Annotated in this window: 118 protein-coding genes and 2 riboswitches (1 of these 120 running past the window's edge); of the genes, 35 read left to right on the plus strand and 83 right to left on the minus strand. The window is 35.5% G+C overall.

Annotated features, from left to right (window positions below):
• Window positions 1-703: 703 nt before the first annotated feature.
• Window positions 704-1,423: an MgtC/SapB family protein gene (locus ACIQX2_RS13640; RefSeq protein WP_402851361.1), complete on the plus strand. Its 720-nt coding sequence runs from the start codon at window positions 704-706 to the stop codon at window positions 1,421-1,423.
• 13 nt (window positions 1,424-1,436) lie between these two features.
• Window positions 1,437-2,426 carry a cation diffusion facilitator family transporter gene (locus ACIQX2_RS13645; protein WP_402851364.1) on the plus strand — a complete coding sequence of 330 codons (990 nt, stop codon included), beginning with the start codon at window positions 1,437-1,439 and terminating at the stop codon, window positions 2,424-2,426.
• Between the two features lie 84 nt (window positions 2,427-2,510).
• Here ACIQX2_RS13645 and ACIQX2_RS13650 read toward each other — a convergent pair whose 3' ends face one another.
• From ACIQX2_RS13650 to pruA, 4 genes are all read right to left on the minus strand, one after another.
• Window positions 2,511-3,674: an iron-containing alcohol dehydrogenase gene (locus ACIQX2_RS13650; RefSeq protein WP_402851367.1), complete on the minus strand. Its 1,164-nt coding sequence runs from the start codon at window positions 3,672-3,674 to the stop codon at window positions 2,511-2,513.
• Window positions 3,675-3,759: 85 nt separating this feature from the next.
• Window positions 3,760-5,004 (minus strand): Glu/Leu/Phe/Val family dehydrogenase, encoded by a 1,245-nt coding sequence (locus ACIQX2_RS13655; RefSeq protein ID WP_402851370.1) that lies wholly within the window; start codon window positions 5,002-5,004, stop codon window positions 3,760-3,762.
• A gap of 80 nt (window positions 5,005-5,084) precedes the next feature.
• Window positions 5,085-6,278, minus strand: a complete 1,194-nt coding sequence (locus tag ACIQX2_RS13660; RefSeq protein WP_402851373.1) for an ornithine--oxo-acid transaminase — start codon at window positions 6,276-6,278, stop codon at window positions 5,085-5,087.
• Window positions 6,279-6,341: 63 nt separating this feature from the next.
• Complete coding sequence (gene pruA / locus ACIQX2_RS13665) at window positions 6,342-7,886, minus strand: L-glutamate gamma-semialdehyde dehydrogenase (protein WP_402851376.1); 1,545 nt, start codon at window positions 7,884-7,886, stop codon at window positions 6,342-6,344.
• Window positions 7,887-8,023: 137 nt separating this feature from the next.
• Here pruA and ACIQX2_RS13670 point away from each other — a divergent pair, with 137 nt between their 5' ends.
• Entirely contained in the window at window positions 8,024-9,331 is a 1,308-nt protein-coding gene (locus tag ACIQX2_RS13670; RefSeq protein ID WP_402851379.1) for an AAA-type ATPase lid domain-containing protein, read from the plus strand.
• Between the two features lie 166 nt (window positions 9,332-9,497).
• Here the strand turns inward: ACIQX2_RS13670 and yugI are convergent, their stop codons facing one another.
• The 3 genes from yugI to ACIQX2_RS13685 form a co-directional block, all read right to left on the minus strand.
• On the minus strand, window positions 9,498-9,872 hold the full coding sequence (yugI, locus tag ACIQX2_RS13675) for a S1 domain-containing post-transcriptional regulator GSP13 (RefSeq protein WP_402851382.1): 375 nt from the start codon (window positions 9,870-9,872) through the stop codon (window positions 9,498-9,500).
• A 74-nt stretch (window positions 9,873-9,946) separates the two neighbouring features.
• Window positions 9,947-12,076 carry a hypothetical protein gene (locus tag ACIQX2_RS13680; RefSeq protein WP_402851385.1) on the minus strand — a complete coding sequence of 710 codons (2,130 nt, stop codon included), beginning with the start codon at window positions 12,074-12,076 and terminating at the stop codon, window positions 9,947-9,949.
• Window positions 12,066-12,623: an RNA polymerase sigma factor gene (locus ACIQX2_RS13685; protein WP_402851387.1), complete on the minus strand. Its 558-nt coding sequence runs from the start codon at window positions 12,621-12,623 to the stop codon at window positions 12,066-12,068. The genes ACIQX2_RS13680 and ACIQX2_RS13685 overlap by 11 nt, the downstream gene beginning before the upstream one ends.
• 128 nt (window positions 12,624-12,751) lie before the next feature.
• On the opposite strand from ACIQX2_RS13685, the gene ACIQX2_RS13690 reads away from it, so the two are divergent.
• Both ACIQX2_RS13690 and ACIQX2_RS13695 read left to right on the plus strand, forming a co-directional pair.
• Window positions 12,752-14,089: a sodium-dependent transporter gene (locus ACIQX2_RS13690; protein ID WP_402851389.1), complete on the plus strand. Its 1,338-nt coding sequence runs from the start codon at window positions 12,752-12,754 to the stop codon at window positions 14,087-14,089.
• A gap of 90 nt (window positions 14,090-14,179) precedes the next feature.
• Window positions 14,180-14,392 (plus strand): helix-turn-helix domain-containing protein, encoded by a 213-nt coding sequence (locus ACIQX2_RS13695; RefSeq protein ID WP_402851392.1) that lies wholly within the window; start codon window positions 14,180-14,182, stop codon window positions 14,390-14,392.
• A gap of 45 nt (window positions 14,393-14,437) precedes the next feature.
• Here the strand turns inward: ACIQX2_RS13695 and ACIQX2_RS13700 are convergent, their stop codons facing one another.
• Window positions 14,438-14,698, minus strand: coding sequence for a DUF1871 family protein (locus ACIQX2_RS13700; protein WP_402851395.1), 261 nt, complete (start codon window positions 14,696-14,698; stop codon window positions 14,438-14,440).
• Between the two features lie 73 nt (window positions 14,699-14,771).
• On the opposite strand from ACIQX2_RS13700, the gene ACIQX2_RS13705 reads away from it, so the two are divergent.
• Window positions 14,772-15,941 (plus strand): MalY/PatB family protein, encoded by a 1,170-nt coding sequence (locus ACIQX2_RS13705; RefSeq protein ID WP_402851398.1) that lies wholly within the window; start codon window positions 14,772-14,774, stop codon window positions 15,939-15,941.
• 330 nt (window positions 15,942-16,271) lie between these two features.
• Here the strand turns inward: ACIQX2_RS13705 and ACIQX2_RS13710 are convergent, their stop codons facing one another.
• A complete protein-coding gene (locus ACIQX2_RS13710; RefSeq protein ID WP_402851401.1) occupies window positions 16,272-16,475 on the minus strand; it encodes a hypothetical protein in 204 nt (67 codons plus the stop codon).
• 16 nt (window positions 16,476-16,491) lie between these two features.
• The gene (locus ACIQX2_RS13715; RefSeq protein ID WP_402852137.1) at window positions 16,492-17,085 is read right to left on the minus strand and encodes a peptidylprolyl isomerase; all 594 of its coding nucleotides are present in this window, start codon (window positions 17,083-17,085) and stop codon (window positions 16,492-16,494) included.
• Window positions 17,086-17,365: 280 nt separating this feature from the next.
• On the opposite strand from ACIQX2_RS13715, the gene ACIQX2_RS13720 reads away from it, so the two are divergent.
• Window positions 17,366-18,601: an MFS transporter gene (locus ACIQX2_RS13720; RefSeq protein ID WP_402851404.1), complete on the plus strand. Its 1,236-nt coding sequence runs from the start codon at window positions 17,366-17,368 to the stop codon at window positions 18,599-18,601.
• Window positions 18,602-18,675: 74 nt separating this feature from the next.
• Window positions 18,676-20,529 carry a transglycosylase domain-containing protein gene (locus ACIQX2_RS13725; RefSeq protein WP_402851407.1) on the plus strand — a complete coding sequence of 618 codons (1,854 nt, stop codon included), beginning with the start codon at window positions 18,676-18,678 and terminating at the stop codon, window positions 20,527-20,529.
• A 100-nt stretch (window positions 20,530-20,629) separates the two neighbouring features.
• Here the strand turns inward: ACIQX2_RS13725 and ACIQX2_RS13730 are convergent, their stop codons facing one another.
• Window positions 20,630-21,181 (minus strand): AAA family ATPase, encoded by a 552-nt coding sequence (locus ACIQX2_RS13730; RefSeq protein ID WP_402851410.1) that lies wholly within the window; start codon window positions 21,179-21,181, stop codon window positions 20,630-20,632.
• Between the two features lie 160 nt (window positions 21,182-21,341).
• Entirely contained in the window at window positions 21,342-21,902 is a 561-nt protein-coding gene (locus ACIQX2_RS13735; protein WP_402851413.1) for a DUF5366 family protein, read from the minus strand.
• 242 nt (window positions 21,903-22,144) lie between these two features.
• On the opposite strand from ACIQX2_RS13735, the gene ACIQX2_RS13740 reads away from it, so the two are divergent.
• From ACIQX2_RS13740 to mnhG, 7 genes are read left to right on the plus strand one after another with little or no spacing between them, the layout of a single operon-like run.
• On the plus strand, window positions 22,145-24,577 hold the full coding sequence (locus ACIQX2_RS13740) for a Na+/H+ antiporter subunit A (RefSeq protein WP_402851416.1): 2,433 nt from the start codon (window positions 22,145-22,147) through the stop codon (window positions 24,575-24,577).
• On the plus strand, window positions 24,564-24,986 hold the full coding sequence (locus tag ACIQX2_RS13745; RefSeq protein WP_093062543.1) for a Na(+)/H(+) antiporter subunit B: 423 nt from the start codon (window positions 24,564-24,566) through the stop codon (window positions 24,984-24,986). Before ACIQX2_RS13740 ends, ACIQX2_RS13745 begins: the two co-directional genes overlap by 14 nt.
• Window positions 24,986-25,327, plus strand: coding sequence for a Na(+)/H(+) antiporter subunit C (locus tag ACIQX2_RS13750; protein WP_402851421.1), 342 nt, complete (start codon window positions 24,986-24,988; stop codon window positions 25,325-25,327). Before ACIQX2_RS13745 ends, ACIQX2_RS13750 begins: the two co-directional genes overlap by 1 nt.
• Window positions 25,320-26,807, plus strand: coding sequence for a Na+/H+ antiporter subunit D (locus tag ACIQX2_RS13755; protein ID WP_402851424.1), 1,488 nt, complete (start codon window positions 25,320-25,322; stop codon window positions 26,805-26,807). Before ACIQX2_RS13750 ends, ACIQX2_RS13755 begins: the two co-directional genes overlap by 8 nt.
• 2 nt (window positions 26,808-26,809) lie before the next feature.
• Window positions 26,810-27,289 carry a Na+/H+ antiporter subunit E gene (locus tag ACIQX2_RS13760; protein WP_402851427.1) on the plus strand — a complete coding sequence of 160 codons (480 nt, stop codon included), beginning with the start codon at window positions 26,810-26,812 and terminating at the stop codon, window positions 27,287-27,289.
• The gene (locus ACIQX2_RS13765; RefSeq protein ID WP_402851429.1) at window positions 27,286-27,567 is read left to right on the plus strand and encodes a Na(+)/H(+) antiporter subunit F1; all 282 of its coding nucleotides are present in this window, start codon (window positions 27,286-27,288) and stop codon (window positions 27,565-27,567) included. Before ACIQX2_RS13760 ends, ACIQX2_RS13765 begins: the two co-directional genes overlap by 4 nt.
• Window positions 27,551-27,913: a monovalent cation/H(+) antiporter subunit G gene (gene mnhG / locus ACIQX2_RS13770; protein ID WP_402851432.1), complete on the plus strand. Its 363-nt coding sequence runs from the start codon at window positions 27,551-27,553 to the stop codon at window positions 27,911-27,913. Before ACIQX2_RS13765 ends, mnhG begins: the two co-directional genes overlap by 17 nt.
• A 622-nt stretch (window positions 27,914-28,535) precedes the next feature.
• Here the strand turns inward: mnhG and ACIQX2_RS13775 are convergent.
• Together ACIQX2_RS13775 and ACIQX2_RS13780 are read right to left on the minus strand one after the other, a co-directional pair.
• Window positions 28,536-28,766 carry a hypothetical protein gene (locus tag ACIQX2_RS13775; protein WP_402851435.1) on the minus strand — a complete coding sequence of 77 codons (231 nt, stop codon included), beginning with the start codon at window positions 28,764-28,766 and terminating at the stop codon, window positions 28,536-28,538.
• A gap of 59 nt (window positions 28,767-28,825) precedes the next feature.
• Window positions 28,826-30,328 (minus strand): leucyl aminopeptidase, encoded by a 1,503-nt coding sequence (locus ACIQX2_RS13780; RefSeq protein ID WP_402851438.1) that lies wholly within the window; start codon window positions 30,326-30,328, stop codon window positions 28,826-28,828.
• A 121-nt stretch (window positions 30,329-30,449) separates the two neighbouring features.
• On the opposite strand from ACIQX2_RS13780, the gene ACIQX2_RS13785 reads away from it, so the two are divergent.
• Window positions 30,450-30,929 (plus strand): divergent PAP2 family protein, encoded by a 480-nt coding sequence (locus tag ACIQX2_RS13785; protein WP_402851440.1) that lies wholly within the window; start codon window positions 30,450-30,452, stop codon window positions 30,927-30,929.
• A 143-nt stretch (window positions 30,930-31,072) separates the two neighbouring features.
• Here ACIQX2_RS13785 and ACIQX2_RS13790 read toward each other — a convergent pair whose 3' ends face one another.
• From ACIQX2_RS13790 to ACIQX2_RS13805, 4 genes are all read right to left on the minus strand, one after another.
• Window positions 31,073-31,396 (minus strand): YuiB family protein, encoded by a 324-nt coding sequence (locus ACIQX2_RS13790; protein WP_093062552.1) that lies wholly within the window; start codon window positions 31,394-31,396, stop codon window positions 31,073-31,075.
• 96 nt (window positions 31,397-31,492) lie between these two features.
• Complete coding sequence (locus ACIQX2_RS13795; protein WP_402851446.1) at window positions 31,493-31,618, minus strand: YuiA family protein; 126 nt, start codon at window positions 31,616-31,618, stop codon at window positions 31,493-31,495.
• Between the two features lie 134 nt (window positions 31,619-31,752).
• A complete protein-coding gene (locus ACIQX2_RS13800; RefSeq protein ID WP_402851449.1) occupies window positions 31,753-32,964 on the minus strand; it encodes an NAD(P)/FAD-dependent oxidoreductase in 1,212 nt (403 codons plus the stop codon).
• Window positions 32,965-33,408: 444 nt separating this feature from the next.
• Window positions 33,409-33,771 (minus strand): HesB/IscA family protein, encoded by a 363-nt coding sequence (locus ACIQX2_RS13805; RefSeq protein WP_402852140.1) that lies wholly within the window; start codon window positions 33,769-33,771, stop codon window positions 33,409-33,411.
• Window positions 33,772-33,917: 146 nt separating this feature from the next.
• Between ACIQX2_RS13805 and ACIQX2_RS13810 the strand changes: the two genes are divergently transcribed.
• On the plus strand, window positions 33,918-34,610 hold the full coding sequence (locus ACIQX2_RS13810) for a DUF2225 domain-containing protein (protein ID WP_402851452.1): 693 nt from the start codon (window positions 33,918-33,920) through the stop codon (window positions 34,608-34,610).
• 34 nt (window positions 34,611-34,644) lie between these two features.
• Here ACIQX2_RS13810 and ACIQX2_RS13815 read toward each other — a convergent pair whose 3' ends face one another.
• Window positions 34,645-34,878 carry a NifU family protein gene (locus ACIQX2_RS13815; RefSeq protein ID WP_402851455.1) on the minus strand — a complete coding sequence of 78 codons (234 nt, stop codon included), beginning with the start codon at window positions 34,876-34,878 and terminating at the stop codon, window positions 34,645-34,647.
• 82 nt (window positions 34,879-34,960) lie between these two features.
• Here ACIQX2_RS13815 and ACIQX2_RS13820 point away from each other — a divergent pair, with 82 nt between their 5' ends.
• The gene (locus ACIQX2_RS13820; RefSeq protein ID WP_402851458.1) at window positions 34,961-35,284 is read left to right on the plus strand and encodes a YuzD family protein; all 324 of its coding nucleotides are present in this window, start codon (window positions 34,961-34,963) and stop codon (window positions 35,282-35,284) included.
• Between the two features lie 67 nt (window positions 35,285-35,351).
• Here the strand turns inward: ACIQX2_RS13820 and ACIQX2_RS13825 are convergent, their stop codons facing one another.
• Window positions 35,352-36,419 (minus strand): NAD(P)/FAD-dependent oxidoreductase, encoded by a 1,068-nt coding sequence (locus ACIQX2_RS13825; RefSeq protein ID WP_402851461.1) that lies wholly within the window; start codon window positions 36,417-36,419, stop codon window positions 35,352-35,354.
• 127 nt (window positions 36,420-36,546) lie between these two features.
• Here ACIQX2_RS13825 and ACIQX2_RS13830 point away from each other — a divergent pair, with 127 nt between their 5' ends.
• Complete coding sequence (locus ACIQX2_RS13830) at window positions 36,547-36,783, plus strand: YuzB family protein (RefSeq protein ID WP_090567114.1); 237 nt, start codon at window positions 36,547-36,549, stop codon at window positions 36,781-36,783.
• A gap of 29 nt (window positions 36,784-36,812) precedes the next feature.
• Here ACIQX2_RS13830 and ACIQX2_RS13835 read toward each other — a convergent pair whose 3' ends face one another.
• Window positions 36,813-37,577, minus strand: a complete 765-nt coding sequence (locus ACIQX2_RS13835; protein ID WP_402851465.1) for a TIGR01457 family HAD-type hydrolase — start codon at window positions 37,575-37,577, stop codon at window positions 36,813-36,815.
• A complete protein-coding gene (locus tag ACIQX2_RS13840) occupies window positions 37,564-38,025 on the minus strand; it encodes a DUF86 domain-containing protein (protein WP_402851468.1) in 462 nt (153 codons plus the stop codon). The genes ACIQX2_RS13835 and ACIQX2_RS13840 overlap by 14 nt, the downstream gene beginning before the upstream one ends.
• An 85-nt stretch (window positions 38,026-38,110) precedes the next feature.
• On the opposite strand from ACIQX2_RS13840, the gene ACIQX2_RS13845 reads away from it, so the two are divergent.
• On the plus strand, window positions 38,111-38,377 hold the full coding sequence (locus ACIQX2_RS13845) for a DUF3055 domain-containing protein (RefSeq protein WP_093062561.1): 267 nt from the start codon (window positions 38,111-38,113) through the stop codon (window positions 38,375-38,377).
• A 174-nt stretch (window positions 38,378-38,551) separates the two neighbouring features.
• Here ACIQX2_RS13845 and ACIQX2_RS13850 read toward each other — a convergent pair whose 3' ends face one another.
• The 7 genes from ACIQX2_RS13850 to ACIQX2_RS13880 all read right to left on the minus strand — a co-directional run bounded on the left by ACIQX2_RS13850 (window position 38,552) and on the right by ACIQX2_RS13880 (window position 45,695).
• Window positions 38,552-38,893, minus strand: a complete 342-nt coding sequence (locus ACIQX2_RS13850; RefSeq protein ID WP_402851472.1) for a YutD family protein — start codon at window positions 38,891-38,893, stop codon at window positions 38,552-38,554.
• Window positions 38,894-38,907: 14 nt separating this feature from the next.
• Window positions 38,908-39,843, minus strand: a complete 936-nt coding sequence (gene lipA / locus ACIQX2_RS13855; RefSeq protein WP_093062563.1) for a lipoyl synthase — start codon at window positions 39,841-39,843, stop codon at window positions 38,908-38,910.
• 107 nt (window positions 39,844-39,950) lie between these two features.
• The gene (locus tag ACIQX2_RS13860) at window positions 39,951-41,510 is read right to left on the minus strand and encodes a Na+/H+ antiporter NhaC family protein (RefSeq protein ID WP_402851475.1); all 1,560 of its coding nucleotides are present in this window, start codon (window positions 41,508-41,510) and stop codon (window positions 39,951-39,953) included.
• A gap of 81 nt (window positions 41,511-41,591) precedes the next feature.
• A riboswitch (Lysine riboswitch) is annotated at window positions 41,592-41,774 on the minus strand.
• Window positions 41,775-41,822: 48 nt separating this feature from the next.
• On the minus strand, window positions 41,823-42,593 hold the full coding sequence (gene yunB / locus ACIQX2_RS13865; RefSeq protein ID WP_256371037.1) for a sporulation protein YunB: 771 nt from the start codon (window positions 42,591-42,593) through the stop codon (window positions 41,823-41,825).
• Between the two features lie 42 nt (window positions 42,594-42,635).
• Window positions 42,636-44,009, minus strand: coding sequence for a bifunctional metallophosphatase/5'-nucleotidase (locus tag ACIQX2_RS13870; protein WP_402851479.1), 1,374 nt, complete (start codon window positions 44,007-44,009; stop codon window positions 42,636-42,638).
• Window positions 44,010-44,024: 15 nt separating this feature from the next.
• On the minus strand, window positions 44,025-44,843 hold the full coding sequence (locus ACIQX2_RS13875) for a sulfite exporter TauE/SafE family protein (RefSeq protein ID WP_402851482.1): 819 nt from the start codon (window positions 44,841-44,843) through the stop codon (window positions 44,025-44,027).
• A complete protein-coding gene (locus ACIQX2_RS13880) occupies window positions 44,844-45,695 on the minus strand; it encodes a DUF72 domain-containing protein (protein ID WP_402851485.1) in 852 nt (283 codons plus the stop codon).
• A 182-nt stretch (window positions 45,696-45,877) separates the two neighbouring features.
• On the opposite strand from ACIQX2_RS13880, the gene ACIQX2_RS13885 reads away from it, so the two are divergent.
• On the plus strand, window positions 45,878-46,954 hold the full coding sequence (locus ACIQX2_RS13885) for an FAD-dependent monooxygenase (RefSeq protein ID WP_402851488.1): 1,077 nt from the start codon (window positions 45,878-45,880) through the stop codon (window positions 46,952-46,954).
• Window positions 46,955-46,996: 42 nt separating this feature from the next.
• Here the strand turns inward: ACIQX2_RS13885 and ACIQX2_RS13890 are convergent, their stop codons facing one another.
• The 18 genes from ACIQX2_RS13890 to ACIQX2_RS13970 form a co-directional block, all read right to left on the minus strand.
• The gene (locus ACIQX2_RS13890) at window positions 46,997-47,761 is read right to left on the minus strand and encodes a DUF3891 family protein (RefSeq protein ID WP_402851491.1); all 765 of its coding nucleotides are present in this window, start codon (window positions 47,759-47,761) and stop codon (window positions 46,997-46,999) included.
• Between the two features lie 149 nt (window positions 47,762-47,910).
• Window positions 47,911-49,308, minus strand: a complete 1,398-nt coding sequence (gene sufB / locus ACIQX2_RS13895) for a Fe-S cluster assembly protein SufB (protein ID WP_090567075.1) — start codon at window positions 49,306-49,308, stop codon at window positions 47,911-47,913.
• 21 nt (window positions 49,309-49,329) lie between these two features.
• On the minus strand, window positions 49,330-49,764 hold the full coding sequence (sufU, locus tag ACIQX2_RS13900) for a Fe-S cluster assembly sulfur transfer protein SufU (protein ID WP_402851496.1): 435 nt from the start codon (window positions 49,762-49,764) through the stop codon (window positions 49,330-49,332).
• On the minus strand, window positions 49,754-50,986 hold the full coding sequence (locus tag ACIQX2_RS13905; RefSeq protein ID WP_402851499.1) for a cysteine desulfurase: 1,233 nt from the start codon (window positions 50,984-50,986) through the stop codon (window positions 49,754-49,756). Before ACIQX2_RS13905 ends, sufU begins: the two co-directional genes overlap by 11 nt.
• Entirely contained in the window at window positions 50,986-52,293 is a 1,308-nt protein-coding gene (sufD, locus tag ACIQX2_RS13910) for a Fe-S cluster assembly protein SufD (protein ID WP_402851501.1), read from the minus strand. The genes ACIQX2_RS13905 and sufD overlap by 1 nt, the downstream gene beginning before the upstream one ends.
• Before the next feature lie 18 nt (window positions 52,294-52,311).
• A complete protein-coding gene (gene sufC / locus ACIQX2_RS13915) occupies window positions 52,312-53,091 on the minus strand; it encodes a Fe-S cluster assembly ATPase SufC (protein ID WP_093062573.1) in 780 nt (259 codons plus the stop codon).
• A 286-nt stretch (window positions 53,092-53,377) separates the two neighbouring features.
• Window positions 53,378-53,533: a YuzK family famiily protein gene (locus ACIQX2_RS19355; RefSeq protein ID WP_483880201.1), complete on the minus strand. Its 156-nt coding sequence runs from the start codon at window positions 53,531-53,533 to the stop codon at window positions 53,378-53,380.
• 114 nt (window positions 53,534-53,647) lie between these two features.
• The gene (locus ACIQX2_RS13920; protein ID WP_402851505.1) at window positions 53,648-54,805 is read right to left on the minus strand and encodes a dicarboxylate/amino acid:cation symporter; all 1,158 of its coding nucleotides are present in this window, start codon (window positions 54,803-54,805) and stop codon (window positions 53,648-53,650) included.
• A 316-nt stretch (window positions 54,806-55,121) separates the two neighbouring features.
• Entirely contained in the window at window positions 55,122-55,928 is an 807-nt protein-coding gene (locus ACIQX2_RS13925; protein ID WP_402851508.1) for a MetQ/NlpA family ABC transporter substrate-binding protein, read from the minus strand.
• Window positions 55,929-55,990: 62 nt separating this feature from the next.
• Window positions 55,991-56,659 carry a methionine ABC transporter permease gene (locus tag ACIQX2_RS13930; protein ID WP_402851511.1) on the minus strand — a complete coding sequence of 223 codons (669 nt, stop codon included), beginning with the start codon at window positions 56,657-56,659 and terminating at the stop codon, window positions 55,991-55,993.
• Window positions 56,652-57,677 carry a methionine ABC transporter ATP-binding protein gene (locus tag ACIQX2_RS13935; protein WP_402851514.1) on the minus strand — a complete coding sequence of 342 codons (1,026 nt, stop codon included), beginning with the start codon at window positions 57,675-57,677 and terminating at the stop codon, window positions 56,652-56,654. Before ACIQX2_RS13935 ends, ACIQX2_RS13930 begins: the two co-directional genes overlap by 8 nt.
• Window positions 57,678-57,767: 90 nt before the next feature.
• Window positions 57,768-57,872, minus strand: a riboswitch (SAM riboswitch).
• A 35-nt stretch (window positions 57,873-57,907) separates the two neighbouring features.
• On the minus strand, window positions 57,908-58,228 hold the full coding sequence (locus tag ACIQX2_RS13940; RefSeq protein ID WP_402851517.1) for a thioredoxin family protein: 321 nt from the start codon (window positions 58,226-58,228) through the stop codon (window positions 57,908-57,910).
• Window positions 58,229-58,239: 11 nt separating this feature from the next.
• Complete coding sequence (locus tag ACIQX2_RS13945; RefSeq protein WP_402851520.1) at window positions 58,240-58,590, minus strand: toprim domain-containing protein; 351 nt, start codon at window positions 58,588-58,590, stop codon at window positions 58,240-58,242.
• Window positions 58,591-58,665: 75 nt separating this feature from the next.
• Complete coding sequence (gcvH, locus tag ACIQX2_RS13950; RefSeq protein ID WP_402851523.1) at window positions 58,666-59,046, minus strand: glycine cleavage system protein GcvH; 381 nt, start codon at window positions 59,044-59,046, stop codon at window positions 58,666-58,668.
• A 74-nt stretch (window positions 59,047-59,120) separates the two neighbouring features.
• Window positions 59,121-59,483: an arsenate reductase family protein gene (locus tag ACIQX2_RS13955; protein ID WP_402851526.1), complete on the minus strand. Its 363-nt coding sequence runs from the start codon at window positions 59,481-59,483 to the stop codon at window positions 59,121-59,123.
• Window positions 59,484-59,572: 89 nt separating this feature from the next.
• Window positions 59,573-61,354 (minus strand): acyl-CoA dehydrogenase family protein, encoded by a 1,782-nt coding sequence (locus tag ACIQX2_RS13960; protein ID WP_402851528.1) that lies wholly within the window; start codon window positions 61,352-61,354, stop codon window positions 59,573-59,575.
• Between the two features lie 26 nt (window positions 61,355-61,380).
• The gene (locus ACIQX2_RS13965) at window positions 61,381-62,556 is read right to left on the minus strand and encodes an acetyl-CoA C-acetyltransferase (protein WP_402851531.1); all 1,176 of its coding nucleotides are present in this window, start codon (window positions 62,554-62,556) and stop codon (window positions 61,381-61,383) included.
• 29 nt (window positions 62,557-62,585) lie between these two features.
• A complete protein-coding gene (locus ACIQX2_RS13970; protein WP_402852143.1) occupies window positions 62,586-64,925 on the minus strand; it encodes a 3-hydroxyacyl-CoA dehydrogenase/enoyl-CoA hydratase family protein in 2,340 nt (779 codons plus the stop codon).
• 243 nt (window positions 64,926-65,168) lie between these two features.
• Between ACIQX2_RS13970 and ACIQX2_RS13975 the strand changes: the two genes are divergently transcribed.
• Both ACIQX2_RS13975 and ACIQX2_RS13980 read left to right on the plus strand, forming a co-directional pair.
• Entirely contained in the window at window positions 65,169-65,486 is a 318-nt protein-coding gene (locus ACIQX2_RS13975) for a thioredoxin family protein (RefSeq protein ID WP_402851534.1), read from the plus strand.
• Between the two features lie 202 nt (window positions 65,487-65,688).
• Complete coding sequence (locus ACIQX2_RS13980; RefSeq protein WP_402851537.1) at window positions 65,689-66,153, plus strand: STAS domain-containing protein; 465 nt, start codon at window positions 65,689-65,691, stop codon at window positions 66,151-66,153.
• Window positions 66,154-66,223: 70 nt separating this feature from the next.
• Here ACIQX2_RS13980 and ACIQX2_RS13985 read toward each other — a convergent pair whose 3' ends face one another.
• A complete protein-coding gene (locus ACIQX2_RS13985; protein ID WP_402851540.1) occupies window positions 66,224-67,480 on the minus strand; it encodes a GNAT family N-acetyltransferase in 1,257 nt (418 codons plus the stop codon).
• Window positions 67,481-67,621: 141 nt separating this feature from the next.
• Between ACIQX2_RS13985 and ACIQX2_RS13990 the strand changes: the two genes are divergently transcribed.
• Window positions 67,622-68,137, plus strand: coding sequence for a C39 family peptidase (locus tag ACIQX2_RS13990; protein ID WP_402851542.1), 516 nt, complete (start codon window positions 67,622-67,624; stop codon window positions 68,135-68,137).
• Here ACIQX2_RS13990 and ACIQX2_RS13995 read toward each other — a convergent pair whose 3' ends face one another.
• A complete protein-coding gene (locus ACIQX2_RS13995; protein ID WP_402851545.1) occupies window positions 68,138-69,013 on the minus strand; it encodes a 5'-3' exonuclease in 876 nt (291 codons plus the stop codon).
• A gap of 103 nt (window positions 69,014-69,116) precedes the next feature.
• Here ACIQX2_RS13995 and ACIQX2_RS14000 point away from each other — a divergent pair, with 103 nt between their 5' ends.
• A complete protein-coding gene (locus tag ACIQX2_RS14000) occupies window positions 69,117-70,331 on the plus strand; it encodes an NAD(P)/FAD-dependent oxidoreductase (protein ID WP_402851547.1) in 1,215 nt (404 codons plus the stop codon).
• 154 nt (window positions 70,332-70,485) lie between these two features.
• On the opposite strand, the gene ACIQX2_RS14005 is transcribed toward ACIQX2_RS14000, so the two are convergent.
• The 3 genes from ACIQX2_RS14005 to ACIQX2_RS14015 all read right to left on the minus strand — a co-directional run bounded on the left by ACIQX2_RS14005 (window position 70,486) and on the right by ACIQX2_RS14015 (window position 74,193).
• Window positions 70,486-71,094 carry a GNAT family N-acetyltransferase gene (locus tag ACIQX2_RS14005; protein ID WP_402851549.1) on the minus strand — a complete coding sequence of 203 codons (609 nt, stop codon included), beginning with the start codon at window positions 71,092-71,094 and terminating at the stop codon, window positions 70,486-70,488.
• Window positions 71,095-71,242: 148 nt separating this feature from the next.
• Window positions 71,243-72,121, minus strand: a complete 879-nt coding sequence (gene galU, locus ACIQX2_RS14010) for a UTP--glucose-1-phosphate uridylyltransferase GalU (protein WP_402851551.1) — start codon at window positions 72,119-72,121, stop codon at window positions 71,243-71,245.
• Window positions 72,122-72,687: 566 nt separating this feature from the next.
• On the minus strand, window positions 72,688-74,193 hold the full coding sequence (locus tag ACIQX2_RS14015) for a glucosamine inositolphosphorylceramide transferase family protein (protein ID WP_402851554.1): 1,506 nt from the start codon (window positions 74,191-74,193) through the stop codon (window positions 72,688-72,690).
• A gap of 343 nt (window positions 74,194-74,536) precedes the next feature.
• On the opposite strand from ACIQX2_RS14015, the gene ACIQX2_RS14020 reads away from it, so the two are divergent.
• Window positions 74,537-74,701: a VanZ family protein gene (locus ACIQX2_RS14020; RefSeq protein WP_402851557.1), complete on the plus strand. Its 165-nt coding sequence runs from the start codon at window positions 74,537-74,539 to the stop codon at window positions 74,699-74,701.
• A 378-nt stretch (window positions 74,702-75,079) separates the two neighbouring features.
• On the opposite strand, the gene galE is transcribed toward ACIQX2_RS14020, so the two are convergent.
• From galE to ACIQX2_RS14115, 19 genes are all read right to left on the minus strand, one after another.
• A complete protein-coding gene (gene galE / locus ACIQX2_RS14025; RefSeq protein WP_402851560.1) occupies window positions 75,080-76,075 on the minus strand; it encodes a UDP-glucose 4-epimerase GalE in 996 nt (331 codons plus the stop codon).
• Between the two features lie 105 nt (window positions 76,076-76,180).
• The gene (locus tag ACIQX2_RS14030; protein ID WP_402851563.1) at window positions 76,181-77,290 is read right to left on the minus strand and encodes a glycosyltransferase; all 1,110 of its coding nucleotides are present in this window, start codon (window positions 77,288-77,290) and stop codon (window positions 76,181-76,183) included.
• Between the two features lie 7 nt (window positions 77,291-77,297).
• Complete coding sequence (locus tag ACIQX2_RS14035) at window positions 77,298-78,827, minus strand: MATE family efflux transporter (protein WP_402851565.1); 1,530 nt, start codon at window positions 78,825-78,827, stop codon at window positions 77,298-77,300.
• Between the two features lie 54 nt (window positions 78,828-78,881).
• Entirely contained in the window at window positions 78,882-79,853 is a 972-nt protein-coding gene (locus tag ACIQX2_RS14040; protein ID WP_402851568.1) for a glycosyltransferase family 2 protein, read from the minus strand.
• A 484-nt stretch (window positions 79,854-80,337) separates the two neighbouring features.
• Complete coding sequence (locus tag ACIQX2_RS14045; protein ID WP_402851570.1) at window positions 80,338-80,877, minus strand: hypothetical protein; 540 nt, start codon at window positions 80,875-80,877, stop codon at window positions 80,338-80,340.
• Between the two features lie 2 nt (window positions 80,878-80,879).
• Window positions 80,880-81,446: a glycosyltransferase gene (locus tag ACIQX2_RS14050; RefSeq protein ID WP_402851573.1), complete on the minus strand. Its 567-nt coding sequence runs from the start codon at window positions 81,444-81,446 to the stop codon at window positions 80,880-80,882.
• A 230-nt stretch (window positions 81,447-81,676) separates the two neighbouring features.
• Entirely contained in the window at window positions 81,677-82,618 is a 942-nt protein-coding gene (locus ACIQX2_RS14055) for a glycosyltransferase family 2 protein (protein ID WP_402851576.1), read from the minus strand.
• Complete coding sequence (locus ACIQX2_RS14060; protein WP_402851579.1) at window positions 82,584-83,873, minus strand: O-antigen ligase family protein; 1,290 nt, start codon at window positions 83,871-83,873, stop codon at window positions 82,584-82,586. The genes ACIQX2_RS14055 and ACIQX2_RS14060 overlap by 35 nt, the downstream gene beginning before the upstream one ends.
• On the minus strand, window positions 83,870-84,970 hold the full coding sequence (locus ACIQX2_RS14065) for a glycosyltransferase family 4 protein (protein ID WP_402851582.1): 1,101 nt from the start codon (window positions 84,968-84,970) through the stop codon (window positions 83,870-83,872). Before ACIQX2_RS14065 ends, ACIQX2_RS14060 begins: the two co-directional genes overlap by 4 nt.
• A 7-nt stretch (window positions 84,971-84,977) precedes the next feature.
• The gene (locus ACIQX2_RS14070; RefSeq protein WP_402851585.1) at window positions 84,978-85,811 is read right to left on the minus strand and encodes a glycosyltransferase; all 834 of its coding nucleotides are present in this window, start codon (window positions 85,809-85,811) and stop codon (window positions 84,978-84,980) included.
• 212 nt (window positions 85,812-86,023) lie between these two features.
• On the minus strand, window positions 86,024-86,932 hold the full coding sequence (locus tag ACIQX2_RS14075; RefSeq protein ID WP_402851588.1) for an NAD-dependent epimerase/dehydratase family protein: 909 nt from the start codon (window positions 86,930-86,932) through the stop codon (window positions 86,024-86,026).
• A gap of 267 nt (window positions 86,933-87,199) precedes the next feature.
• On the minus strand, window positions 87,200-87,892 hold the full coding sequence (locus ACIQX2_RS14080) for a CpsD/CapB family tyrosine-protein kinase (protein ID WP_402851591.1): 693 nt from the start codon (window positions 87,890-87,892) through the stop codon (window positions 87,200-87,202).
• Entirely contained in the window at window positions 87,885-88,628 is a 744-nt protein-coding gene (locus ACIQX2_RS14085; protein WP_402851594.1) for a YveK family protein, read from the minus strand. Before ACIQX2_RS14085 ends, ACIQX2_RS14080 begins: the two co-directional genes overlap by 8 nt.
• A gap of 57 nt (window positions 88,629-88,685) precedes the next feature.
• Window positions 88,686-89,438, minus strand: a complete 753-nt coding sequence (locus tag ACIQX2_RS14090) for a tyrosine-protein phosphatase (RefSeq protein ID WP_402851597.1) — start codon at window positions 89,436-89,438, stop codon at window positions 88,686-88,688.
• Between the two features lie 28 nt (window positions 89,439-89,466).
• Window positions 89,467-90,120 carry a sugar transferase gene (locus ACIQX2_RS14095; protein ID WP_402851600.1) on the minus strand — a complete coding sequence of 218 codons (654 nt, stop codon included), beginning with the start codon at window positions 90,118-90,120 and terminating at the stop codon, window positions 89,467-89,469.
• A gap of 328 nt (window positions 90,121-90,448) precedes the next feature.
• Entirely contained in the window at window positions 90,449-91,171 is a 723-nt protein-coding gene (locus tag ACIQX2_RS14100; RefSeq protein ID WP_402851603.1) for an exonuclease domain-containing protein, read from the minus strand.
• Window positions 91,161-92,135, minus strand: a complete 975-nt coding sequence (locus tag ACIQX2_RS14105) for a DUF294 nucleotidyltransferase-like domain-containing protein (protein ID WP_402851607.1) — start codon at window positions 92,133-92,135, stop codon at window positions 91,161-91,163. The genes ACIQX2_RS14100 and ACIQX2_RS14105 overlap by 11 nt, the downstream gene beginning before the upstream one ends.
• A 54-nt stretch (window positions 92,136-92,189) precedes the next feature.
• Window positions 92,190-93,464: an ammonium transporter gene (locus ACIQX2_RS14110; protein ID WP_402851610.1), complete on the minus strand. Its 1,275-nt coding sequence runs from the start codon at window positions 93,462-93,464 to the stop codon at window positions 92,190-92,192.
• 240 nt (window positions 93,465-93,704) lie between these two features.
• A complete protein-coding gene (locus tag ACIQX2_RS14115) occupies window positions 93,705-94,187 on the minus strand; it encodes an MgtC/SapB family protein (RefSeq protein ID WP_402851613.1) in 483 nt (160 codons plus the stop codon).
• Window positions 94,188-94,573: 386 nt separating this feature from the next.
• Between ACIQX2_RS14115 and ACIQX2_RS14120 the strand changes: the two genes are divergently transcribed.
• Window positions 94,574-97,606 carry an efflux RND transporter permease subunit gene (locus ACIQX2_RS14120; RefSeq protein ID WP_402851616.1) on the plus strand — a complete coding sequence of 1,011 codons (3,033 nt, stop codon included), beginning with the start codon at window positions 94,574-94,576 and terminating at the stop codon, window positions 97,604-97,606.
• 51 nt (window positions 97,607-97,657) lie between these two features.
• Here the strand turns inward: ACIQX2_RS14120 and ACIQX2_RS14125 are convergent, their stop codons facing one another.
• Window positions 97,658-97,849 carry a small acid-soluble spore protein H gene (locus ACIQX2_RS14125; protein WP_402851619.1) on the minus strand — a complete coding sequence of 64 codons (192 nt, stop codon included), beginning with the start codon at window positions 97,847-97,849 and terminating at the stop codon, window positions 97,658-97,660.
• Window positions 97,850-97,963: 114 nt separating this feature from the next.
• Between ACIQX2_RS14125 and ACIQX2_RS14130 the strand changes: the two genes are divergently transcribed.
• The 3 genes from ACIQX2_RS14130 (at window position 97,964) to ACIQX2_RS14140 (ending at window position 98,932) form a co-directional block, all read left to right on the plus strand.
• Window positions 97,964-98,239 (plus strand): hypothetical protein, encoded by a 276-nt coding sequence (locus tag ACIQX2_RS14130; RefSeq protein WP_402851622.1) that lies wholly within the window; start codon window positions 97,964-97,966, stop codon window positions 98,237-98,239.
• Between the two features lie 175 nt (window positions 98,240-98,414).
• Window positions 98,415-98,618 (plus strand): hypothetical protein, encoded by a 204-nt coding sequence (locus ACIQX2_RS14135; RefSeq protein WP_402851625.1) that lies wholly within the window; start codon window positions 98,415-98,417, stop codon window positions 98,616-98,618.
• 20 nt (window positions 98,619-98,638) lie between these two features.
• Entirely contained in the window at window positions 98,639-98,932 is a 294-nt protein-coding gene (locus ACIQX2_RS14140) for a spore coat protein (RefSeq protein ID WP_402851627.1), read from the plus strand.
• Between the two features lie 139 nt (window positions 98,933-99,071).
• On the opposite strand, the gene ACIQX2_RS14145 is transcribed toward ACIQX2_RS14140, so the two are convergent.
• From ACIQX2_RS14145 to ACIQX2_RS14185, 9 genes are all read right to left on the minus strand, one after another.
• Window positions 99,072-99,281, minus strand: a complete 210-nt coding sequence (locus ACIQX2_RS14145) for a hypothetical protein (protein WP_402851630.1) — start codon at window positions 99,279-99,281, stop codon at window positions 99,072-99,074.
• Between the two features lie 432 nt (window positions 99,282-99,713).
• Window positions 99,714-101,246, minus strand: coding sequence for an alkyl hydroperoxide reductase subunit F (ahpF, locus tag ACIQX2_RS14150; protein WP_402851633.1), 1,533 nt, complete (start codon window positions 101,244-101,246; stop codon window positions 99,714-99,716).
• 15 nt (window positions 101,247-101,261) lie between these two features.
• Window positions 101,262-101,825 (minus strand): alkyl hydroperoxide reductase subunit C, encoded by a 564-nt coding sequence (ahpC, locus tag ACIQX2_RS14155; protein WP_402851636.1) that lies wholly within the window; start codon window positions 101,823-101,825, stop codon window positions 101,262-101,264.
• Window positions 101,826-102,303: 478 nt separating this feature from the next.
• Window positions 102,304-103,482, minus strand: coding sequence for a NupC/NupG family nucleoside CNT transporter (locus ACIQX2_RS14160; RefSeq protein WP_402851639.1), 1,179 nt, complete (start codon window positions 103,480-103,482; stop codon window positions 102,304-102,306).
• Window positions 103,483-103,720: 238 nt separating this feature from the next.
• Window positions 103,721-104,953 carry a serine/threonine transporter SstT gene (gene sstT, locus ACIQX2_RS14165; protein ID WP_402851642.1) on the minus strand — a complete coding sequence of 411 codons (1,233 nt, stop codon included), beginning with the start codon at window positions 104,951-104,953 and terminating at the stop codon, window positions 103,721-103,723.
• Window positions 104,954-105,210: 257 nt separating this feature from the next.
• Window positions 105,211-105,558, minus strand: a complete 348-nt coding sequence (locus tag ACIQX2_RS14170; protein WP_402851645.1) for a gamma-type small acid-soluble spore protein — start codon at window positions 105,556-105,558, stop codon at window positions 105,211-105,213.
• Window positions 105,559-105,745: 187 nt separating this feature from the next.
• Window positions 105,746-106,750, minus strand: coding sequence for an LLM class flavin-dependent oxidoreductase (locus tag ACIQX2_RS14175; RefSeq protein ID WP_402851648.1), 1,005 nt, complete (start codon window positions 106,748-106,750; stop codon window positions 105,746-105,748).
• A gap of 16 nt (window positions 106,751-106,766) precedes the next feature.
• Window positions 106,767-107,039, minus strand: coding sequence for a DUF3219 family protein (locus ACIQX2_RS14180; protein WP_402852145.1), 273 nt, complete (start codon window positions 107,037-107,039; stop codon window positions 106,767-106,769).
• Window positions 107,040-107,204: 165 nt separating this feature from the next.
• Window positions 107,205-108,026 (minus strand): MurR/RpiR family transcriptional regulator, encoded by an 822-nt coding sequence (locus tag ACIQX2_RS14185; protein ID WP_402851651.1) that lies wholly within the window; start codon window positions 108,024-108,026, stop codon window positions 107,205-107,207.
• 152 nt (window positions 108,027-108,178) lie between these two features.
• Between ACIQX2_RS14185 and ACIQX2_RS14190 the strand changes: the two genes are divergently transcribed.
• The 4 genes from ACIQX2_RS14190 to ACIQX2_RS14205 are packed head-to-tail and all read left to right on the plus strand — an operon-like array spanning window position 108,179 to window position 112,326.
• Window positions 108,179-109,036 (plus strand): DUF8171 family membrane protein, encoded by an 858-nt coding sequence (locus tag ACIQX2_RS14190; protein ID WP_402851654.1) that lies wholly within the window; start codon window positions 108,179-108,181, stop codon window positions 109,034-109,036.
• A complete protein-coding gene (locus tag ACIQX2_RS14195) occupies window positions 109,023-110,735 on the plus strand; it encodes an ABC transporter ATP-binding protein (protein ID WP_402851657.1) in 1,713 nt (570 codons plus the stop codon). The genes ACIQX2_RS14190 and ACIQX2_RS14195 overlap by 14 nt, the downstream gene beginning before the upstream one ends.
• Window positions 110,722-111,540, plus strand: a complete 819-nt coding sequence (locus tag ACIQX2_RS14200) for an energy-coupling factor transporter transmembrane component T family protein (protein WP_402851660.1) — start codon at window positions 110,722-110,724, stop codon at window positions 111,538-111,540. Before ACIQX2_RS14195 ends, ACIQX2_RS14200 begins: the two co-directional genes overlap by 14 nt.
• A gap of 12 nt (window positions 111,541-111,552) precedes the next feature.
• Window positions 111,553-112,326: a PHP domain-containing protein gene (locus ACIQX2_RS14205; RefSeq protein WP_402851662.1), complete on the plus strand. Its 774-nt coding sequence runs from the start codon at window positions 111,553-111,555 to the stop codon at window positions 112,324-112,326.
• A 352-nt stretch (window positions 112,327-112,678) separates the two neighbouring features.
• Here ACIQX2_RS14205 and ACIQX2_RS14210 read toward each other — a convergent pair whose 3' ends face one another.
• Entirely contained in the window at window positions 112,679-113,515 is an 837-nt protein-coding gene (locus ACIQX2_RS14210) for an STAS domain-containing protein (RefSeq protein WP_402851665.1), read from the minus strand.
• A 714-nt stretch (window positions 113,516-114,229) separates the two neighbouring features.
• Here ACIQX2_RS14210 and ACIQX2_RS14215 point away from each other — a divergent pair.
• Window positions 114,230-114,868: a 2OG-Fe(II) oxygenase gene (locus tag ACIQX2_RS14215; RefSeq protein ID WP_402851667.1), complete on the plus strand. Its 639-nt coding sequence runs from the start codon at window positions 114,230-114,232 to the stop codon at window positions 114,866-114,868.
• A 137-nt stretch (window positions 114,869-115,005) separates the two neighbouring features.
• Here ACIQX2_RS14215 and cuyA read toward each other — a convergent pair whose 3' ends face one another.
• Window positions 115,006-115,343 carry the 3' end of a D-cysteate sulfo-lyase gene (cuyA, locus tag ACIQX2_RS14220; RefSeq protein WP_402851670.1) on the minus strand. It continues 655 nt past the right edge of the window, so the window shows 338 of its 993 coding nt (coding positions 656-993); the start codon falls outside the window, past its right edge; it ends in the stop codon at window positions 115,006-115,008.

The raw sequence follows: 115,343 nt of genomic DNA on the forward strand, positions 1-115,343 counted from the left end.
CCAGCGTTCGTCCTGAGCCAGGATCAAACTCTCCATAATAGAGAACTTAAAAAGCTCATTTTCTTTTGCTGGCATCATCATTAAATGATGTCCAAATTGTTTTGCTATCAGATTAATCAAGTTAATCTTTCAAGCTATATTTCTTAACGTTTTGCATGTTCAGTTTTCAATGTTCATGTTGTTGAAGTCGTTTTGGCGACTTTATTAATATAACTTATTTCGGATTTGATGTCAAACATTTTTTTGAAGTTTTTCAAGTTGTTTGTATCTCGTTCCGAAGGACAAGTATTAATATACATCGTTTAAAAAAGAAAAGCAACCCCTTTTATAAAAAAACTTAAATAAATACTAAAATATTGTATTGCTTATCTCCTTCTATAAGGATTTACTTTACTCAATCAAAACACATCAGTCACTAACACTCTTAATAATTGGATCTATAAAATCATATTTAGATTCTGTTCAAGTTATAAAATATAAGTATAAGTAATAGAATCCAATTCAACTATATTAACAGTGGTTCTAAATTAATTAGTTCACTCTACAATAAGAATAAAACAACAAAGCTTTATTTTAACCACCTCTATCCTTATAATAATAGGAACAAAAATACCAATCTATGCTATTCCATAAATGAGGGCATTATAGTAGATCATGCAAAAAAGCCCATAACAAGATAAAAGAAATTGAGGAGGAATTTTTGATGGAATGGTTAAACTTTTTTAATGATTACAGTGAAATTATATTTAAATTAATTTTTGCAGCATTATTAAGTTTAATAATAGGTATAGAACGGGAACTAAAGAAGAAACCTATTGGATTGAAGACAAGTATAGTGATAGCTACATTCAGCTGTCTTTTAACCTACATATCCATAGAAGCTGCCTATAAAGCCGTCCACAATGATGCTATAAACATCACGATGGACCCTTTACGTTTAGCAGCACAAATAGTAAGTGGTATAGGCTTTCTCGGGGCGGGTGTTATATTACGCAAAGGAAATGATAATATCACTGGTTTAACAACCGCCGCTATGATTTGGGGAGCCGGTGGAATAGGAATAGCTGTTGGTGCAGGGTTTTATCTTGAGTCCGCTTTAAGCGTAATTATAGTAATAGTGGGAATTGAAGTAATTCCTCCACTGCTAACTAGAATAGGACCAAAACGATTAAGATCTAAGGAGTTATCACTTACTGTTTTGGTAGGAAATCCAGAAAGCATCCCCAAGGTATACGACTTTTTACAGGGAAGTGGTGTTTATATAGAAAGTATCCGCATTAAAGATATCATTTTAGACAATAATATCGTTAAACACGAAATTGAATTGAGATTATCTATTATTACCCAAAAAAATATAGTCGATTTTTACGCTATTATAAAGAAACAAAAATTTATCGAGTCGGTAGATGTAGAATCTATATAAAAGGAGTAGTTATATGGGAGATTTATTCAAATTATTAAAAAATGGTAACAAACCTTCTTTATTAGCTGCTATTGTAAATACAGTAATAGCATTATTAAAGGGTGGAGCATTTTTCTTTACAGGAAACGTGGCGATGTTTGCAGAAATGATGCACTCAATCGGAGATGCCGCAAACCAATTCTTTGTTTACATCGGTTCATCATTGTCTAAGAAAGCACCTACACCAAGATTTCCAAATGGCTTTGGGCGTCTAGTAAACCTCGTTTGTTTAGGCGCAGTAATTATCGTTGGTATTTTATCTTATGAGACTATTATAGAAGGTTGGCATCATATTCAACATCCAACGGAATCTTCTGGTGTGGCAATCACGCTAAGCGTACTAGCTATTGCTATTATATTAGAATTTGCTGTTCTGTATAAAGCAGGAAAAGAAATTTTACACGAGGTAGGCATTAAGGGGACTATGCTATCTCCTCTAACAACAAGTTTTGCTAACTTGAGTAGGGCGAAACCTGCAACAAAACTCGTTTTTATGGAGGATCTAGTAGCAACATCGGGAGGGATACTAGCCTTTGTTGCTGTTTTAATTTCTCATTTCATAGGTTTTTTACAAGCAGAGGGTATCGCTTCTATTATGATCGGTATTATGATGTTCTATGTAGTAGGTAAAGTATTCCTGGATAACGCTCGTGGAGCACTTGGGGAAACGGATGAACAAATGCTTGTACACATCGCACATCTAGTGTCTGAAAATGAACATGTAAAGGATATTCAAAAGCTAGAGGTTATTAAAGAAGGCGAATATTTACATGTAGAAATAATTATAGAGATTGATCCACAATATACCTTTGCTGAGGTGGACGATATTAGAGATAACATTAAAGAACTAATTTTAAGTCAGCAAGGCGTAACAGATATTACCATCTCATTCGATGAGGATGACGGTATTAGAACGTGGAAGCAACATAAGGATCAACGTACTGTCTTAAAAACACGTACCTAGAGTTATGAAAACACTTTTTTGAAAAATTTTAAATTAGAAAACCCCATGACGAACTCCGTCATGGGGTTTTCTGTATTCATATTGTTATAAACAAGCAGTAAGTATAGATTTTGTATCCTCTGCATTTAACTTGTTGAAATTACCGTAATTTCCATACACCATAGCTTTTTCTACCATAAGGTCGATTTTACTTTCATCTATATTATAATCCGCTAATTTGGACGGAGCATTTAATGACTTCCAAAATTGCTCTAAGCGGTCAATTCCTTCGTAAGCAACTTCTTCTGCTGATTTACCCTCAGCATCCACTTTAAAGACGTTCGTTGCAAGCTTAGCAAAACGCTGTGGGTTTACTTTTACATTATGACGCATCCATCTTGGGAAAACGATAGCTAGTCCTCCCCCGTGCGGAATGTCATATACTGCTGAAATTGCATGTTCTAAATTATGACTTGCCCAATCACCGTTGTAGCCCATTTGTAGGAATCCATTTAATCCTAACGTACCAGCAAATAGTATCGTTTCGCGGTGCTCATAGTTTGTTAAATCATTAATCAGTTTTGGACCAACTTCTATGACTGTACGTAGAGTTCCTTCTATTAATTGATCTTGGACTGGCGTGTTTGTTGCATTGTTGTAGTATTGCTCAAACATATGGGACATCATATCAACTATTCCATAAACTGTTTGATCTGGAGGAACTGTGAATGTGTTGACTGGATCCAATATAGAGAATTTTGGAAAAACTAAAGGACTTCCCCAGCCATATTTTTCAAGCGTTTCTTCATTAGTAATAACAGATCCTGAATTCATCTCAGAGCCAGTTGCTGCAAGAGTTAATATAGTTCCAAAAGGCAGTGCTTCTTGTGGAACTGCTTTGCGCGTAACAAAATCCCAAGGATCACCATCATATTTTGCTGCGGCAGCGATAAGTTTAGTGCAATCTATTACTGAACCTCCGCCGACTGCAAGTATTACGTCAATTCCTTCTTTTTTACAGATTTCTGCTCCTCTTTTAGCCGTTGATAGTCTTGGATTAGGCTCAACACCTGCTAGTTCAAAAACTTCCATTTCTGCATCTTTCAATTCGGTCATAACCGTATCGTACAAGCCATTTTTCTTGATACTTCCTCCACCATATACAACGAGAACTTTTTTACCGTAAGGAGCTAACTCCCCTTTAAGTTTGCTTATTTGATCTTTACCAAATATCAATTTCACTGGGTTATAAAACGAAAAAGCATTCATACAACATCCTCCTCTTTTCCTACTCATACTTTCTTAATAATAGAAAAACCACTTGTAAAATACAAGTGGTTTAACTTATCATTATTTACACCCAACCACGGAAACGTGATGCTTCTGCAGTTTTACGTACGCCGACCATATAAGCAGCTAGGCGCATATCAATATTTCGAGTTGTTGCAACTTCGTAAATATTTTCAAATGCTTCTACCATTTTCTTCACTAGTTTTTCATCTACTTCTTCCTCAGTCCAGTAATAACCTTGGTTATTTTGTACCCATTCAAAGTAAGAAACAGTTACTCCACCAGCACTTGCTAAAACGTCAGGAACTAATAGAATTCCTCTATCATAAAGGATTTTAGTACCTTCTGTTGTAGTAGGTCCATTTGCAGCTTCTACTACGATTGTTGCTCTAATATTATGAGCGTTTTCAGCTGTAATTTGGTTTTCAATAGCTGCTGGAACTAAAATATCACATTCTAATTCTAATAGCTCTTGGTTAGAAATAGTGTTTTCAAATAGAGTCGTTACTGTACCAAAGCTATCACGACGATCTAATAGATAGTCAATATCTAATCCGTTTGGATCGTGTAAAGCTCCGTAAGCATCGGAAATAGCAATAACTTTTGCACCTTGATCACTTAAAAACTTAGCTAGGAAGCTTCCTGCATTCCCAAAGCCTTGAATAACAACACGTGCACCTTGCATATCAATATTACGTTTTTTAGCGGCTTCGTTAATAATAATCGTAACACCTTGAGCAGTTGCACGGTCGCGTCCTTGTGAACCACCAAGTACAAGCGGTTTACCTGTAATGAAGCCTGGAGAGTTGAATTGGTCCATACGACTGTATTCATCCATCATCCATGCCATGATTTGAGCATTCGTAAATACGTCTGGTGCTGGAATGTCTTTTGTCGGTCCTACGATTTGCCCAACAGCACGTACATACCCACGGCTTAGACGTTCGATCTCTCCCATTGACATTTCACGTGGATCACAAATAACTCCACCTTTACCTCCACCATAAGGAAGGTCAACAATACCCGCTTTTAAAGTCATCCACATAGAAAGAGCTTTCATTTCATCTGGTGTTACACCTGGATGGAAACGAACTCCGCCTTTTGTAGGACCAACAGCGTCATTATGCTGTGAACGGTAACCAGTGAAAACTTTCACTGTGTTATCATCCATACGTACTGGAATACGAACTTCTAACATACGTAGTGGTTCTTTCAATAAGTCATACATTGCTTCGTCATAACCAAGTTTATTCAGAGCCTCTTTAATAACAGCCTGAGTTGAAGTGAACAGGTTTAAATTTTCAGCCATTTTATTTTTTCGCCTCTTTAGTTTTAATATTTCTTCGGAACCATTGTAACATATAATTGTTGATATTTCTTTATGAATTATTATTTAGTGAATACTTTTTGAATTCTTTCGATCGCCCAATCTAATTCTTCTTTTGAAATGATTAGAGGAGGAGCAAAACGAATAACAGTATCATGTGTTTCTTTACATAATAATCCTAATTCCTTTAATTCTTCACAGTATGGACGAGCTTCTTCTGTCAATTCCATACCGATAAATAATCCACGACCACGAATCTCTTTAATAGAAGGATGTTTGATATCTTTCAGCGCTTCCATGAAATAATTACCTAATTCCAAAGAGCGTTCGGCTAATTTTTCATCTACTAGAACGTCTAATGCAGCTAAAGAAACAGCACATGCCATCGGGTTACCACCAAATGTAGAACCGTGAGAACCTGGGTTAAATACGTTTAGAATTTCTTTATTTGCAACGATACATGAAATCGGGAATACTCCTCCACCTAATGCTTTTCCTAAAATGTACATGTCTGGTTCTACTTCTTCCCATTCACATGCGAACATTTTACCTGTACGACATAGTCCAGCTTGTATTTCATCCGCGATAAACAATACATTATTTTCACGACATAATTCTAGAGCAGCTTTCATGAAACCAACTGGTGGAATAATAATTCCAGCTTCTCCTTGGATTGGTTCGATTAAAAATGCTGCAGTGTTAGGTGTAATTGCAGCTTTTAGTGCTTCTAAGTCACCGTATGGTATTAATTTAATACCTGGTAGCATTGGTCCAAATCCACGTTTGTATTCAGGATCAGATGAAAGTGAAACCGCACCCATTGTACGACCGTGGAAGTTTCCATTACAAGCAATAATTTCTGCTTGATCTGCTTCTACGCCTTTTACATCATAAGCCCATCTACGAGCTGCTTTAAATGCAGTTTCCACAGCTTCAGCACCAGTATTCATCGGCAATACCATGTCTTTTCCTGTTAACTCACTAACTTTTTCATACCACGGTCCCAATTGGTCATTGTGGAATGCACGAGAAGTTAAAGTAACACGATCCGCTTGGTCCTTTAATGCTTGAATAATTTTCGGATGGCGGTGTCCTTGGTTTACTGCAGAATATGCTGAGAGCATATCCATGTATTTGTTGCCTTCCGGATCCTTTACCCATACTCCTTCAGCTTCTGATACTACTATTGGAAGTGGGTTATAATTGTTTGCACCAAATTTATTCGTTTGTTCAATCACTTTTGATGAAATAGTCATACGTGCATTACCCCTTTTATTTAAAGTGAAGGCAGACTTTAAACTAAGTCTGCCTTGAAAATATTAAAGCATTTCAGATGTTGTTTTTGCTTGCATATGAAGTTGGACGTAATCTGGTCCACCAGCTTTTGAATCTGTACCAGACATATTAAATCCACCGAATGGTTGGTATCCAACTATCGCACCAGTACATCCACGGTTGAAATATAAGTTACCAACGTGGAAATCTTCACGTGCTTTTTCTAGATTTAAACGGTTATTTGTAATTACCGCACCAGTTAATCCATATTCAGTATTGTTTGCAATATCTAATGCTTCGTCGAAATCTTTTGCTTTCGTAATACCAACAACTGGTCCAAAGATTTCTTCTTGCATAATACGTGCTGTAGGAGATAAGTCTGCAATGACAGTTGGTTGGATGAAGTATCCTTTAGAATCATCACCAGTACCACCAGTAACTAGACGACCTTCTTCTTTACCAATTTCGATATAATCCATGATTTTTTTAAATGAAGCTCCATCGATTACTGGACCAACGAAATGCTCATCATTATCAGGAATACCTACTGTTAGGGCGTTTGTTAACTCCTCAACGCGATTTAACACTGTTTCATAAACGTCTTCAACGATTACTGCACGTGAACATGCAGAACATTTTTGACCACTGAAACCAAATGCAGATTTCACAATTGATTGAGCAGCTAATTCTAAATCAGCTTCTTTATCAACTACAATTGTATCTTTTCCACCCATTTCAAGAATAGAACGTTTAATCCAAATTTGCCCTGGAGCTAATTTAGAAGATTTTTCTACGATTCCTAGACCAACATCACGTGAGCCAGTGAAACTAATTAGACGAGTGCGTGGGTGTTCAACCATGAAGTCCCCTATTTCTGCTCCGGAACCTGGAATGAAGTTAACTACTCCTGGAAGCATACCCGCTTCTTCTAATACCTCTACAAATTTATAAGAAACGACTGGAGTTGTAGAAGCTGGTTTCAAAAGTACAGTATTACCTGCTACCATAGCTGCAACTGTAGTACCAGCCATGATTGCAAATGGGAAGTTCCAAGGTGAAATTACAACAGCAACACCTAGTGGAATATAATTATATTGGTTATATTCACCAGGACGACTTTCTACAGCTGATCCATCTTTAATACGTAACATTTCACGACCATAATATTCTAAGAAGTCAATTCCTTCAGCCACTTCTACATCAGCCTCAACCCAAGTTTTTCCTGCTTCTCTTGATAATAGAGCAGTGAACTCGAATTTACGGCGACGTATAATTGCAGCAGCTTTGAAAAGTACGTCTGCACGAACTTCCGGTTTAACTTTTTTCCAAGTTTTGAATGTTTCATCAGCAATATCCATAGCTTTAGAAGCAATTTCTTGCGTTGCTTTAGAAACAGCACCAACTAATTCTTCTTTTTTTGCTGGATTATATGATTTTATTTTAGCTTCTGTAGTAATACGTTCCCCACCAACGATTAATGGGAAATCATTTCCTAGGTATGCGTCTACTACTTTGTATCCTTCTTGAATGGCTTTTTTATTTTCCTCTTTCGAAAAATCTGTGAATGGTTCGTGTTTGTAAGGTATCAAATGTATATCCTCCTTTGAGTAGTGTGCAAAAAATATTTGCAGTTTCTTTTAGTTTACATATATAATAATGCAAAAGATTGTTGCGTTTTTCAAGTAAAAAATTATAAAATGTGAAATATTTTTTTGAGGTGAGCAACTTGGACGAACAAATAAAAGATTTTCTACCCTTTTATAAATTTGCAGCAGAGCATGTAGCAGTAGGCATTCACGCTATTGACTTATCCGGCAAAACCATTATTTATAACGAAAAAATGAAAGAAATTGAAGGTCTAAATTTAACAGATGTTGTCGACCGATCTATCTTTGAACTTTTCCAATTTGAACAACAAGAAAGTACATTGCTAAAAGTTTTACATAGCGGAGAACCAGTTTTACGTGCTAAACAGACGTACTGGAATCGAAATGGACAAGAAATAACTACTATTAATGATACTTACCCTGTATTGCAAGATGAAAAACTTGTAGGGGCAGTCGAATTTTCTCGTGATATTACCGCTTTAGAACGTCTAATTTATCAGCCTTTAAAGCGTTACAATGAAGCAATCACCCTTTCTAGCATTACAGCAGTTTCGATGGAAATGCAGGAAGTATTAGAACGTTCGATCAAGGCTGCGCATGTACGTCTACCTGTCCTTTTAGTGGGAGAAGCTGGTACTGGCAAGGATTTAATAGCTGAAGGTATTCACAATCAGCTTTCGCCCGTAAATAAACAGTTTATCTCGCTCTATTGCCATAGCTCAGATAGTTTTTTAATCAGTAAATTTCAAAAAGAGCTTTCTGATATGTCGTACTGTACAATATTTTGTGAAAGAATTGATTTATTATCCCTTGAATTGCAAAATGAACTCTTGCAAATTCTTTCTGCAAATGAAGCAGGCCAAAATTTATATATTGCAAGTATTGGTGAGGATCCGGTAGACCTAATTTCTTCGAACAAATTGAGTAAGGAGTTATATTACTATTTTGCACAGGTAACAATAAGTATTCCGCCTTTACGGAAACGCACGGAGGATATCATTCCTTTTATGAATGATTACTTTAATCGTTATTTAAATCGCTATGGCTCCACTATTAAGGAGATTGATGAGGATGTAATCCAAGCTTTTTTGATGTATGAATGGCCAGGAAATCTTAAAGAATTGGAATTACTACTGGATGAAATTAGCTCAATGGTGACAACGGAGCAAGTATTAAAGTTTGATATGCTGCCTTTACACTTCAAGCTTAAAGTTCAGGATTTTAATGAGAACTCTAGTAAAGCAGAGGATTTTGTCATTACTTCCGATAAAGAATTACTTCCACTTGATGAATATTTGCGATCGGCAGAGATATATTATTTACAAAAAGCGTTAGATAAATTCGATGGCAATATTACAAAAGCTGCTGAAGCACTAGGTATGAGCAGACAAAATTTACAATATAGAATACGTAAGATGAAGAAGTAAAAACTATTGATCTCATGAAGCATATTAAATAGTGAAATCCGTTCAACGTTGATTTCTGCTCTAGTCAGAAATCAGCAGGATAAATGTTATCTATTAAAAAAACTGCAAAACTTACTATAAGAAAAAAGGAATTCTACAGTGACTTTCTTCACTGTAGAACTCCTTTTTATAGTGCCGATTTTTTAATCCAGTCAGCTAATTTTTCTTTTAATGTATTAAATCCTTCTTCATCATGTTCATCTACACGATCTTGAAGTGATTTCCGAGGTCTTTCATCACGTTTAGGTAGTGTTGGTTTTTCTTGGAGCTCTCTCATCGATAAGCTAATTTTCCCAGCCTCATCGTCAATCTCTAGAATTTTCACCTCTACCTTTTGCCCTACAGTTAAAAATTCCTCCACTTCTTTTACATAGCCGTATGTGATTTCCGAAATATGCACGAGGCCCTGTGTTTGCTCATCTAAGCCTACAAAGGCACCGTATGGCTGAATCCCTGTAACTTTACCCGTGACAACATCTCCCACCTTGTAATTTTGAGTCATAATCCCTTCCTACTTTCTTATATACGTTATAGTCATGTTAAATTATAACATAGGAGGAAGTATGACGGCAAAAATCACTGAGTTGGCATAAACGGTGGTCTCCAGCCATTGTCAGTTTGAATAAGCTGAAAGCCAATAACTTTTCCATCTCCAAAATTACGCGAATCGGGATGTAAAGTTAGGGTTACGAATCCTTCCTCATAAGAGGTTGCTTCAAATTCCATTTTTGTAAATTCAAGTCTAATGTCTTCTATATTTTGATGCTCTGCGCTCATATATTCATCTTTTGGTATCTGTATCCACTCTTCGTCTTTTAAATACAATGCATACTGTGTTTCATAGTCCTTAAGCTGGTTTGAGTAATAATACAACCCTACAATTTCCTCAGGTGTAGCCCCTTTTAATATAGTTTGATCATGCGTTCCAGCGAATAATTTATATAATCCATGGACTTTTTGGACAAAATTTTCGTCAACTAGAGTTGCATTACTTACAAAGTAATCCTCTACCCCTTGAATTCTCCAAACATCATCACTTTCTAGATAGAGAAGTAAATCGTAGCTAACTTGTTTTCCTTTTTCTTGCCCAATATAAGTCTTTAAATATTTTTCGTCTTGGATTAAATGGTCTTTATTAAAGTAAAGATTTTTAGAGCCCTCTCGTATAATATTTTGTAGAGTTGGATTCTCTAAGAAATCTTCTTTATCATGCTCTTTCTTAAAAGCACTACTCATCAACTCCCACATTACTTCACGGTTATTTTCACCGTCTGCATAATAATATAAGAGAATGATTTCTATCGGGCCAACTCCATGAAGTACTAATGGATCGTAGTTTCCGTTAAATTCTTTATATAATTCATGAACACCATACAAAGCATAGGGAGTTTCTAAACTTCTCTCTTCTCCATCCGGTAAAATAGAAAACCAATCTAATTTTGTTATTTCAAGCGTACCTTCTAAAGCCATATAGTAATAATCTCTAAGCCGCTCTATGTCTAACAGTTTATATGTTTCGTTATATTTCCAATCACTTGCATTCATAGATGCAACAACAGGCTTCATCAATGTAGCAATTGGAGATACACCAGGAATATTCACTAATGATTCCCATGATATTCGTGTATCCATATTAATCTCATTGTTTTCATTGAATATTTCGTTTATATCTGAAGGAAAAAGAATCGTCTCTGCAAGATCAAAGTAATAATTTTCAAATCGAGAATGCATCACTGTCTCTTCCATTGTATTTAATAGAGTGAATTCAATTTCTGCTAAATAGTAGCCTAGGACAGAAAAATCTTGTTCCTCCAGCAAATTAGCTATTCCATAACCAGGAATCGAACTATAAAGAGACAAATAGCGTGATTCATTTTCATCTAGAACTGAAAAGAGATCTCTTGTGAATAAGGCCCAATCAGGTACAATTTGAAATGCTGTCCCTTCTGCATTAACTGCCAACTTTAATCCTTGCTTAGGTAATACTTCGATCATATTTTCTATTTCTTCAGGCATATTATAACGATTTGCAATTAGAACATGCTCACTTAGTTTTCCATTGTGTTTCGCTGTTTTGATTACAGCTTCTTGTTCATTGAGCACATATTCATAATAATTAATTAGATGCTCTGATTTGGCTATAAAATCGTTAATAAAACCAATACTTTGACCTGCATCGAGTTTTCCTTTGTTAATCGTTTCTTCAACCATTTCAGATGGTAACTTTAGTCTTTCTATAGCAAATTGATATCCGTCTTTTATAGATATGTTGTCATTTTTCCCCTCCAAAGTCGCAGGACTTATTTGTGCAGCGAAAATAGTGTCTGCATTTTGAACAAATTCTATGGCAGCAAATTGGTCTTTATCCAATTGGAGCATCTGTTGACGTTTTAACCGTTCCTTTTCATATTGTTTTTCCAATTTCTTTATATCATCTTCACTATATGTTTGATCATTTGTCGTCCCTTCGTTAAAATCATTTAGAAAAGTTGTTCCCAAAATCCCAATGATAAACACACTCGCTATACTAACTGCCCACACAGTAATTTTTTGCCACTTGAATCCTTTATCTTTCCTTTCAATTGGAGCCATCGTATTTTCATCTTCTATCCTCCTTAGAATTTCATCAGTATCTACAGATGAAGGTAAACGATCATAGGATGATTTTAAAAGATTTAAGCGCTCTTCTAATTGTTTATCGTCCATGTTTAACTCCTCCATTCATTTGCAATGCTGATTTTAATAATGCTTTTGCTCTCATTAAACGTATTTTAATCGTCGATAACGGAATATTTAATACTTCTGCAATTTGTTCGTATGATAATTCATGGAAGTAAAACATTACTATAGGATGACGATATTTTTCGTCGAGTGTCTGAATGGCATCATGTAGTTCTCGGTCTTCTTCAAATATTAAAACTCGTTCTTCTGCTGATTTCGTCGTATAATTTAATCCACCTTCAAAATTTAACTTCTGTTCCTTCTCTTTTTCTTTTGTTTCTTTTCTGTAATAATCTCTTGCAGTATTTAAAGTGATTTTATATAACCACGTCGTAAATCGTTCTCGCTGAAATTGATGCAAAAATCGATAAAGCTTTACAAATACTTCTTGAGTGACATCTGGAATATCATTGACCCGAACGCCACACTGAAATGCAAATCTTTCAACTGTCCTATGATGTATGTGTATTAGTTCTGTATATGCTGCTTTGTCCCCCTGTTGTGCTCGTTCGATTAACTCAAGCTCTACCATATTCCTCCCTCTCTCTCTGTTGCTCTATTGATGATACGAAAGATTATTTTAGATTGTTTCAAATTTGCCTGCATTTTCTTTAAATCCCCGTAAAGAATAAGACAGTCCTATAAAATGGAGGGATTATCGTGTCAAACCGAGATCATTTTAGTTCTAAAATCGGATTTATATTAGCAGCAGCTGGAAGTGCAATTGGACTAGGTGCCATTTGGAAATTCCCATATATGGCAGGAACTAATGGAGGAAGTGTTTTTGTAATCTTGTTTATCCTCTGTACGCTACTTATTGGCCTCCCAATATTACTTGCTGAATTTATCATTGGAAGAAGAGGTCAAGCAGATGCAGTAACAGGCTTTAAAAAGCTTGCACCGGGGAAACCATGGTTTATAATCGGGTGGGCAGGTTTTGCCTTTTCTTTTATCATATTATCCTTCTATAGCGTTGTTGGTGGGTGGATTTTATCATATTTGTTCCGTTCCTTTACTTTTAGCTTAAGTGGGAGTCAAGAAACATTCTTTAATGACTTATTTAATACAGTAATTTCAAATCCCTGGGAGGTTGTAATTGCTCAAGCAACCTTCATCCTGCTAACGATTTGGATTGTATCGGGTGGGATTAAAGGAGGTATTGAGAAAGCAAGTAAGTGGATGATGCCGCTCTTGCTAATTTTCTTTGTCGTATTAACTATTCGCTCCCTAACACTAGACGGTGCTATCGAAGGTATCAAGTTTTTATTTGTACCGGATTGGTCCTATCTTACGTGGGAAACAGCTTTGCTTGCTTTAGGACAGGCTTTTTTTTCTTTAAGTGTAGGTATTTCTGGCATGATTACGTATGCGTCCTATTTGCCAAAAGAAACAAACTTAAGTACGTCGGCACTGAGTGTGTCTCTACTGAACATTGGAATATCCATTATGGCAGGACTCGTAATTTTCCCAGCTGTTTTTGCATTAGGTTTTTCACCCGATGCAGGACCTGGATTAGCTTTTATCATTATCCCAGCTGTATTTGATCAAATTATGTTCGGTCAATTTTTCCTAATATTATTTTTTATACTACTTTTGTTTGCAACACTTACCTCTTCGATCAGTATGTTAGAAATAGTTGTATCAATTGGCATTAAAACTAAATATGATAGAAGGAAAAGGGCTTCTTGGGTATATGGATTTCTTATATTCTTACTAGGAATTCCTAGTGCTTTGTCCTTTGGTATACTTTCAGATGTTCACATATTAGGTATGTCTGTCTTTGACTTTGCCGACTTCCTAACTAGTAGTATTGGTCTACCGTTAGGAGCATTATTTATATCCTTATTTGCGGGCTTTCATTTTTCTAAATCTATGCTCATCCAAGATCTTAAAGTGAATAATTTCCTTTTAAATTCTTGGTATATCATCGTACGTATTGCAGCTCCGATGGCAATAATAATCGTTTTTATCCAAGGTGCCATGAAGCTTGTATTGTAATAATTGTACTTTTTCTGACATTATTATCAAGGGTTCTAAAAAAAATTGTGTTATAATATAGTAATAATTAAGACAGGGGTGGATGGAATCATGAAACAAGATTTACATGTGCAATTACGTCAAATAAGAGAAGAACGTAATATAACATTAGAAACTTTGGCATTAAAAACAAGGATTGGTACAGGGAAGCTTGAAGCTTATGAGTCAGGGAAAGAAACGCCATCCGTACAAACAATCTTGAAATTATCCAATGCATTAGAAGTTCCAGCTTCAAATTTATTAGACGGTGTACAAGAAGCGTAATAATAAGAAAAAGCTTTCGGCATATAAACCGAAAGCTTTTTTCATTTATATAATACATTTCATTTCGTACTTTATCGCGATTAACTTGTAGGATATCTCTACACACTTCTCTAAAGGAATCCACTCTTCAAAAGAGTGTTCATAAATTTCCTGAATTCGCTTCGCCAATTCAGATGGATGGTCGATATTTTGCAAATATGCGACTACATCTGCCGTTTCTGTTTCATAGGCATGTTCTCCAATATGAAAAGGATCCCATTGTTGCAATGTCCAAACTGCTTTTCTATTCATTTCAATTGTGTCCATTTTACCTTCACCTATCCAGATTTATTAGATAGGGTTATAATAACATAATAAATACAAATTGAAAGGGGAAATTATGTTGTCTATCTTTTCTACTGTCTTTAATCGACGTAATACTAATTCTGCGAAATGGGATATGTTAGAGGAAATATATGCAATAACCGATGCCTCCGAAGTACTGCCTATGTGGGTAGCGGATATGGATTTTGCTATCCCCTCCGTTATTATTGATGCTTTACAAAAACGATTGGAACATCCAGTTTTCGGTTATGCAATTACACCAGAAGAAACAAAGTCAGCACTTACAAACTGGGTCGAAGATAAACATCAGCTAACGATAAAAAATGAGTGGATTTTGTTTCGCCAAGGAGTAATACCAGGAATAGTTGAAGTTATTGAAGCTTTTACGGAGGTTGGGGACAAAGTGCTTATACATACACCCGTGTATCCCCCATTTATGAGTGTACCTAAAAATTTAGACAGACAAGTAGTTACTAGCCAGTTAATAGAGAAAGATAATTCCTATGTAGTGGACTGGGAATCATTTGAAGAATGTTTAAGCAAGGATGTTAAAGTTTTCATCTTATGTAATCCACATAATCCAGGTGGAAAAGTATGGAGCAAGGACAACTTAACGAAAATGGCTGCACTCTGTCAGCAATATAATGTGTTAGTGTTATCCGATGAAATTCATTCGGATCTAATTTTTAAGCCAAATAAACATATTCCTATGCTAAGTGTAGCTGAGGATCCAAATAACATCATTACACTTATGGCTCCAACAAAAACATTTAATCTTGCAGGAATTCAAGCTGCAGCTATGATAGTACCAGATGAACAAAAGCGAAAAGAAATAGACAAGCTTGCGGTGAGTCGTGGATATATGGGTTTGAGTATATTTTCACTTACTGCTCTACAAACTGCCTATGAACAAGGTGCACCTTGGTTAGAGGAATTGTTAGAGGTATTGACTATAAATATGGACTACGTTGTTGAGCAACTATCAAAAATTGAGGGTATAAATGTTTCCAAACCAGAGGGTACCTATTTAGTTTGGATAGATTATCGTGGGACTGGCCTTTCTGAAAATGAAATAATGGATCGGCTTTTAACGGTAGGTAAACTTGCACTGGAGCCTGGGTCGAAGTACGGCCAAGGTGGGGATGGATTTCTGCGAATGAATGTAGCATGTCCACTTACAACTGTGGAAGATGGAGTGGCACGTTTCATTAAATCACTTCAATAGATATCATTAGACACAATAAAGTGGAGATTTATGACTGCCGTCATATTCTCCTCTTTTTATTTTTGAGCTAAAATGGAACATTCAACTAAAGTTACGTAAAAATTAGTCTTCTTTAGTGGGTTGACTTTCAGGTTTCCTACTTAGTTGGGCTTTTGAAGAGTTTAGTTGGAATTTTGATGCGTTCAGTTGGAATAGGTTATTTTTTCCAACGCACCAGAAATTACTTGTAAGAAATTCGAAATCTTCTTTTCTCTACACTTACTTGAAAACCGTAAAAAGACTTTCCAACACGGAAGGTTTTTTACGGTTTCTTGGTCACTCTGAAGTCTATTAATTAAGTTTATCTTTTTTTGCTTGCATAATTTTATCTTCTAACACTTTTGCTTTTTCTGCATCTTTTTTAGATTTTTTCTGTAACCATCTAAATACGAAAATACAAACAATTATTAAAACAGCCAATTCGATTACGACAGGTATATATTCCGACTTGTCTTCTGGAAAATACAAAAAAGCTAGTTGTAAAAACGAAAACATATATACACTCCTCTAATTATTTCTGAACAATTTCAATTGAATCTACTGTAATATCTACAACAGGTTTGTCGTTAGCGCCAGTTTCAACTGCTGCCATTTGGTCCACTATTTCCAAACCTTCAATCACTTGTCCAAATACTGTATGCTTTTGATCAAGATGCGGTGTTCCACCCATTTCTGCATAAGCTTCTGCAATTTCTTTAGGCCATCCACCATCGATCATTTGCTGTGCTGTTGCTGGAGGTTCAGCAGCTTGAACGATGAAAAATTGACTACCATTTGTATTTGGTCCTGCATTTGCCATGGAAAGAGCTCCTCTCAAGTTAAAGAGATTCATGGAAAACTCATCCTCAAATTCTGCCCCGTAAATACTTTCTCCACCCATACCAGTACCAGTTGGATCTCCACCTTGAATCATGAAGTCTTGAATAACTCGGTGGAAAATCAGCCCATCATAATATCCATTTTCTGCATGTGTTAAGAAATTCTCCACTGTTTTTGGTGCTAGTTCAGGGAATAATTTAATCTTAATTGGTCCCATTGATGTATTCATAGTAACTAAGGCTTCATTTGAGGCAACTTCTTTAGAAAGTTGTGGATACATAGTTATCTCTCCTTCTTGTTTAGTCTCTGTACTTACATTAGTTTCTTCTTTTTCTACTTCTTCCTTAGGCGCACTAGAATCTTTTGATCCACAGGCACTTAAGAAGAGAATAGTTGTTGCTATACCAAGTATTAACCATATCTTTTTCACGTATTAATCACCCCAAATTAGTTTACCATAACTACTACTCCGATTTCAGTGACAAAGTATCTAACTTTCTTCGACACACTAAATGTTCTATAATGATTATTAAACGGTTATGCAACCATAGAAAGAAGGGATTTCAGTGAGCGTACAAAAACGGAATTTTACGATCATGTGGTTTTCTAACTTTCTAGTTTCTGCCACGATGACGATGATCATGCCATTCTTGTCTTTATATATAAATACGATGGGTGAATTCTCTGAAGCATATGTTCAAAAGTGGTCAGGACTTGTATTTGGTGCTACATTTGTATCCGCATTTCTAATGTCACCAATATGGGGAAGAATCGCAGATAAATATGGATATAAACCAATTTTAATCATTAACGGATTTGGGATTGCGATTAGTGTTTTGCTAATGGGGTTTGTCAATTCTGTAGAAGCCTTCTTTGTCCTTCGTTTATTTATGGGAATCGTTACTGGATTTATCCCTACCTCTTTAGCCTTTATAAGCTCTCAAACTCCAAAGAATATTGCCGGTAAAACAATGGGAACTCTACAGATGGGTAGTGTTTCTGGGACATTATTTGGTCCAATTATCGGCGGATTTCTAGCAGATACATTCGGTTTCCAATATACATTCATTATTACAGCAACAGCAGTTTCAATTGCTGCTTTAATGGTACTCTTTGGTATCCATGAAATTCGCAAAGAGAAGAAAGCAGGCGATCATGAATATTCAAGAAAAACAGTGATTTCTAGTATTTTTCATCACCGTTTAATTTTAAATGTTCTTATGATTACATCATTGATACAAATTGGTTTGTTTAGTATTCAGCCTCTTTTGTCCTTATATGTTTCTCAATTAACAAATTCTAAAGAAGTTGCACTTCTTGCGGGTATTACCTTTAGTGCGACTGGAGTCGGAAGTCTCTTGTTTGCTAGGATTTGGGGTAAGCTCGGAGATTCGCATGGATATGAAAAAATATTATCCTTCCTTCTAATTCTTGCTTTCATATTTATCGTTCCGCAAGCATTCGTAACAGACCTTTGGCAACTCGTAATTCTACGTTTCTTATTTGGCATTGCCTCAGGCGGGCTAATACCTATTACGACTGCTTTAATACGTAGAGAGGCTCCGATAGAGGTTCAAGGAGAACTCATGGGTTATAACACTAGCTTCCGCTTTTTAGGCAATATTATCGGACCAATGTTCGGAGGCTTTATAAGTGGATTTATCGGTATATCATCCGTCTTTTTCGTTACAGCGACATTATTCTTAATCGCATTTGTGATTATATACTTTGCTAGAAAGAAACCTCGGATAGATTTTGAGGATGTATTAATAGAAGAAGAAATGCATGCAAAATTATCATGAAGATAGCACACTTTCCATAAGGAAAGTGTGCTATTCTTTTTATTAGATTATAGGAATTGGAGTGCAACTAACTCATGCGTCAGGCAATCGGATATATGTTCGTTTTTCTTTGCTTTCCACTCATTTGGATTTTATATTCATTTATCCATAGTGAGATATTAGTAGCCTCAGAATTTAAAGAGGATTTGAAAGAGGCTATCCCACTTAACACACCTGTTATTACATCGCCAATTGTTCTTTTAGACAAAGATAATCGCATATTCTCGGAAGATTACGTAGAGTGGCGAGATCCATTAGCTCTAGATTCTATCCCTCTTTTCGTTCAAGAAGTACTTATACAAAGCGAGGATGCAGAGTTTTATAATCATATTGGCTTTAATTTTAGTGCAATTTTCCGTGCTGTTTTTGCTAATGCAGCAGCCAATGCAAGTGACCAGGGTGCAAGTACAATCACTCAGCAATTAGTGAGACTTCGCTACTTATCAACGGAAAAAACATATGAACGGAAAGTGACAGAACTGGTCTATGCTTATGAGATGGAAAAACAATCAAGTAAAGAGGAAATACTAGAAAACTATTTAAACGAAATTTACTTCAGCAATCAGGTTTATGGTATTGGAGCTGCGGCAACCTATTATTTTGGAAAGCCATTAAGTGAGTTAACGGAAGCACAGCAAGTCTTTATAAGCGCTATTCCAAATAACCCGTCCCTATATAATCCATTGGAAAATTTTGAAGCAACTAAAAAGCGGCAGGAATTGTTAATCGATATTTTAGTAAAAAATGATAAAATTTCCTCAGAGCATGGGAATACATTAAAAAATGAGCCCATTGTTCTTCAAACAAAAACAAAAACTCAGTTATACCCTGTTTATAGTACGTATGTGTTTGACGAACTAAAATCATTAATCAGTGCTAGCGAGGGATTTCAAGAGAAAATTGAATCAGCTTCTAATGAGCAGCAGGCAATGCTTTTCAAAAATGAATTACAAACCCGTGTGAATCAAGTAATTTCCCAGGGACTAACTATTCATACTGCTTTGGATCCACAGAAACAAAAGGAAGATGTTGTTTATATTGATAGGCTTCTAGACAAAACAAAAGATTTACAAGCTGCTTCTGTAGTGATTAATAATGAGACAAGAGAAATTGTTAGCATGTTCGGTGGAAAGGATTATCGTAAATTTGATTTTAATCGGGCAAATCAAGCAGTTCGACAACCTGGTTCTGCTTTAAAACCCTTACTTGTATATGGTCCAGTTTTTGAAACAACTTCTTTAACTCCAAACAATGAGATCAGTGGAGGAAAATTATGTATCTCACATTATTGTCCTCAAAATTATGGTGGAGCTATATACGGTGACGTTTCACTTAAACAGGCTTTTCGTTTTAGTCACAACACTCCTGCAGTGCGACTATTGCAAAATGTTGGGATTGGAGAGGCCTTTGCGAAATTAGAGCAATTCCGATTTGAACATTTGGTAGCAGAAGATCATACCTTTCCTGCTGCTCTCGGAGGTTTAACAAATGGAGTAACCGTACTTGAAATGGCGGATGCTTATACAGGTTTTATCGATGGAATGTACAAGCCTACTCATGCTATTCGGAAAGTTACCAACAAGCATGGTGAAATTCTGTATGAGTGGAAAGAGGAAAAGGTGGAAGTATGGTCACCTAAAACTATTACTATAATGAGAGATTTGTTAGCAGATGTTGTAGTAAACGGAACTGGAAAAGGGGTACATGTTAACTCCGCTTATGTCGGGGCTAAAACAGGTACGACGAATGACTATCATGATTACTGGGTTACGGGACTTACAGAAACATATACATCCGCAGTGTGGATTGGCTATGATATGCCACATAATATGAAGCTAATAGAATCTAAAAAGATTCACCATAAAATATTTAATAAAATAATGAACTGAGAAAAACCGGGTGTTCCCGAATGATTTTAAATAAAAAGCTGGCCGTGACTGATGTCACGATCAGCTTTTCTTTTCTAGTATAGGCTCTGTAACTTATTTATTAAACAGTTTCTATTATTTTTTGAATAACAGACTGTATATCATCTGAATCCTTAATAACAAATAAATAATCAGCTTCCTCTTCATTTGGTGCTACTATATCACCTGTATCCGTCTCTTCCAGCTGCCTAGAGAGTACTTCGTCAAAAGTAGAAGCAACTCTTAAAATCGACGTACTACGCTCACTATTCGTAATTCTCTCTTTCAAAATATAATCGGGAATTTCAAAATTTACGAGGATACAAGTAAACCCTTTGTTTTGATAATAATCTATTAGTTTCATTCGACCTCTGCGGTTACGATTTGAATTGCAAAGAATAACATGACAATTGGTCTCATGTACTGCATGATGTACAATCGTTTGTGTAATTGCATATTTTATCGTGTTACTCCCCTGCTTCGGTAATAAAGATTGGTAATAAGTATGAAGGAACTCAGCATGATTATCCTGATCAATTACAACTGAGTTCGTAAGCTCTTTTTCTAATGCTCTGGCAAAAGTCGTTTTTCCACTATGCGTCTTTCCGACCGTCATAATTACTAACCTCTTCATTAGACAACTCCATTCAAAATTTTGGGACTAATCTTCACTTTTAGCAGTAGCACAAAAAAGAGTATTTTAATAAAAAAATATTTTTACAGTTCTAATACCCCTAAATCTAAGTCATCTGGTGAATTTCGTTGATTGAAGCCGTCTCGTGGAAAGCCTACATCTATAGAAAGGGGAGACTTGCAACAATCCCATTGTACAATTTAATAATTATATAAATAACTAGTGCTAGAAAAAGACTCCAGACGATGATTTCAAACATCACTAATCCTAAAGTACCGACAAGACTCATCGAACTGCTTAATTTATAAACAACATAAACAAAATAGATAAACGTAGTTAACAAAAAGATAATAAGCAATAGTTGAATCGATTGAAATCCAACTGCTGAAATAATAGACCCAACAAAAAAGATAACAAAGCCGCCACGGGCCTGTGCCATCGTTTTTCCTTCATAATCCTTCGAGAAGAATAACATACCTATTTCATGTATTGTCTCAGCAATTAATTTCAATGCAGAAAAAACCATAAAGTAGATTAATGCCAATATAATTAATAAAAATAGTTTTAGTTCTACATCTGAAAGAAATTCTCTCATTCCACTATATACACCAATTACTTTAAATAGCTCTATTACTTTATTCATCGTAAAAAGTGCGAATGATAAACTGAATAATACGATTGTTATTAATGGTAAAAAGCCAAACACATAAGGGTTCTTCATATGTACTCCTTTGATAGATTGTTACAGTTATTTTTCTTTTTTCGAGACTGTTGTTGAAGCAAGTGAATTTTTTATGACAATTTTAAATTACCTAGTTCTACTTATTTAACTATTCCTAAATATCATATCGAAAGAAAGATACTATATGCAATAGCAAGCATTACATTCTATGCAAATAATGCTTAATTGCGTTATAATTTTAAAGATGCATTTAATTACATACACTTGAGAGGAGTATTCCCTTGTCCTTAATTTTTGCAATTTTCTTGCCTATCCTTGTGGCTATTGTGATTCCATTTTTATTCAAGAAAATTTCAAGTATCCATACAGGGTGGTTTGTATTAATAGTACCCGTTGTTTTAGTTGGCTATTATGTAACTTATATATCCGCTATTATGGATGGCACTACATATATAGACAAATTTGAATGGATTCCATCATTGGATATATCGTTGGTTTCATACATAGATGGGCTTAGTTTACTGTTTTCCTTACTCATAACAGGAATTGGGGCATTAGTCGTTCTCTACTCTATCTTCTATATGGATAAAGAGAGAGAGAAACTAGGTAACTTTTACGTTTACCTTTTACTATTTATGAGTGCAATGCTTGGAGTTGTTCAATCAGATCACCTCATTAGTTTGTATTTCTTCTGGGAATTAACTTCTATATCGTCCTTCCTACTTATTGGATATTGGTATACAAAGGATCGTTCTAGATTTGGTGCTTTAAAATCGATGATGATAACTGTTTTCGGTGGTCTGATGATGCTTGGGGGATTCGTCTTACTAGGAATTATGGGAGAAACATTCTCTATTCGTGAATTGATAGAACAAGCACCAACACTTGTTGGTCAAGAATTCTTTATATTATCACTTGTGCTCGTACTAATCGGGGCATTTACGAAGTCAGCACAGTTCCCATTTTACATTTGGTTACCGGATGCAATGGAAGCACCAACTCCGGTTAGTGCATACTTGCACTCAGCAACAATGGTTAAAGCAGGCTTATATTTAGTTGCAAGATTCACACCTATATTCGCTTTATCAGAAGTTTGGGTTTGGCTCGTAACCGGTGTAGGATTACTGACATTATTTTGGGGCTCTATCTTTGCTGTGAAGCAAACCGATTTAAAGGCCATACTAGCTTTCTCTACAGTAAGTCAGCTTGGGCTAATTATGTCCTTACTTGGTATCGGCTCTATTTCCTATCACGTTACTGGAGATTTAGTAACTACCTTTGCATTCGCTTCTTTTGCAGCGATTTTCCACTTAATGAATCATGCTACATTTAAAGGCAGCTTGTTTATGATTGCAGGTATTGTTGATCATGAAACGGGCACACGAGACATACGTAAGCTCGGCGGGTTAATGAGCTTGATGCCTATTAGCTTTACAATTGCTATGATAGGAAGTTTCTCAATGGCCGGTATCCCACTATTTAATGGATTCTTAAGTAAGGAAATGTTTTTAGATGCTACTCTTTCTTTACAGCATTTTAATGTCCATTCTTTAGAGTCATGGTGGATGCTGTTTCCAATAGTTGCTTGGATAGCAAGTGTTTTCACATTTGTTTATAGCCTGTACTTCGTATTCCACACATTCCGTGGAAAATACAAACCAGAGCAATTACCTAAAAAAGCTCATGAAGCGCCATTTGGTATGCTTGTAGCTCCGGCAATATTAGCAATATTAGTGATTGTCATATTCTTTGTACCTAACTTTTTTGGTAACACTTTTATAAAACCGGCTGTAGCTGCCATTCAGCCACTAGCGTATCAAGTTCCAGCAGATGTTGGCTTTTATATTAAAGCATGGCATGGCTTTGATTCTATAGCATTGTATATGACACTTGCCGTCTTTTTAATAGGTTTCCTTTTGTACAAAACAATTGCAAAATGGGCTCCTGTATATGGAATGTTGCCAACTAAAATCTCACTCAACGGATTTTACGGTGGACTGATGAATCTATCAGATAAAGGTGCTAATCGCCTATCCTCAAGTTATATGACAGGGTCTATTCGATCGTACTTAATCTATATGTTCGCAGCGTTTATTGCTCTATTGGCTTTCACGATGTGGACAAGAGATGCATTTGTTATAGATTTCACTAATTTAGCACCAATTCAATTCTTTGAGATATTAATCTCCGTTGTGTTAATTATAAGCACAATTACTATTTTAGTTACAAAGTCAAGACTAACTGCAATTATTTCCCTTGGAGCTGTTGGTTACACGGTGGCGTTATTTTACATCATCTTTAAAGCGCCTGACCTTGCTCTAACTCAGTTAGTGATCGAAACTGTTTCGGTTGCCCTATTCTTAGGAGCATTTTATCATCTGCCTAAAATGGATAAGTATGAAAAAGGAAAAGAAGATCGTCTTTTCCGCTTGAATAATTTCCTTATCGCTTTAGGAGTAGGGGTAATGGTTTCCCTAATAGCTATTGCTTCCCATTCGCAAAAGCTAGTTAAATCCATCTCAGAGTACTACAAGGAAACCGTATATTCAGAGGCTGGTGGAGGGAATATTGTCAATGTTATTTTAGTAGATTACCGTGGCTTCGATACATTGTTTGAAATTAGTGTACTTACGATTGCATCTTTGGGAATTATCGGTATGATCACAGTTCGCCTCGCAAAAAAGAAAGGAGCTAGAAAAGTTGAAAACAAATGATTTAATTATTCAAACGACTACAAAAGTAGTATTTTTCATCATCTTTCTATTCTCCATTCATATCTTTTTTGCAGGTCACTATACACCTGGTGGAGGATTTGTTGGCGGACTTGTCATGTCAAGCGCAATCGTTTTACTCATGCTAGCTTTTGATTTGAAAACGGTTCGGGACATGCTACCGTTCAATTACACAGTAATTACTGCCATCGGCTTATTAATTTCATTATTAACCGCAGCAGGTTCCATTTACTTTAATGTGCCTTTCTTCACTCATGTCTATGATTACTTTAACTTACCGCTACTCGGAGAAACCTCTATCCATACTGCTATGTTTTTCGATACAGGCGTATACCTGGTAGTTGTAGGCGTAACGATGAACATCATTCAGATGATAGGAGGAGATGAATAATGGAGATTCTTATGTCCATTTTAATCGGCTTTCTATTTATGGCTGCCGTCTATTTAATACTTTCTAGAAGTTTATTACGTATAATAATTGGCACTGGCCTTCTAAGTCATGGAACACATCTATTACTACTGACAATGGGTGGATTAGGTGGAGAATCTGCTCCAGTTTTAGCAGAAGGAATCACTGATTATGTAGACCCCCTACCACAAGCACTTATATTAACAGCTATTGTTATTAGTTTTGGTGTAACTGCATTTTCGCTCGTGTTAGCTTACCGCGCATATAAAGTTGTTGGTACCGACAATATGGATTTGATGAAAGGAAACGAAGACAATGATTAACTTATTATTATTTCCTGTCCTAATTCCCTTTCTGTTTGCCGCTGTTTTATTATTTTTTCCTAAAAAAGTGAAAGCTCAGCGAATTGTAACAATGATTGGTTTATTATTCGCTTTAGCTTCCTCCTTCGTTTTACTTTACAAAGTAAAAGTAAATGGAGTGCAAACTCTGACATTAGGTAGCTGGGCACCACCATTTGGAATTACGATGGTTTCTGATATGTTTTCTGTTTTATTGGTTACTTCTTCACTAATCATCGCATTATTTGTCGTGTGGTATAGTTTTACTGCGATCGGCGAAGAACGAGAAAAAGGATTTTATTACCCTGCAATACTATTTATGCTCACAGGTGTGAATGGCGCATTTACTACTGGTGATATTTTCAATATGTTTGTATTCTTTGAAGTGTTATTAATGTCCTCTTATGTTTTGATTGTTTTAGGAGGAGAAAAAATTCAGTTAAAAGAGTCGATTAAATACATAATCGTTAATATTGTTTCCTCCTCGTTGTTTGTAATTACAGTTGGTTATTTGTATTCTGTAGTCGGTACGCTGAATATGGCGGACATTTCTGTGAAGCTTGCTGAAATAGGACCTTCTGGTATCGTAACTGTTATAGCGGTGCTGTTCCTAATCGTATTTGGTATAAAAGGTGGTATATTCCCGTTATTCTTTTGGTTACCAGGCTCGTATGCAGCGCCACCTGTGCCCGTACTTGCTCTGTTTGGCGCATTGCTTACAAAAGTTGGGGTATACGCAATTATACGAACATATACACTGTTCTTCACAGCCGATGTTGGATATACGCATAACTTATTGATGATCCTATCGATAATTACTATTGTGGTGGGTTGTATAGGAGCACTAGCGTATTTTGATGTAAAACAAATTATTATTTACAATATAGTTATAGCAGTCGGTGTAATTTTGTTTGGAGCATCTGTTATGAATGAAAACGGAATGATGGGCTCTGTATTTTATTTGATACACGATATTCTCATTAAAGGTGCGTTATTTCTATTCATAGGAATAATTATCAAAATAACAGGCACAGCCGATTTACGTAAAATGGGTGGTCTTATGAAGCGTTATCCATTGCTTGGATGGAGCTACTTAATCGTTGCATTCGGATTAGCTGGTATTCCACCGCTTAGTGGTTTTATAGGGAAACTTTTAATCGTGCAAGGTGGATTTGAAGGAGAGCTATTATGGCAAAGCATTTTCATCCTGGCCTCCAGTCTTTTAGTTTTACTCTCAGCAATTCGTATTTTCATCTATGCATTTTGGGGAGAGGAAAAAGGAGAGCATCTTATTAGTAAAAAGAATTATCGTCATCTATTAGCTCCAGCCATCACATTAGCGGGAATTACAGTCCTTTATGGTGTAGGTGCGGAATACTTAGTGCCATTTATGTCCGATGCAACGAATGTGCTCCTTGACCCTTCTATATATGTTGATGCTGTATTCGAAGGGGTGAAATAATTATGGCTTTCCAAATCTTATTGAATGTACTAATCGCATTTACGTGGATGTTCCTGTCTGTATCATTTAAACCTACAACGTTCATTGTCGGTTATATACTCGGGTTGCTCATGCTGTTCATGCTACGTAAATCCTTGAGTACTAGATTTTATATGGACCGACTATGGGCAGTCATCAAACTAGGTACTTTATTTATTAAAGAGCTTGTGTTGTCGAACATCTCTGTATTGAAGTTAATATTAAAGCCAACCATGCCTATTCGTCCTGCAATCTTTGCGATGCCGACTGTACTCGAACAAGACTGGGAGATTACTTTATTGTCTAGTTTGATCACTTTAACTCCTGGTACGATAGTTATTGATATTTCGGATGACAATAAAATTTTGTATATCCATTCGATCGATTTTGAAGATATTGATGAAGCAATAGAATCCATACGTAATACATTTGAAAAAGCAATTTTGGAGGTGAGTAGATCATGATAACTTTTCTATGGATAATCGTTGTCTTAATAAGTTTAAGCGTTCTAGGCTTTGTTTATCGCCTAGTGAAGGGTCCTTCTACTCCAGACCGCGTTATTGCTTTAGATGCTATAGGTGTTGGACTTATTACGCTGATTGGGTTAATATCCATTCTTTTCGATACTGTCTTTTTCCTAGAAGTTATATTACTACTAGCAGTTCTCTCCTTTATCGGGACAGTAGCTTTTTCTAAATTCACGGAGAAGGGAGAAATTATTCAACGTGACCGTAATAGCTAATATACTTATCTTTGCAACAATTTCTTTTGGTACTATCTTCATCCTCGTTACTGCAATTGGTTTAATCCGATTACCCGATGCTTTTTCTCGCGCGCATGCCGCTTCAAAAAGCGCAACTTTAGGGGTTATGAGCATTTTACTAGGGGTATTTATTCATTTTTGGTTAATCGAAGGTCATTTCAATTCTCGTATTCTACTTGGGATTGTTTTTCTATTCATCACTGGACCAGTTGGTGGTCATATGATGGGTCGTGCAGCTTACCTGTCAGGCGTTAAATTATCCAATAAAACAGTACGCGATGATTTAGCTGAAGTCGTTAAAAAGAAAAGAGAAAAGCTTCAATAACAATATTTGGAATCAAATATAATGAGCCTGTTTTGAAAATACACTTTTCAAAAACAGGCTTATTTTTTATTAAAGAAGAAAAAACAGCCAAAATTTATGTTCAATACCTGTTTCTATCGTTTTCGAATAGCTTTAGACGGACGTGTTGCTATATTGTTAGCGAGTGAATTTTAGGGATGCCGGTAGTGACGTCCGTCATCACCAGCATCCCTTTTTTCGGTAATCTTATGGTCATCCACCGCCCTCCTACAACACTAAGAAATAGGTTAGTGCGTTTTTGTTTAACTAAAGAAAAGATACTTTCCTTATACATAGTGGGAGCTCTCGAAGATGCAATTTCGTTCGCTATTCCCCTTCTTTATTTAGTGAATACTTATTTCTACTAGTAGAAAAGAAGATCTTCTTTCTTTATCCTTCATTGCAAAATATATCTCTAATTCAACAGACTGCTTTATCCCAGTATTATTTATTCTAAAATCTATCTTGATCCCATTGTTGACAGTATATTTTTAGATACTTTCTCGATCTATAAAAATAAAGCTTCTGTACGCACGGATTAACCGAGGGTACAGAAGCTTTTTTCTAGAAACCGCTATTGTTAGTAATAACCGCCTTAGTATGACTAATAAGGATATGGCGTATATGGATAGTAATAAGGATATGGATATGGATATGGATAGTAATAAGGATATGGATAATATGGGTATGGCTGTCTATACCCTCCGTATCCTCCATATAATGCAGAACCTACAAGCCCTCCGACTAAGCCTCCTACAAATGGGACTCCAAAGCCTCGGCCACCAAATCCACCATATCCAGGACCCCTATTATAACCTCCCCGAAATCTTACCATGCTACTCCTCCTTTCCTCTCAGTGTATGCCACTGGGGAAAGTGAGTCTGTGTGTTTGCCCTACTCTTGGTCTGCCATTCTTTCCACTAATGTAGCCAATGTACGTACCATGACACCAGTACCACCTTTTGGTCCAAAGTCATGAGCAGATTTTGTATCAGATGTACCAGCAATATCTAGATGAATCCACGGAGTTTCCTCTACGAATTCCCCAACAAATCCTCCACCGAAAATCATATGACCATCTCCACCAGGTGAATTATTCAGATCTGCTACATCACTTTTACGAATACGTTTTTTATCGTTTTCAGTTAGTGGCAATCTCCAAACGAATTCACCAGTCTCAAGTGAGGATTCCATGAAGGTTTCGAAGAATTCCTCATTGTTGGTTAATGCACCCGTTTTATCGTAACCTAATGCCGTAATAACACCGCCAGTTAACGTTGCAACGTCCACAATATAATTCGCACCTTGTTGTTTTGCATAAGTAACAGCATCTGCTAAAACTAAGCGCCCTTCAGCATCTGTATTTAAAATTTCAATCGTTTTACCACTCATAGATGTAATAACATCATCTGGTTTAAATGCATTACCTGAAATCATATTGTCTGTTGAAGCAATGACAGCGATGACGTTTTTGTTTGGACGAAGCTCACCAATAATTTGCATTGCACCTAAAACAGCTGCTGCTCCTCCCATATCCCCCTTCATACCAACGATTCCTGTTTTCGTTTTAATAGAGTATCCACCTGTATCAAAGGTAATACCTTTCCCTACTAAACCTACAACATCCGTCCAATCATCTGTTGCTTGATATTTTAAGGCAATAAGACGTGGTTCTTCAACGGAGCCTTGGTTTACTGCAAGAAGTGCGCCCATGCCAAGCTCTTCAATTTCTTTCTTCCCAAGAATCTCTGTTTCAAATCCGTATGTTTCTCCAAGCTCTCTCGCATATTCTCCTAATTGAGTGGAAGTTAATACATTTCCAGGCGTATTAACAAGAATTCTTGCTTCATTAACCGCATCTGCATAAATAGTGCCTACTTCAAAATATGAAACGACTTCGTCATCTTCTTCGTCCATTAACAATTCAATAGACGGTAAATAATAATCGGGAACATTCGAAGTTGTTTTATATCCTTCATATGTAAATGAACCCATACCAATACCTTCTGCCGCTAAATAAGCAACATCTGCTACAGTTATTGCATCAGTAGTGAATGATGGTATCCAAACTCCTAAGGACTCTGGCTTACTAGTTAGTAATTCCTTCCCGACAAGTCCAAATGTTTCCCGTACTTTCTCTTGTGTTAATTGTTTTCGATCACCTAGTCCAACAAAAAGTATTCTTTTTACTGCCTCATGGTTGGATACTGGAATTTTAACGATTTTCTTTAATTCCGTAGATATATCTCCACTCTTTACCCAGTCACCAATATGTTCTCCAAAAATTTTTAAGAAAGCATCCCATTTCGGTGTGTTTTCAACGTGCTTAGAAACACCCACTACTAGCGTTTCTGATTGCACTTCTTCAAATAATACTTCATTTGTATGGATAATCATTATTTTTCCCCCTACTATTTTGAATATAATCTTATTATATAGGAACCTTTCGTATTTTTCGAATTGTTTGAGTGTGTTATACTATCCATAAGATAACTTCAAATGAAAGGCGGTGTCTACTTTGGCAATCCTCCAAAATACTCCACTTATGGCTGCACTTTTTTCTATTTTCTTTGCACAATTCGTCAAAATTCCAATTCACTTTTTGATGACGAGAAAATTGGATTGGTCATTATTCACTTCTACTGGTGGAATGCCTAGTTCTCACTCTGCTGCAGTTACATCCTTATGTACCGCTATTGCTTATGAAACAGGACTTGGTTCTCCATTATTTGCAGTTGCAACCGTATTTGCCGTAATCGTTATGTTCGATGCAACAGGAGTCCGTTTTCAGGCTGGCCAACAAGCAATTATGATTAATCAGATGCGCGTTGATTTTCAATTGTTTGTAGAGCAAACGAAAGATTGGTCACATAAAAAGAACGAAGAAAAAATGGAAGAACTGAAAACCTTACTTGGTCATAAGCCAATTGAAGTTTTCATGGGAGCCATTACGGGTATACTAATTTCTATTATTATTTATACCTTCATTCAAAAATAACAAATGCGCAAGCGCCTATGTTAGCCCTGAAAGACGCTAGAGTCTGGTCGAAGAATCACTATAAGTAGTTTTCAATAGGCACAGAATTTTAAATTTCCTAAATAATAAAAAGGATGGCTGCAAATGTAGCCATCCTTTTACTATTAAAACATTTGGTATCCATTTTTTCTTAAATATTTTATGACAAAGCCTGCAGCGATTGCACCTACAAGACCACCTGCTAAAATAATTATATCTGCAGCATGAAGAGAAACAATTTTTTCCCCTAGAGCAGAAAAAGCCGAGCCTGGTTTTGTAAAGTAATCGAAAAATCCAACTTCATCAATTATAAGAACAACTACAATTGGATAAAGGATGGCCATGAACCATGTCATACGAAGTAACATATTCAATAAGAAGGCGATTCCAAAAAACATGACAAAAAATATAACAACTGAAAGTATCATTTGAACTAACATAAACTCCATTTTATATAACCTCCGTAACATCTGTAAATAGTTTACCTTAATGGAGGTTAGTATTCAATGAACATATTTGTTTTCACTTTTTTGTCATAATCTACTTTACTTTCTTCCTGAACCATTACAATAATTGCAGGTTTCGGATCCCCCTAATCGCAGTTGGAAGTAACCCTCCCCTTTGCAATAAGGACAATGCGTATTTTTCGTTTGTGTACTCATTTTTGTCATATCAATCGTCTCCTTCTCAATCTATTTTTAATATTCTGATAATATACCATGTGCAAATTTATTTGTAAAGGAGAAGTATTATAAAATAGAAAAACTCCTACAAAATAAGTAGGAGCTTCCATAATAACTTTCGATTATAAGCTAAATTTACCTTTTTTCACTACTAGTGGAATTCCACCGATCATGTAAAGTGCACGATTATCGATTACTTTTTTCATGATAGATGCTTTTGTACCTGTAAGTTTTCTTCCCATTACATCGCCAATTGCATCATGTTCGCCTAAAGAACACACAGTTCCTTTTAAGCTTGGTGTAAATTCTTCTGTTGCATTACCATTCATAAGAGCAACAATATTTTTGGCTACAGTTACTGCTTGTTGCATTGCAATTTGAGCTGTTGGTGGATATGGACGGTTAGCTTCTTCATTGATCATTAGAGCACAATCTCCAACGATGAAGACATCTGGGAATCCAGGAGCTCTCATATCTTTATCTACTTTAACACGTGCACGCATATTTTCAATACCTGATGTTTCGATTAAGCGATTTCCGCGAACTCCTGCAGCCCATACAACTGTGCCTGCTTTGATGAATTCGAATTCCTCTTCGCCTTTTTTAATTTTTACGCCTTCTGGAGTTGCTTCTACTACTGGAGTTCCAATAGAGAATTCAATTCCTTTAGCTTCTAATTGTCTTACTGCATATTCAACTAGCTCGGGATCGAATCCTGGTAATACCATTGGAGCTGCCTCAACACAAACTACACGAACTTTCTCTTTAGGTACATCATACTCTTTACAAAGCTCAGGCACACGATTTCCTAATTCACCTAAGAATTCAATGCCAGAGAATCCTGCTCCACCTACTACGATTGTTAAGCGAGTATCATCTTGCACTTCCTCTGTTGACCATGTAGCAAATTGATATTCAATATGATCACGAATTTGACGAGCAGCATTTACATTAGCAATTGAAAGTGCATATTTATCTAGGCCTGGAATGCCGAATGTTTCACCTTCAAAGCCCAAACCAATTACTAGGTAGTCATATGTATACTCACCAGTACTAGTTGTTACTTTTTTCGTATTAACGTCAATTGCATCAACAGTTGCTTTTATAAAGTTTACTTTACTAGAATTGATAACACTTTTCACATCATAACGAACTTGATCTGGACTTAATGTACCAGCAGAAGCTTCATGTAACCATGTAGATTCATAATGATAATCGTTTTTATTGATTAAAGTAATATCCGCTTCATTTGCACCTACTAATTTTTGAAGGTTTACTACTGTAGATAGTCCACCATAACCCGCACCTAATACTAGAATTGTTGGTCTTTTCACGAAGATCGCAACCACCTTTTTATATTTTTTAAGAAAAGTTATGACACAAAAAATACATCATTAAACTCTTCATCTTTGTCTATTGTTCGACAAAAACCCTTAACTTCTATTTTAGACCTTTTCTCATACGATTTCAACACAATGTTGCGTAATTGTAAACATCTGAAAATACTGCTAATAACGCATACAATACTATATTACGCAAATAAAATTTAAAGAAAAAAAATAAAAGTGAATAATAAAACATCATATACTTCAAAGTCAAAACCTGTTTCTATCGATTTCGAAGAGCTTTGCACGGTGAAGAATCATCACTCCCCCCCCACGGAAAGCATCCACTTGAAATGGAAATCAGGGGTATTATTTATATTTTCACGTGCCTTATAAATTTCTAATGCATAAAAAAAGAACATTTCCATTAATAGAAAATGTTCTTGCTAGTAGTTAACAGCTTTCTGGAGTTCCTTCTTTTTTAGCAGTTCTGAATGAAGTACCACAACCGCAAGATGCAATGGCATTAGGGTTTTCAATCGTAAACCCGCCCCCCATTAATGATTCCTTATAATCGATGGTCGTTCCTGTTAGAATAGAAGCGTCCTCGTTTGACACTAATATATCAATTCCATGCTGATGAAGCTCTATATCTTCTTGTTGTTTTTCTTTATCAAATCCCATACCATAAGAAAGACCGCTGCATCCACCACCATTTACTGATACACGAAGGGCAGAGCCTTCTTCTCCGTTATGCGTCATCATTTCTTTAACACGGTAAGCTGCCGCTTCAGATAAAATAACTACTTCTGACATCTGAATCACCTTCCCTTTCTTCCTTCTATCATATCAATGTTTTTACTATGTACACAAGGAAAACTACTTGAATATTTATTTCGCTTTCAAAATGTTTATCAAGTATAATAGAACTATAAATAAATCGTGAGAAAAGAGGACTTAAGGTGGAACTTACTCCCTATTATCAAAAGGATATTGAATGCTTACATTGTAAGTTAAAGTTTAAAACGACTAAGGTCCGTTCCAAATTTATAAAGGTTGTAGAACATGACACAGACTTTCGACCTATATATGAAAACATAGAAGTAAATCCTTTATTATATAACACATTTGTATGTGAGCATTGTGGGTTTTCATTTACAGAGGATTTCACCAAATATTTTGCTCCAGGAATTAAGGAAATAATCCAAGAACAAATTGCTAGTAAATGGACACCAAGATCTTTTGGCAATGAGCGATCGCTTGAAGAGGGAATTATGGCCTATAAACTAGGAATTCTTTCTGGTACATTAAAAAAAGAAAAGTTTGTAAGTATTGCAGGATTAGCTCTTCGTACAGCATGGTTGTATCGTTTTCAGGATAGGAATGAAGATGAAATTCGATTTATGGAAATCGCTCGTGATCGCTATGCGGACTCCTATTCAAACGATGATTATAATGGCACTCAAATGTCTGAAACTCGTATTCTCTATTTAATAGCAGAGTTATCCAGAAAAATTGGTGATATTGAATATGCAACGCGTTATTTCTCAAAGGTAATTGAAAAACAGAACTCTTCTATTGAACCAAAAGTTATTGATATGGCAAAAGATCGGTGGCAAGAAATTAGAGCTCGAAAAGAAAAAGAAGCCCTTTGAAAGGCTTCTTTTTTTAGTTATACTTTTGTTTTTATTAAAATACTTGTTCTACTTCTACTACTCCTGGAACCTCTTCCAAAAGTGCACGTTCTATACCAGCTTTAAGTGTTATCGTTGAACTTGGGCAGCTCCCACAAGCTCCTAAAAGGCGCAGTTTTACAATACCATCTTCAACATCTACAAGCTCGCAGTCTCCTCCATCACGAAGTAAAAATGGGCGCAATTTATCTAAAACTTCTTGAACTTGTTCATTCATTGTATCAGTCATATCTATCGACTCCTTTCACTATAATCATTATAATGTGAAGGAGAGAAAAAATCCATTAAAGAATTCCAAGGAGGTCACCAATGTGTCGTTTCAATCTTTAAATATAGAAATTTATGGAGCAGATATTGTTTGCGCTAGTTGCGTAAATGCGCCGTCGTCAAAGGATACATATGAATGGCTACAAGCTGCTATCGACCGTAAATTCCCAAATCACCAAGTTACTTTCAGTTATATCGATATCGAAAAGCCAATTGAGAATGAAAAACAGCAACAAATAGCCAATCGAATAACAGAGGATGAATTTTTTTATCCACTCGTGATGATTAATGGTGAGATGATTGGAGAAGGCTATATCCAGCTTAAACCGATTTATGCTGCTTTAGAGAAATATGGCTATTCAGAATAACATTAGATAAACCAAAAGCAGTCAACTCATTTTAGAGAAGACTGCTTTAACAACATATTATGTTTTATTACCCGTTATGGCGTTTATACATCCAAAGTAAGCCTGATTTCATCAATCGTGCGATTCGACCAGTTACTGAGATATCTGCCAAATATGCAAAACCTTGTTTTTTCCCAAGAGATCCCATGAATCCTTTAAGTTTGATTTCTGGCATCTTTTCAGGAAGTGGCTCATCTTTCCAGCGAGCTTGAAGCACTTTAACAATTTGCTCTGCTTGTTCTTCTGCCAACTGGGCACTCGGTGCTAAAGGTAGAGATGCAGCATCACCAACAACATATACATTTGGATAGCTTGGTAAGTCGTGATATTGTGTTAAAATAACGCGACCCGTTTTATCTTTTTCCCCCGGTAGAGCTCTTACAGCAGCCGCTGGTTGAATACCAGCTGTCCAAACTACTACGTCCACAGGAATTATTTCTTCATGATTATATAATTTGTTCGGCTCTACTTTAGTAATGTTCGAATTACTAACAACTTCTACATTATTCGTGTCGAACCACTTTTGGACATAATTACTTAATCTTTCTGGGAAGTCTCTTAAAACACGTGGACTGCGGTCAAATAACTTTATAGACAAGTCCGGGCGGCTTTCACGTAGTTCACTCGCCAGTTCAATTCCACTTAGTCCAGCTCCAACAATACCTACAACCGAGCCTGAAGGTAAACCTCCGATTTTATTATACGTATCTCTTGAACGACCAATTGTTTGAATACTATAAGTAAATTCGTCTGCTCCAGGGACGTTATGGTATTTGTCTTCGCATCCAAGACCAATTACAAGGTCATCATAAGAAATAGATTGTCCATCTGCTAATAGGACGTGTTTGCTATCTACATCTATTTCAATAATTTCCCCATAAGTTATCTTTAATTTTTCGTGCTCTGGAAATGCAACACGAATGCCACTATCCGGAGATGTACCTGCAGCAAGCGCATAAAATTCTGTTTTTAAACTATGAAACGGTGTTCTATCTATTAAAGTAATTTCTACATCATCAGGGAAATTATTTGGCAATAAACGAAGTAATATTCGCATATTCCCATATCCCCCACCTAACAAGACTAATTTTCGCATAATATTCTCCCTTAAATTTAATGTCATCTCAAATTATAATAGATTGTGATACATTTCACAATAGAACATCTTAATTGACGTTTTCTTTAAAAAAGAGTAGCATGTCCTTGTAGTGAGGTGAACAGCTGTGAATCCAATGGTTGAATTTTGCATAAGCAACCTTGCAAATGGTTCCCAAGAAGCTTTTGACATATTGGAACAGGACTCCAATTTAGATGTTTTAGAATACGGTTGCCTGAGTTATTGCTCCCTCTGTTCTGAAACTTTATTTGCCATAGTTAATGGTGAAGTTGTAGAAGCAAATACCCCAAGTGAACTTGTTGCAAACATTTATCAATATATAGAGGACAATCCTTTATTTTAAAAGACTGTGACTTTAATCTACAGTCTTTTTTATTTTGTCCACTCGCATAAAGATTCTAAAAAATAAGTAGGTTGCTGTGCCTGAAGCTTCACCTCAGTGGTACTATTTACTCCACTGTTCACATGCACTGTGTCAATCCCCATACGAATTCCGGTCAAAATATCTGTTTGATAATTATCACCAATCATAACCATTTCCTCTTTAGTATATCCATATTGTTTTTGTATGAACTCTAACATAAAAGGTTGTGGTTTCCCCATATATAAAGGCTCTACTCCAGTTGAATGCTCCACTAGTTTTGTAAATGCCCCATTACCAGGCAAAAATCCTACTTCTGAAGGAAAAGCATGATCACTATTAGTGGATAAGAATGCTGCTCCAGCACGTATAGAAAGACAGGCAGTAGCTAGCTTTTCATAATTAATAGCGCGATCAATTCCAAGAACAACAATGTCCGCCATTCCAGTAGTGATGGAAATGCCTCTCGTTTCAAGCGCATCTTCCAATCCAGTTTCACCGATCATAAATACCTCTTTGCCCGGTATATACTCGTTAATGTAGTTAGCGGCAGCAATTGCTGATGAAATAATATGTTCAGTATCTGTATGAATATCCATCATTGCTAGCTTTTCCTGAAGCTGTTTTTGCGTCAACGAAGAATTATTCGTAACGAAAAAAGGCGGGGTTCCATTGCTTTGCAAATAATGTACAAATTCTACAGCCTCAGGAATTGGTGTTTTCCCTCTATAAACGGTTCCATCTAAATCTATAAAGTATGCCTTATAATTTAACATTGGAATCCTCAGGTAAAAAAGCAGAAACCGGGCCTAACTCTTCTATTAAATAGGTTTCCACTACTGTAGGAAATTGCTTAAGGTATTGCAAATTCTTCGTTAGAACTTCCTGTAGTTTTGCATGGTCTACCGCATAAAATTGACGAACGAGAACTTTTCTAAAAGTGATTACTTCCTTCAATGGACCATCCATCTCTACAGAGATAACTTTTTCATCCGTTAAAATATCGATAATATCATCGTAACCACCTGGATCGCGCATGATAAAGCCGTCAATCATCGAATTACCTACATCGATAATTGATTCTATAATATTATGACCAATTCGCTCAAACGCTAATTTGGATACTTCATCTGCTTGCCAATCTTTTTTTGTCTCTATAAGGTTTAACAACTGATTCATATGAGCCAATGTTAAAGCAATTTTTTTTCTATCTACAAAATACATTGAAAAGCCTCCTAATTGTTGTTCAGTTGATATGTACTCCTATTCTATAGTACCATAATTCTAAGGTAGGAAGGAGTGACACGTGGTGGAACGATTTTATTTGTACGATGATGTAGAAGATACTAAAACAAGATTTGTCGGCTTTACAGGGGAATCCCAGAGATACGACTTAGCTATTTCCCAAAGCTCTCGATTTTTCGGAAAAGTACTAGTGATGGACATACAATATGGACGAGCTGCTATTATCGGATCGGATGATGTAGAAGAACCGGGCTATCTCGAGCATGTGTTTAATAGATCAGAGGAAGAAGCAGTAGAATTACGTGATTATTTACGAGAATTATTAAGTTAATATAAAGAGGCTAGTCGTGATTACATTCATGACTAGTTTTTTTCTTTGCTTCTGGTGCTAGACTTTGGGATAGCCCATAAACTTGGTAAAATTGCTGAAATAGTTGTAGATAACAATGAAACCTCGAAGGATGATAGCCTTAAGAACCCGACAAAACAAAAAACCTCGAGCAGATCATAATTGATCTTGCTCAAGGTTTTCACTTACTTCTATTGTTGCTTCTACAGGTACTATTTTAGGGGCTACACCAGTTTTCTTTACGACAAAGTAGGCACAACCAAAATTACAATACTCATATAAATAATCTTTCATTGTCCCTATTTTTGTATCAAATGTAGCTTTGTGGCTACGGTCCTCAAAAAAGCCTTTGAGACGAAGCTGACCATAACCCCAATCACCCATAATATAATCGTATTTAGTTAAGATTTCACTATACCGATCCAAAAAGGCCTCTTCTTTAAATGCCTCACGATAATTCTCTATAATCTCATAGGTAAAGCCTTCTGCAACTATCATTCAATCACCATCCATTAGCTATTTGGAGTAGCTAGAAGTTCCTCGCCTTGCAATTGTCTTTGCTTAGCTGCAGCGTTAACCTGCTCATCTGCATGGTAACTACTTCTAACAAGTGGACCAGCTTCACAATGGGAGAATCCTTTACTCATAGCAATTTTACGTAATTCTCCAAACTCAGCTGGGGAGTAATATTTAAGTACTGGTAAGTGTTTTTTAGAAGGTTGCAAGTATTGACCAATCGTCATTATATCGACGTTGTTAGCACGAAGGTCATCCATCACTTCTAGTATCTCTTCATGTGTTTCCCCTAAACCTAACATAAGCGACGATTTTGTTGGAATGCTAGGTTGCATTTCTTTGGCACGACGTAATAATTCTAGGGAACGATCGTATTTTGCTCTTGCACGAACTCTCGGAGTGAGTCTTCGAACCGTTTCGATGTTATGGTTCAGAATATCAGGTTTTGCATCCATAATATTGCGGATATTTTGCTCAATACCGCCCATATCAGAAGGTAAAACTTCTATGGAAGTAAAAGGATTTTTGCGTCGAATCGCACGAATCGTTTCAGCAAAAACTTCAGAACCCCCATCTTTTAAATCATCCCTCGCAACTGCTGTTACGACAACATGTTTTAAATTCATAATAACAACCGAATCTGCAACTCTTTCTGGTTCTGCCAAGTCTAATTCGTTAGGTAGTCCAGTTTTTACTGCACAAAAACGACATGCACGTGTGCAAACTGCCCCTAAAATCATAAATGTAGCTGTTCTTCGCGAACCCCAGCACTCATGTATATTTGGACATTTAGCTTCCTCACATACGGTATTTAAATTATTTTCACGCATTAACTTTTTTAAACCTTTGTATTCATCGTTCGTGTTTAACTTAATTTTTAACCAATCTGGTTTTCTTTGGTACTCTGTTTTCGTTGGTTTACACGATGTCACTTTTGCTCGACCCCATTCTAAATAAACTAACTACACTGTTGTCAATGTAACATAATATTTAGTTGGAAACAACCATACAAAAACACAGATTACCTATATAAGATTAATTAAACTGCTCGTTTACTATTAATACTCCAAACCACAAAAAATACGATAAGAATGACAATAACACTTACAAATCCAATCATAACTGAGCCTGTTAATCCTAAAACTAGATAACCGATTGCCGCAATAACTGCACTAATAATAGCATATGGAAGCTGAGTTATTACGTGGTCTATTACGTTTACCCCCGCTCCAGTTGCTGACATGATTGTTGTATCGGAAATAGGCGAGCAATGATCTCCAAAAACGGCTCCAGCTAAAACGGCAGCTAAAACAGGAAGTAATAATTCTGGCTCTACCACCATAATGATGCTTGCACCGATCGGTAATAAAATACCAAACGATCCCCATGAGGAACCTGTTGCGAACGCCATAAAAGCTGTTAAAACAAATAGTAAAAATGGAATTACACCAACCGGAATATTATTATCTGTCACAAGCTTAGCTAAATATTCACCAGTTCCGAGTGCGTTTATCAAAAATGAAAGAGACCAAGCAAATATCAAAATAAAAATAGCAGGTAACATCGAGTTTATACCAGAAATAACAGCTTTTCCGATTAATCCAGCATTAGCTTTTGGATTTCTTTTAAATTGCCGAGTATATAATAATATAGCTAAAACAGTCGACACTAATCCACCTATAAATAGAGAGAATGGAACATCTGTGTTCTCAAAAACAACAAATATATTCATCACCTTTCCAGAAGCCTGGTAACCTGTCCAAAACATCGAAAATAATGTTACAACTATTAATGAGAAAATCGGTAAGATTAAATCATTTACTTTCCCATAATTATTTTCCGGGAAATTACCTTGTAAATCACCTGGATTTGATTTATTTGGATCAAAAAGCACACCAGTTTCTTTTGCAAGTTTTTCATGCTTTTTCATCGGACCTAAGTCATTTTCTGTCCATGCAGTAAAAAATACCATCGCAAGCGCAGCAATCACATAGAAGTTCATCGGAGCCATTAACATAAATGCCTCAAGTGGCGTATAGTCTGTAATAGCATATGTAGCAAAAATAACCCCTAGCTGACTTATTAAGAACGCTCCCCAACTAGAAACTGGAGAAACTACACAAATCGGTGCCGATGTAGAGTCAATAAAATAAGCTAGTTTTGCACGAGATACTCGATGAGAATCAGTGATTGGACGGGCAATCTGTCCAACAGCAAGTGCATTAAAATAATCGTCTACAAAAATAATAATTCCTAAAAATGCTGTTAATAGCTTTGAGCCACGATTTGTTTTTATACGCTTAACTGCCCATGCTGCAAAAGCCGTGCTTCCACCTGATAAACTAACAATCGCAGTAATAACTCCAAGCATTAATATGAACAGCAATATATAAATATTATACAAATTCCATCCATTATCCCAGAATGACGTGAGAAAGGAATCCCAAAGAATGACGAATGAATCAATTGGTGAAAAGCTTTCTACTAACAAAGCTGCAGAAACAATTCCAACCCCCAATGATAATAAAACTCTTTTTGTCACTAGCACCATTACAATTGCTAAAAGTGGTGGTAAAATCGAAAATATTGTATTTTCCAAAGCAAGTCCTCCCAAATATAAAAAGCCAACCTAATATATATACATAGGTTGGCTTTTAGTTAAAATTTTAAGCATAATTTTATACTCTGTAGCTCTCCATTTATACATCTGTATAAACGACAGTGTTATTTCTGTTCAAAATAACCCCAACTAGAATTGACTTGACAATCAACATCTAATTTCGGCAAAACTTCCTTCCGTTTACAATCACAGTTGTCATTCTCCTGTAAACTACTCTTAAGTTATGCGGCCTCTACCTATTCTTATTCATTTCTACTAGTATAACAGTAAATACTATGTTTTGAAGGTTTTTTATTTTTCTGGTAATGGAAGTGGAACTTCTATGGATGGAGCTGCATCCCCGTCGCCACCTGTGTATATATAAGGAACCTGACCTTGCACAATCCCCATTGCAACAGGAATACTCTGTTCAACTGTACTCATTTTACTAGCTAAAGGTACGATTATTTGTACATTTACTTTGATATGGATATTGATTTCAACATAAGCATTATTAATTCCAAATTTAGTTATCGAAGACGTGACATTCGATTGTACATTACCGATGACGTGAAAGCGTATAGGTATTTTCGGGCCTAAGTTACCAATGATGGGAATATTCATCGCTTGCCCCATAGGAACGAAAAATACGATTCCACCTTGGTCTTCCATCGTTTGTTTGTCATATTCAATATCATCCAAATATGGAAGGCTAGACAAATTCCCCTGCTCTGCTTGCTCCAAATGAGATTGAACTAAGCTATTTGTATCAGCAAGTATTCGATTAATGATTTCTGTATTGAATCGAGTTGTTACCATGTTTGTACTATCAGACGGTACTTCTTCAATTATTTCATTGACATCCAGTGCATTTGCAATCCTTGAGTTAATCGCTTTGCTAATTACCATGGATGCTATTTTATTTGTTTGGACTTCTGCATATCTTAGGTACGTAGGAGTCAGTTGCTCATTAATATAATAAATGATGCCTGCAATTGATAACATAAAACATGTTAAAAAAATAGCTAACTTGCGTTGACTAGTGAAAATAGCAAATCGTTTTTTCCTTTTTTGATAGAACAAAAACAATCCTCCTACTTACTACTTATGTAAGGAGGAGGATTTTCATGACTCATATTCAAATTTTTCACGTTGTCCATACCATTTCACAATATCTCGAATCATCTCTGGCATAAAATATTGTTTTTGAGCAAATTTTAATGAAGGAAAAAAGTAACCAAATGTAAACATATCTAACGTTGCTAATGTATAAACTTTTTCCAATTCAAGAGGTGTTGCTTTGATTAGCACCGTCCCATCTTCTAGCTCTTGAAGCTGTTCGTATAATATTGCTCCAAGATAATTACCTCTAAATCCTAGTCCTTTTACTTCAAGCTTTGGCCATTTTTCATTTTTTCCTGTACGAATAACCTCAAGTAACTCTGCACCAGTTAATGTAATGACACACGGATTAATTGGATGAGGTAAACACTGATGTAAGTCCCTCGCAGTAATTGGTCCCTGCTGAAGGTCTTTTAAAAAGATACCAGCCGGGAACATTGCGCAGTCAGCATTAGTGAAAGAAAGCAGTGCTTTTCCGAAGAAATGAGATAAATCGGATTCCATGAACCATTCCTTCTTTAGTGCGGAAGGATTGTAAAAAACAATTCTAGACATTTCAGCTATACCTTCATTTTCCCAAATTAACTGTTGTTCATCGGCATCGGCTGGATTCGGTAGGGATTCTGCACGAAATAATTCTGCTTTTTTCGATTGAATCCCTCTTGCTACATGGTCAAATTCCATTGTAACAAGTCCAACATTCATTCCGTATTTACCTGTAGCGGCTTGCAAGGAGCTCCCTATCACCTTGCCTTCTTCAAATACATGATGTGTATGCGATCCCAGGATCAAATCAATCTCTGGAATTTCCAACGAAATTATTTCATCAAGCGACATTCCTAAGTGAGACATACAAATAAGAATATCCACTTGCGGACGAAGCATATGACATACCTCTTTCAAACGTGGAATTGGTTCTTGAACATGCCAGCCTAATTTCTTATAATAAATATCATAATTAGCAGTTGCCGCGACAATCCCTATTTTAATACCTGATGGGGTCACATGTATTTTGTAGGGTAATATCCACGAAGGTATCTCGCCATCTAAATCTGTGAAATTGGAGACGATCACTTCAAAATTAGCGTCTATGTATAAGGTCTCCAAATCTTCATGGCTTAAAGTTATCCCCTCATTATTTCCAATCGTCACATAATCATACTTTGCTTCATTTAATAAATGCACATTGCCTTTTCCAAGCGTTCCTTCTGTAAATATATTTGAACGGTCTAAATGATCACCTATATCTAATGTTAAGAAGGATGCCTGTGCCCCAAGGTTTTTTCGACTATTTGAGAGAAATTGATGAATAGCTGGCCAATTTTCTAGATGACTATGCAAATCATTTGTATGATAAATATAAATCGTCTCTCTCATTTTTCACCTATCCTGTCAAAGTAGACCATCTAAAATAGATCGTATACCTAATAATAGAAGTACAATTCGTAAAGCCAACACGAGCATATCGGAATTCAACTTTTTATTTAATTTTGCTCCAAGTTTCGCACCAAAATAAGCAGCAGGAATTACAGGAATCGTGTATAGCCACGGTACATTTCCTAACGAAATATGAGTGACTGAGTTCACTATGGATGATAGAAATACCATAAACATGGACGTACCTACGGCCACATGAGGTGGAAATAGGAAAAGTAGAATCATCGCAGGTACGATAATAGAGCCCCCACCGATTCCAAATAGACCAGATGCAAACCCAACTCCAAAAGTTAATAATAGGGCAAACCAAATCGGATAGCCGTACACATACGTTTTATTGCCATCATCGAAGGTTTTCTTTTTCCCATTCTCTACAAACCAACGAACTGGACTTAAGCGATCACGAACCAACAACAAAGTAGATAAAATAACAAGTAAAATACCAAAATATAAATTAAAAGAAGGTAAGTCCAACCCTTTGTTCACGAACGCTCCAAGTATCGTTCCAGGAATACTACCTATAAAGAAAATAAATCCGCTCTTAAAGTCAACGGTTTTGGTTTTCATATAGGAAAGCGTTGAAGACAACCCTGTGAAAATCATCATGATAACAGAGAGCCCTACCACACTCTGAGGTGTAATATTTGGTATCATCCCGAGAGTTGCGCCAAAAAAAAGTATAGCGGGCACTAAAATAACCCCACCACCGAGACCAACCAATGCTCCGACAATTCCAGAGAATAGTCCACTTACTGCAAGTATAATCCATTCCATTTAAAAATCTCCTTCAAATAAATCTAATTGTTTTGGAGCAAGACCTTCAAAATCCAGTCCTAACATGTGCTGAAACGTTTTTGCATTGTTTGCAGCATGTCCTCCTGAGTTATTATTAAATAATACAATAACGTCCTTTGCCTGTTTTTCCAAATGCTCACAAACATTTTTAATAGAAGTAAGTTCTTCTTTATTATAATCATATAAGTACCTTACTTCTCTCCACTTCTCATTATTACCCGGATTAACCCAGCCAAAAGTATTTCTACCATGCAATCTAACTAGCACTTTATTTGAAGTGGCAACAGGAACTAAAGGAATACTGCCATCACCAACTTGTGGTTCATCACAAACACTATGATGAAGGTTATTCTCCTTCAGAAATTCAAGTGTGGAGGCTTTGTATTCAGGAGCATACCAGGATTGATTACGAAACTCAATGACCACTTCAAAATCCTTCAACTCTTCTCTTACTTTCCTTATATATTGCACACTTTCTTTATTGCACTGGAACCAAGGAGGGAATTGGGCAAGTACCATTGATAGCTTCCCAGCTTCTTTAAATGGAATAATCGACTGCCGATATAATTCAAACATCTCCTCAGTGGAATCAAAAGGAAAATCGCCACGTAAATGTCCAGTGATCCCTTGATAGCATTTGACGACGAATTGAAAATTATCAGGTGTTTCTTTGATCCATTTTAAGCTATTTTTAATTGGCTGAATTGCGTAAAATGCTGCGTCTAATTCCACAACAGGAAAGTGTGCACTGTAATCTTGCAATCTTTCCTTCGCTGAAGACACGTACAAGTCTGGGTGATCCCCCCAGCCAGTTAGGCCGATTTGAATCATCTGCAACACCTCCCTATAAATACAATCATATCATTCAGATTGTTCAGTTTCTACTTGGATGTCCAATAGAAATAAACCTTTCAATATGAAATATTGGATTAAATGTTTTTGTTTAGCTAATATAAGTATATGTTTTGACGAATAGCCCACAAAGCTTATTGAAGCAAATGGAGGAATTATAGATGAAAGTAGATGTATGTATCGTAGGTGCTGGTCCAGGAGGAGCTCTTCTTGCTTATCTATTGGCAAAGAAGAATGTTTCTGTTGTATTAATAGAGCGAACAAATCAAATCGGTAAAACGTTTCGTGGAGAACATTTAAATGAAGAAGGCGAAACGATTTTAAAAAAATATAATTTATTTGACGAAGTGGAAAAGCTTGGATTATTAAAAATGGAGAAGCTAGAATACTGGCATAACGGCAAACTATTTAAAACCATTTTACCAGACCCAGAGGTTGGCCATCTCGGTATTCATGTGCCCCAAGCACATTTACTCCAAGTATTAATAGCAGCAGCTGAACAATACTCAGCATTCCATTTAATGCTAAATACAAAGGTTGATGAACTATTACAGGATGAAAATGGTACATATACTGGTATTAAAGCAGTGCGCGAGGAAGAAATAATAATCATTGAAAGTGAACTGGTTATTGGAGCAGATGGGCGAAATTCGACCGTACGCAAAAAAGCAAATCTAGATGTGACAACTCGCAAACATGGCTACGATTTGCTTTGGGCAAGAATTCCTGCTCCTGAAAATTGGGAACCCTCTATTAAAATGGCGTTAATTGAGGATAAACAAATTTCTTTATTTAGCCAAACAAATGGCTATATTCAAATTGGCTGGAATATCGAGGAAGGATCCTTTCCAATACTTAGAAAGTTACCTTTCACACCATTTATCGAACAGCTGATCGTTGCTTTTCCAGAGCTTGAACAAACCGTTCGTGATAATATTCAATCGTGGAAGGATTTCGTATTACTAGATGTGTATAGCAGCACTAGTGAAAGCTGGGGAAAGAAAGGCGTCGCATTAATCGGTGATGCAGTCCATACGATGACACCAACTGGAGCATTCGGCTTAAATAGCGCATTGAAGGATGCGGATTTTCTCGCTAATTTGATTGATAACAATTCGATTGATCAGCTTAATTTAACGGATTGTGCAACTACTAGGAAAAAAGAAGTTGCTAAAATTCAAGCTTTACAGGTGGAAAAAGAACAATCCTTTGCATCGCAATTTGTTGTAATGGTTTAATAAGCAAAACCAGTCAAAGTGTTTTGACTGGTTTTTTTGATATTATTTGAATTTAACTTTTCTCATAGTAACTGGTGTATCTTTATATGCCTGTAATAGCCCATCTTTCTTAATCTGGTCCTTCATAACTTCCCTATAAGGGAGTTCAACAACTAACTCACTCTTTAAAGGAGAGAACGATAAAGTAACGAGTTCATCGTTTTCCCAGCTTGCTACTATTGGTTCCTCCGTGACAAACAGAAACAATTGTGGAAATCCATTTTTGAAAAAAGGATGTTTTTGCCCATTATTTCCTGGTTCGTGTAAACAAATAAATAAAGATAGAAAATCCGAAAATTTTAACAGATCTAGATGATACATCAGTATTTCTTTCTTCTCTTCATTGCCTATTATGCCAAGCTCCTTTGAAAGCCTGTCCTGTCTTTGCTTTTCTGAATCCCAAAACTCCTGCACAGCGGCTTCTTCCGCATCCTGTACAAAAGAAGAGTAATGCAAACTGCACAATAAACAAGCATATTTACTCATTTCTTCCACTTCATCTAATCCCTTTTCATAAAAGGAAATTTTAAGATCTGTTGGATAATCAATAAAAGAGTAGGGAAGCTCTGATTTATCATTCCAGACCGGCGACTTATCAGGTTCTATCCAACCTCTATCATGCTCCTGAATGGCTAAAATTACTTCGTCGAAGTGTTTATCATCATAATAATATTCAACTTTACAGTTCTCAGCTATTTGCTTGGAAACTTGTGCATGATCATCCTGCGTAAACATTACATAGCTATTTTCTCGTTCAAAAAGAATCATTTGATTAGCTCCTCTTTACTATACTAAACAAAACTCGTTAAAATACTATTTCTCCTTTATGATTACCACATAATGAATACAATTAAACGAACATAGCTAAAAAAAGCAGCAAGGTAAATTTTACACCTTGCTGCTTTTATATAATTGAATTAACCGATAGAGCCTTCCATCTCGAATTTAATCAGACGGTTCATCTCAACAGCGTATTCCATTGGAAGTTCTTTTGTAAATGGTTCGATGAAGCCCATTACGATCATTTCAGTAGCTTCTTCTTCACTAAGACCACGACTCATCAAGTAGAATAATTGTTCTTCAGATACTTTTGAAACTTTTGCTTCATGCTCTAAAGAAATATTATCGTTCAAGATTTCGTTATAAGGAATAGTATCAGAAGTTGACTGATTATCCATGATTAATGTATCACACTCGATATTTGCGCGAGCACCAGTTGCCTTACGTCCAAAGTGAACGATACCACGGTACGTTACTTTACCACCTTGTTTCGAAATAGACTTAGAAACAATTGTAGATGAAGTATTTGGAGCTAAATGCATCATTTTCGCACCAGCATCTTGGTGTTGTCCTTTACCAGCAATTGCAATAGAAAGGGTCATACCACGGGCACCTTCACCTTTTAAAATAACTGCTGGATATTTCATCGTTAATTTTGATCCGATATTTCCGTCAATCCATTCCATTGTTGCATTTGCATCACAAACTGCACGTTTTGTAACTAAGTTATAAACGTTGTTTGCCCAGTTTTGGATTGTTGTATAACGGCAATAAGCGTCTTTTTTAATGATAATTTCAACAACCGCACTATGAAGTGAGTTAGTCGTGTAAACAGGAGCTGTACATCCTTCTACGTAATGCACAGAAGCACCTTCATCAACAATAATTAGCGTACGTTCGAATTGACCCATGTTTTCAGAGTTAATACGGAAGTATGCTTGTAGTGGTGTTTCCACTTTTACGCCCGGTGGTACATATATAAATGACCCACCCGACCATACTGCTGAGTTAAGAGCAGAGAACTTATTATCAGATGAAGGAATTACTGTACCCCAGTGTTTTTTGAAAATATCTTCATTTTCACGTAGCGCGGAATCAGTATCCTTAAATACAATCCCTAAGTCTTGTAACTCTTGCTTCATGTTATGGTATACAACCTCTGATTCATACTGTGCAGAAACACCAGCAAGGTATTTTTGCTCCGCTTCAGGAATACCTAATTTATCAAATGTAGCTTTGATTTCATCTGGCACTTCATCCCATGAAGTTTCTGTTTGTTCCGAAGGCTTCACGTAATACGTAATTTCATCGAAGTTTAATGACCCTAAATCTCCACCCCATTGAGGCATTGGTTTTGAGTAAAAAATTTCTAACGCTTTTAAGCGATAATCTAACATCCATTGTGGTTCTGATTTCATACGTGAGATCTCTTCTACGATTTCTTTCGTTAAGCCACGTTTAGAACGGAAAATGGATACATCTTTATCGTGGAAACCATATTTATAATCACCAATTTCAGGCATTTTTTTAGCCATCGTATTTCCTCCGTTCGTTTGTTATTCTTTTTCCTCTGAAACCCCTTTTTCCATTGCTTTCCACGCTAACGTTGCACACTTGATACGCGCTGGAAACTGAGAAACACCACTTAATGCTTCTATATCATCAAGCTCTATAGAATCATCGTAATCTTTCCCAAGCATCATTTCGGAAAAAGTTGTAGAAAGTTGTAGAGCTTCCTCTACAGACTTTCCTTTCACTGCTTGTGTCATCATAGATGCAGATGCCATAGAAATCGAGCATCCTTCACCATCAAATTTTGCATTCTGGATTTTACCATCTTCCACTTGAAGTGTTAAATGAATGCGATCTCCACAAGTAGGGTTATTCATATCAATTGTCAATGCGCCATCCTCAATACTACCTTTGTTCCGAGGATTTTTATAATGATCCATAATGACACGGCGATAAAGTTGATCTAAATTAGAAGACATCGTTAAAATACTCCTTTGCTGAAAGCAATCCAGTTACTAGACGGTCAATATCCTCTTCTGAATTGTATATATAGAAACTAGCACGAGCAGTTGCCACACATTGCAACCATTTCATCAACGGTTGTGCACAGTGATGTCCTGCACGAACTGCAATTCCACTCATATCTAAAACTGTTGCAACATCATGTGGATGTACATCATCTAAATTGAATGTAACAATTCCTGCACGCTTCGCAGGATCCACAGGTCCATAGATGGATAACCCATCAATCGCAGACATTTTTTCCATTGCGTAAGCCGCTAACTCATGTTCATGCTTTTCAATTTCATCTAAGCCAATTTCCTCTAAGAAATCAATAGCAGCTCCAAGACCAATGGCACCAGCAATTATTGGTGTTCCACCTTCGAATTTCCAAGGTAGCTCTTTCCACGTAGAATCATACAAACCTACGAAGTCAATCATTTCCCCACCAAATTCAAATGGCTCCATTTTATCCAATAATGCTTCTTTCCCGTATAGTACCCCTATACCAGTAGGACCACACATTTTGTGACCCGAGAATGCTAGGAAATCACAGTCTAAATTTTGAACATCTAGTTTTAGATGAGGCGCAGCTTGTGCACCGTCCACTACCATAACTGCTCCATGTTCATGTGCAATTTGCGTAATTTCTTTAATTGGATTCATTGTTCCTAAAACGTTTGATACATAAACAATCGACACAATTTTTGTTTGGTTAGTAATTGTTTCTCTAACCTTTTCTAATGAGAGTGTACCATCTGCTTCTAAATCAATATATTTTAATACGGCACCAGTTTTCTTTGCGAGTTGCTGCCAAGGAATAATGTTGGAATGGTGCTCCATATGCGTAATAACAATTTCATCGCCTTCTTTAAGGTTAGCTTGGCCGTAGCTCTGCGCCACCATATTGATAGCAGTCGTTGTACCACGAGTGAAAATAACTTCTTTAGTAGATTTAGCATTAATGAATTTACGAACCTTTTCTCGTGCACCTTCGTAACTGTCAGTTGCTCGGTTACCAAGTGTGTGAACACCACGATGCACATTAGAGTTTTCAAATTCATAATACTTTTTAATAGCTTCAATCACTTGAATTGGTTTTTGAGAAGTAGCACCATTGTCTAAATAGACTAATGGATGCCCATTGATCTCTTGATCTAAAATCGGAAAATAGCTACGAATCTCTTTAGTATTCAGCATTAGCGAACTTTCCTTTCAATAACCTCCGTCAGCTGTTTCTTCACGCCTTCGATAGGTAATTCGTTTACTACAGGAGCAAGGAATCCATGAATTACTAGACGCTCTGCTTCATGTTGAGAAATACCACGGCTCATTAAATAGTACAACTGAAGTGGATCTACTCGGCCAACTGATGCTGCGTGACCTGCTGTTACATCATCTTCATCGATTAAAAGGATAGGATTTGCATCTCCACGAGCTTTTTCACTAAGCATTAAGACACGAGATTCTTGCTCGGCATTAGATTTAGTAGCTCCGTATTCGATTTTACCAATACCATTGAAAATAGAAGATGCTTCATCTTTCATAACACCATGCTTAAGGATATGACCTTCTGTATGTTTGCCCCAGTGAATTACTTTTGTTGTAAAGTTTTGTTTTTGTTTACCGCGACCTACAACAACCATTTTCACACGGCCTTCAGAATTATCTCCAACTAAGTGTGTTGTATTTTCAGAAATAGTATCACTGTCATTCATCATACCTAGTGCCCATTCAAGTACAGCATCACGGCTTGTTACACCACGACGATTAACGTATGTTGTAAATCCTTCTGCTAGAACATCAACCGTACCAAATGTAACTTTTGAATTATCTTTAGCAATAACCTCCGTCACGATATTAGCTAGCCCTTCTGCATGGTCAACAGTAGATAAGTAGTTCTCAACATATGTTACAGAACTATTATCATCCGCTACTAGTAAAGTATGATTGAAAAGTGAAGCTGTTTTGTCATCATGTAAATAAATAACTTGAATTGGTTCTTCTACTACAACATTTTTAGGTACGTATACGAATACACCACCATTTAATAATGCAGCATGTAGTGCAGTTAATTTATGTTCAGTGACTTTGACACCATCTGTCATAAAGTATTGTTGAACAAGCTCTGAATGATCTCGAACTGCTGTATAAATATCGGTTAAAATAACACCTTTTGCTTTAAGTTCTTCTGATAATGAAAGAAAAGCAGGGGTATTATTATGTTGAATGTAAATATTTTTTTGTTCATCTGCATTTACAACTGCTTTCACTTCTTCAGGAAGTTCAGCCAAAGTTGTAAATTTACTGCTATCTACAGTATGAACTGGAAACTCTGTGAAATTCCAGTTAGTAATTTTTGTTTTGTCTGGTGTTGGCATCGGAAGTGCTTCAAGTTCACCAAATGCTTTTAGACGAATTTCTGTCATCCAGCTTGGTTCTTGTTTACCTTCTGAAAAGGAGCGGATATCTTGCTCGGTTAATGCCAATTTTGTTTCAACCGTCATGCTGATTCGTCCCCTTTCTTATGCTTCTTGTCCAACTGTTTCATCTTCGATTCCTAACTCTTCTTTAATCCATTCGTAGCCTTCAGCTTCTAAACGTTGAGCAAGCTCAGGTCCGCCAGATTTAACTACGCGACCTTGCATCATTACATGCACATGGTCAGGAGTAATATAGTTAAGAAGACGTTGATAGTGAGTAATTACTAAGCTACCGAATCCTTCACCGCGCATTTCATTGATCCCTTTAGATACAACTTTTAATGCATCGATATCGAGTCCAGAGTCGATTTCATCAAGGATAGCGAATTTTGGTTGTAGCATCATTAATTGAAGAATTTCGTTACGTTTTTTCTCTCCACCTGAGAAACCTTCATTTAAATAACGTTGCGCCATATCTAAATCCATCTCTAAAAATTCCATTTTGCTATCAAGCTCACGGATAAATTTCATTAATGAGATTTCATTGCCTTCTTCGCGACGTGAGTTAATCGCTGAACGAAGGAAATCTGCATTTGTAACACCCGTGATTTCACTTGGATATTGCATTGCTAGGAATAGACCTGCTTGTGCGCGTTCGTCTACTTCCATCGCTAAAACATCTTCTCCGTCCAATTCGATTGAACCAGAAGTAACTTCATATTTTGGATGACCCATAATAGCAGAAGCTAAAGTAGATTTACCTGTACCATTAGGACCCATAACTGCGTGAATTTCGTTCGTATTAATCGTCAAATTAACACCTTTTAAAATCTCTTTACCGTCGATTGCAACGTGTAAATCTTTAATAACTAAAGTCGACATCTAATAACCTCCATTAAGTAAATACGAATGTATAATCATTCTAATTTATTATCATTCTAATCTTAACCCAAACGATGATGCCTTGCAAATCTTTTGGAGGATATTCTAACTAATATTGTAGAATATACAGATTTACTGTATTGCCTTGACATTTACACTAAACTAATAGGTAAATAGTATTCTCCCTTTATTTTCAATAAGTATATACTAATTGAGAATCGATTTCACTATGAAGCTAGTGAAAACAAAAGAATCCACGGAGTAGTTCTCCGTGGATTCTTGTATATTATCCCCTAAATGCCTGGGCGTCAATTTTTGCTGCTATTTGCATAGACTTTTCATGATCTTCTTGTCGCTTGTTTTCAACTTGCAATCGTAATTCCTGACTTTGTCTCAATTCATCGTACCCAAAACCATGTACTCCTCTAAATGCGTGGTCCATCTGTTCTGTATAAGGTAAATCGTCCGAACTGATAATGAATCATTCCTCTCTTATTTTGTTTACATTATCTATATACCCACCTATTAGAGAGCTAAACATTATATTGCGAAAAAATTACGCTGTTTTGGAAAATTTGTCTACGATGATAGCCAGTGCCCCGTCACCAGTGACATTTGTCGCCGTTCCAAAACTGTCCTGAGCAATATAAAGAGCAATCATCAATCCTATCATTGCCCCGTTAAATCCAAGCATAGTTTCCAATAGTCCAAGTGCCGCCATAACTGCTCCACCTGGAACACCTGGAGCTGCAATCATTGTTACACCAAGCATAAATATAAATGGTATAAATGTAGATAACGCAATATCTTGCCCATTAATAAGCAACACACCAATGGAACATGAGACTAGCGTAATCGTACTACCCGACAAATGGATTGTTGCGAATAAGGGAATAGTAAAGTCAGTTACTTTTGCTGAAGCACCTGTTTTCTGTGCCTGTTTTAACGTTACCGGAATAGTTGCTGCTGACGATTGTGTACCTAAAGCTGTAAAGTAAGCTGGCGACATTGTTTTCAATAGCTTCAAAGGATTCTTCCCAGTCAACGTACCTGCAGCAGTATATTGTAAAACAAGCATAACCAAATGCAACGCTATAATCATGATAAACACGACTCCAAAAACAGATAATACCTTTGCAACTTGCCCACCGTATGCCATATTCATAAAGATTCCAAAAATATGGAATGGCAATAATGGAATGATGATAAAGGAAATTACCTTCTCAATAATCTCACTAAACTCTTCAAACGCATTTTGCAAAGTGTTTCCTTTCAATTTGGAAATCCCAATTCCCATGATAAATGAGAACACTAACGCCGTCATTATGTCCATCATCGGAGGGATCGGCATCTCAAATAAGCCTCCAATTAGAAATTCCTCAGGATTCTCTAACTTAACACTCTCCTTACCACCGATAAGCATAGGTAGTAAATTCGAAGCGACAAAAAATGCGATAAAGCCAGCTACTAGCGTAGATAAATAAGCAACGCCAGTAGAAATTCCTAGTAATCTACCAGAACCTTTTCCTAGCTTCGCTATACCTGGAACGATAAATCCAATAATGATAAACGGCACTATAAATCCTAAAAATGCACTAAAAATACTATTAAAAGTAGCCATTATCTCAACCACTATTTTAGGAACTACTAACCCCAATAAAACACCAGCCAATATCGCTACTACTATTCTCGGTAATAAACCAAACCTCTTCACAAAATGTCCTCCTCAAACGTACAAATGTATTATTTTGCGCATTTGTATACTTTAGCACACTCACTTATTAAAGTGAATAGAGAGAATAATATACGGAATATTTTTTTAATGGAGGGGTAGTTTGATATGATTATGGGCTATATCCATAATTTTTTGGGCTATATCGTTGAATGTATTGGCTATATTGCATTCTATGGACCATTATTGAAGGTTTATGGCTATTCTCTGATATTTATGGGCTATATTAACGGAGCAATGGGCTATCCAACACGACAAAAAAACAGACATCCTAGGATGTCTGTTCTCTCAAATACTATTATTTTACCGGTACTACTGATCCGCCCCACTCACTTAGGATGAAGTCTTGGATTTCTTTAGATTTTAATGCTTCTACTAAAGCTTTAATCTCTTTACTGTCTTCGTCACCAGATTTTACTGCGATGATATTTACATATGGTGATTCATCTGATTCTTCAATAGCGATAGAGTCTTCTAATGGGTTAAGGTCAGCGTCTATTGCATAGTTGGAGTTGATCAATACTGCATCGCCTTCTTCATTTTCATATAACTGAACCATTAGTGCTGACTCATAGTTAGCGTCAAATTCAAGATTTTTAGGATTTTCTACGATATCTTTAACTTCTGCTTTTGTTTTATCAATACCATCTGCTAATTTAATAAGACCTTTTGCTTCTAACATAGCAAGGATACGTCCATGATCGGCAACAGAGTTACTCATTAATATAGTTGCACCTTCTGGAAGCTCTTCGATTGAACCGTATTTTTTAGAGTATAAACCGATTGGCTCGATGTGAATACCGCCAGCGTTAGCGAAGTCATATCCAAAATCAGCTTTTTGTGATTCAAAGTAAGGGATATGTTGGAAGTAGTTCGCGTCCAAATCACCTGAGTCTAAATCTTTGTTTGGTAGTACATAATCTTGGTAAGATTCTACAACTAGTTCGATTCCTTGTTCTTCAAGGATCGGTTTAACTTCTTCTAAAATAACAGCATGAGGTACGTTAGATGCACCTACTACAAGTTTGCTACTATCTTCTTCTCCACATGCTGCAAGTGCTAATGCACTTACTGATAATAAAGCTCCAGCTAAAAACTTCTTCATTCTAAAATCTCTCCCTTTTTATCTATTATTTCTATGTGATCGAGTATTCTCGCTAACACCATTTATCGTTTATCAATTTTTGTCGTAATTACATCGCCTATCCACTGGATAATAAATACCATGATTAATATAAAGATCGTTGCGACAAATGTTACGTCTGTTCTACCTCTTTGAAATCCATCTAAGAAAGCTAAAGTTCCTAGTCCGCCTGCACCGATGATTCCAGCCATTGCCGTATACCCGACTAGTGAAATACCTGTAACTGTAATTCCCGAAACTAAAGCAGGCATTGACTCTGGCAATAATACCTTCCATATAATAGTAGAAGTTTTAGCACCCATTGATTTTGCAGCTTCTAATACACCCTTGTCTATCTCACGTAGTGCTATTAAAACCATGCGAGCATAAAATGGAGCTGCTCCGATTACTAAAGCAGGAAATGCTGCATTTGGTCCACGCATTGTACCGACTAAAAACTTCGTTAATGGGATCAATAAAATGATCAAAATGATAAATGGAATGGAACGGAATATATTAACGAACGCTCCAGTTAACCAATTAGCCAGTTTGTTGGCCCATGCCTGATGTGGACTAGTTAAGAAAAGTAGAAGACCGAGAACTAGTCCAATAATTGCTGTTAAAATAGTGGATACTGAAGTCATATATAATGTTTCAAGTGTTGCTTCCCACATTTTAGGCCAATCAACATTTGGAAATAAATCATTAATCATTGTTGATCACCTCTGTAATTACTTTTTGTTCGTGAATATAGCGAATAGCCTCATCCACTAATAATGCATCTCCTTCTAGTTGAAGGATTAGTGTACCAAATGCGCCATTTTGCGTATGTGAAATATTGCCTTGAACAATATTCACATCGAGATCAAATTGCTTGATAAGTCTAGACAAAATAGGCTGCACTGTTTGTTCTCCTACAAATCCTAGTTTAATCAGTTTTCCATTTGGATAAAGCTCTTTTAATTGTTGGATTGTTTGTAGAGCTTTATTGGAATCATTGATCTGCGAAACAAAACGCTTCGTTATTGCCTGCTGTGGGTTTTGGAATACATCTAAAACGTTTCCTTCTTCTACAACATGCCCTTTTTCCATTACAGCTACACGCCCACAAATTTTTTGGATAACCTGCATCTCATGGGTTATCAATACAATTGTAAGACCTAATTTTTCGTTAATGCTAACTAATAGATCCAAAATTGAATCAGTAGTTTCTGGATCTAATGCTGAGGTTGCTTCATCACAGAGAAGGACTTCTGGACGATTGGCTAATGCGCGTGCAATTCCGACACGTTGTTTTTGTCCGCCTGATAATTGAGAAGGATAGTAATGTCCGCGACCCTCTAATCCTACTAGATCAATTAGTTCGTTAACTCTTGTTATGCGTTGTTCTTTTGGTACACCAGCTATTTCTAAAGGAAAAGCAATATTCTCTGCAACCGTTCTAGACCATAACAGATTAAAATGTTGGAAAATCATACTTACCTTTTGTCTTACCTGACGGAGCTTCACTTCATTTATCTTTGTGATATCTTGATTGTTCACAATAATTTGTCCAGAAGTTGGTTTTTCCAATCCATTTAATAAACGAATAAGTGTACTTTTACCTGCACCACTATAACCAATGATGCCGAAAATTTCACCTTTCTTTATGTCAAGATTCACCTCTTCAACTGCAACGATCGTACCTTGTTTCGTACTAAATTTTTTCGAAATATTATTTAAACTAATCATGTGAATCTTGCCACCTTTCTATCTAAAAAAACCCTCCTGCAAAAGAGCAGAAGGGTTTTACGTTATCCATTTTAATAACATTCATCCATTCTCTCATTTCCCAAAGCAATTGCTTTGCGTGATTTGGCACCATTTCATTTACATGACGGTTGCCGGGCTTCATAGGGCACTTCCCTCCACCTCTCTTAATAAGAGTGACACTATTTAATTTCTTGGTATATCGTATGTTATCATAAGACTACTTGCTCGTCAATATTTTTTATCGCATCTAATATAAATGGTACTGATTGGAATGCATATATTTTTTTATATACCGTGCCACCTTTAGCAATTAGCAAACATGGAACGCTTTCGATTTGATAATCCGCAGCAAAATTTCCCAGATAGTTAATATTTGCTTGGCCAATAGAAAAAGGCTTCATTTCTTGTACAACTTGCATCATTTTACTAGCAACTTGGCATGTTCCACATAAAGGTGTATATATATATAACATTGTAAGCTGACCACTATTCTTGTTTCTATTCCATTGATCAAGAGTCCATTCATTCATATTCCATCATCCTAAAGTAAAAAGTTTCTTTTCACTTTTATATTAACACTTTTTAAAATAGAAGCCAAAACTTTGAACGGTGTAGTCGCTACTTCACAATACATTGGATTGGTGTATAGATGAATTGCTTCTGGGTATTCTTTTCGCACAACGGAGCGAATTTGCTCTCCTGATTTATCTGCATCTAAAAACGCATATATAGGAATACCGTCATAAGGACTTAAAATTTCTTCAAGCTTTACATTCGATATCGTTCCGTTCGTACAAATAATTTCTGTTGATTCATCAAGAAGTTGAAGAAGCTTAAGTTTATCCGATCTTCCCTCAACAAGAATTATTTTTTCACTAAAGACAATAGCCATTTTTGCATCTCTCCTAACTATGCCCTTTCCAATATTATATGAAAAAAACGCCGTTATTAAGCGGCGTTTTCATAATTATTGTGAAATTAATTCTTCGTATTTTTCTGGAGAAAGTAAAGCCTCTACTTCTGCCAAATCAGTAGGTTCAATAACGATCATCCATGCATTTTCATAAGGGGATTCGTTTACATATTCAGGACTATCTTCTAATTCTGAATTTACTTCTAACACTTTACCGCTTATCGGTGCATATAGCTCAGAAACTGTTTTTACAGATTCTACACTACCGAATGGATCTCCTGCCTTGATCTCATCTCCCACTTGTGGAAGCTCGACAAACACGATATCTCCTAGTTCTGATTGTGCAAATTCAGTAATACCGATACGGACATTTCCGCCTTCAGTTTTTACCCATTCATGCTCTGCTGAGTATTTTAAATCCTTAGGTGTGTTCATTAAATGTTCCCCTCTCCATTATTAATACATTCATCTATAATATTCACATATTTTTATCGTAAAAACAAGTCACTTTAAGAAGTCTTCCAAACGTCTTCAAACTGTTCTTCCTTGAATCCTAACGTTAATTTTTTCCCGTCAAAAACAATCGGTCGCTTGATAAGCATCCCATCAGTAGCAAGTATGGATAATTGTTCGTCTTCTGACATTGTAGATAATTTATCTTTAAGTCCAAGCTCACGATACTTCATACCAGAAGTGTTAAAGAATTTTTTTAGCTCTAATCCACCTACCTCATGCATTTCTTGAAGTTGTTCCTTAGTTGGGGGAGTTTCTACGATATGATTTTCTATGTAATCAATTCCATTGTCCTTTAACCATTTACTCGCTTTTCTGCAAGTACTACACTTAGGATAACCGTAAAATTGAATTGTCATATGGTACCACCTTTTTCTTTTTATCATACCTAATATTATAAAAAAATACAAAAAGCCGACCCCTATGAATCGGCTTTTCATATGTTTAATTAAAGTACGTATTTTTCCGCTTCGATCAATTTAACTGATGCTTCACGTTTTTTCTCGATCACATTGTATGGTGTGAAGCGAGTCAATTTACGTAATGCTGAAATCATCATACGTTGAGTATCTCCATCTACTGACGCAATAAGTGTTTCTTTTGCCGCTTGTTCGATTTCAATAAACGCTTCTTGTGTGAAGATTTGTGTATAAAGAAGTTTTTGTGCTGCTTTTTCTTCTCCATCACGTCCGATTGCTTTTTCTGTCCGTAAAACTGCTGATTCCATCGCAAATATGTTGTTAGCAATATTAGCGATGTTCACAAGTACCTCTTGTTCTGCCTCTAGTTTTGTACCAAAACGTTGTGCAGCTAGACCAGCTACTAGGATACCAATTTTCTTCGCATTAGCTACTAATACTTTTTCTTGTGCAAGAGCTTCCGTACCAACCTCTTCTGGCATCATCATTAATAGCTCTTCTTGTAAGCCTTGAGCCTTTTGAAGAAGAGGTAATTCACCCTTCATCGCTTTTTTCAGGAATGTTCCTGGAACGATAAGGCGGTTGATTTCGTTTGTTCCTTCAAATATACGGTTAATACGAGAGTCACGGTAAATACGTTCTACTTCATACTCTTGCATGAAACCATACCCACCATGTAATTGAACAGCTTCATCAACGATGTAATCTAAAACCTCAGAACCTACTACCTTATTAATAGAGCATTCTATTGCATACTCAGCAATAGAAGCAGCAATTGCTTTACCATCTTTTTGCTCTTCCACACTCAATTGACTCATACGTTCTTCAAAATATCCAACTGTACGGTAGATTAAGCTTTCTGTTGCATACAATTTAGAAGCCATCGTAGCTAGTTTGTTCTTCGTTAAATTAAAGGAAGAGATTGGTGTTTTAAACTGTTGGCGTTGGTTCGTATAAGAAATAGCTAATTCTAATGCACGTTTAGAACCACCAATTGTACCTACTCCTAATTTGTAGCGACCAATATTTAAAATATTAAATGCGATAACGTGCCCGCGACCGATTTCACCTAATAGATTTTCTACAGGAACTTGAGCATCCTCTAAAATAAGGGTACGAGTAGAAGAAGATTTAATACCCATTTTCTTTTCTTCTGCTCCAACAGATACTCCTGGGAATGTTTTTTCTACGATAAATGCGGAGAATTTGTCTCCATCTATTTTAGCGTAAACTACGAATACGTCTGCAAATCCTGCATTTGTAATCCATTGTTTCTCACCATTTAAGACATAATGTGTACCTTCTGCATTTAACTTCGCTGTAGTTTTTGCCCCTAGTGCATCTGAACCTGAACCTGGCTCTGTTAAGGCATAAGCAAATATTTTGTCGCCTGAAGCTGAGTTTGGTAGGTATTTTTGTTTTTGTTCTTCATTACCAAAAAGAACGATTGGTAAAGTACCAATTCCTACGTGTGCTCCGTGGGTAATAGAGAAACCGCCGGCTATAGACATTTTTTCAGCAATAAGTGCAGATGAAATTTTGTCAAGGCCAATTCCGCCATATTCCTCTGGAATGTCAGCAGCAAGTAAACCAAGATCTCCAGCTTCTTTTAATAAACGAACAGAGTGTTCAAATTCATGATGCTCCAAATTTTCTACTACTGGAAGCACAGAATTTTTCACATACTCTTCGGTCGTTTTCGCAATCATCTTTTGCTCGTCATTAAAATCCTCTGGTGTAAACACACGGCTAGCGTCTAAATCTTCAATTAGAAAAGCTCCACCTTTGATTGCATCTTTTAATTCATTCATGTACATTTCCCCCTATTGTTTTATTATTAAAGTAATTCGAAGACTCCAGCAGCTCCCATACCGCCACCGATACACATTGTTACTACCCCGAATTGTTTTCCTTGACGTCTTAGCTCACTCATCAATTTCAATGAAAGAATAGTTCCTGTCGCACCAAGTGGATGACCAAGTGCAATTGCTCCGCCGTTTACATTCACCTTATCCATATCTAAACCTAAGTGACGAACAACTTGAATGGACTGGGAAGCAAATGCTTCATTGATCTCCCAAAGGTCAATATCTTCAATGGACAGACCTGCAAGCTTTAATGCTTTCGGCACTGCAACAATTGGACCGATCCCCATTACTTCTGGAGGTACTCCACCCACTGCGAATGAACGGAATTTCGCAAGTGGTTTTAGACCTTGTGCTTCAGCAACTTCGCGGTCCATGATTAGAACAGCACCTGCTCCATCAGAGGTTTGTGAAGCGTTACCTGCTGTTACTGATCCACGAATATTGAATGCTGGACGCAATTTCGCAAGTGTTTCCACTGAAGTTCCAACACGTACGCCTTCGTCCATTTCGAACATGAATTTTTTCTGCTGTGCTTTATTGTTTTCATCAACATAATGCTTAATAACTTCCACAGGTACAATATCTTCATTAAACTTTCCTGCAGCAATAGCAGCTGCTGCTAGTTCATGTGATCTTACAGCAAATGCATCCTGATCTTCACGACTAATACCGTACTTTGTTGCTACTTGTTCAGCTGTATGACCCATTCCCATGTAATACTGTGGAGCTATTTGTGCAAGATGTGCGTTTGGACGAATCGTATTTCCCATCATCGGCACCATACTCATAGATTCCACTCCACCAGCAAGGATCGCTTCGGCATGACCTAACATTATACGCTCTGCACCGTATGCGATTGACTGTAAACCCGATGAACAGAAACGGTTTACCGTAATCGCAGGTGTTGTATCAGGCAGTCCAGCTAATGCACCGATATTACGGGCAACGTTCATCCCTTGCTCTGCTTCCGGCATTGCACACCCTAATATAAAATCATCTATCGGACCATCGTACCCGCCCGCTCTTTGTAATGTTTCTTTCACTACTAACGCCCCAAAATCATCTGGACGTACAGTTGCTAAAGATCCTTTTTTCGCTTTTCCTACAGGCGTTCTCGCCCCTGCTACTATAACCGCTTCACGCATGAGTTTTCCTCCTTTACCTTTATGCAACATTAGTTGCGTAATGGTTTTCCTTTCACTAGCATGTGCTGCATTCTTGCTTGAGACTTTGGATCTGCCACCAAGCTCAAGAAAGCTTCTCGCTCTAAGTTAAGTAAATATTGCTCATCCACTAAAGTGCCGTATGGGACCTCTCCCCCAGCAATTACATAAGCAAGCTTTTTCGCGATTTTCAGATCATGCTCACTGATATATCCTGAAAGGAACATTCCTTCCGCTCCTAAAATTAGTGCAGCATATCCCGGAGATCCTGAAACAGGTACTTTTTCACGAATTGGTGCCTTATACCCAGCTTCGGCAAGAGCTAACACTACTTGCTTCGCATCGTAAATTAAATGGTCCGGGTTCACGCTAATACCGTCTGCAAAATTCAAGAAGTTGTTTTCACGTGCTTCTTCACCAGATGTTGAAACCTTTGCCATCGCTATTGTTTCAAATATTTTGCTTGCAACAGTTAGATAATCAATTTCTACACCATTGGGAAGTCCCTTTAAGTGCTTAATATAAAGCTCTTTGTTACCTCCGCCACCTGGGATAAGACCAACTCCAGCTTCTACTAAGCCCATATATGTCTCAGAAGATGCTTGGATATGAGCAGCTGGTAAACATGTTTCTGCTCCTCCACCTAAAGTCATTCCAAATGGAGCAACTACTACAGGTTTAGCAGAGTATTTAATTTTCATCATGGAGTTTTGGAATTGACGAACGACAAAATCTAACTCGAAAATGTTACCGTCCTGTGCTTCCATTAAAATCATTCCAAGGTTCGCTCCAACACTAAAGTTTTTGCCCTGGTTTCCTATAACAAGTCCTTTGAAGTTTTTTTCGACTTCTTCCACTGCAAAGCTAATCATTTGAAGGATATCTAGCCCAATTGAGTTCGATTTAGAATGGAATTCAAGCAGTGCCACACCATCTCCTAGATCGATTAAACTTGCACCCGAATTTGACTTAATAACACCATGTTTTTTCTTATATCTTTTTAAATCAATCGCCTTTTCACTCACAGAAACTAATGAATAATCATTTCCATTGAAGTAGTATTGAGCTCCATTTTCCTCTTTATAGAATGAATGGAATCCTTTATCAAGTAATGATTGAACAAATGCTGGAATTTCAAGACCTTCAGCTGCCATCTTATCAACCGATTCCTTTACTCCAATTGCATCCCATATTTCGAAAGGACCTTGCTGCCAACCAAATCCCCATTTCATCCCTTGGTCAATCGCAAAAATATCATCCGCAATTTCGCCAAGAAGCTTTGCAGAATATATCAATGTAGGACTTAAAATGCTCCAAAGTAATTCACCAGTTCTATCTTTTGCATAAGTTAAAGTTTTTACTTTTGCAGCAAGACCTTTTTGTTGCTTCGCCATTTCCATTGAAGGCGTTTTCAATTTTTTCATTGCTTCATATTCAAGTGTTTCAGGATTTAATTCTTTAATTTCTTTTCCTTCTTTTAAGAAGAACCCTTGCCCTGTTTTAGCTCCGAGCCATTTGTTCTCCAGCATCTTTTGCATAAATGCAGGTACTTCAAAAACTTTTTGCTCATCACCAGTTGTTTGGTCATATACATTTTTCGCAACATGTGCAAATGTATCGAGACCAACAACGTCCAGTGTACGGAATGTAGCTGACTTCGGTCGTCCGATTAGTGGACCTGTAACAGAATCTACTTCTCCAACTGAATATCCTCTAGTTTGCATCTCACGTAATGTTACAAGTAAACCATATGTTCCAATGCGATTTGCTATGAAGTTCGGTGTATCTTTTGCAAGCACTACACCTTTACCTAGCACATCTTCTCCAAATTGTTTCATGAATTCTACAACTTCAGGAGCAGTTGTATTTGCAGGAATTACTTCTAAAAGCTTCAAATAACGTGGTGGATTGAAGAAATGTGTGCCCAAGAAATGCTTTCCAAAGTCCATCGAACGACCTTCCACCATTGCGTTAATACTAATACCAGATGTATTGGAACTAATAATTGTTCCTGGCTTACGAGCAGCATCTATTTTTTCATATAAGCTCTTCTTAACTTCTAAGTTTTCTACTACTACTTCGATAATCCAGTCCACATCTTTTAGTTTTTCAAGATCATCTTCTAAGTTTCCGGCAGTTATTAGCTGCAGGTTTTTCTTAGCAGTAAGTGGTGCTGGTTTTTGCTTTAACAATTTTTGAATAGCTGTTTCGGCAAATTTATTTCTGATTGTGGGATGTTCTAATGTTAAACCCTTTGCTTCCTCATCTTGACTCACTTCTTTTGGTACGATATCTAATAATAATGTTGGAATACCAATATTCGCTAAATGAGCAGCTATTCCTGAACCCATCACCCCTGAACCTAAAACAGCAGCCTTTTTAATTTGATATGTCACGTGCAAAGCCTCCCCTTTATCTTGAATGAATGCTCATTCATTTTAATTACAAAAAAAATAGAAGCAACCTCTATGTCTATTAGTTTAGAACAATATTTAAATTTTCGCAATAATAAAATGAAGAAATAATTCTTTTTTCTTTCTCCTACTTAAGAAACAGTGTACACTGTAATCAAAGTCATAGGAGGTAAATAAAACATGCAAAAAATTACAACTACTGAACAATTCAATGAAATTATTTCTGGAGACAAAGAGGTTTTAGTAAAATTTGAAGCTGGCTGGTGTCCGGATTGCCGTCGTATGGAAATGTTCATCGATCCAATCGTTGAAGAATATAACAAGTATACTTGGTATGAAGTCAATCGTGATGAGCTTCCAGAGGTTGCTGAGAAATACGAAGTAATGGGTATTCCAAGTCTTCTTATTTACCAAAATGGCGAGAAAAAAGCACATCTTCATAGTGCAAATGCAAAATCACCTGAGCAGGTAACAGAATTTTTAGATGCACAAAAATAAATACGATAGAGTGTATTTAACTAAGCATCTAAAAGTCTCACTGCGACGAGCTTCGCGCAGAAGCACGGTAACTGAATTTTAGATGCACAAAACTAATAATTAAAAGGTTGTTTCGTTAAGAAGCAACCTTTTATTTTTTACCTGTGTGAACTAATAAATAACTATAATATAATAAGAAATAAAACAGAGGTGGCTTACCGAAATGTCACAAGAACAAGAAATAATTGAACTTAAAGAAAAAATTGCTTATTACGAGCGAATTATTAATACAATTTCTACTCCCATTATTCCATCGATCGTTCCTAAGACTATTTTAATCCCTATTGCTGGCTATATGTTTAGAGAACGCTTCGAAAATATACAGACGAAAACACTCCACTATATCGGAGAGCATAAAGAAATTGAACATGCAGTCTTTGACTTTACGGGTGTTAATGTAGAAGATGTGGAAGCATTCGATTACAACGAACTTGCTATGTCCATTTCCAGTTTAAATAGTTCCCTTCGATTAATGGGAATACGACCAATGTATGTAGGATTCAATCCTCGATTTATCCGGGAAATTGTTCACGCTAGTATTCAAGTGGACATCGAGACATATAAAAGTTTCCGAGATGCCTTGAACAAGCTTTTAGTAGAATCAAAAAAAACCATCAGTATTAAATAAAAATTGTTAAGGAGAATTGCTATGAGCAACTCTCCTTTTTTTTGCTGTTAACTAGTACAATAGTTTTTGTTTAAAAAGAAGTAAAACAAATTGGTCCATTCTTTGGTTTGAACCACTCATCTAGTTTTTTTGGATCTAGCTGATATATTATTACTTCTCCGTAATTATAAAGGGATTCGATAGTAACACAGCCCATCCACCACGAACTTAAATCATGGATTCCGATGGTTATATGCGCCTGTACTTCGTTTCTTTCTACTTTATGAATTTTCCACTGGTCACTACTATAAGACAATTCATATATCCCCTGCTGCTCCGGTATAAATGAATCCTCCACTGCTAACAGAACCTTTGTATTTCCCTGAGGTCTTCCTAAGCCGTGAAAATTAGTATCATTAACAAAATTTTCTATATTAGTAATTCGATACATGATTCCCGAACCTGTCTTTGCCACTTCATGATACACACTTGGAATTACATAGTTTGTATCATTCATGGGATTAGAAAGACTATACACAAATGATTGATCATTCGTACGGAAAATAACTCGATCTACTTGATCCTGCTGTGAACTTACCCAAGAAGCGAGTTGCTTATAAGCAAGTGGACTACTCCAAATCCATTCGTGGATAATCATATGTTGATGAAGAAAATGACTGTCTTTTACTGGCTCCAAAGTAAAAGCTAGCGCACCAATTAAACGGTTTTCCTCTTCTACTCCAACATAATATGTTTTTCTCGTTTTAATATATTCTCTTTCTTTCCAAGTTCTTTTCAGCATTCCATGATTGTTTTGAGCGTATTCATTATATAAAGATACGATAGCTTCTTCATCTGCTGGTGATAAAAATTTCACCCTACTTTTATTGCCATCAGTTATTAGTGCCCCCGGTTTAAACTTAAATTCATATCGTAATGGTCCATAACCATAACCCATTTTTCGATAAAAGCTAGGGTTAAATGGATAAAGCGAAACGAGTGCAATATTTTCCTGTCGAGCATAGTTATGAAAATAAGAAAGTAGTTTAAAAGCGATTTTTTCTTTTTTATGTAATAAATGAACAGCGACCATGCCAATACCGAATATGCGCTGAAATTTTCCATTTATATTACATTCAAAATCATTCACTCGAAATATCCCTAGAAGTTCATCCTGTTCATCAAAACAGCCAAAAAATTGAATGCCATTTTCTTCATTTTGTTCTGTTTCCAATCGCTCGATGAATTCTTTTTTCTTTTCATCCGATTGAATAAGCATTCCTGGATAAGCTAGTGAAGCAATATCGGTTGCTTGTTTCAAATCCTTTGTTTGTAGTAACCTAATCATTCCATTTCCCCCTATATTAGCAATTATGTTAAATTGTATTATAGAATAGACGAACAATTATGAGAATAAAAATTTACTTTAATTACTAAAAAAAGAGTTTTCCAAGTATAAAAGGAAAACTCTACTAATAGGAGGTCGAACATGAAAGTACAACTTCCAGTTCAAGGTTTTTCTCAGTATGATGCATCGATACAAGCAAATTATCGAGCTTCTGCGTGTGGACCAGTTACTGCTTATGTTTTGTTAAATTATTTGCTTCCACAAGCATGCCCCTTTCCACCTAATGTTTTATACAATAAATTAGGTGGAACGCGCATTGGGTTATTTACCTATCGTTTTATTCGTAATATGCGAAAATTACTTGGACCAAATTGGAAAGTAAACAAATGTACATTTCAAGTGGCTTTAAACGAATTGAAAGATGGAAGACCCGTCGCATTAAAATTCGATAAATACTTTTCGCTTAAGTGGAATAAAAAATTCACTTTTTCCTATCACTGGGTTCCTCTCTTAGGCTATGAATTAGTAGATAATGAAGTAATACTAATCATCCATGATAATGGCGGCAGAAATCGTCCCAGTCAAATTAGAAGAGTTCGATATGCAGATAATGCTTCCATATTAACGTTTGTTCAAATAACTCCATTAGGGATATAATTATTTTTGAAGCTGCCTAGCCAATATTGTATAACCATGCTCATATAAAAAGTCATGCTTTTCCGAAGAGATATCTCCGATCTGTAAATGTTCTAACTCAGCTTCAATTGGTACATCCCTACGAATAGTAGCCAACTCTTTGGAAAGCTTGAGCATCTCTAAATCCGTTTCAATTTTCGTTCGTTGACCTGCCTTCAAAAGTGGCAATGCTTCTATTACTTTATCGACATTACCATAGGTTTGGACAAGCTGTAGTGCTGTTTTTGGTCCAATCCCCTTCACTCCCGCATAGCCATCACTAGAATCTCCCATAAATGCCTTCACGTCAGGGAATAGTAATGGCGAAATACCGTATTCTTCAAGGAATCGATCTTCGTTGTATACATCATAAATAGTAAATCCCTTTTTCGTAAACGCAATTTCTGTGGATGGCTCTAATAATTGCAGAAGATCCTTATCCCCACTAACTATCGTAAACCTCGCATCATCTTTCCATTTATGTGTAATCGAAGCAATCGTATCATCCGCTTCCATTCCAACTATTCCAAAATTCATCCATCCAAGATGCTCCGATAATTCTTGCGCCATATCGAACTGTGGGATAAGTTCTTCAGCCGGCTTAGGACGGTTTGCTTTATAGCCGTCATATAACTCATTTCTAAATGTTAGCATGCCTTTATCCCAACACACGGCCATATGTGTTGGCTTCATTAAATTTTGTGCGGCCAATACATGGCGAGCAAATCCTTGCACTGCATTTGTCGGGATGCCTTTGTCATTTTTAAAATAATTCCCGGACATTGCAGTGGCAAAAAACGATCTAAACAATAATGCCATTCCATCTATTACTAATACATGTGGTTTTTCCTGAGTCATTCCAAACACCCTTTTTTTAAAGTTTACTTATTATAACACGGGTGGATTCATTCTATTAAACATTGGGTATATAGTTTGAAACTAATAGAATGGAGAAAGAAAGATGAAAATACATAATGGATCACTTTATTGGCCAACTACTACAAAGCCATTCACACCAAAAACTACTTATGAAAAACTAGATATATATGATGTTGTAATAGTAGGGTCTGGAATGTCGGGATCACTTACTGCACTTGCATTAGCGGAAAGTGGTCTGAAAGTAGCAATCTTAGACAAACGTGAGATTGCAACAGGTAGCTCTAGCGCAAACACAGGTCTCTTGCAATATTCGAACGACATTATGTTGCATGAGCTAATCGGTCAAATCGGGGAAAAGGATGCAGTTCGCTTCTACCAACTTTGCTATGAAGCTATGGATCACCTTGAAAAGATTGCAAAGAACCTTCCTTTCGAAGTAGACTTCATCCGTAGACCAAGTATATGCTTTGCCAGCGACGAAAACGATGTAGAAAAGATAAAAGCTGAGTATGATACATTGAAAAAATACGGCTTTCCTTGCGACTATTGGGGAAGAAACGAAATGGCTGAGAAAATGCCTTTTTCAAAACATGGAGCTTTGGTGACATTTGGAGATGCGGAGATTAATCCACTGAAGTTTGTGCATGGAATCCTAACTAAGCTAGAGGAGTTAGGCGCACATTTATTTCCATATACAGAGGTTTTGGATGTATTTGACGATAACGATTCTTTAGACATACGTACATCAGGTCAATCTTTTTATGCCAAACACATCATCTACACAACAGGCTATGAAACTACTCCTGTAGGGAAGCGGATTGGAGCCGATATTAATCGTTCCTATGCATTTGTTAGCAACCCAATCCCAAATTTTAGTGATTGGTATGAACAATCCTTAATATGGGAAACAAAGCGACCTTATTTATATATTCGATCAACAGTTGAAGGAAGGCTAATTGTTGGAGGACTAGATGAGGATAAACCAGAAGCACCTGAATCGGAAGAAATTATTCAACAGCGAGCAGAAAATTTATTACAGCAAGCAAAAATGCTCTTCCCTAACTATGATATTCAGATAGATTATGCTTACGCTGCAAGCTTTGGTGAGTCAATTGATAATATTCCATTCATTGGAGAACATCCGACAAAAAATAATCACTATTATTTACTTGGATATGGTGGCAATGGAACAGTATATAGCATGCTAGGATCACAAATTTTAAAAGACTTAATAATAGGTAATCGAAATGAGGATGCCGAGCTTGTGGGGCTTGAGCGGAAATATGGAATAGCATAAAAAAGACGTGATTTGTATCTTTTGAAATAAGATAAAGAAAGCCTGTAGAGGTTCATGAATTAAGCAAGAACCTCTATATTCTTTAGAAACTCTGGAATTTTCCAGGCTAAATTAAAAATCTAGCTATATAAAAACAGACCCAGTATTTCACCCTTCAATTTGATTTTCTAATAAATTTGGCAGTAACCATCTCTTTAGTCCATAAGATATTCCTATAAGTTTTGGCTCTTAATGTATTTGTTGAAAATATAATTTTTGTATAATATTCATTGGAAAAGTCTTTAGGAACATGCTTGTAATCTAATTGGAAAGCATCCACTCGTGAATATTCTTTCATACTTCTAGCTTGTAAATAACGAGATAACTTACTCAGAGTATCTCCACTTTCTAATAAACCGTTTAGAGAGAAAACGATACTCTTCTTTCTTTTAATTAATACATCAAAAACAAACATAATAACTCTATCTTTATCTCTTTCTTTTGCAATAATATCCATACAATTACCTTCATTCTGTGCTATAAAATAAAGTGTATAACCAAACCAATTTTGTTTTAATTGAAATGGAAAAAATGCAATGATGCGGTTATGCTCTTTTACCGCATAGATTTCTACACCTTTTTGTTCCCCCAAAACTTCCCACAAACTATAAACAAATTCATACTCTAAAAATGGGTTTGTATTTTGGTTTGCTTCTAATATTGCTAACCAATCCTTCTCGTATATACTCAACTGCTTATAGGTGTTTATGAGAACGAGTTCCAAATGATCCTCCGTTCTTTTTAATATTGTTTTATAAGAAAATAAAACTGATGTTAACACTAAATTTATTTGTTAGGAATACTCATTTTATCCTCATTTATATAAGCTCATAATCGTTTAACATTATATTTATTTATGCATTGCTTTGCTATCAACTAATTATTTCATTTTTAAGAATTCTTTTAAGATACTTAAGTAAATCTCTTCTTAACTCTTCCCTCTTCATCGCCATCTCGATAGTGGTCTGTATGAAACCTAACTTCTCTCCAACATCATAGCGCTTACCCTCAAAATCATAAGCATACACTTTCTGTAACTTATTTAACTTTTGAATCGCATCCGTCAGTTGAATTTCTCCACCAGCACCTGTTTCCTGCTTACCAAGAAATTCAAAAATTTCCGGTGTTAAAACATAACGCCCCATAATTGCAAGATTAGAAGGTGCTGTACCCTGTACGGGTTTTTCTACAAAGTTACTAACTTGATAACGTCTACCCTGAATTGAACTTGGATTAATAATTCCATATCTATGAGTTTCCTCATCAGAAACTTTCTGGACACCGACTACGGATGAACCGGTGTCATCATACTGTTCCATTAATTGTTTTAAACAAGGTTTTTCAGCTTGGACGATATCATCACCTAGCAAAACAGCAAATGGTTCATCACCGATAAAATTACGCGCACACCATACTGCATGTCCTAATCCTTTAGGTTCTTTTTGGCGAATATAGTGGATTTCAACCTTAGAGGATTGATTAATTTTATCGAGTAATTCAAACTTTCCTTTTAGTTTCAGATTTTCTTCAAGCTCAAAATTTCTATCAAAATGATCTTCTATCGCACGTTTTCCTTTACCGGTAACAATGATTATATCTTCTATACCTGATGCTATTGCTTCCTCCACAATATATTCAATTGTAGGTCTATCAACAATAGGTAACATCTCTTTTGGCATTGCCTTAGTAGCTGGTAAAAAACGCGTTCCTAAGCCTGCTGCTGGAATAATTGCCTTTCTGACTTTTTTCAATTTTCATCACCTATTTCATTTTTTGTTATTTCAAATATGCCTCTACACCAGGCTATTAAAAGGAATTAATACCTTCCTTGTAAATAAGTATGATCTTATAGAGATAAAGAATTAAAGAAATAATAGCGGAATTATTCAGAACTAATTATTCTTCTGATATAACCAAGCATCATGTCAGATGGCTTTAATATCACGTTTAGCTGTCCAACCTAGTTGGTTCTTAGCTTGCAAAGCGTCAGCATAGAATGAGGCAATATTTCCAGGTCAAGTCTATGATTTTCTATTTTATATGGTACTTTAATATCATTAGCTTCTTCAAAGGCTCATACTTATTCTAATACACTAGTACCTTGACCAGTCTCTAAGTTATAAATATGAACATCCTCAGTGAGAATATCTAATGCTGCTAATGACCCTTCTGCTAGATCCACCACATGAGTATAATCACGAACTCCTGTACCGTCTGCGGTTGGATAGTGCCTTCCAAAGACTCTAAGTTTCTTCCTTTATAGTTGTCGCATTTAGCTAAGAAAATAGACTAAGACGCATTAACATCCAATGGCGAATTAAGCATCTTTATATAATCCAACAGTATACTCACCATCACGAAGCCCATCCACCGCAAATATTGTCCCGTTTGAATGGTCAACGTGACTAATGTGGTGCATTGCATCATTTTTCCAATCACCTATATGACTAGCTTCAATAGCTTTCCCAAGATTAGTGATCGTACAATCTGTTGTAGTCAAATCTGATATTTTATACCAATGCGTGTATTCTCCGTACATATTTGTAGCAACTGGCGTAATTTGGACAGGCATAATAATATAGTCGCCACCATGAAAGATATTTCCCGCGTTTCTTTTCCCTTTTTCTACGCCATCTTGTGCAATAATGTTTCCAAGAGGGTGTATTGTCCAGTTAGTATTTCTCCAATCACCACTAGTGTTGTAGTAAAGTATCACATTATCAGCAGGAATTGTAGATGTTGTCATGAACCAAATTTCCCCTATTTTAAAAACATTCGTATCAACAAAAGTACCTGGCAACAGATTTTCTTGAAACTCCCATTCTGTTGGGAAATTTATTGCTTTATATAATTTTACGTCTAGCATTGTGTCGGGTAACATATACCAATCTCCATCGTATTTAAATACATTAGGATAAGCGGAACGGTGCCCATGTATTTCATGACTTAATACAATTTGGGTATAGTTCCAATCGACCAGGTTATAACTCCACGCATGACCTATTTCGTCAGACGTTTGTGAGTTATTTGGATTTGTCCCACCTAAGACTTCAAAAAACATATGATATTTTCCAGCATCAAACACAATAAAAGGATCTGCTGTTCCAGAAGGATTTTGTCTGTCTGTCACAATTTCTTTTGTGATTACAGGATTGGTGACACGTTCATATTCTTTTATATCTGGTGTCATGAAAATTTCGCTTTTTCGTTCATTTTCGTCAACCTCAAAAACGAACTTATCTTTAGGGAATTTATATTTTTCTCCAGAGTATGAGACATATTCTAAAGGCAATACACTACCCATAACAAGCATTACTTCATGCAGAGGTACAAGGGTATGAGAAATGGTCACTCGCATATAAGCAATCGTATTATTTGTGGGAACAGTAAAAGTAGTTGCAACCTCAATCTCCAAACCACTCACAAAATTATTACTCTCATCCCAAAAAGTAATTTGACCACTTCTAGTATTTTTAGAGTATAGTTGTCCAATATCCACAGGAATTAAACCACTGGATGCTACCTCAACAAATTCAGTCCAAACACCAGTACTATATTCATAGTATCCACCATTTTCAACTTTTGATAAGTCCAATAGATTGACACTAGATGGAATTGTTTCTACATATTTTATTGCCGATGGGTTAACTTCTTTCCCTATATCGTTTAATTCTGGTTTCGTACCAGTTTTTGACAAATGTGTCTTAGTGTTTTCTACTTGTCTATCGATTGTTTCAAAGTTTTCATTCCATTCATCTAAAAATAATCTATCTGTTGGCGCCCATTTATTTAGTTGTAAATGTCTAGTTTTTTCCGTTGACAATTCATCACCCCATTTTTTCTGCAGGTTTAACAGGTAATTTAGAATGATTCTCCTGGTTCTCTGTAAGTATCCCAGACTATCGGCCTCCCCCACTTCTGCCCTCTCCATTAATTACATTATGCTAGTACGTGGAAGTATAGACTTAGTATATTGTGCAAAATTATGTACAGAGTATCCGATATAAATAACAATTGAAAATCGAGGAGTTATCATAATAATTTTTAATCTAACACAGATGAGGAGCGATTTTGAAAGACTGCCGATATCTCTAATAGCTACTTTTTATGTAATGATTGCTAAAGTTGATAATGGGAAGTTATTAAAGAAGAGTAATTATACAGATATGAGTTCGTGGATAACATGGTATCGGAATAGCTCTACTGATTTGTTTATAGAATGCGATTTATCCGATGAAGTTCATCAGCATTTTATTGCTGGTAGAGGAACACAGGTGATGTGTGTACTGATTGATAGTTCTGGTGAGTTTGCTGGCGTTTGTTTGTTTTGAATGATTGGTTGGATAATGAAGAGAAAAAGTACATGCTGAACAATACATGTTTAGAGGATATGTTTTTTGATTGTTTCATTATAGTACGTTAATTGATTGATGGAAGTGATATTTTTGTTTTTCTTTTGTAATTTTTTAACATCAAAAAAAGGATTATGCATTCGTGGCACAATCCTCTAGAACTAATTTTTTTCAAGGCATTTATGTAGCACTCCTATTACTTAATAATTACATTTTCTTTTCTCCAAGAAGAAGGGATGAATGATTCCCTCACATATCAGATATTTGAAGGAGTGGACAGTGATTATGAGATACTAGATGATTTTCATAAAGGAAATCAATGAAGATACTTAGTTTTGATGTTAATGTTTTTAGCCTTCACTCTTTATAATTTTTCTCAAATCGCCAAGAATCTCGACACATCGAAACAATATCACGTTTTGCTGTCCAACCAAGCTCTTGCTCAGCTTTTGATGCATCTGCATAAAATGAAGCAATATCCCCGAGACGTCGAGCAACAATTTCATAAGGAATTTCCATACCATTAGCCTCTTCAAATGCTCTCACTAACTCTAACACACTTGTACCACGACCTGTGCCCAAATTATAAACATTGACACCTTCCGTCAAATCCTCGATTGCCGCTACATGTCCAGCAGCTAAATCCAACACATGAATATAATCACGAACACCCGTGCCATCAACTGTCGGATAATCATTACCAAACACACGCAACTGCTTAAGTTTCCCTTTCGCCACTTGCGTTATATAAGGCATTAAATTATTTGGAATACCATTCGGTGCCTCACCAATTAAGCCACTTTCATGTGCGCCCACTGGATTAAAATAACGAAGCAGAGTCACTGCAAAACCAGGATTAACGTTTGCTATATCCGTTAATATACGCTCACTCATCCCCTTCGTTTCACCATAAGGACTCGTCGTAGGCAATAAATCCATCGTCTCCACGAATGGCACCTGATTGTCTCCATAAACCGTAGCAGATGAACTAAAGACAAATCGTCCGACATTATACTTTAAACAAGCACCAGCCAGCACCATCGTACTCACCAAATTATTCATATAATACGTTAATGGTTTTTCTACCGATTCACCTACAGCTTTCAAACCAGCAAAATGAATCACACCATCAATCTTATGATTTTGAAAAATACCTTCTACTGTGCCTTTATCCGTTACATCTATCTTATAAAAGATAACTTCCTTACCTGTTAGTTGATTTATTTTATCAATAGAATCACGCTTACTATTACAAAGGTTATCAGCTACAATTACTGAGTGCCCCGCTTCAAGTAAAGCAACACATGTATGGGAACCAATATAGCCTGCTCCTCCTGTTACTAAGATTTTCATCAGCCGTATCCCCCCTAGTTTCTATTTAGAATTTTATGTAACTTAATACATGATGTATATTAATAGTAGGTATCGAATTTCTAGTATTAACGCTGTGAAATTATTTCAAAATAAAGCTTCTATATCCTTCATACGCTGACTAATTGAAATAATTTTTGACCGTTCAATTATTTTTTCTTTATAGTAAGTTTGCATATTTTTATTTTCAATCACTTCTGCCATTGCAGTATAAATACTATCTTCATTTATTTCTGTAACAATTCCATATTTATTATCTTCACCTAATAGTTCCTTCACTCCAGAGCAGTCTGTAGCAATAATTGGTATACCCAAAATAGCCGCTTCTTGAGTAACAAGTGCATACCCTTCAGCCCTGGATGCTGAAATAAACCAATCTGCATGTTTTAAATATTTATAAGGATTATTTTTTAAACCTAAAAGTTTAACATTGTTTAATTGATTTTGATCAATATAATTTTCTAATAGTTCTCTATATTCGCCATCACCAATAATATATAGACTATATTTATAGTTATTGATATTTAACTTCTGACAAACATTTAATAACATATCAAAACCTTTCTCTTTACATAAACGACCAACTGACATAAATAAGGGGCTATGATCAAGATTATCAATAATTGCCTCTTCTTTAGATTTTTCTTGAATATATTTTTCATCAAGAGGATTTGCTCTAAATATAAGATTACCCAAATCTCCAACATTTTTAATAACACTTTCTTTAACTTTGTTAGAAACACAAACTATATAGTTAAATTTTTTCATAACATTTAATTCTTGTCCTTCTTTAAAAAAACCTTTTGTCCAGTGCAAGACATCATAATCAGTATGAACCCATGCTATTTTTTTCGGAGCGTCCAAATCTGAAATAAAATGCATACATGGACCTTCTTTAATTGCAATCACGATATCAAATTGTTCTTCTTTTATTAATCGTTTTATTTTTCCATTATTTATCTTTCTAAGAACCTTATTGCATGCTCTTACTAGAATTGATGTACCTTTTATCAACTTCTTATTTATATACCAATAATCCACTGTTTCATCATAAGAATCATAAAATTTTTGCTCATAGTTGTTAGTTAATATCGTAATCTTATATTTATCTATCGGTAAATGATTAACTAAATTCATCATAACCTTTTCTACACCACCTCCATAGATATGATCATTCATAATCAATATTTTTTTCATGCTTTTTTCACCCCCCCTTTCTCTCGAATTTCCGTATTTTACCAAGTAAAAACTTCCGTTCATTAGCACTTAACAAAATAAAAGAAAGAACCACGGCTGATATAAAAGTAAACACACATATATTAAGAATCAAACTAATCCAGGTAGTTATTTCGATATTATTTATTATAATAATTCCAATGAAAGCTAATATTCCGAATGACAAAATACTTTTAAATGCTCCTCTATAAAAAGAATACCACGGTAAATTTAGACATCTGGCCGCATAAGGTATATGAAAAACAAATGTCAAAATGAATGAAAATATCATACCGGTACCTGCTATAGCGTATAAACCTAAATCTGTAAATTTCAACAAAATAAATACTGTGCTCATTATTATGCAACCAAAAACTATCATTACAATAGAATCTACCTTCACTTTGTTTGTTATTGTAAAAACGCTATATAGAGGATTAATAACACCTGTGATCACTGAATTAAATACCGCTAATATAGATAATATATGGATTAGATTTGTATCCTCGTTTGGCACCCATAAGGCATAAAATGCACTACCAAAACAAAATAAAATAGCATTCGGTATTACTGAAAAAATAGTCATTATTTTCATTGATTGATTAATTTGATTAACTAAATCCCTAATATCGCCTTTTGCATAAGCTATTGTCATAGACGGTGCAAACACAGCTGCAATTGTACCTATGAGAGTTATAACAGCGGTTGGAATAGTTTTTGAAACTGCTAAAACCCCCATTGCTGCAGAACTGATAAATAAGTTTGCAATTAATAAGTCTAATTGCGAAGTTAATATTTGACTTAGTCTAGTCCATGTATTCCAAATACCAGAAGAAACAACTTCATATATTGATTTTAAATCAAAATAATGTCTATTAACTTTTATCTTAGGCAACAACGTATTAGTAAAATGAATATTGGAAATTAAAATAAATAATGTACTAATAAATGTTGCTAGCCCCACATACCACATTGACGGAACAAATCTAATAAATAATACTAGTAATATAATTACCTTGATTATTTGCGATATTATTCCAGCTATAGATGATAGATATAATTTATTTGTTACAAACGTTGCAACCCCGTATGTCCCTGAAATTAGACCAATAATAAAATTCAATAAAATAAAACCCCATAATAATTTAACGTCCAATAATATTTCAAGTGAAATATTAATCATTTTTTCAAGGTATAATACTAAGAAAATTGAAGGAAAAATCATTAGAACTGCAATTACAAAATTTACAATTACAACTGATGAAAAATATTTACTTGCTCCAACCTCATCATTTTGATGTATACTTATAGAAATAAATCTACTTGCCATAGAATTTAATGCAACTGTTAATACGGTGGCATAATTAGCAAAATTATTCGCTAAACCCAAAAATCCATATGCTTCACTACCTACATTATTCACTATAAATGGAGTTAGGAAAAAACTAATGGAAATATTAACCAAAAAACCTATTATTTGAGCTAACATATTTATAGCTAACTGTTTATTTTTAATCATCCTTCAAAAAATATCGGCCTTCTATATATAAAAAGCTATATTAATACACAAAAACTATTCTCCTCTAAATTTTTTGTAAGTTTTTAATATTCCATCCATTGTTTTTGGTGCTACAAAATACATCTCATAAAAAGCTTTAAATTTAATATTTTGTTTACTTCCCCTAAGCTTCTTTCTTAAATCCTTGAAATTTCTCTCAAAGAGTTCTTTCTTAAATCCATTTTCAAACATTTTTTTTCCCTTACTAACATCCTTATAGACAAAAAACAATACTTTATAAGTTCGATCTCTCAAATCTTTTAGACCAATATGTTCAAAAAATTCGGCTCTTTCTTTAAAAGCGTCAATTACATCTAATCTATGCTTTATATTAAAGCCAATTCCCGTGATACTATCTTCTCTTTGCCAGTAGTATAATAACTGAGCTGTCGTTAGTACAATTTTTTTAGCTTTATAGATTAACTTGTATGTTGTAAATTCATCTTCATGTATCCTATCTACAGGAAAACGGATACCTTCAAATAACTTTCTTTTGTATAATTTTCCCCACGCTGTAACCATTTGAACACCAAATCTTCCATACAATTGCTCTAATGCTTTAACATTAGAATATTCATAAATTTCTTCCATTAAAATATCAACCTGCAACTTTTCTGTCGAAGTTTTGATGAAATTGCATACAGAAATATCAGAGTTTGTATTTATTAACAATTGATATAACTTCTTAATATAGTTCTCACCTATCCAATCATCGCTATCAACAAAAGAAATGTATTCCCCTTGAGCAATTTCAACTCCTGCATTTCGAGCATCTGATAGACCACCATTTTTTTTATGAATTACTTTTACTCGTTCATCTAACTTTGCATACTCATCACAGATTTTCCCACAACTGTCAGGGGAACCATCATTTACTAGAATAATCTCGAGGCCCTTATATGTCTGATTCAAAATAGAATCAACACAACGATGAAGATAGTTTTCAACTTTATATATAGGTACTATAATCGTAATGACATCACTCATAATTTCCTCCGTTGAATTATTGTAAGAATGATTGATTGGTTTAACATTATTAAGAATTACGACGTTTCACCCCCGTACTACAGGTTCATTGTTTTTGTGCAGAACTATTTTTGTCACAGTGGACGGTTTTGAATATCCAACAATTTTCGGCTAACAAATGGCAGATTTTTTGGAGCATAATGATATTCTTAATAAGTAATTATACGAACATCATTGTAACCATTTTAGACAAATTTCAGGAACATTTAAGACAGATAGCGAACGGCTATTCATTTCAGGTTTAGCTTTTATTTCGTAAAAAGGAATTTTTCTAATACTGGCAAATTTTTTCTACTTTCCTTCATCTAGTGATTTCACCTAAGAATGAAAGAAAAAGAGCAAAGGCGACTATAAAGGTGGCCGTTTTTTAAACTTTTTAACTTCAACACTTTACAGTTTATTCGCGATGTCTATTTAAATATTCCTCTCAAACACTCCGATCTAATTATTTATCTACTTCATTCTCCAATGTCCGTTTATTATTAATAGTTTTTAATACATTGAAAAACGGTCGCAATTTATACCGGAGGAAATTCTTTGTTTTCATAAAATAATTAATACCATTTATAGATTTAATCTTTATCAAGTATCCTATTATTTGTTTCTGAAAACTTCCTGACTTAAAATAAATAATATCTTTCCTAACTTCTCTTGAAAAAATAATCTTATGTATCTGTCCTTTTATATCAACTGAAGTAAGGTTGCTATTTTTATGAAATAAATTACTAAAGCAGCCAATAATACTAGTTGTATAAGAAATTTCAATGTAATCTTTATTTTTTCCTTTATAACTATTATTTTCCATCAAAAATTCTCTTACCTTTTGAAATAACATCTGCTGATTTTCAAAAAAATCATTTTTATAACTCCCTGTTAGTGAGTTAGTATTATTAAATAATATATAATTGTACAATGACTCATTAACAACACATATATTCTGACAAACTTTAAGATAATCAAGATTAAACAATAAATCTTCACCCATTTTTAGATAATCAATAAATTGAATATTTTTTTTTTTATGATATCTGTAATATATAACTTATTCCAAAGTGGATTAATAAAGGATTGCTCAAAAAACATCCCAAAGTGCATTAAAAATTCTTTATTACTTAATATTCCTTGCACTCCTGGACTAACTATTTGTAAAGTTCTAGCATTATCTTCATTTACTTGTACATTTTTATAACCAGATAAAACAAGTTGGCTCTCTTCATTAATTGATTCAACTAATTTTTCAGTCATTATAGAATCAATAGTATCATCAGAATCAACAAATTGAATGTATTTTCCTTGTGCCAATTGAATTCCTATATTTCTTGAAATCGAAGGTCCAGAATTGGATTGGTGAATGACTTTAATACGAGAATCTATATTCGCAAAATCATCACAAATAAATCCGCTTGTATCTGTAGAACCATCATTAATTAAAATTACTTCAATATTCTTATATGTTTGATTTATAATGCTTTGAATACAATCATTTAAATATAATTCAGCGTTATATACCGGGACAATAATACTGACTTGGCAATTAGATTTAATAATACTCACCTCTAATCTCATAATTTCATTTCTGAATGCAGTATAGATTTCGGTCAAGATTGTTCTCACAGCCAATCAGCAATCGAGGATAATTTTACACAAAGTGTGCTGTAGCTGTATCAAATGCTTGTCATTTTTGAATATATTTTTCCTTTTTACAAGTGTTATAGGTAAATTTGGAGTATTTATGTTATAAGGAAAAAAGTAATATGCTACAGCAACCAATTAATAAATCCAATTTACTCAACACTATTTGACTTGCCCAGATACAATACTATAAGCCTTCCATTTATATATTTGCGTTGTTCTTTAGATATTAAGTACGACAAGAATGCATACATGATTTTCCTAAAACTCATACGTTTTTTAATAAATAATGCTTTCTGTAATAAGATATTTGATTTCTTAAACATTTTAAATTCTAACGAAGTAGTTCTAACATAATCATTAAAATCTCCTATTGAAAAGTTTTCTTCATATCCCTGGCATCTTCTTTGGTATAAATTATAACAATATCTATGTGCTTTTCTTTGAAGTATTCCTGCAGTAGAAATTGTATTTCCACTCCTCAATCTAATTGAATAACCGAAATATTCGGAAATATTAGTATACTTATATCCTAATGAGGTCATTCTTAAGAGAAAATCATAGTCTTCTACATAAGGAATATGACGATACCCTTTTAACTTTTCATAAACTTCTCTTCTTGCTAACCAAATGTGAAATACAGGAGAAGCATACTTTAATGTTTTATGGATAGTTACTTGATTTGATAACATCTTCTTACAACCCAACAAATCACCAGTTTCATTGATTGACTTAACACTGCAACCTACTAATGAAATTTCTGGATTACTTCTTAGATAATTAAGCTTCCTTTCAATTCTCTCTAAATGTGAGACATCATCCCCATCCATTCTGCATATATAATCTCCGTTACTGTGTTGGTATGCAATATTAAGTGTTTTAGCAATTTGTAGATTTTTTCTATTTTTATATAATTTTATTCTACCATCTGACTTTTGCAGCTTTTGTACAATACTGTAAGTATTATCTGTTGAGGAGTCATCTACTATTATTATTTCAATATTAGTATAAGTTTGCTTTAGAATAGAATTCACAGTTTCTTCAATGTATTTATCAACATTAAATACTGGGAGTAGTACCGATACTAACTCCATTATGCATCCTCCCTTTAAATTTTGGTGAGCTATAGAGAATCAATAAAGGTACAAAGATCCAAAAATGTCTAGATGCAAAGTATTCAACACCAAGAGATTGAATTAAATAAGAAATCAATCCTAAACACAAAAATATATATAACTTGTCAGTCGATCGAGACCACTTATACAAATGTTTGAAAAAAATTGAAATGAAATAAATTAGTCCAATTAATCCGATTTCTGCACTTATTGTTAGAAATAGGTTGTGAAAATGAGGATTATATAAAACAAGTGATGAGCTTATATACTGATTAAATACAATACTTGAATTACCAATTCCTACACCTAAAAATGGATTGGATATCGACATATTTAAACCCACTTGCCATAATCCACTGCGACTCAACACTGACAAATCTGAATTAAGCACTGAATTAACTGAATTAATAAGTGAAAAAGAATTAACTAAAATTATAAAAATTAATCCTATTTTAAGTAACAGCCATTTATAATTTGTAATTTTATGAGCAAATAAATATATTATTACTGTAATACCAGCTGCCAAGTATGCACTACGAGATAAAGTTAATACCAAACCTAAAATTTGAATTGCCAGAAATAAATACTTATATTTATATTTAAAATAATTATCAACACTCAATCCTATCGTAATAAATATACTAACCAATAAGTATGAAGCTAAATTATTAGGGTCTTCAAAAAAGACGCTATTTGAAAATTTAATAGAATAAAATTCAACAACGCTTAAAATGTTCAAATTAAGTAAAGTAGTTATACTGTACCCATTTGAGAAAAAAAAGAATATGCTAATTGCAGACGATAAAGTTGCAGATACTGCCCAAGTTTTAAATAATATAATCAAATTTGACCTATCTTTTATATTTGAACCTATTGCGATTCCAGTAATCAATGCTAAAATCAATCTAATTAGATCAATCATATTTGATATTGAGCTAAATCTAAAAGCATTAATTAAAAAACCAAAAACTACTATAATTAAAAATATTAATATAGGGCTCAATAACTTAATATCAGATTTCTTTATGTACCCTAGCAAAACAGTAAATAGCCAAATTGCAATGTAAAACATGGATAAAATATCAGTAATTCTTATACCGATGCCGCTAATTGAAAATATTTCGAATCTAAAAGGGAGCATAAAAACTATAAGGTAAATAAATCCATTTACTCTATATTTAATTATAAAGTAAATGAAAATAACAAATATTAACAAAAAAATTAAATATGTCAATACTCCACCTTCATATTCTGATAATATAGCAAATACTTATTAGCCATATTCTTACTAGATAAACTATACTTACTTGAACTATTAGTGCACCGTTCACTTTCGATTAATGCCTCATTTATTTTTTTAATTATTGTTTGATTTTTTTGCCCCTTAAACAATATAGTTTTATCTTTATATAAATTTCTAACTTCTTTATGCGGCGCTATCTCTGATCCAACTATTATTAAGCCCGTGGCTGCTGCTTCTAACATAGCCATGGGTAATCCTTCGGCTTTAGAATTAGAAATAAAAACATCAGATGCTTGTAAATACTCAGCAATGTTATTTGTTGAGCCTAATATTTTTATATTCTCCTTACGATATTTTTCAATTTTTTTATATAATTTACCGTCACCTAAGACTATAAATATAACCCTATCTCCCCAATCCCCATTACTGAATGCTTTTAAAAGTTTTATCGGCCTTTTTCTTTTAATAATTGCACCGGTAGATATCACAATTTTTTTATCTTCTGGAAGATTTAATTTTTTGCGTAATCTATCTTTTTTTTTCTTATCTATTGACTTAAACTCTTCAATATCAACACCATTTTGAATAACTGAAACTTTTTCCATGTTGAGCAATTTGAATTTTTTAGCAATCGAGTAAGAACAAGCTATTTTATGTTTAATACGTCTAATTATATAAAGATGACAAAACGATAATAAAATTCCTGGCAATAATCCATAAAACTTTGGATAGTCAGCAAATGGAAAATTGTGCAAAGTTGTAATGTGTTGAAAGGAACTTTCCTTATTTATTAAATTTATATATCTATCACTTCTATAACCGTGACTATGAATAATATCTGGATTTATATCTTCTACTATCCTTTTTAGTTTTGTTTTATAACTTTCTTTTTTGAGATTCCGTTTCATATTGAGCTGAATTATCCTCACATCATACTTTTTAAATTCAAATAACATTGATTTACTATTTTCTGACGACAAGGTTATAATTGTACAATTATTATCTATACTTGCTTCTTTTAAAATGTTAAATAACACATTAATAGGACCACATTTTTCTAGGTTAGATACTACATATAATAATTTCATATTCTACCTATATACTTTGCCTTAATAGTCTAGTATATGCTAGTTTTCTAAGTTTGTTAGTTAATAGTACTCGAAAAACTATTCTTACCATGTAACCAAATATATACTCTTTTAAATTTATATATTTACTTTCTTTCATATATTTATATATTGTATTTTGTGTACTAAAATATTTTAATCCACTACGTCGTAAATAAGTATCGTTATTGATACGCATTCTAACCAATGGTTCATCGATATTTGCAAAATTAAAGCCTTCTCCAGCCATCCTAACCCACAAAAAGTAATCCTCATTAAATTTTAATTCAATGTAACCATTAACGGATTCAACAGCACTTTTTTTGAATACAACAGAAGGGTGATTCATTGCGTTCTTTTTCTTAAACATTTCTTTTATCTTATAATCTTCCAGTGGAACTTGTTTAATATATTTACTTCTATGATCTCCATCTAAAAATTCTTCAACGTAACTACCGAGCACACTTACATTTCCATTGCCTTTTAAATATTCTAATTGTTTTTCAACTCTATTCTGAACTGAAATATCGTCCGTATCCATTCTCACAATTATTTCATTACTACAATGCACCAAGCCAAAATTTAGAGCCACTCCAAGACCACAGTTTTTTTCTAATGCATAAACATGAAAATCATTATGTTTATTCAAGTATGTATCTATTACTTCCTCTAGTTCTTTAGTTAATACACCATCTTTTACTAGTATCACTTCATCAGGCTTGATAGTTTGATTAAAAATACTATCTAAACTTTCTATCAAATTCGCAGGCTTTTCTCTATGGTAAACTGACATTAATACTGAATATTTCATACCATCACCCATTTAGATATCCACCCTTCAAATTACAATTTCATTCATAAGTGTTTTTCATAAACCACTTATGAAAAGATTACAATAAACAATCCCAATATTTTAGACATATATACTCTTACCATTCTCTTCAGCAACCTTCTTAACAAGATAGCTTGTATACACATACTCTTCATCTTCTAGTAAGAAACGTGTTCGTAGTCCAGCCTGGATAGTCCTTTCGTTTAAATATCATTTAGATTAACATAGTAATGTATTGTTTCTTTTAACCCTTCTTCTAAGCGATAATTAGGTGACCATCCTAAAGAAGCTATTGCTTTGCCGTTGGATAGAACACTTCTTTCAATCTCTCCTTCTCTCAAGACTTTATAGTCTGGCTCAGTATGAACACCCATCAAGTCTGATATCTCTTTATATACTTGTTTAATAGAAAATTCTATATTTGAACTAATATTAAAAATGCCAGTTTGCTCAGATAGCATGGATTGAACACATGCATGTGCAACATCTTTAACATAGATAAAATCTCTTGTTTGATTGCCATCATAGATAATTGGAGTTTCTCCTTCTATTAAACGCTTAATAATAGTTGTTATGACCCCATTTGGTTGCTTAGGGCCAAAAACATTGGAAAATCGCAATATATTACTTTTAAGACCAAATAATTTTTCGTAAAGCAATGCATACTTTTCTGCAGATAGTTTAGAAAGTGCATAAAAAGAGAGTGGTGAAAGTTTACTGTCTTCTAAGACTGGAAATATAGTGGGATTACCATAGACGGCTGCCGTAGAAGCTATAACACATTTTTTCACTTCATATTGTCTTGCATAGCGTAAAATATTCAAAGTGCCAAATAAGTTCGCTTGGCAATCTTCTACTGGATTACTCATTGATTCAATAACTGACGATTGTGCAGCCAGATGAATCACATAATCTGGAGATTCTATTTGAAAAATAGTTTCTAACTCATTCTTGGTAATATCGATGTCATAGAAGAAAACATTTTCTGGTAGATTAATTAGACTTCCAGTGGATAAGTTATCTACTGCAACTACCGAAAATTTTTTTTCTAGTAAGTCTTGTACGACATAGGACCCGATAAAACCCGCTGCTCCAGTTACCAATATTTTCAAATAACATCCTCCGTTTTAATAAGATTTCCATACGTAGAATTTTTTGTATACATTTTTTCGAATGTAAAAATTGGTTCTTTAATATTAATGGCCACCTTCATATTTTTTTAGATTTGGTTGAATTATATATTAACAATAGATTTATTAAACCGTTTGATATTTAACATCTGATAAAATTAATATCTATTGGAATTTAATAAAAATTCTTGCTTACCCTCACCAATCTTTCGTTTTGAGAGTAATTTGGATATACTTTTGTACATTTAATTACCCGTAATACTGATAATAATAATGATCCTTTCCAATTTTATAATTGTTAAGAATTGTTCCGATTATGTTTGCATTAGAAGCTTGGAGTACTTCTTTAGCTTTAATGGCATTAACTTTCTCGGTTGAACCTGAGCTGATAACAAGAATGGTGCCATCGCATTTGTCGGTGAGGACTTGTGCATCTGAAACCGACAAGACTGGTGGGGCATCAAATATAATTACGTCGTATTTTTCTTTTACTTTGGTTATTAGCGTATCCATAAAAGGCGATCCTAGAATTTCTGCTGGGTTGGAAGGTAATGGACCACTTGTAACGAGGTCTAATCCTTTCACTCCAGTTTCTTTTACCACTTGGTTCAGATGCCAACGTCCTGTTAATAAGTTAGTTAATCCTGGAGAGATTGTTTTGAGAAATGTATGATGCATTGTCGGCTTTCTTAAGTCTGCATCGATGAGGAGTACTTTTTTTCCTTCTTGCGCAAATACAATGGCGACATTTGCTGCTATTGTTGACTTTCCTTCTCCCATAGATGAGGAAGTAAATAGCAGAGTTTTAAGTTCCATGTTTGGCATCGAGAATTTAATATTTGTTCGAACCGTACGAAATTGCTCAGATATGATGGATTGTGGATTTGTACTAGTGACAAGTTTTCGGGCTACAGGTTTTATTTTCTTCCTTTTCTTAAACAAGATTTTTTGCCCTCCTTCTTCTATTGGGATTTTTCGATTCATGGCTTTTATTTAGATATTTATTTGAAATAGGACTGATCAACCCTAAAATTGGTAGTCTTAACAACTCTTCAACATCCTGCTCCGTTTTAATAGATGTATTTAAATACTCCATTATGAAAGTTATTCCAATTCCAATTATTAAGCCGATGATTCCTGCTATTGCTACATTAAGTAATGAGTTTGGTTTAACAGGTTGCGTATCTTTTGTGTATACTGCTAGCGATAGAATATTAACGTTATCTACATTCATCAGTGTTTTGACTTCTTCTTGAAATACTTCGGCCGTCATATTAGCAATGTCGATGGCCTGTTGTAAATCTGGGTCTTGTACGCTAACGTTTACCACTTGTGAGTTTTGTTCGCTATTGACGGTTATTTGTTTATATAGTAAATCTGGTGTCGTTTTTAAATTCAAATTATCAATAACTTTTGATAGAATGACTGGACTTTTTATAATGACATTGTATGTGTTGATCAATTGAAGATTTGTATCGATATCCTGACTGTTAAATTGATTTTGTTCCGATTCCTTCTGATTGATCAGAATCTGTGTGGACGCTTGAAATATCGGGGTCAAATAATAGTAGCTAACTATACCAGCTAAAGTAGTAGCTAAAACGAATATAGAAATAGTGAGTACAAAACGTTTTTTTATAATTTTGAATAGTTCTTGTAGGCTAATTGCTTCTTCCATTACGCTTCTGCCTCCTTGTTCCATTACATTAAAAATGCATCCATTTCTAAGTTGATTTTAGTAATAATTTTTAAAACTAATAGGCGATAAAGGTTGTATATCAGTGCCATATACAATATGACTTGCATTTTCACTAAAGTAAGTAACATAGCTTTCGGAGAACTCTTTTTTTACATATTCAAAAGCTTCTTTCAAAAGAAATGGTCTTTTTAAATAATGGTGGGCATCAGATGAAAGAAAGTGAACTAAATTGTGTTTGATTAACTCTCTCGTATACTTTCTTAAGCTTCTGCCATTAAGCCCGAGTAAACTAGAAGCTGTTACTTGAATAAGTACTCCTTTACATACGTATTCGTAGAGTAACTGTTTGTTTTTTCGAAGAATTGTATTTCTTTCTGGATGTACAATAATGGGGATGTATCCTTTTAACTGGATGTTATATATAACCTCCAAAGTATGAGAAGGTATATAGGCATTTGGAAGCTCGATTAATAAATATTTACCACTATTCGCCAGCGTGAGAAGGTCGGTTTCAAGTTCATCCAGTATATTGGCTGCTAAATGAATTTCTTGTCCAGGTAGAACTTTCAGATTTATATTCCTTTTAGAAAGCTCTCTGTATAAACCGGCAACTGCCTTTTTAATTTCCATGGATGAATTTCTATATTTTGCATCTAGATGATGAGGGGTTGCAATGACATGCGTAATACCATTAGAAACGGCACTTTTTGCAAGTAACAGAGCTTCTTCTATAGACTTAGGACCATCATCTAGACCAGGCAAAATGTGATTATGAATGTCTACTAGCAAAACCCTCTTCCTTTCTTTATTGCCTCGTTCACCAAGCACCTTTTCCAGTAATCACTATATAAACTGTTTGAAGTAATATTTTTAGGTCTAAAAAAAACGAGCAATGCTTAACATAATATAAATCGTAGGCAATCTTTTCCCCGTGAGTTATTGCAGAACGACCGTTTACTTGGGCATATCCTGTTATTCCTGGCTTTACTTGTAATCTTTTTTTTTGGGTAGAGGAATAATATTTAGTTATTTCAATCATTTCGGGTCTTGGTCCTACTATACTCATCTCCCCCTTCAAAACATTCCAAAGCTGAGGCATTTCATCTATACTATATTTCCTATATATTTTGCCGATTTTTGTGATAGATAGTGTTTGGGGTGTTGTAAATTCAAAATCTTGTGGCACCTCATCTTTCCACTCGTATTTATGAGAGCTCGATTCTATTTCTTCCGCTTGCATTGTCCGAAACTTCCAGATAAAAAAAGGTTGGTTATACAAGCCTGCCCTCAATTGTTTATAAAATATGGGACGTCCTGAGAAGATTAATAGAGTGACTGAAAAAATAAGTATGACTGGGGATAAAAAAAGAAGTAGAAAGCTGCTTCCTATTATATCTACCGTTCGTTTAATAAATCTACGATAGAAAAACGGTGGGGCATGTTCATAGGATGGTTGATCTAATTTTTCCAATATTTGTTCTCCTTAACATAAAATATTAGAAAACAATTCCGTACATAAAAGAATATTCGACGCTCCAATAAAAAAGAACTATTCTCATATGGTTATGAAGTTGTTTTCCATCCTTATTAGCATATGTACTCATATACCTTATGTAGGAGGACATTCTATCCATGACTAAGTAAAAATTTTTATTTGTTTTATTACGTAGAATAATGGATGTATAGGGATTATTGATAGTATAGTTCGATATTTTTCTAACTAGTCCATGAGTTCCTTGAATTCTCTATAGAATTTCTATTAAAAAAGCACTACAGGATATATGTCTCCTGTAGTGCTTTTAGATTCTTGCAAATTGATCATATACATCCTGTAACGTTTCACATCCTAGCAATTTAACTTTCTCAACATAAATGCTCCAAAGCTTGGCGGTCATTTTTGCATCCTCCAATGCATGATGCCGTCCTATTATTGGAATACCATTATGTTCACATAAGCCCTCTAATGAACTTATTTGTATATTGGGTTCTGCAATTTTATAAAGGAAAGAAGTATCAACTATCCGATGCGTAAAAGGTGTGTGGAATATTTTAGTACTGATGTATTGCATAAAATTTCTTTCGTGATTAGCGTGATGCGCTACAAGGGTGCATTCTTTAGTAAACTGAAGAAATTCAATTAGTACTTCTCCTACTGTTCTAGCTTCTGTTAATTGTTCATGCGTAATGCCAGTTAACGTTACAATATCAGAAGGGATTTCTTTATCAATGTTAATTAGGTTGTAGAAAGTCACATCCTCTTGAATGGAGGAACCATGCATTTTTATGGCACCAATGGAAATAATCTCATCCCCATGTTGTGGGTTAAAGCCAGTCGTTTCTATATCGAAAACTACAATTTTTAGCTCATCCAAGGGAATTTTTAAAGCATCCTCTTTTTTCATTTCTTTTTGCAGATTTCGTAAAAAAGCCATTTGTTGCGCACTTTGAACATCACCTATTCCGACATTCATACGTTTCGCTTGAATACCCCTTAAAATTTGCATGAATGGCTCAAATGCCATTGGGAACACCCTTTTTCATCAACGCAATCACTTCACGATGTAATTTAATACCGCCTTTAATAATTCGTTTTATATCCTTTTGTTCGATCTTAGTCAGTTTTTCTACATGTAAATAGTGTGTATCCGAATAGCTTTCCACTTGTGATAATGACAGACGATACGTTAACAAATCGGCAAAATTTCTTTCACTCTTTTTCAGTAAGACTGCATATTCTTGAAATTGAATTAGCTGATTCATTCGAACTAAAGTGGAAGTTTCCACTATTCCCTCTCTTATAGACAGGAGTCGAATGGCATTTACATATGGTAGAAATCCAGCGTATTTTAAGTTCACACATCCTTGATATATACCATGCCTTTCCACTAATAGCTGACCAATTGGACCAATTACATTTTTCACGTGCTCGACATTAGCAATTAACCTACTTAGTAAAATAGGGTGCTTCGATTGATAAGCATGAATGAATGATTTCAACTGTTGAATGAATCCCATCTTTCCATGAATCACTCGTGCATCATAGAAAATTTGAAGGTAACGAATCGACTCCCAACTTTCATCGTTCACCCAGTCTTGGAGTTGTCTGGTCCAACCATCATAGGACATACACCACCTAGCATTAGAGCTCATCACTTTACCTTCACAATACGGGTAACCTACCTCATATAAACCTGTAGAAATTTCCGCCCCAAAAACCTGAAAATACAGATCGTTTTCATCATTAGCTATTTCATAAGCAATTCCATGATCCTGATCACTTATTAACCCCTGTTCTAATCTACCTCCACTACCAGTAATAAACCAAGAAAAATCACAAGGAGCAGGATAAGTGTCCATTCTTTTAGCTGCTACGTCTAATACTTTAAGCATGACCTGATCATGAAAAGCATTGAGAGAAACGATGTCATCTAGGAAGCTTGTAATATTTAGTTCCTTCCATTTTCGAATAGATTCATACGTTTCCACTAAATCACGCCCTTTTAGACAAAAAGCCTCTAAGTAATAGAGGCTTTTTGTCAGTTAATTAAGTGATTTCGACTCTTCTAAAATCATTTGTTCTGGATAACCATAGTTGCCATGTTCGCTCATATCTAGGCCCATAAGTTCTTCTTCCTCTGTTACTCGTATACCACCCATTACTTTTTTCATTGTGAAAAGGATAGCATAGGAAACTATAAATGCAAATAAACCACAAGATACAACACCCATTAGTTGAACACCCAATTGTTCAAATCCACCTCCGTAAAATAATCCTGCTTTCCCCACGGATGCAAGCTCAGGTGTTGCAAAGAAACCAGTTGATAATGTCCCCCATACGCCAGCAGCACCATGTACAGATAACGCATAAATTGGATCATCCACTTTTCGCTTTTCAAAAAATCTTGCGCTATAAAATACTAATACTCCAGCTATTAAACCTATGACAACAGATGCCCAAACATCTACGAATGCACAGGAAGCAGTAATAGCAACTAATCCTGCTAATGCACCATTTAGAATTGTTGGAATATCAGACTTACCTAGTACTACCCAGGAGATTAATGTTGCCGCAACAGCACCAGCTCCTGCAGCAAGCGTTGTATTCAATGCAACAAATCCAAAGAATGCGGCATCTACAGATATCGTGCTACCAGCGTTAAATCCGAACCAACCAACCCAAAGGATAAGCACACCTAAAGCTGTATATACTTGGTTATGTCCGGCAAGATTGTTTGCCGAGCCGTCTTTATTGAACTTCCCAATTCTTGGTTTGAGAATCATTGTTGCTGCAAGGGCAGCCATTGCTCCTGTTAAATGAACTACCGTTGAGCCTGCAAAATCCTGCTTACCATGTTCGGCTAACCAACCTCCCCCCCACACCCAGTGTGCAATTACAGGGTACACAATTATTCCGAAAAGAATAGTGAAAATAACATATGCGGATAATTTTGCTCGTTCTGCAAATCCCCCTAGTGCAATTGTTATTGCAATTCCTGCAAATGCCAATTGGAAAACAAAAAATACAGTTGTTGCAAGACCTGCTCCCTCTAAAATTTCCCCACTATAGAAAAAGTCAGACATTCCTACGAAGAAATTTGCATCGCCTCCGAAAATAAAGCCATAGCCAACAGCCCAAAAAACCATAGAAGCTAGACCAAATGTAAATATTGTTTTTCCTGCAACGTGACCAGCATTTTTCATTCTTGTTGAGCCAGCTTCCAGTAAGATGAATCCACCAATCATAAAAATGACTAAAATTGCGGCAATCATTGTCCACACACTGTTCATCAAATACATTACATCTTCCACTGTCATCTCTCCCTAATTTTAGTTAACGCCATATTTTTATGTTAGAAAACATGACATCATTTATATTTTTATTCTATTCATTTTCAAGTAAATGTCAACTAAATTTTTTGAATATATTTTAATTTTTAATTCATATTTCTTTAAATCCCTTATACCATCCTGTTTTTCACAAAAAAAATTTCTCTCAAATAAAAAAACTGTCATCACTGCAATAACAGTGATGACAGTTTTTCTACCATGCATCTTTTAATCCCATTCCCCATCGCTATCCTCTTCTTCTTTTCCTCGAGCAGGAAGTATACCCATTTTAACTACTAACTTTGGTAAGTTCATCGCGATGAACATTAGGACGACCGTAATGATTGCAAGATCATACGCACCATACCCAATAGTTAAACCCACACATGCAGTTATCCAAAGGTTTGCTGCAGTTGTAAGTCCTCGTTTTACATTATCCTTATCTACCCAAATAACACCCGCGCCAAGAAACCCAATACCACTGATTACTTGTGCTGCTAAACGCATCGGATCCATATAGGCTCCTTGATTTAAGGATGACAATGCCATTGCTAAAGTGGATCCTAAACATACTAAAATATGTGTCCTTATTCCAGCTGGTTTATTTTTTATCGCTCGCTCTAGTCCAATGAAAAATCCTATAAGAGTTGCCACACCTAAACGAATGTATAAATCATAATGCGAATTAAATAAAGTAGTAATGAAGTCCATAATGGAAGTCCCCCTAAAAATACTATTTCGATAACATTCTGTAAGTCTTATCAAAATCCTTCAAAGGTCAATATTATCATATATTGGAAACTTTTTTTATAAAGGTTACTTCGCGGCAGGTGATTTAACAGAAAAAGTAAGTCGTTTCCTAGTTAAGTTACTATTTTTGTTTCATGCATAACTCCCTAAGCCTCTAGACCTAGTAACATTTAAAGCTAAGGCTCAATGTAGAGCGCTAATCGCTTTTATACAATGAAATGGTAACCAAACCATTCTTAGGAAGGAGCACCCGAAAAAAATCAGTATTATAAATTGCTACACAGCCTTTGATTTAAGCATTTTTTCTTTTTTTATACTCAGGCAATTAATTTAGGAGGAAATTTATAATGTCATTATTTACAAAATGGGCTTTTGGAAACAGGGCAGCGGTAGCTGTTTTAACTGTTTTAATATTAGTTATAGGAATCGTCAGCTATTTTAGACTGCCTATGGAATTTCTACCGACTGCTGATAATCCACAAGTCTCTATTATTTCCATGAACCAGGGTATTGACTCCAAAACGATGGAATCAGAAGTGACCATCCCGATTGAAAGGACAGTCACAGGATTAAACGGCAAAACGTCTGTTTATTCCACAACTGGAGATGGTTTTTCAAAAGTAGACCTGTTTTTCGAGGCAGGATATGATATGAAGCAGGCAAAACTGGATGTTCAAGATGCTTTAAATAGTATATCTTTGCCTCCCTATATATCTAAGCCAATTATTTCACAGCTTAATACTTCTATGATTCCAATTGTCAACATTGCAGTTACCTTCGATGAAGGTTTGACGGAAGAAAATAAAGAGTTCGCACGTAACGAACTGCAATCCATGTATCAAGAAGTAAAAGGTGTTTCTAAAGTAGATGTTTATGGGATAACAGATTCCATCATTTCGATTAGTATTGATGATGAAAAATTAGAAGAGAATCAAATTCCCCTTCAATCGATTGTAGGTATCCTTCAAGGCAAAAATACTTCTGTAACAGTTGGAGAAAAAATCATTGATGGCAAAACAAGCAATATTAAAGTAATAGGCGATATTAATAGTCTGGATAAACTGAAAGATCTTCCAGTAACTCCCGATGTAACACTAGGTGATATTGCTACTATTGAAGAAACGAAGGATTCAAATTTCATTAGCCGTTTTAATGGTATGGATAGCTTGGATATAAGCATTACAAAAGATAGTCAATCCAATGCAGTTACAATTAGTAAGGATATTGAAAAGGTAACAAAGGAAATTAATGATAAGTATGACCATCAGGAATCTGTTATTTATTTATCTTCAGCCGATATGGTGGAGAATTCTGTTCATACGATGATAAAAGAGGTTCTTCTCGGTGCATTATTTGCAACAATCGTTATTATGCTCTTTTTGCGAAATATTCGTTCCACTTTCATTACGATCATATCGATACCTTTATCACTTTGCTTTACATTATTTTTGCTATCCTGGTCTGGTGTAACATTAAATATTTTAACGCTAGGTGGCGTTGCTGTTGCAGTTGGGCGACTTGTAGATGACAGTATAGTGGTCATTGAAAATATTTTCCGCAAGATGCAAACAGAAAAATTCTCTATTCAAATGATAATTGATGCAACTAAGCAAGTGGGAGTGGCTATAACAGCTTCTACCCTAACAACAGTAGCCGTTTTCCTGCCAATGAGTTTGTTAAATGGAGGACTTCAAGAATTTCTTTTACCATTTGCTTTAACGGTAACCTATTCTTTACTTGCCTCTTTAATCGTTGCATTGACGGTTGTCCCACTGATGAGCGCGGGATTATTGAAGAATGCTAAAATTCCTGAGCATAAACCAGCCGTTCGTTTCCCTAAAATGGTTACTTGGTCTCTAAACCATAAATGGATTGTATTCTCGGTTTCTATCCTTCTCTTTGCTGGCTCTATTGGAGCTTACTTCGTCATCCCTAAAGGGGCGGTTGACAGTTCTTCTGCTGACTATGTTTCCGTCACACTGAGCTATCCAAATGATACACCAATGGAAAAAGTGAAGGAAAAAACCATTGAGCTTGAATCATCTATACTTGCTATGGATGAAGTTCAACACTTATTCGCTCAAGTTGGCTCCCCTCCAGAAGCAGCACAGTATGGTTGGGTTGGTTCCTCAACAGAAGCATCTTTCAGTATTTTACTAAAGGACAAAAAGGATACGGACTTAATAGTAAAAGAAATGGAAAAACAAAAAGACCATTATTCTGATGCTCAATTTGAAGTAAGCACCGCTTCCTTTATGATGGGAGGAGCTAGTACAAATATTACAATTGATATAGTCGGAGAGGATATATCTGAACTAGAGGATGTAGCAACAGCTATTAAGGAAAAAGTACAAAACTTGGACGGTGTAGAGGAAGTTACGACCAACCAAGATGAAAAGAAAACTGTACACTCACTAATTGTCGATCCTTCCAAGGGAAATACAGAACAAATTGCCCAGCAGTTAGCAGTACTATTAAACAAAACACCAATTGGAACGATTAATTTAAATGACAAGCAAAAAACAGTATTCCTGGAGCCACTTCTAAATACCGCAACACCCGAAGACCTTGAAGATATCCCAGTTATGACAAATGAAGGGATAGTCCTAGTCTCCTCTCTTGCAACATTACAAAGTGAAGAGCGATCAACTAACCAGGTTCATAAAGACGGAGATGCCTACCTTCGAGTAACAGCATCTGTTGATCCTTCCAAGCTTTCAGAAATCTCTAGTGCAGTGAACTTAGAGATATTCGGAGATGAAAATGATAATGAAGGAATGGATATACCAGAAAATGTCGAAGTTTTAATCGGTGGTTCAAGTAGTCAACAAGCCGAAGACTTTACAGATTTATTTCTAATAATGCTCGTTTCCATCGGAATTGTGTTCTTAATAATGGTCATTACTTTCAAGTCAATCAAAGCACCTATTGCCATTCTTTGCTCACTACCATTAGCTGCAATCGGCGCAATTTTAGGGATTCTGATAAGTCGTATTTCAGTCGATATTACAGCACTTCTTGGTGCATTAATGCTCATTGGTATCGTCGTAACAAATGCGATTGTACTGTTAGACCGAGTGAAACAAAATGAACAAAAAATGATTATAAGAGATGCGCTTGTGGAAGCAACCGCAACAAGAATGCGACCAATCTTCATGACAGCCATTGCAACCATCTGTGCAATGCTTCCTCTATTGCTGAAAAAAGCAGAAACAGGAAGCTTAGTATCTCAAAGTCTCGCTATAGTTGTAATTGGTGGATTGGCTATGGCCACCCTACTGACTTTAATAGTAATACCATGTATATATGAATTGTTATACTTTAGAAAATCTAAAAAGCAGCGGATGTCTCAAGCAACTAAGCAAGATACACTTTTATAAAACTAAAAGAACCAGGCCTTATTAGGGTCTGGTTCTTTTAAAGCTACTATTTTAGTGGACATCGCCTTTTATCTCTAAATTTGTGACAGCTACACTTTGTTTATCATTCGGATTGCTGAGTGGATGAATGGTCGCAATACCGTTATTTTGATCAACATGCTCAATGTAAACCGGTTCTCCTTTATAAATCACATTCTCCATATTTGGTGAAAAAGCAATTTCCTGCGCTCGTTGAGTATCCAAGTTAACTACCTCCTTTTGACGTTAATATCTGTTCCATCTACCGTAGTTATACATCGTTAAATTGAGTAAAAAAAGTTATTTTGGAAATATTAATTATATAAGGAGTGATTTTAGTTGGAAATGAACCCAATAGAAACATTTAGATTTAGCATGGAAAATGACAATAAAGAGCTTGTTGTCATTGGTAAAATACAGGGTAAACCAGAAATACCGTCCTTAGATGACCTAAAGTTTAAAGGAATTATTGCTTTACTTAATTCTATAGATAAACGAAATTTTACCGAGTTGGATAAAGATCAACTGTTTGTGCATTATTTAAAAGAAATTGAAGAGACGATTGGTGAGATGAAAAAGTATGATGAATTTCAATGCAGAGAAGATTTAACATAAACTCTTTGCCTTAATAACGGAGGTTACCCAATGTATAAAGGAGAAACGGCCAATTGATTCATAAGAGTTTCCGTAATTTATAAGGTGTTAATAAAAGACTTTCTTATAATGAATAAAATTACTTAAGTACAAACAATATTAGCTTTACACTAAATTGTTAGGGAGATGAAATTGGATGACCGTTCTAACAGTGAAAGAATTGGCATTTGTGGAGGATGAAATCCGTGCTGAGGTGATAACGGCAAAAACGTTGAACTGGTGCGCAACACAATGCAAAGATCAAGAACTTAGAAAAAAACTCGAGGAGATGGCAGAAAAACACCAGTTAAAAATTGCCTACCTTTCCCAATACTTTAACCGAACAAATAATATTCAATAACTTCAAAAGGTGGTTTTCATATGCCAAATAATATCGAGGGTCGCGGCTTAACAGACCGCGAAATGCTCCAGCTTTGTTTAGAGTTGGAAAAAGGACGCTGCCGAAGTCTTAGCAATACTATGTTAGAGACCTCACATCAGCAGTTACGGGAGATTTATATGCAATGTTTTGAAAATGCGAGCTCAAACAATTACCAGCTTTTTAAGATAATGAGCGATAAAGGCTGGTATAAGACTACAATTGCTTCTAAGGATCAGGTTGGCAAAGTACAGGAACTTATGCAAAATAACCTACATCCAGATGACTTGATTTAGAAAATCCCTAAATGCACTAGTAGATATTTTAGCTACTTAGATCCTCATAAATTGCAGGATAGTATTTATATTTTCAGGTAATCTTTTATCTAAATTATAAAAAGTCGCTCTGCAGAGCGACTTTTTTAACTGATAAAATTCAACGTGGCGTTCTTGGTTCTAAACATTTAGTGCATTTTTTCTGATTGCTTCCTTTGAACTTCGTGAATGTTTTTTCAAAATTAGTTCCACATGAACATTTAAATAGTAGTTTTTGCGAGTAGCCTACATATTCTTTTGAAAGCAACGTACAGTCTGAATTCTTACTGACATAATCTCTTATCTGATCAATAGTCCATTTTTTATTCATTATTGACACCTCCTATGGCGTTATTATTTAAGTATAGGAAGAAGCATTAAATACCTTCCGTTCATTTAGATTCATGAATTCTAAATCTATCTCAATGTGTTATTATACCACCTCTTTAAGAATCCTTGTACAGTCTTCCCAAAAAAATGTTGTTTTTACTCTGGATAAGTGCTATACTAGATTACTAACAACAAATAAATTTGTTTGACCTCCATACTATCGATTATTATGTTAGTCGACATTAATGGGTGCCAAACCCTCAAGAGTTCTTTAGGAACAAAGAATTCTTTAGAAAAAAAGCATTATCTCTTTGGAGATAGTGCTTTTTTTATTTTGGAAACAAAAAATCACTATCCTTTCTAAATAGAAAGAATAGTGATTTTTTTAGTCTATAAAACCACTAAACTAAAGTTCTGTTATTCTGTTGAATAACTAGTTTCTAATTAGATAATCGAATGCGCTTAACGCTGCAGTTGCACCAGATCCCATAGAAATAATAATTTGTTTATGAGCACTGTCTGTACAATCACCAGCCGCAAAGACACCAGGAATTGTAGTAGCTCCACGCTTATCAACGATTATTTCACCAATAGGAGTTCTTTCAAGCATTCCATCTAACCAATCAGTGTTAGGAACTAAACCGATTTGAACAAATACACCTGCTAATTCGATGTGGTTTTCTTCGCCTGTCGCTCGGTCTACATAAGTAATACCATTTACTTTGTCAGTACCGGTAATTTCTTTTGTTTGAGAGTTTGTTAAGACAGTGACATTTGGAAGACTGTGTAAACGTTTTTGTAAAACATCATCAGCTTTTAACTCGGAGTTATATTCAAGAACTGTAACATGTTTCACAATCCCTGCAAGGTCAATCGCTGCCTCAATACCCGAGTTACCACCACCGATTACCGCAACGTCTTTCCCCTCAAATAACGGACCATCACAATGAGGACAATAAGCAACACCTTTATTTTTGAACTCTTGCTCACCAGGAACATTTATATTACGCCAACGAGCACCAGTTGAAATGATTACAGATTTACTCTTAAGAATAGCACCATTTTCTAATTCAACCTCGATTAGATCTTTCTTTTCTAAACGTTTTGCACGTTGTAGGTTCATAACGTCTATATTGTATTCTTTTACATGCTCTTCAAGAGCTTGCGCAAGTTTAGGACCTTCTGTAGCTTTCACACTGATAAAATTTTCAATACTAAGAGTATCTAAAATTTGACCACCAAAGCGTTCTGCTACAATTCCTGTGCGAATACCTTTACGTGAGGAATAGATTGCTGCACTCGCACCAGCTGGACCACCACCAATAACAAGCACATCATAAGGATCTTTACTGGAAATTTCTTCTACGTCAGGTCCTATACCTAATTTAGATATAATTTCCTCAATTGTCATTCGACCATTTCCAAAAGATTCGCCATTCAGATGAACTGCCGGTACTGCTAATATATCTTTGCTCTCTACTTCTTCCTTGAATGCTGCACCATCAATCATTGTGTGTGTAATGTTAGGGTTAAGAACACTCATGATATTAAGTGCTTGGACAACATCAGGACAGTTGTGGCAAGTTAAGCTTACATATGTCTCAAAGTTATATTCACCAGTGATATTTTGAATTTGATTGATTATACTTTGATCTATTTTTGGCGCTCGTCCACTTACTTGAAGTAGCGCTAAAACTAAAGAAGTAAATTCGTGTCCTAATGGAATACCAGCAAAAGTAACTGCTGTATCTTCTTCTCCAGCACGGTTGATACTAAAACTTGGTGTTCTTGTTAGTTCTACTTTTTCTACTGTAATTTTAGATGAAAGCGAAGCTAGCTCATCTACTAGAGCTAGCATTTCATCTGAAACTTTGTCAGAACCTGCACTTACTTTAAGTACGATATCGTTTTCAAGCAATTCAAGGTACTGACTTAATTGAGATTTAATTTCTGCATCAAGTGCCATTTAGTATCGCTCTCCTTAAATTTTACCTACAAGGTCAAGGCTTGGCTTAAGTGTTTCGCTACCTTCTTCCCATTTTGCCGGGCAAACTTCACCTGGATTTTTGCGAACATATTGTGCTGCTTTAATTTTGTTAATAAGCGTACTAGCATCACGACCAATACCACCTGCATTAATTTCGATTGCTTGGATTACACCATCAGGATCAATGATGAAAGTACCACGATCAGCAGCGCCCTCTTCTTCGATAAATACCTCAAAGTTGCGAGAAAGAACGTGTGCTGGATCGCCAATCATTGTATAAGTAATTTTGCCGATAGCGTCTGATGTATCATGCCACGCTTTATGTGTAAAATGAGAATCTCTTGAAGCTGAGAATACTTCAACACCTAAATCTTGTAATGCTGGATATTGATTTTGAAGATCTTCAAGTTCGGTTGGGCATACAAAAGTAAAGTCTGCTGGATAGAAGCAAACAACACTCCAGTGACCTTTGAAATCTTGCTCAGTGACTTCGATAAAATCACCGTTTTTATATGCTTGTGCTGTAAATGGTAATACTTCTTTTCCGATTAATGACATAGTAGTAATTCCTCCATAAAATATTAGTAATAATAATTATTATCCAGTATTAATTGTTACGTAGGCGTCGAATTTTGTCAACTAAAGTACATTTGTATCTTGTGTGTAAACTTTTAAAATATACTTTTACTAAAAAGATTATCCTCCTTGATTTTGCAGAATTAATATGAGGCAGAAGGATTTTAGCATCACAAACATTACATAGTACCATTTATATAATAATTAATTGGGCTAAAGTTAGCATTATATTCTTGATTATTACAATATAGTATTTTATAAGTCTTACTACTTAAGAGGTTTAAAGAAAAAAGTTCATCGTAGCAGTCGTACTAGAATTTTTCACTTTAAAGCAATACAGAAAAATCATCTTACCTTCGACTAAAAAGGTGAGATGATTTTCTGTGTTGTTTTCTAAATTAGTAACTCGATTCAACTTGGTCAAAATTAGAAAGTATAGACACTCAATACATTGCCACTATTATAAAATAAAACTTACAATAATCGCTGTCAATACACTTACTAATGTTGCTCCGTATAAAAGTTTCAAGCCCATTCGCGCTACAACATTACCTTGCTTTTCATGAAGACCTTTTACAGCACCTGAAATGATTCCAATGGAAGAGAAGTTTGCAAAAGAAACAAGGAATACGGAAATGATTCCGATTGATCGTTCACTTAGATTGGACGCTAAATCATTTAATGAGAGCATCGCTACAAATTCGTTTGTCACTAATTTAGTAGCCATAATACCACCGGCTGTTACTGATTCTGAAACAGGGATACCCATTAAAATTGCAAATGGAGCAAAGACATAACCAATAATTTCTTGGAACGATATTCCTAATACCATATCAAATAAGGTATTTACTCCCGCCATTAATGCAACAAATCCAAGTAACATCGCTGCAACAATGATTGCAACCTTAAATCCATCCAAAATATATTCGCCCAGCATTTCGAAAAAGCTTTGTTTCTCTTCTTGTACAACGAGAATATCTTCTTCTTCGGAAACGGTATAAGGATTAATAATTGAAGCAATAATGAATCCGCCAAACAAGTTAACCACGATTGCAGTCACCACATATTTTGGTTCAATCATTGTCATATAAGCTCCGACAATAGACATTGATACAGTAGACATCGCCGACGCACTTAGTGTATAAAGACGTTGAGGTGATAATTGTCCAAGCTGTTTTTTCACCGTAATAAATACTTCAGATTGTCCAACAATAGCCGATGCTACTCCGTTATAAGATTCCAATTTTCCCATGCCGTTAACTTTACTGATTCCCCAACCCAACCATTTCATAACGAAAGGAAGAACTTTAATATGTTGCAGAATTCCAATTAGAGCTGAAATAAATACGATTGGAAGTAAAGCAGTTAAGAAGAAAGGAGCTTGTCCTTCATTCGCAATGCCAGCAAATACAAAATTGATTCCTTCATTGGCAAAGCTAAGTAATTTTTCGAATCCAGCTGCTATTCCCTCAATTATGATCAATCCAAATTTAGTATTCAGTAATAAAAATGTTAGTATTAACTGAAGAATAAGCATTTGGATAATTGGTCTGATTTTAATTTCTTTACGATTACTACTTGCAATCCACGCAAGACCCAGAACAACAACTAAGCCTATAATTGATATTAAATAACTCATTTAATGCCCCCACAATTTCTTATTTTTAGAAGGTCTGACTTCTGACGACCACTTTCATAATCAGTATACATCATTTTTTATTATCACCAAATAAAAACGTTTACATTTCTTGAAATTTGATAAATTTGTACTTTATTTTTCAGTTATTGTTCACCATTTTGTAACACTAATACTCTTTCCTATCAAAAAAAGTCACGATTCCCATTTTTGGGTATCGTGACTTTTGATAAATAAGTAATTAGGAATTCACCGTAACAGCTTTTCCTTCCACACGTTCTTTGGCCTGCTCCGCAGTAGCTGTAAACAATACGTCAGATGATGAATTCAGAGCAGTCTCACAAGAATCTTGAACAACCCCAATGATAAAACCAACACCTACAACTTGCATTGCAATATCATTTGGAACTCCAAATAAACTACATGCTAGCGGAATAAGTAAAAGAGAACCGCCTGCAACTCCAGATGCACCTGCTGCAGAAACAGCTGCTACGACAGAAAGCATTAGTGCTGTCATAAAGTCTACTTCAATACCAAGTGTATTTACTGTTGCAAGTGTCAACACAGAAATGGTCACAGCGGCACCAGCCATATTAATAGTAGCACCTAGCGGGATAGAAACTGCATATGTATCCTCATCTAAGCCAAGTTTCTCACATAATTTCATATTGACTGGAATATTGGCAGCTGAACTACGTGTAAAGAATGCCGTAATACCACTCTCTCTCAACACCATGAATACAAGTGGATATGGATTTTTACGTGTATAAATGTACACAATTAGCGGATTCACTACAAGTGCGATAAACAGCATACATCCAACTAAAATCAAGATCAATCGACCATACTCAACTAAAGCAGAAAGCCCGCTCGTTACAATCGCATCGAACACAAGCCCCATAATACCAATCGGAGCCAAATTGATCACCCATTGTACAACTTTCGTAATAGCATCCGAAAAGCTACCTAACATATCTTTCGTTTGCTGGCTCGCATGTTTTAATGCTAGTCCAAGAACGATTGCCCACGTTAAGATACCTAAATAGTTCGCATTTATAATGGCATCGATTGGATTGGCAACTATATTAAATAATAATGTTTCCATAACTTCTGCAATACCCTCTGGTGGTGAAAGATCTTCTACCCCTGTTACAAGTGTTAAAGTAACCGGGAACATAAAGCTAGCTAAAACAGCGACTACACCAGCTAGCAATGTACCAATCGCATAAAGCCCAAGAATAGATTTCATATTCGTTTTCTTACCACTTTTATGCGCGGCAATGGCATGCATTACTAAGAATAACACCAATACTGGAGCAACTGCTTTTAATGCGCCGACAAATAAAGAACCTAAAATGGAAATACCACTCACATAGTTTGGAAGGGTCAAGGCTAAAATGATACCGATAATAATACCGATAACAATCCTTTTCACTAGGCTAATTTCATTCCATTTAACCAATAATTTTTTCATCATACTATCCCCCAAAGTTTTCTTCAAACATTTTTATAAAAAAGTACAGCCATCTCTCCCCAAAGAAATAATATGTACTTATTTTATCATTAATTAAACTGATATTTTATTCTATCACAAATTTTTAGAATATTATATTGTTATTTTTTGTTAGCATAACTTTTAGCATTTCTTATGTGCTAAGGCCCAACATCGGTTTTCTCTTCCAATAAAAAAACGATGGGAGTTAAAGCCCCCATCGTTTTTTGGTCGAGTTTTTATTTCTTTAAGTTATTTGCGTTTTGTTGAGCTTTTTGATTAGCTTGAGCATTTTGTTGCTTCACTTCTTGAGCATTTGTTTGACGTTCAGCTGATATGCCAAATTCTGTTCCAAACTCACTAGACATTGCACCTTGTCCGTTTTGTTGTGCTTTTTGGTTAGCTTGGGCGTTTTGTTGTTTAACTTCTTGAGCATTTGTTTGACGTTCAACTGATACGCCAAATTCTGATCCAAATTCATTAAACATGTTTTTTGAAGCACCTTGAGAAGCTTGAGCATTTTGCTTTCTAACTTCTTGGGCATTTGTTTGCGCTTCAATAGGAAGCTTGTTATTGTTGTTTGCCATTTTTCTTCACCTCCATGAATATTATAATTGCCAAAACGGAGGTATTTATTATTAGCAATTCTTGGAGATGTTCAAACTGTTTTACAGTACATACCATTTTATTTTTTGATAATAATATTTAACATTGTGTTATTAAATATAACTGTCGTACTGACTCCAATTGGAATGTCAGTACGCTAGAAGTAGTTTAATCATTGTCGAGCAACTCAGTTGCTATTAGTTTATATGAATTTCTACGATCTTCAGCTGAATAGGTAATGGTACTCAGCATGATTTCATCTGCTTTATATGTCGCTTGCAACTCGATTAATTTCTGTTTTACTTCTTTTGGATTACCGATAATGATATTTTTTTTCATATTTTTGAATGTATCTTTCTCTTGATCGTCTAATTTATATTGCATTGCTTCATGTATAGAAGGAACTCCCCGCCGCCCTTCTCCTTTTGCTTTTTGAAGTTCCCATATGAGCGCACTTAACGATATTGCATCTGCTTTTTCAGTTGTTTCTGCACAAATGACTGAAACAGTTACGATAACTTGTGCTGTTTGACCTTTTTTTCTAGGAGTGAATGCATCCAGATATTCCTGAATAATGGATGGTCCATCATTGTCACTCATAAATTGACCAAATGTATAAGCAATCCCGTTTTCCGCAGCAAGTAAAGCACTTTTCTTACTTGTCCCAAGAAGCCATGGTACCGGCGACACTTCTGGAATTGGAGAAGCAGAAATTTTAGAGTGCGCGTGTTCAGTAGGAAAATCATCGTCTAGAAAATGTAGTAAATCTTTCACTAAGCTCGGCATTTTATAGACATTTTGCAAAAAATTATCCGATAATGCATTTGTTGCTTCGGCTGATCCTCCTGGAGCACGCCCTATACCTATATCAACACGATCAGGAAATAAAGTAGCGAGTGAATTGTAAACTTCTGCCACTTTAAAGGGTTTATAGTGAGGCAATAGTACAGCTCCCGAACCTATGCGAATTGTATTCGTATTTGAACCAATATAACTTAATACCACTTCTGGAACTGAACTTGCTAGTCCTGGTAAATCATGATGTTCCGTCACCCAATAGCGCGTGTACCCTAATGCCTCTCCTGCTTGAGCTAATTTCAGCGACTCGTGTAAAGCTTCTTTAGCTGTATGATTAGAAGAAATTGGAGACTGATCAAGAATACTTAACTTCATCACCCAAGCTCCTTTCTTATATCTCCTTTTCCAGCAAACTCAATTTATATTCTCCAACCTGCCCTTTCTCATATAAATTAGTAATGGAAGTAGAGTATTTTTGGATAGTCCCGCGAAAAAAAATTCCCGTTTCTGGAACAGTAACGTCAAACTTACCTTTATACAATAAAGTGGCAATATCATGGTAGTCTTCACTTGTTACGTTAAACACAACGGAAATTTGGTATAAACCATTTACTTTTTCTTCTTCATAATGATTTACTTTTATTAATGTATTATCTAGTATCATTTCTTTCACCGAATTATCTTCTGTGCTTTTGTTCAAGCCAAACACCTCCGAATTTACTTACTCAATTTAGTTTACCACCTTGAAGGTATTTTTATTTAATCCAGGATTTATACATATAATGTAACGAAGTTATATTAAAGAATAGCCAGCCTCTACTTCCATCCCTTATTTATATTTTTCCCGTAAATTATTTAAATACTCTAGATTACCCAAAGCTTCCTCACTCTTCATTTGCCCTAAAGAGACGATTAAATGTTCGATTAAAAATGTAGCTGCTACCATCGAGTGAAATTCCTCTAAATCTCCACGGTTCACATAGAAAGTTTGCGTACATAGTGTTTGAAACTCATGGACGATATTATCGGTAATGACGATGCTATGGGACTGCATTGTCTTCGCATGATCTAGTAGAATAGCTGCTTCCCTCGTCAGCTTCACAAAACCAAATACAAATACACAATCGTTTTTTTGTAAATGTAGAATTTGCTCAAAAAGTTCCTGGTCATAACTCGCCAATATAACAACATCTATCCCAAAACGCATAAGCCGATGCTTCATTAAAAAGCCCATTCCCGTAGAGGAGGTTGGGGCATAAACAAAGAGCTTACGACATGTAGCAATACGCTTAACACAAACTTGACTCTGCGCTTCGTCAATATGCTCGAGTGTATCTAGTAGCTGATATTGCATAAATTCCATTAATGATTGCTGAAGAGACTTGCCGTTGTCCTCGACCTTAGCCAAAATACGTTCAAATTTTGTTTTCGGTGTAATCACCTGTTGCTCTAAGTAACTTTGCTTGAACTCCTTAAAATTTTTGTAGCCAATTTTGCGCCAAAATCGTGAAAGCGTAGCGTTACTGCTTCCTATTGTAGATGCTAATTCGGTTTCATTTAAATACATGACGGCATTTTTATTTTTCTCTATAAAATCAGCAATTCTTCGCTCACTTTTTGTATAATCAGAAAAACTTTGTTGGCTATCCATATCTATCACCTCTCTACATAGTATATATGAAAAATATTTTTCAAAAATGAATATTTTGAAAATTTACAAATCAAAAACATTCTAGTAACCAGCCATTTACATTGCACCCTCATACTAACTATAAATTCTAAAAATATTTGAGGGGGATTTATATGTTAAGAGAAAAAGAAAAATTTACACAGTCTCAAAAAATGATGATTTTTATTTTGTCGATGTCGCTTTATGGGTTAAGTAATATGTTTACAGAATTGATACCTTCTGTACAGCTCGGTCCGATTGAACTACAAATTGATTGTTTCGCATTTATCCCGTTAGCACTTTGTATGTTGTTCCACCCATTTTACGCAGCAATCGGAGCCGCGACAGGAGAAATTATTTTTGGTGAACTAATGCTTGGCCAGTTTGGGGGCATTGGAGAAATAGAAAAATTCATCCTATTCTCGATTGGGATGATTGTAGGCGGTTTGCTTGTTCGAAATCCGAAGAATAAAACACAGGTAGCTGTAGGGGCAATTTTAGGCTATGGTCTATTCCTTGTACTAAGCACAATTGTAGATATATTAAAAGTGGTCATTGGAGTAGAAGAGTTCGAGGCTGTACCTGGACTTGCCGAAAGTATTTTCATTGTTGAGGGTGTTGAATTTTTAACTGATCTTCTATTAACAGGTACTTTGTTTACAGTCTTACCTGCGCTTTACTTAGTACCACGTCTTTACGGTAAAGTGGAGCCATTGCTAGGATTAAAACCACGCACATCTGACAATTTCCGCGTGAGTGATGTAATTACAACAAAATTTATAGGCGTGACCGCTCTTCTTTCTCTGCTAGCATTAGGTATTGCTTTGTTATCTGAAATGGACTTCAACTTGGGGGCTTGGGAGCCTGAGTTTGTAGATACCTACGGCAATGGTTTCATTTGGGGAGTTATTGGTGTCGCTGTTGTGTGTGTATGTATAACGCTTTGGTTAATGATGAAAAAAGGACGGGAAAATTCACATGACCTTTCATAAACCATTAATTGAATGTCGAGATCTTACCTTTCGTTATCCTGGCGAAACGCAATATGTTTTAAAGGATCTCACATGCACAATTAATGAAGGAGAATTTTTAGCGATCATTGGGGGTAATGGATCAGGGAAATCAACATTATGTAAGGCATTCAATGGGCTAATCCCACACTTTTATGTAGGAGATTATTCCGGAGAAGTGACATTGGACGGGATTTGCACTGCTACAACTGATGTGGCCACCCTGTCTCAGTCAATCGGCTATGTATATCAAGATTTTCAAAATCAGTTGCTGCGTCCGACTGCTTTAGAAGATGCTTGCTTTATGCCCTTAAACTATGGACTTGAGGATTATAAAGAGCGTGGTTTATGGGCACTCGAAGTTACCGGTCTACTTGAAGTACAGCACGAATTCATTTGGCGCCTAAGCGGTGGGCAGCAGCATTTATTAGCACTTGCCGGCGCCATTGCGATGCGTCCAAAACTGTTAGTGATTGACGAGCCAATTGCCCAGCTCGATCCACATCATGCTGAGCAAATTTATGAAGTGTTAAAAAAACTTCATGCCGACTTTGGTATGACTATTGTTGTTATCGAGCACCATACTGATTTTATCGCCCAATATTGTAGTCATGTGATGCTACTTGATGAGGGTAAGGTGCTTTGGAAAAAGGAAACAGTAACAGCGCTCAATTGTGTAGAGGATTTATTGACTCGTAATATTTTTCCTCCGCAGGTTACGCAAATTGCTCATTCCTTAAAGCTAGAACAACCATATCCTGTTACATTGCAACAGGCTGTCCAAACATTTAAAGCTAGCCCTTGGAAGCAGCAAGCTACGGTGCACCACTTGCCACCACCGACAACACCAATGGTAAAGCTAAGCAATATTGAACTAATCTATAACCAGAGACGGTCGAACAATAAACTCGTGCTACAAAACATTTCTTTAACGCTTTTTTCGCATGAGCATATCGCACTCGTCGGAAATAACGGTGCAGGAAAATCAACCTTATTGAAGGTCATGGCGGGTATTGTACGTCCGACAGGTGGGCATATGTACATCCAAGAGCAACTAATTGAGCAAGCACAGCCTGAAAAACTAGCGCAGGATGTGGGCTTTATTTTTCAAAACCCCGAAGAGATGTTTATTGAGGATAGTGTGCGCAAGGAAATTAGCTTCTATTTAAAATCACGTAAAGTCGATAACTATGAGAGCTACGTGGATGAATTATTGGAAACATTTGAGTTAGTTGATTTACAGGATCAGGATGCTCGACTTTTAAGTGGTGGCCAACAGCGTCGTGTTTCGCTAGCTATTGGTGCTGCAATGAGATCGAAAATTTTAATGTTGGATGAACCTACTGCAAATCTCGATATCGCAACGAAGCAGCATGTTCTTACCCTGCTGCTGGAGCTAAAGAAATATGTTCAGACAATTATCATTGCGACACATGATATGGAGCTAGTGGCAGAATGGGCAAGTCGTGTCGTTGTGCTATCGAAAGGCTCTATTCTAGCTGATAATACGAGCGAGCGCATTTTCCTAAATCACAGCATTATGACTGCTGGTCATATTAGTGCTCCTCAAATTGTACAGCTAACAACAGCGATGGGTTTACCATACTGTGCATCGGTGAGCCAATTTATAGTTTGCTATTTACAGCATTCAGAGCGAGGTGTACACGTTGGAATGGGTTAAAAAACTAGAGGATAAGCTTTCACTAGAATATATCAAACAAGAATTACTGCGCACCGCCTTTAGCACCGAAAAAAGTTTCTTCACACAGCTCGATCCACGTATTTTGTTGACATGGTATGGTTATTTTGCGATTGTAACTTGGTTTATTTATGATCATATTACTTTAGCTGGTTACTTGCTTTTTATGGTCATTTTAACGGTTATTGCTCGGGTTAGCCCCTTAATTTTGACGGTTCTTGCTATTGGTCTTGCTGGTGAAATGTTGCTACTTGGCATTATCGCACTACTATTCGGTGGTGACCTCTCTATTGTTGCACCTATGTTTTGGCTATCCATTAAGCTGGCTGTTATTTCTTTAGCAAGTGTGACTGTATTTTCAAGCATAAATCCGGAGAAATTTAGTGATGCGCTCCTACGTCTAGGTGTGCCCGCTCAGTTTTCCTTTAGTGTAGCGTATGCCTATCGAATTTTACCTACATTACTAGAGGAGTTCCAGCAGATCATCCTTTCCTATCGCTTACGTGGATTAGCACCTATTAAGAATGGTGTGCTCTATTATAGAAAAATTTATTATTATATTACGATGCTTATTAAATCCTTTTATCCGCTCATTTTGAACAGTGCTAAGCGTTCTCGCACAACAGTAGAAGCATTAGAGATTAAAGGCTTTAGCTATGCTGCAAAGGATAAGCGGGTATTAAAGATGAAAACAAATTACTTACAAACAACACAAATGGACTGGCTGTTTCTGCTGTTAACCGTCTGCTATGTAGTAATTGTGCATAGTCTACAACTATTACTTTAAGGAGCGAAAACAATGAATATAGATCTTCATACACATGCGAAGTTATCTAAAAGTGTCGATTTTTCTTTAGCATATTTTCAGGAAATGGCACAGGTGGCTTTACAGCGTGGACTCGACGCAATTGCTGTTACAGAGCATTTTAATACGAAAAACTTTTCAGACGTTTTTAATACATTAGATGAGCACTACCCTTATAATGGTCATTATTATGAAATGGAGGGCTTAAAGGTATTTCCAGGCATGGAGGTCGATATTGCAGAGGTCGGTCATATTTTGTGCATTGGAGAGCTTGAACAAATTCGTGCTCTACGTCAGGCATTAGATAACTATGTAACAAAGGGACAGTTTATTCCATTTGCGAAGCTTTTACAGTTAACGGAGCACTACCCTGACATGTTGGTAATTGGTGCACATCCCTTCCGAAAAAGTACTCCTTTGATAGATTTAGATCCGGCACTACTTGGTCAGCTCGACGCATTCGATTTAAATGGTAAGGACCTGTATAGCCGTGGCATCGACCAAAACTCTTCCGATTTAGAAGTGCTTAGCAAACAAATAAATAAGCCAGTTGTCGCAGGTAGCGACACTCATCACTATATGCAATATGGCGTCGTATTTAATGCCTTCCACACACCATGTGAAACAGTGGCACAGCTTAAACAACAAATTGCTGAGCTAGCCTTCACGATTCATATCGACGACAATCTCCCGCATCACGTAGCCGAGGCTGTTCGCTTAAAGGCCATAGCCAAAGAAGATATGATTCTTACACAAAGCGGAAAGTAATAGAACCCCCTGTACCGATTTTCGGTTCAGGGGGTTAAAATTGTACGGTCCTTTAGAAGTTTTCTACTTAATTTGTTGATTGGCCCAACTACCGATCTATTAATTCCACTAATATTCCCATCAAATATCATTGGTGCGTCTAAATCGACAAAGAAAAGCACAATTGTTATCCAAATTCGAGTGGGGCTTTTCAACAATACCTGTACGGGCGGGTTCCTCGTGGAAGAAGCTTTTTCCAACACCCATACGCATCAGCTTTGCTGGTGAGAAATACTCTTCCATGCTAGCTTCGTAATATCTCATATGATGAATTAAAGTGCGTGTTTCAAACTTAGGCTATTTAGGTCTCTTCTTAAAAGTTATTATGTTTTCTCATAGCTTGCGAGATAGTTGAATGAGTATCTACTCCCGCAAAATCTAATCCTAATTGTACAGAAGTCTGCGCAATACTTGGCCTTACACCTGATAAACTCGATGATACTCCTATAAGCTTAAGTGTTTCTATCATTTGAAAGAGTTGTTGAGCAACCATTGTATCAACAACTGGAACTCCTGATAGATCGATATATAAATGATCAATATTTTTAGCCATACACTGACTTAAAGATTGCTCTAACATTATTTTAGCCCTTTTAGTATCTATCTCCCCTACAAGTGGAAGAACAGCTGTTTTATTTACTAATTCAATTATTGGAACACTCAATTCACCAATCAATTCTTGATGAGCAAGCAATCTAGCCTCTGCTTGTTTTATATATCTGGAGCTAAATCTTAGGATCACATCGTTAATGGTAGTAATAATATCGTTATAATATGTAATTATCTGCTTTCCAGTAAGTTGATTTGGATATAGTTCAATAAATTCCTCTAGTAATTCTTTATATAAGTATTGCTGTCGAAAAAATTCGCCAATTATAACTGTAAGCGGAGTTTGTTGATGTGCTGAGTCATCAATAACTATATTAATAAAATCATCAAAACTTTTTAAGTATTCCTCATCCGAATTATTAAAAATATTTACAAACTTCTCATGGAACAGATGATTTTGTTCTTTAAGTATTTTTATTTCTTTAGGATTATTAGTGCTATAAACTCCTTCTAGATCTTTATTTAGATTCTCATACCATCTTTCTGTTAGCAGCCATGTTCGTTCTAAAAGAAAATTAAAAAACAATTTTTTATTGTCCAATAATTATTCCTACTTTCATCTAATATTTAATCTAAATATAGTATAACAAAATATATTACTTTCATGATATAGAGAAGATATTAAAAGAACGCTTGGTTGACCGTTCTACCTTGCATACATTCTTCAACCTTCAAACACTCAATAATAAATGATTGATAATACCGTTCTGTCACTTAACTTATCGTTCAAACTTTACTTCTTACATATTAAAAAGAGAGCTTAATCTATTAAGATCAGCTCTCTTCCATATTAATATTATTTAAGTTTTCCTTTAATAGACTCTGCCGCTGAATCGGCGGCCTCTTTTGGAGTTTTTTTACCCTCTAGCATAGTTTGAAGTTCTGCTTGTATTAAAGGCATAATGTTACGCCCTTCCGGATGAATTACTCCAGATTGAGTAAACTCTGTAATCCAATCGTATATGAGTGAGTAGAAAGAGACAATGTCTTTAAACAGTTTTAAAATTCAGTTGTAATATAAGAACGTTATTAGTATCTAGATACGCTTTTGAGAAGACATCTTGTTAAATATTTCACATTCTTGCGATATATAAAAATAGTATGATAAAATAAATTAAAATTAATTCCAAAAAGTGGATAAATTTTACCTTTTAATTCAAATATTTGAAGTAAAAGAAAGACTTTTAAACACATGTATCGTTACGAATAAATGTACTCGTTTTGAAAATTTAATAGATTAAGAGGAGTTTTGAAGTTGATAACGGAGAATAAAGAGCAAACTATATTCGATCACGTTGGCAATAAAATAATTACAGATAGAGAGATTGACATAGTAAGTAGATTAGAGGAACCGTTGATCGTGATTTTAGGAAATGTTTTAAGTAACGAAGAGTGCGATGAGCTAATCAGGTTATCTAAGGACAAAATGAAACGTTCAAAAATTGGAACGACACGCGAAGTAAATGAACAAAGAACAAGTAGCAGTACGTTTTTGGAAGAAAGTGAAAACGAAATTGTTACTAGAGTCGAAAAAAGAGTCTCCACTATCATGAACATACCAATAGAACACGGAGAAGGACTTCAAATACTCCAGTATACTCCTGGTCAAGAGTATAGAGCTCATAATGATTTCTTTTCATCAACTAGCAAAGCAGCAAACAATAATAGAATTAGTACACTCGTTATGTACCTAAATGATGTAGAAGAAGGTGGAGAAACTTATTTCCCTAAACTGAACTTCTCAGTGTCTCCCAAAAAAGGGATGGCCGTTTATTTCGAGTATTTCTATAACGATCAAAACTTAAATGATTTAACTTTACATGGTGGAGCACCAGTTATTACTGGTGAGAAGTGGGTCGCAACACAGTGGATGAGAAAACAAAAAGTAAGGTAGATTGGTGAGCTAATACACATATATTGCAATATGCAAAAACTGCACTTCTGATTGTTAGTTGGTATGTCCAACAATCGGAAGTGCAGTGCAGAATGCATTTTATACTTATAAACATAAAACAATTATCCCATTCAATATTACTGAAATAAATAACTATGTGCAGATAAAGATGGTGCTCCACCTGTATGAACTAATAACACTGCATCTTCTTTAGTATATTTCCCTTTACGAATAAAATCAATGAGACCAGCTACTACTTTGCCTGTGTATACTGCATCAAGTAGAATGCCTTCAGTCCGAGCAAGCATTTGAACCGCTTCAATCATTTCGTCAGTTGGTACTGTATAACCACCACCAACATAGTCATCAAAACATTCGATCAAGTTCGTTGGTACATTTTCCATTTCCAAAGATTTAGCAGTTTTCTGGAGTAGTTCCTCTACTTTGGGCTGTTGAGTTTCATTGGGACGAGATA

The organism is Psychrobacillus sp. NPDC096623, from assembly GCF_044762655.1.
Classification (GTDB): Bacteria; Bacillota; Bacilli; order Bacillales_A; family Planococcaceae; genus Psychrobacillus.

What these genes read in the sequence shown, in the direction of transcription:
- ACIQX2_RS13640 (WP_402851361.1), top strand. Translation starts at nt 704, where the DNA reads ATGGAATGGTTAAACTTTTTTAATGATTACAGTGAAATTATATTTAAA.
- ACIQX2_RS13645 (WP_402851364.1), top strand. Translation starts at nt 1,437, where the DNA reads ATGGGAGATTTATTCAAATTATTAAAAAATGGTAACAAACCTTCTTTA.
- ACIQX2_RS13650 (WP_402851367.1), bottom strand. Translation starts at nt 3,674, where the DNA reads ATGAATGCTTTTTCGTTTTATAACCCAGTGAAATTGATATTTGGTAAA.
- ACIQX2_RS13655 (WP_402851370.1), bottom strand. Translation starts at nt 5,004, where the DNA reads ATGGCTGAAAATTTAAACCTGTTCACTTCAACTCAGGCTGTTATTAAA.
- ACIQX2_RS13660 (WP_402851373.1), bottom strand. Translation starts at nt 6,278, where the DNA reads ATGACTATTTCATCAAAAGTGATTGAACAAACGAATAAATTTGGTGCA.
- yugI (WP_402851382.1), bottom strand. Translation starts at nt 9,872, where the DNA reads ATGACTCAAAATTACAAGGTGGGAGATGTTGTCACGGGTAAAGTTACA.
- ACIQX2_RS13680 (WP_402851385.1), bottom strand. Translation starts at nt 12,076, where the DNA reads ATGGACGATAAACAATTAGAAGAGCGCTTAAATCTTTTAAAATCATCC.
- ACIQX2_RS13685 (WP_402851387.1), bottom strand. Translation starts at nt 12,623, where the DNA reads ATGGTAGAGCTTGAGTTAATCGAACGAGCACAACAGGGGGACAAAGCA.
- ACIQX2_RS13695 (WP_402851392.1), top strand. Translation starts at nt 14,180, where the DNA reads ATGAAACAAGATTTACATGTGCAATTACGTCAAATAAGAGAAGAACGT.
- ACIQX2_RS13700 (WP_402851395.1), bottom strand. Translation starts at nt 14,698, where the DNA reads ATGGACACAATTGAAATGAATAGAAAAGCAGTTTGGACATTGCAACAA.
- ACIQX2_RS13705 (WP_402851398.1), top strand. Translation starts at nt 14,772, where the DNA reads ATGTTGTCTATCTTTTCTACTGTCTTTAATCGACGTAATACTAATTCT.
- ACIQX2_RS13710 (WP_402851401.1), bottom strand. Translation starts at nt 16,475, where the DNA reads ATGTTTTCGTTTTTACAACTAGCTTTTTTGTATTTTCCAGAAGACAAG.
- ACIQX2_RS13725 (WP_402851407.1), top strand. Translation starts at nt 18,676, where the DNA reads ATGCGTCAGGCAATCGGATATATGTTCGTTTTTCTTTGCTTTCCACTC.
- ACIQX2_RS13730 (WP_402851410.1), bottom strand. Translation starts at nt 21,181, where the DNA reads ATGAAGAGGTTAGTAATTATGACGGTCGGAAAGACGCATAGTGGAAAA.
- ACIQX2_RS13735 (WP_402851413.1), bottom strand. Translation starts at nt 21,902, where the DNA reads ATGAAGAACCCTTATGTGTTTGGCTTTTTACCATTAATAACAATCGTA.
- ACIQX2_RS13750 (WP_402851421.1), top strand. Translation starts at nt 24,986, where the DNA reads ATGGAGATTCTTATGTCCATTTTAATCGGCTTTCTATTTATGGCTGCC.
- ACIQX2_RS13755 (WP_402851424.1), top strand. Translation starts at nt 25,320, where the DNA reads ATGATTAACTTATTATTATTTCCTGTCCTAATTCCCTTTCTGTTTGCC.
- ACIQX2_RS13760 (WP_402851427.1), top strand. Translation starts at nt 26,810, where the DNA reads ATGGCTTTCCAAATCTTATTGAATGTACTAATCGCATTTACGTGGATG.
- ACIQX2_RS13765 (WP_402851429.1), top strand. Translation starts at nt 27,286, where the DNA reads ATGATAACTTTTCTATGGATAATCGTTGTCTTAATAAGTTTAAGCGTT.
- ACIQX2_RS13775 (WP_402851435.1), bottom strand. Translation starts at nt 28,766, where the DNA reads ATGGTAAGATTTCGGGGAGGTTATAATAGGGGTCCTGGATATGGTGGA.
- ACIQX2_RS13780 (WP_402851438.1), bottom strand. Translation starts at nt 30,328, where the DNA reads ATGATTATCCATACAAATGAAGTATTATTTGAAGAAGTGCAATCAGAA.
- ACIQX2_RS13790 (WP_093062552.1), bottom strand. Translation starts at nt 31,396, where the DNA reads ATGGAGTTTATGTTAGTTCAAATGATACTTTCAGTTGTTATATTTTTT.
- ACIQX2_RS13795 (WP_402851446.1), bottom strand. Translation starts at nt 31,618, where the DNA reads ATGACAAAAATGAGTACACAAACGAAAAATACGCATTGTCCTTATTGC.
- ACIQX2_RS13805 (WP_402852140.1), bottom strand. Translation starts at nt 33,771, where the DNA reads ATGTCAGAAGTAGTTATTTTATCTGAAGCGGCAGCTTACCGTGTTAAA.
- ACIQX2_RS13815 (WP_402851455.1), bottom strand. Translation starts at nt 34,878, where the DNA reads ATGACTGATACAATGAATGAACAAGTTCAAGAAGTTTTAGATAAATTG.
- ACIQX2_RS13825 (WP_402851461.1), bottom strand. Translation starts at nt 36,419, where the DNA reads ATGCGAAAATTAGTCTTGTTAGGTGGGGGATATGGGAATATGCGAATA.
- ACIQX2_RS13835 (WP_402851465.1), bottom strand. Translation starts at nt 37,577, where the DNA reads ATGTTAAATTATAAGGCATACTTTATAGATTTAGATGGAACCGTTTAT.
- ACIQX2_RS13840 (WP_402851468.1), bottom strand. Translation starts at nt 38,025, where the DNA reads ATGTATTTTGTAGATAGAAAAAAAATTGCTTTAACATTGGCTCATATG.
- ACIQX2_RS13850 (WP_402851472.1), bottom strand. Translation starts at nt 38,893, where the DNA reads ATGATAGTTGCAGAAGGCTTTACCTATGAGATTATAGAGAATTATCGT.
- ACIQX2_RS13870 (WP_402851479.1), bottom strand. Translation starts at nt 44,009, where the DNA reads ATGAGAGAGACGATTTATATTTATCATACAAATGATTTGCATAGTCAT.
- ACIQX2_RS13875 (WP_402851482.1), bottom strand. Translation starts at nt 44,843, where the DNA reads ATGGAATGGATTATACTTGCAGTAAGTGGACTATTCTCTGGAATTGTC.
- ACIQX2_RS13880 (WP_402851485.1), bottom strand. Translation starts at nt 45,695, where the DNA reads ATGATTCAAATCGGCCTAACTGGCTGGGGGGATCACCCAGACTTGTAC.
- ACIQX2_RS13885 (WP_402851488.1), top strand. Translation starts at nt 45,878, where the DNA reads ATGAAAGTAGATGTATGTATCGTAGGTGCTGGTCCAGGAGGAGCTCTT.
- ACIQX2_RS13890 (WP_402851491.1), bottom strand. Translation starts at nt 47,761, where the DNA reads ATGATTCTTTTTGAACGAGAAAATAGCTATGTAATGTTTACGCAGGAT.
- sufB (WP_090567075.1), bottom strand. Translation starts at nt 49,308, where the DNA reads ATGGCTAAAAAAATGCCTGAAATTGGTGATTATAAATATGGTTTCCAC.
- sufU (WP_402851496.1), bottom strand. Translation starts at nt 49,764, where the DNA reads ATGTCTTCTAATTTAGATCAACTTTATCGCCGTGTCATTATGGATCAT.
- ACIQX2_RS13905 (WP_402851499.1), bottom strand. Translation starts at nt 50,986, where the DNA reads ATGCTGAATACTAAAGAGATTCGTAGCTATTTTCCGATTTTAGATCAA.
- sufD (WP_402851501.1), bottom strand. Translation starts at nt 52,293, where the DNA reads ATGACGGTTGAAACAAAATTGGCATTAACCGAGCAAGATATCCGCTCC.
- sufC (WP_093062573.1), bottom strand. Translation starts at nt 53,091, where the DNA reads ATGTCGACTTTAGTTATTAAAGATTTACACGTTGCAATCGACGGTAAA.
- ACIQX2_RS19355 (WP_483880201.1), bottom strand. Translation starts at nt 53,533, where the DNA reads ATGGACCACGCATTTAGAGGAGTACATGGTTTTGGGTACGATGAATTG.
- ACIQX2_RS13925 (WP_402851508.1), bottom strand. Translation starts at nt 55,928, where the DNA reads ATGAAGAAGTTTTTAGCTGGAGCTTTATTATCAGTAAGTGCATTAGCA.
- ACIQX2_RS13930 (WP_402851511.1), bottom strand. Translation starts at nt 56,659, where the DNA reads ATGATTAATGATTTATTTCCAAATGTTGATTGGCCTAAAATGTGGGAA.
- ACIQX2_RS13935 (WP_402851514.1), bottom strand. Translation starts at nt 57,677, where the DNA reads ATGATTAGTTTAAATAATATTTCGAAAAAATTTAGTACGAAACAAGGT.
- ACIQX2_RS13940 (WP_402851517.1), bottom strand. Translation starts at nt 58,228, where the DNA reads ATGAATGAATGGACTCTTGATCAATGGAATAGAAACAAGAATAGTGGT.
- ACIQX2_RS13945 (WP_402851520.1), bottom strand. Translation starts at nt 58,590, where the DNA reads ATGGCTATTGTCTTTAGTGAAAAAATAATTCTTGTTGAGGGAAGATCG.
- gcvH (WP_402851523.1), bottom strand. Translation starts at nt 59,046, where the DNA reads ATGAACACACCTAAGGATTTAAAATACTCAGCAGAGCATGAATGGGTA.
- ACIQX2_RS13955 (WP_402851526.1), bottom strand. Translation starts at nt 59,483, where the DNA reads ATGACAATTCAATTTTACGGTTATCCTAAGTGTAGTACTTGCAGAAAA.
- ACIQX2_RS13960 (WP_402851528.1), bottom strand. Translation starts at nt 61,354, where the DNA reads ATGAATGAATTAAAAGATGCAATCAAAGGTGGAGCTTTTCTAATTGAA.
- ACIQX2_RS13965 (WP_402851531.1), bottom strand. Translation starts at nt 62,556, where the DNA reads ATGCGTGAAGCGGTTATAGTAGCAGGGGCGAGAACGCCTGTAGGAAAA.
- ACIQX2_RS13970 (WP_402852143.1), bottom strand. Translation starts at nt 64,925, where the DNA reads ATGGGTTCAGGAATAGCTGCTCATTTAGCGAATATTGGTATTCCAACA.
- ACIQX2_RS13975 (WP_402851534.1), top strand. Translation starts at nt 65,169, where the DNA reads ATGCAAAAAATTACAACTACTGAACAATTCAATGAAATTATTTCTGGA.
- ACIQX2_RS13980 (WP_402851537.1), top strand. Translation starts at nt 65,689, where the DNA reads ATGTCACAAGAACAAGAAATAATTGAACTTAAAGAAAAAATTGCTTAT.
- ACIQX2_RS13985 (WP_402851540.1), bottom strand. Translation starts at nt 67,480, where the DNA reads ATGATTAGGTTACTACAAACAAAGGATTTGAAACAAGCAACCGATATT.
- ACIQX2_RS13990 (WP_402851542.1), top strand. Translation starts at nt 67,622, where the DNA reads ATGAAAGTACAACTTCCAGTTCAAGGTTTTTCTCAGTATGATGCATCG.
- ACIQX2_RS13995 (WP_402851545.1), bottom strand. Translation starts at nt 69,013, where the DNA reads ATGACTCAGGAAAAACCACATGTATTAGTAATAGATGGAATGGCATTA.
- ACIQX2_RS14000 (WP_402851547.1), top strand. Translation starts at nt 69,117, where the DNA reads ATGAAAATACATAATGGATCACTTTATTGGCCAACTACTACAAAGCCA.
- ACIQX2_RS14020 (WP_402851557.1), top strand. Translation starts at nt 74,537, where the DNA reads ATGAGTTCGTGGATAACATGGTATCGGAATAGCTCTACTGATTTGTTT.
- galE (WP_402851560.1), bottom strand. Translation starts at nt 76,075, where the DNA reads ATGAAAATCTTAGTAACAGGAGGAGCAGGCTATATTGGTTCCCATACA.
- ACIQX2_RS14030 (WP_402851563.1), bottom strand. Translation starts at nt 77,290, where the DNA reads ATGAAAAAAATATTGATTATGAATGATCATATCTATGGAGGTGGTGTA.
- ACIQX2_RS14035 (WP_402851565.1), bottom strand. Translation starts at nt 78,827, where the DNA reads ATGATTAAAAATAAACAGTTAGCTATAAATATGTTAGCTCAAATAATA.
- ACIQX2_RS14040 (WP_402851568.1), bottom strand. Translation starts at nt 79,853, where the DNA reads ATGAGTGATGTCATTACGATTATAGTACCTATATATAAAGTTGAAAAC.
- ACIQX2_RS14045 (WP_402851570.1), bottom strand. Translation starts at nt 80,877, where the DNA reads ATGGGTGAAGATTTATTGTTTAATCTTGATTATCTTAAAGTTTGTCAG.
- ACIQX2_RS14055 (WP_402851576.1), bottom strand. Translation starts at nt 82,618, where the DNA reads ATGGAGTTAGTATCGGTACTACTCCCAGTATTTAATGTTGATAAATAC.
- ACIQX2_RS14065 (WP_402851582.1), bottom strand. Translation starts at nt 84,970, where the DNA reads ATGAAATTATTATATGTAGTATCTAACCTAGAAAAATGTGGTCCTATT.
- ACIQX2_RS14070 (WP_402851585.1), bottom strand. Translation starts at nt 85,811, where the DNA reads ATGGGTGATGGTATGAAATATTCAGTATTAATGTCAGTTTACCATAGA.
- ACIQX2_RS14085 (WP_402851594.1), bottom strand. Translation starts at nt 88,628, where the DNA reads ATGGAAGAAGCAATTAGCCTACAAGAACTATTCAAAATTATAAAAAAA.
- ACIQX2_RS14100 (WP_402851603.1), bottom strand. Translation starts at nt 91,171, where the DNA reads ATGGCATTTGAGCCATTCATGCAAATTTTAAGGGGTATTCAAGCGAAA.
- ACIQX2_RS14110 (WP_402851610.1), bottom strand. Translation starts at nt 93,464, where the DNA reads ATGACAGTGGAAGATGTAATGTATTTGATGAACAGTGTGTGGACAATG.
- ACIQX2_RS14115 (WP_402851613.1), bottom strand. Translation starts at nt 94,187, where the DNA reads ATGGACTTCATTACTACTTTATTTAATTCGCATTATGATTTATACATT.
- ACIQX2_RS14120 (WP_402851616.1), top strand. Translation starts at nt 94,574, where the DNA reads ATGTCATTATTTACAAAATGGGCTTTTGGAAACAGGGCAGCGGTAGCT.
- ACIQX2_RS14135 (WP_402851625.1), top strand. Translation starts at nt 98,415, where the DNA reads ATGACCGTTCTAACAGTGAAAGAATTGGCATTTGTGGAGGATGAAATC.
- ACIQX2_RS14140 (WP_402851627.1), top strand. Translation starts at nt 98,639, where the DNA reads ATGCCAAATAATATCGAGGGTCGCGGCTTAACAGACCGCGAAATGCTC.
- ACIQX2_RS14145 (WP_402851630.1), bottom strand. Translation starts at nt 99,281, where the DNA reads ATGAATAAAAAATGGACTATTGATCAGATAAGAGATTATGTCAGTAAG.
- ahpF (WP_402851633.1), bottom strand. Translation starts at nt 101,246, where the DNA reads ATGGCACTTGATGCAGAAATTAAATCTCAATTAAGTCAGTACCTTGAA.
- ahpC (WP_402851636.1), bottom strand. Translation starts at nt 101,825, where the DNA reads ATGTCATTAATCGGAAAAGAAGTATTACCATTTACAGCACAAGCATAT.
- ACIQX2_RS14160 (WP_402851639.1), bottom strand. Translation starts at nt 103,482, where the DNA reads ATGAGTTATTTAATATCAATTATAGGCTTAGTTGTTGTTCTGGGTCTT.
- sstT (WP_402851642.1), bottom strand. Translation starts at nt 104,953, where the DNA reads ATGAAAAAATTATTGGTTAAATGGAATGAAATTAGCCTAGTGAAAAGG.
- ACIQX2_RS14170 (WP_402851645.1), bottom strand. Translation starts at nt 105,558, where the DNA reads ATGGCAAACAACAATAACAAGCTTCCTATTGAAGCGCAAACAAATGCC.
- ACIQX2_RS14175 (WP_402851648.1), bottom strand. Translation starts at nt 106,750, where the DNA reads ATGAAGTTAAGTATTCTTGATCAGTCTCCAATTTCTTCTAATCATACA.
- ACIQX2_RS14180 (WP_402852145.1), bottom strand. Translation starts at nt 107,039, where the DNA reads ATGATACTAGATAATACATTAATAAAAGTAAATCATTATGAAGAAGAA.
- ACIQX2_RS14185 (WP_402851651.1), bottom strand. Translation starts at nt 108,026, where the DNA reads ATGGATAGCCAACAAAGTTTTTCTGATTATACAAAAAGTGAGCGAAGA.
- ACIQX2_RS14190 (WP_402851654.1), top strand. Translation starts at nt 108,179, where the DNA reads ATGTTAAGAGAAAAAGAAAAATTTACACAGTCTCAAAAAATGATGATT.
- ACIQX2_RS14195 (WP_402851657.1), top strand. Translation starts at nt 109,023, where the DNA reads ATGACCTTTCATAAACCATTAATTGAATGTCGAGATCTTACCTTTCGT.
- ACIQX2_RS14205 (WP_402851662.1), top strand. Translation starts at nt 111,553, where the DNA reads ATGAATATAGATCTTCATACACATGCGAAGTTATCTAAAAGTGTCGAT.